Below are 113,471 nucleotides of genomic sequence, written 5' to 3' on the forward strand. Positions count from 1 at the left end.
TGGATAAGCGGCTTCGAGCCGATGACGACCCCGCCCATCGCGTCGCCATGACCGTTGATGTATTTCGTCAGCGAATGGATGACGAGATCTGCACCAAGTGCGAGCGGGCGGAAGAACGGGGGAGGGGTGAAGGTCGAGTCCACCGACAGGAGCGCGCCCGCTTGTTTTGCGATTGAGGCCAGCGTCGCGATATCGGCAACCTTGGTCGTTGGATTGGCGATTGTCTCTGTATGGATCAGCTTGGTGTTCGGGCGCACGGCGGCTCGGACGGCATCCATGTTGCCCATATCAACGAAGGTGGCTTCGATATTGTAACGCTGCGGCAAAAGCTCTGAAAACAGTCGCCACACGGCCTCATAGGTGACGTCACCGACAATCACGTGGTCGCCGCTCTTCAAGAACGTAAAGAACACGGCATGAAGCGCCGCAACGCCCGTTGCGAAGACGGCTGCATCCTCGCCGCCCTCTATGGCCGCGAGCTTGCGCTGCAGGCCGATCTGATTGTGGCCGGAATTGCGCGTATAGGAGGGGCTCTCGGTGTCCGACCAGTCCATTGTAGAAGGGTCGTAAGGAAGTTCGTACGAATTCGCCATCACGATCGGTGTGCGAATAGCGCCCGATGTCTTGTCGATTTCGTTGCCGCCGTGCACCGACAGCGTATTGAAGGAGAGCGTCGATAGGTCGTGTTTGTCTGGTCTCGACATAATTGGCCTCTTTGTTGAAGTGAGTGGTTGTGGAGTGCCTCAGCGCCTGACCGGGATGGCGTTTTCCAGCTTCTGGAACCCTTGTGTGATCAGGAAAGTCAGGCTGACGTAAAAGACAGTGACGAGGAGGAGTGGCTCGTAGACGAGGAGCGTATCCTGGCGGATTTTGTAGGCAGCACCGTAGAGATCCATCACAGTTACAGAGAATACGATCGGCGTTGCCTTGAGTTGCAGGACGACCTCGCCAGCAAATGTTGGCAGTCCAATCCGGATCGCTCTCGGCAACCAGATCCGGCGCAGGATCATCCAGGGTGACATGCCAACGGCGCGTGCAGCCTCAAGTTCGCCTTTCGGGACCGCCAGCATGGCTCCCCGAAGAATCTCCCCCTGGTAAGCAGCGAAGTTGAGCGTCAGGGCCAGCGCCGCAAAAAAAAGCCCCTCTCGCAAGACCGGCCAAAGAAAGCTGCTCCGCAATCCAGGGATATGCGGCAGATACGAGCCAAGACCGTAATAGATGAGCCAAAGCTGGATGAGCAAAGGCGTTCCGCGAAAGAATGTGCAGTACGACTTGGAGAGCCAACGGGCGATGGAACCACGGCCGACCTGGGCAATCGCCAGGAGGATGGCGAGCGCAAATCCCAGCGTGACCGAAATCGTCAGCAGCAGGCATGTCAGGAAGGCGCCATAGAGCAGCAAGTCCTGGTACTCGAATATCCAACCGAAATCCATGTCCGCCTCCTACGCTACAGGTCGTTGGCCGCGACGAAAGTAGGCTTCGAGCGCAGAGAACAGCAGGTTCGATAGAATCGTGATGACGAGATAAAGTGCCGCCGCAGCCAGGAAGAAGACCATGTACTGCTTGGTGTTGCTCGCGGCGACGCGTGCCGCAAGAGCCAGTTCCTGATAGCCAACGACGGCAATCAGGGCGCTGTCCTTGATCACGGACATCCACAGATTGGCAAAGCCGGGCAGTGCATTGGGGATGAGAGCCGGTAAGACGATGCGTCGGAAGCGTAAGCCTGGCCGCATCCCAAAGGCCTTGGCGGCTTCAAGCTGTCCAACAGGAATGGCGAGGATCGCGCCCCGCAAAACCTCGGTCATGTAGGCTCCCTGAACAAAGCCCAGCACCGCGATTGCCGCGACCAGGCCATTGACCTCGACTGGGCCAAGGTCCGCCATGGCAAGAATCCGGTTCAGCCCATCCGTTCCCGCATAGTAGAGCGAGACGATCAGGATGAGCTCCGGCACGGCACGGACGATCGTCGTATAGACATTGAGAGCATATTGCAGTGGGGCAAACCCACTCAACTTGCCGAGTGCGCCGAACAAGCCCAGCACCATTCCAAACAGATAGGCACCAAACGAGATAAACAGGGTCGCGAACGCGCCGGTGATCAATACGCCGCCCCAGCCGGGAGGGGAAATCGACAGCATGTCCAAAATGGAACTTGAGGAACTCATGGGAAGCCTTCCAGAACAGGACCGGCAGATTTGCCACCAACGGCTGGTGACAAATCCGCCTCGCCCGTGGACTCAATAGGGGTCGTAGTCGAAGTACTTCTTGCTGAACTCGGCATACGTGCCGTTCGCCCTGACAGCTTTGATCGCGCCATTCAGCTTTTCGCGAAGCTCGTCGTCGCCCTTGCGGATACCGCCGCCGACGCCAGCCCCAAGAACCGCATCATCTGCCTCGACACTGCCCTTGTATTCGCAGCATTCCTTGCCGAGGTCGGCTTTCAGGAGTTCCTTCAGCGGTCCCGTGTCGGCAAAGATGTAATCGACGCGGCCCGACGCGAGGTCCTGGAATGATTCATCGACGGTCGCATAACTTTTCTCGGTCGCAATTTCGGCGAAATGCTTCTTGAAGTAAGCCGACTGGGTCGTCGACACGGCGATGCCGACGGTCTTTCCTTTCAGCTGCTCGGCGGTCGCGCCCATGACGCCATCCTTGGCGCCAATCATGCCGGCGAGAGCCGAGTAATATTTGTCCGTGAAATCGATGCGCTTCTTGCGCTCGTCGGTGATCGACATCGAAGACCAGATTACGTCGATCTTCTTGCTCTCCAGAGCCGGAATGAGGCCGTCCCAGGCAACGTCGACGATCGTGCACTTCTCCTTAAGCTCTTTGCAGATCGCATCCATCAGATCGATCTCCCAGCCAATCGCTTTTCCCGAAGCGTCCTTTGTCGTGTAGGGCGCATAGGCCTCATTGACGACGCCGAAGCGGATTTCCGCTTGGGCGCTCGTCGCCAGCATGAATGCTGCGACAGCTAGAGCTTTTCCCAAATGCTTCATCTTAGGGTTCCCCTTTTTCTGTTGGGATGGTGGTGGTTAGTGCGAACCGGCTGCAACAAACTCCTTGCAGCGTGCGCTGGTGGGTGCACCAAAGACCTGGGCCGGAGGGCCGAGTTCCTCGACCTGGCCCTGGTGCAAAAACATGACGCGGGTGGAAACGTCGCGTGCGAACTTCATCTCGTGGGTGACCATCACCATGGTGCGACCTTCCTCGGCCAGCCCACGGATGACCTTGAGCACTTCGCCGACGAGTTCCGGATCGAGTGCCGAGGTCGGTTCATCAAACAGCATCACCGCCGGATCGACGCAGAGCGCGCGGGCAATCGACGCACGTTGCTGCTGGCCGCCGGAAAGGAAGGCGGGGTAGGTGTCCTTCTTGTCGTAAAGACCGACTTTGGCCAGTAGCGCCTCGGCCTTTTCGATCGCCGCTTTACGCTCGATACGCAGGATGTGGATCGGGGCCTCGATGACGTTCTGGAGAATGGTCATGTGCGGCCAGAGATTGAAGCTCTGGAAGACCATGCCGAGGCCACTCCTCAGCCTCTCGATCTGCCGCCAGTTGGCGGGGTGGCATTTGCCGTCACGGCCCTTGCGGAAGATCACGTCTTCGCCGTTGATCTGGAAGGTTCCTTGGTCCGGAATTTCGAGGAAGTTGATGCAGCGCAGGAACGTGCTCTTTCCTGAGCCCGAAGATCCGATGATCGAGACCACGTCGCCCTTCTCCGCTGAAAGGGAGATGCCCTTCAGCACCTTGTGTGCGCCGTAGCTCTTGTGAACGTCGCTCACTTGCAAAGCTGGCTTGACTGTTTCGATGTACATTTCACCTCCATTGACTTGCGAGGGTTGGCCCACTCCTCCGCGGGCAAAGCTTCGCCATCGCCGTATCTGACAGCGCCATCATTCGTGGTTGCGAGTGTAAAAAATGGACGCGAACGTCCGCACGCGCCGCCTAAACGGCGCACGTTCCTCACCTGCCATTGTCTCGGATTTACCGCCGGCGCGTTAGCCGGCCATAATCTTGTGTCTGTAGACCTCACAGCCTGGTGCCAGCTGCCTTAAACCGTTCACCAGCATGTTGGCCGCCTCCTCTAGCGCCTCCTCAGGCATTGTCGCCAAACTTTCCAAAATGAACCACATCCGGCCACCCAGCGTCTCCAGTCGGGTCCGGGTACCTTGCCGCCAGTTCCAGCGCCGGCACGTGACACCGATATCGTCGCGCCAGATGACTTCACCCTTGGTAGGGTTTTCGATGACCGCCTCTCCGTTCATAACCGTGTCGAACACTTCGGTTCCGTCTGCAACAGACAGCCGTGGCTTGCCGACATAGGCGTCGAAGTTTTCTCCACCGACCGGTATGGCAAAACGCAAGCTGACTGCGTTGTAGAGATCGACGATCGGGTTGATCGAAGGGATACGGCCGTCTTTCTCCACCCGCTTCTTCAGCGCCTGTGCAGAACAGGGTGTGCGATTTGGTTTTGCTCCAAACCGGCTATATGCCTCGGCCCAACTTGCCAGATGTGCTTCACTCCAGGCTGGCCCTCCAGCTCGGACAAAATCACAAGCCTCTTCCAGCACATTTCTGGCTATGGTGCCGCGCGTGTCATCCTTGATATCAACGAAGACGCTGATCGCGCGAAAGTCTGGTGCGATGTTTGCGATTTCTTTGTCGATGACCGGAAATTCCGACATGCCCTCTAGCTCCCATTGACCAATTTAGTCTATAATACCGACCATGAAAAAGAAAGTCAATATATCGACCGAAGCGGTCACCGACGTCGAGCGCGTCAGTGCAACCGTGTCCCAGAACCTCAAATTGTTCAGGAAACAGAATGGCCTGACACTCGATGAATTGTCGCGCAAATCCGGTGTCAGCAAAGGCATGCTGGTCGAAATCGAAAAGGGCAGCGCGAACCCGAGCATTGCGACGCTCTGCCGGGCAGCGACCGCATTGGGCGTTTCTGTTGCCGATTTCGTCGGGGTCGCAGTCAACGTGCCTGTGCGCATCGTTCCACCCGAGGATGCCTCGATCCTCTGGCGCGGTCCGAAGGGCGGGAGTGCCACTCTTCTGGTTGGAACCCACGGGCCGGATGAAATCGAGCTTTGGCGCTGGACGCTGTTTCCCGGTGAGGTTTTCGAATCGCCCGGCCATTCGGCCGGAACACTCGAACTGCTGAATGTGGAAACCGGCGCGCTTACCTTGAAACTGGCTGATAGCGAGCACCTCGTTAAAGCGGGCTCTTCGGTTTTGGCACGGACGGAGGACAAACATGCTTACATGAATTGTGGCAAGGAGGAGCTCCGCTTTGTAATGACTGTCGCGGAGCTGCAGCGTCCGCGCGTGAGAACGGGCTTGTAAAGACAACTGCTGCTGCTTGAGGTCGGACCGAAGCACTTTTGGGTTGGCGGAGCAAAAACGTTGCCGCATGCACCGGCCGTCTCCTGAAGTCGAACACCGTGAGCCTAACACCACATGGATGGTCACGCTCATCTCCACTGGCGCACCTCAATGCGCGCCGACTCGATGGCCGCAGCAGCTGATATTCGAATACTGTTTGGAACAGAGATCGATTGGTCTAGTCCACCGATGAGGTACAAGTTCATGCGAGATCGCGATGAGTTAGATGCGGCCGATCCGGAGTTCGACGAACTCGGATTCTCGACGCGTGCTATCCACCAACCAGTCGACCTGTCATTGAACCATCCCGCTCAATCGGTCAGAAAAATCAGCGGTGCGGACAACAACGCCCACTCAGCGACGGACATGCTCGAGAAGACGTTGGCTCGCCTCGAAGGAGCCGAGGCCGGCTTGGTGCTTTCATCAGGGTTGGCCGCCTTCAATATGCTCGCACTGGCGCTTCTCTCCGAAGGCGACGAGATGATCGTCCACAGGCAAGTTTGTACCGATACGGCCGCTCTGATGGAGAAGACGCTAACGCGGGCCGGCATCACAATGGTCCCGGTTGACCTGTCGCTTTCTGCAAACATCTGCCGTGCGGTGACGCCTCGAACGCGTCTCATTTATTTTGATACGCCGACAAATCCTCTTGGCGACATTCTCGACATTGCTGCAATCGCAGAATGCGGTCGTTCCTGCGGCCTCAAGATCGTCGTTGACAGCACATTCGCTTCGCCAGCCTTGCAGCGCCCGATTGAGCACGGCGCCGATATTGTCCTGCAATCGCTTACCAAATACATCAACGGTCATGGCGACACACTCGGCGGTGCCCTGCTGGGAGACACCGCAATCATTCACAAACTGCGGGAAACCAACCTTCGTTTTCCTGAGGCGACCGTGATCTCACCGCAGGCTTCGTTCCTCATCCTTCGTGGCGTGAAAACACTTGCTCTCAGGATGGACCGGCACAGTTCCGCCGCCCATGCGATCGCGCTGACCTTGGAAACCCATCCGGCGGTGGCGTGGGTGAGATATCCCTTTCTTCCATCTCACCCGAACCATTCCATCGCTCGCAGGCAGATGTCAGGTGGCTCGGGAATGTTGGCTTTCGGCCTTCGTGCAGGCAGGGATGGTGCCACTGCGATGATCAGCAGACTGCGGCTTATACAGTCGGGCGTCAATCTGGCAGAGGTCGGCAGCCTCATATGCCATTCGGCCCGCCTCACCAGCACCCGCCACCTGTCCCTTTCAGGAGGCGGCCTTTGCGACGCGCTTGGAGATGACGTCATCCGCTGCTCCGTCGGCCTGGAGGATGCCGAGGATCTTATCGAAGACATCCTGGAGGCTCTGGATTTCGGCTGAGCGTTTGTCTTGCCCAACCACGCGAGCCAAAGCGGGGGAATTGTTTGCAGCTGAAAACGGGGCGACTTCCTTGAAGGCAAGCTATTTTACGTCCGGCTCCTTGAGAAGGCGATAGAGGTGGGCCCGGCTGATACCGAGCAATTCAGCCGCACGGCTCCTGTTACCGCGCGTTTGCTTGAGAGCGGCACGGATCTCCGCGTCCGTTTGGGATCGTATCCTGTCTTTGAGTGGCTGCGTCGCGTCTGGCTCAGCCGGGGTTGAGGAAACCTCCTGGACAGAAATGGCGAGTGTCCCGGTAATGATCATTCGCGTCAGCGCGTTTTCGAGCTCGCGCACGTTTCCCGGCCACGCGTATCCGATCAACAGATTGCGATCGTGATCGGTCAGGTTTGGTGTGGACTTACCCAGCCGTCCTGCGATGCGCGCAAGCAAGCACTCGGCAAGGTGTGGGATATCGCCCCTATGCCGCAGGGGAGGGACGTTGATCGGCAAAACACTCAGCCGGTGATACAGGTCCTCGCGAAAGCGGCCCACCTTCACCAGGTCAAGAAGAGCTTTATTGGTCGCACAGATGATGCCCAAGTTGATACTGACCGGATTGGTACCGCCGACACGTACGATTTCGTTCATCTGCAGAACGCGCAGCAAACTGCCCTGAAGGGCAAGCGGCATGTCGCCGATCTCGTCCAGGAAAAGCACGCCGCCTGTGGCAAGTTCAAACTTGCCCGGTTTGCCCTGGCTGCGAGCGCCCGTGAAAGCACCGCCTTCGTATCCAAAGAGCTCGGCTTCAATCAGCTCGCTGGGAATGGACGCGCAGTTGACCCACACAAAGGGTCCACTACGCCTGTCCGACAGTGCATGAAGGGCATGCGCGGCCAGTTCCTTGCCCGCGCCGGTCTCGCCACAAATCATCACAGGCAAATCATACGCAGCGGCCACCTTGATGGCGTCACGATAGGAATCCATCAACTCGCCCATGCCGATGATGTCATTCAGCCTGAACTTCGATTGCCACGCTCTGGGACGTTGCGGAATGGCGAGTTCTGCTTTCGATATGCGGCTGTAGGTCTTCTTCAAGGCATCATAGTCAGAGAAGAGGGCAAGCCCGACCGCGCCGATGATCTTGCCGTCCCGGTGCACGGGAACTTGCTTCGTTACCAGTTTATGGCCACGAACCTCGAGCGGATAACCGACATGGGTGCCGATCCCGCGTGCAACGAAATGAAGCTTGGTCTGTGGCCCAACCACATCGGTTATGTGGCGCCCGAGGAAGTCATCGGCCTCACCCCCGAGCAGCTTGCAGTAGGGCTCATTGATCAGGACGATTGTCCCGGCTGTATCGACGGCGACGAGGCAGTCTGAGACATGATCGAGCACGAGACGGAGAAACCCGGCTTCTTCCGATGAACCTGCGAACCACTCCGGAAGCGTCATCTCAGCCTGACCTGGTTGGAACCCCGATGAAATTACGTCACGATCACTCTACCGACCAATCGTCTCTAAAGCGAGACAATATGTGTCTCTATTAGGTGACGGTATATGCGAGAGACTGACGGGCAAGTGTTTGTCGAGCGGCGAGGAACCTTCGAAATTTGCTCATGTTTCCAGCTCGTTGAGCAATGGCGACCCTCCAAAACCGCCAACTGGCCCGCCCCTTGCGATGCTTACGGTGTAAAAACCTAAAGGGGAGCAGAAATAATGCATATCGAAACCATGACAATCGGCGATACGGTTGTGCACGTGTCGGGCGCCGGTTTGCCGCTTGTGTTCGTGCACGGGTTCACGACCACAGCCCAATTCTGGCGGGAGCAAATTGAGGCGTTCTCGTCCCGTTACAGGGTCATCCGCATCGATCTTCCAGGACACGGTGTATCGCCACGACCGGAGGGACGCAGTTACACAATCGCGGCCTTCGCAAATGATATCCTGGCGGTCTATCGTGCACTCGAAATCGACGAAGCCATTCTCGTCGGCCTCTCAATGGGAGGAACGGTGGCGCAGACCTTTACCCTGTCCCACCCCGAGCGTGTCCTCGCGCTTGTGCTTGTCGGGGCAACGCCCCACGGACTTGGCGCGGATGTCAATGTCGACAATGTTCTCAAGGCCATCGATGACCTCGGCGTTGTCCAGGCGAGCCAGAATGTCATCGAGCGCTCATTCGGCCGTACAGCCGGCAGAGACCTTGTCGAATTTGCCAGACAAGAGGTTGCCCAAACGCCGGCTTTTGTTGCACGGGAGGCGATCGCCTCACTCAATGCGTCGGACAGCCGGGCCAATCTTCACGATATCGGCGTCCCCACGCTGGTCGTGGTCGGCACTGAGGACATCATCACGCCACCCGGAGAATCCGTTGTTCTCGCAGAGGGTATTCCGGAAAGCCGGCTTGAGGTTATAGCGGACGCGGGTCATTTCCCGATGCTCGAGCAGCCGCAGGTCTTCAACCATGTCCTCGAGAGCTTTCTCAAGGACTGCGATAGTCGTTTTTCTCGGTCGAGCGGCACAGGCCTCTCGCGTCAAACCGTTTGAGTGGGAGGCTCACATGTCTGTTCAAGAGATGACTTCACAGATCAAGCCAAAAGCGCACGATCTGGACCGCAACACGAAACGGACCGTTTTTGCGGCCGCGCTCGGAACCGTTTTCGAATGGTACGACTTCTTTATCTACGGCTCCCTTGCCGCCTTCTTCAGTACGCTGTTCTTCCCGAAGGGCAACGAGACGGCCGCCTTGCTCGCAGCGCTGGCGACCTTCGGCGCGGGCTTCGTCCTTCGGCCTTTTGGTGCAATCGTCTTTGGAAGGCTCGGTGACCTTGTTGGCCGGAAGAAAACCTTCCTTGTAACCATGCTGGTCATGGGTCTTGCCACGGCGGCCATCGGTCTGCTGCCGACATACGATTCCATCGGCTGGGCGGCGCCGGCTTTGCTGGTCGGGCTGCGCCTGCTGCAGGGGTTGGCGGTTGGCGGCGAGTTTGGGGGCGCGGTGACCTACGTTGCGGAGCATTCCGACCGCGATCGGCGGGGGCTCACGACAAGCTGGATTCAGATCACCGCAACGCTTGGTTTATTCTTGTCGCTGATCGTGATCGTTCTTTGCCGGTCCTCGTTGTCGGCGGAGGATTTTGCGAGTTGGGGATGGCGGATACCCTTCATTGGTTCAATCCTGCTTTTGATCCTGTCGCTCTATATCCGCCTGAAGCTGCACGAGTCGCCGGTCTTCCAGGAAATGAAGGCGCAGGGGAAAGGCTCGAGGAACCCGATCGCCGAGACCTTGGGTGACCGCAAGAACCTGCGCCTTGTGCTGGTGGCAATCTTCGGCGTCGTCGCGGGGCAGGCGGTCATCTGGTACACGGGCCATTTCTACAGCCTGTATTTCATGACGACCATACTAAAGCTGACCCAGGATCAGGCAAACTTCTATATGCTCGTTGCCCTTACGCTCGGCACCCCGTTCTTTCTGTTCTTCGGTTGGCTTTCCGACAGGATCGGACGCAAGTGGATCGTCGTGACGGGATGCGCCTTGTCGGCCCTGCTGATCATGCCGCTTTTCCAAGCACTGGCGACCTATGGCAATCCTGTGCTGACAGAGTTCCGCGCCAAAACGTCCGTGGTACTGGTGGGCAATGACTGCAACCACGATCAGTCCTTTATCGGACAATTGTTCCGGCCGCAGGCAACGACGGAATGCCAGAAGGTGAAGGCGCTGCTGACTGGGCGTGCCGTTCCTTACACCGTGAAGGTCGACGCAGAACCTCTCCGAATCCAGATCAACGGTGGCGAGGCTAAAACCCTGAATGAGGGCGAACTCGTTGCCGCCCTGACGGGAGTGGGGATGCCGGCGGCAAATGCCCCGGTCCAGCCGAATGGTCCCATGGTCGTTCTCGTGCTCTTTGCCTTGGTCTTCCTGGCGACAATGGTCTACGGACCGCTCGGGGCGCTTCTGGTCGAACTCTTTCCCGTTCGGATACGGTACAGCGGTGTTTCGGTTGCCCTGCAACTCGGCAATGGATGGATCGGTGGATTTGCGCCTTTCGTGGCAACGGCAGTTGTGCTCACGACAGGAAATATCTTCGGCGGTCTCTGGTACACGGTAGCCTTTGCCGGTTTGACGGCAGTGATTGGCGCACTTCTCCTTCCGGAAACGCGGGGGCGCGATCTGAACACATAATCTTTACAACTAGGGGCGCCCCGCGCAGGGGACTTCGGTGAATATGGCTCCCGCCCCACTGCCTTGAAAACCGCATCGAAAGTCCGGGCACTTGTCCGGACTTTTATGTCACTGGACGGGCATGACAGCCCGAAGAAATCGTAGCTTGCAGATTATCATCATCAGGACAAGCTGAACCGCTGAGATCGACACCGTGCATCGCAAGTGCGCCCGAGATCTCCGGGCCGATGATCGGGCGACACGTTTAGGCTTGGCCACACGCGCCACACCAGGACCCCGGCCTGTTGCGCCAACGGTCAGCTAAAGCGGGTAAATGGAATTTTGCAAATCTGGGAACCATTCCAGGATAAAACGGGAGCTCATTGAAATTGACTACAATAAAATCATACTCTGCCCACGTTTTAAGCATGCGGTTTATTTAAGCAGCAGCCGCGGTAAAGTACGAAATTTTGGCGGTTTCTGCTGTTATTTTGGCCGGAAATGCATGCCTTGGCCCTATTGCGCAATTGGCCGGTTTTACCTGTAATGCGGCTTAAGCAAGCCTAGCGGCTCGCCAGTAATAGTACCTCTAAATCGAGAATTGGCTGAGATCGAACTCGCGTTAAGCGGGACGGCGAAGCTATGCAAACGGAGCAAGCGGCAATGTCGAAGTTGAAAACGACAATCCTGACGGGGTTTTTGGGCGCGGGAAAGACAACCCTGCTGAACCGGATCTTGAATTTGGGAAGCACTGAGCGTGTCGCCGTCATCGTCAACGAGTATGGGGAGGTCGGGATAGATGGACAGCTCGTCGTTCAGACCAAGGATGAAATTGTAGAACTTAACAATGGGTGCATTTGCTGCACGGTCCGTGACGATCTTATCGCCGCCATCCGCAGCCTGCTCGCATCTGGACGACCAATCGACCGTTTGATAATCGAGACGTCGGGGCTCGCCGACCCCGCCCCGGTCATACAGTCGTTCATTCTCGACGAGGTTCTATCGGCAAGGCTTGAGCTCGATGCGATCGTGACAGTCGTCGACGCGCGTTACATATCGCGCCAGCTCTCGCAGGAGGAGGCGGTCGAGCAGATCAGTTTCGCCGACGTCCTCTTGCTCAACAAGATCGATCTTGAAGATGAATATCGTTTGATCGAAATCGAACGGGACCTGACGAGGCGCAACTCGCTGGCCCGGATCATCCGCACAAGTTCCTGCGACGTGGAACTGGCGGACGTCCTGGGGATCGGTGCCTTCGACCTCAAGAACATTCTGGCGATCGATCCGAACATCCTGGACGAACATGCCCACGAGCACGACCAGACCATCGGCTGCGTCGCCATCCGCGACTACGGGGCTCTCGACCCGGTAGCTCTCAACGGTTGGCTCACCCGACTTGTCCAGGAGATCGGTACCGATCTTTTCCGCATGAAGGGCGTATTGAACTTCGCAGGCGAGGCGCGGCGATACGTCTTCCATGGCGTCCATATGACCCTGGAAGGACGCCCAGGCAAGATGTGGCAGCCCTTCGAGGCTCGCGTTAGCGACATGGTCTTTATCGGTCGCAATCTCGACGAAGGTGGCTTGCGCGAGGGCTTCAGAAGCTGCCTTGCCAAGCCTCATGCACTCGCTTCCTGACCCCTTCATTCCGGAAATGCCACTTGTCCATCAAGGAGACAGAACATGCCCCCTCTCGTTGCCGCAATGATCAGCCTTGGCGTCCTGGGCGCGATCGATACCTACATTACTGCAACCGTATTTCCCGTTCCCGTCTGGGTGACGTTCATCGCCTGGGCTTCCTTCTTCGCTTGTGGCGGTGGCCAGCGCGGACTAATCAAAAGCATTGTTTCGAACTGGACGGGCATCATCATCGCCACGATCACGCTCCTGATCATCCAGTTTGCACCAGCCCATCCAATCTTCGCTGCCGTCCTGGTTGGTCTCGGCACGTCGGCAATGGTCCTGGCTTCCTCCATTCCGATCCTGAGCTTCACACCAGCGATCGTCTTTGGTTTCGCCTCTTTCGTGGGCACGACGGCCGCCACCAACACCACCGTTGTGACCTCCGGCATCAATCATCCAACACTCGTCGCGATGGCCGCCATGCTGCTTGGGGGTGTCTTCGGCTTGCTCTCCGAAATGGGCACCAATCTCCTGGCGGCCAAGAAGCCGGTCACCGCCTAATTCCGTAACGCAGAAAGGACAACGTCATGAAACTGCAACACTATCTGGGCGGACTTGAGGGTCTAGGCCCTGTGAGTACCGAGACGCGCGTTTTCGTCGAAACCTGGGAAACCCGCATCTTCGGCATCCATACGGCGATGATGGCGCTTTCCTCGCAACTGCCACTTCCCCCGACACCGTCCAAATTCACGACTGTTTGGACATGGGCGGACCTTCGAAAGGGTGCCGAATCCCTGAACCCGTTCGATTATTTCAAATTCCGCTATTACGAAAAATGGCTCGGCGGCATCTCCGGCTACTTCATCGACAACGAATATATCACCGCGGACGAACTCGACGCGTTGACGGAAGAATATTATAGCGATCCGTCGAAGTCGGTTCCGGCCGCCGGCGACGCGGCCATCGACAACCGGGTGGTGCAATATCTCGTCGAAGGCGACAGCCCGAAGCGCGACACCAATGTGTCTTTTGATTTCGCGGTCGGCGACTTGGTTTCAATCAAGAACGTTCCCTCCATCGAGCACACCAGACTTCCGGGCTTTCTTCGCAACAAGAGCGGTACCGTCGAGACGGTCTATGACGGAGCCTACGTCTATCTCTGCGATACGGGGACAGACGGAATCGGCGCTGCAATGCCCGTCTACTGCATTCGGTTCGAACCGGAAGACCTCTGGCCGGGCAACACTGAGAAAAACTTCAGTCTCTACGCCGATCTGTATTCGCACTACGTCGAAGCGGCTGCGGCAGCATCTGCCAAACAGGCGGCTTGACCCGCCATCCAATAGGAGCACACATCACATGATCGACCGCTTTCAATATCGCGAGGATCGCGAAGCCTACAGCGCCGCGCGGGTCAAGGCTCTCGAAGCCCTGCTGATCAAAAAGGGCATTATAACGGACAAGACCGTCGACACGGTCCTCGACTTCTTCGAAACGAAGATGGGACCCTTCAACGGTGCAAAGATCGTCGCCCGAGCCTGGGTTGACCCGTCCTTCAAAGATCGGCTCGTGACAGACACGCCGGCGGCGATCGCCGAACTCAATCTGCCCGAGGGCATGGCAGGCGCCGAGGGCGAGCATATGCGTGCCGTCGCGAACTCGCCGGATGTGCACAACCTTATCATATGCACACTTTGCTCCTGCTATCCCTGGCCGGTCCTGGGGCTGCCTCCCTACTGGTACAAGGATCCCACCTTTCGCAGCCGCGCCGCCCGCGAACCACGCGCTGTTCTGGGCGAGTTCGGACTCCCGGTCCCCGAGGCCATCGAAATCAAGGTGTGGGATTCCAGTGCGCAGATCCGCTGGTTCGTCGTTCCTGAACGTCCCGTTGGCACAGAAGGAATGACGGAAGCGGAGCTTGAGGCGCTCGTTACTCCCGAGGCTATGATGGGCGTCGCCGTCGCCAAGGCTGCGTGAGGCCGTCGACGATGCTCACCCAGTTCGAACACTTCGCAATCACTGAGATGATGGGGAAGACCGATAATCCTCCTCGCGCCAACGGGTCTCTCTGCTTCGGTTCGCAGTGGGAGCGGTCCTCGTTCGGAATGGTCCTGGCGCTCGCCAAGAACGGCATCTTTGAATGGGATGATTTTCGCGACGAACTCATCTCGACGATCAAGGCCTGGGAGGATGCCCATCCTGTCGATCGCTCGACATGGAACTACTACGACCAGTTCCTGGCGGCGCTTGAGAAGGCAGTCGTCAAGGCTGGCATCATCGACCCCGAAGAGATCCGGGCCGTGCTCGCGGCCTGATCAAAAACATCAACAGATACGTCGCAAAGGGCACGCCGCCCGTCTCGAAAGGTACGAAAAATGTCAGTATCCGCAACATCAACCATCTCGACGCCCATCATAGCGAACTCCGCAGCCAGAATTCTTCAGGCGGCTATGGCCTTGTGCTTTGGCGCGATCATCGTCGGCTTTGTAGGGTTTTCCCATATCGAGATCGTTCACAACGCAGCGCATGACACCCGTCATGCCAATGCGTTTCCTTGCCACTGAGGGCCTCTAAAATGTCTTTGTTTCGCTCCATCGTTTTTACCGCTGCCCTTACCGGCGTCATCGTTGGTGTGTCGGTAAGCGCGGTTCAGTTTGCCGGCACAAGCCAGTTGATCTCCAAGGCGGAGGTCTACGAAAAAGCGGGCGAAGTGGAGCCCCAGGCGATCACCACGTCCCCCATGGTGGATGCCCACGTCCATGACGCTGGTCACGATCACGAAGAAGGCGCCTGGGAACCCGCAGGCGGGTTTGAACGAATGGCGTTCACGGTGGCCGCCAACATGCTGACCGCGATTGGATATGCGCTGGCGCTTTGTGGCCTTATCGCGATGCGCGGAAAACCGGTGACGTGGCGCGAAGGCCTGCTTTGGGGATTGGCAGGGTTCGCATGTGTAATGCTCGCTCCCATGTTGGGTCTGCCGCCCGAACTGCCAGGGACACCCTCTGCTCCGCTTGGTGACCGGCAACTCTGGTGGATCGGAACCGCCCTGGCGACTGCCGCGGGCATCGGACTGATCGCGTTCAAGCGTAAGCCATGGGCGGCCCTGATTGCCATCGCGCTGATCGCCGCGCCTCATTTGATCGGCGCCCCTGCAGCCCCAGAGGGGACGCACGCGCTTGCTCCAGAAGCTCTCGAGCGTCAATTTGTTGCCGCGGCAGTCATGACCAGCCTCGTGTTCTGGGCGCTCCTGGGCTCGTTGAGCGGGACACTCTTCAACCGCTTCGAACGCGCGACGTGAGCAACGATATGATCTGGAGGGACGACCTCGATGCACTGCAGTTTGCCGCCGGAAATGGTGGCAATTGCATCGTGCATCGCCGAGCATTCCGTGTAATGTTGCTCAAACCCCCAAAGCGGCACGACTGCATCGAGTTCTACGAACAGAACAGCGTCGCGTTTGAGGCGGCAGCCAAGGCGAAGGTCGACAACGGAGATGTCCATGAGGGATGCAATTTCCACCTCAACAGCAGGCAGATACGACGTAGCCTGACACGAGGGGACTGGCAGCGATCTTGCATCACCAATTTGGTGAATGACAAACAAGGAGGCTAAAGCCCATGCGAATCGTCATCCTCGCGCCACCCGGCGTACAGTCACTTGACATCGTTGGTCCTGCGGAGGTCTTCTGGGAGGCGGCACGACGATTAGGAGACATGGGCGCTTACGATATCCAGATCATGTCGACTGGCGCGCCTTCCGTAGCAGGAACGGGCCAGTTGCGGTTCATGGCCGATCGGACAATCTTCGATGACGATGAGGATATCGACACCCTGCTCGTAGCAGGGGACCCGGCCTTCTTCGAAATCGACCCCAACGTCATCGCCTGGCTCCAGCGTCGCGTACCGACGGCCCGGCGATTCGGGTCTATTTGTACTGGAGTGTTCCTGCTCGCCGCCGCCGGTCTTCTCGACGGAAAAAGGGTCACCACGCATTGGGAATGCGCTGCGAAGTTCAGCGACGAGTACCCCGATATCAATCTGGATGCCGACGCTATTTACATACGAGACGGATCGCTGATAACGGCAGCCGGGGTCACGGCAGGTATCGATCTCGCATTGTCGATCGTCGAGGAAGACCACGGCAAGGACACGGCAATGATCGTCGCGCGTTACATGGTCATGTTCATGAAAAGACCTGGCGGGCAGTCGCAGTTCAGTGCGTATCTTGTCGGGCAGATGTCGGAAACGACCCTCATCCAGAAGGCGCAGGAGTACATCTTGTCGAATTTGAACCGCGACCTCGACGTGGAAAGTCTTGCCCACGAGGTCGGCATGAGCACCCGGAACTTTGCTCGCCTCTTCCGTAAGGAGCTCGGCGTCACGCCGGCGGAATTCGTCGCAGCCGCCCGCACGGACGCCGCGAGGCGACTGCTGCAGGATACCACGCAGCCGCTCTTGAGGATCGCTACCACTTGCGGCTTCGCGGACGTGAATGCTATGCGCCGGGTCTTCGCCAAAACCATCGGCGTAAGTCCGAATGACTACAGGAGCCGTTTCCAGACATCGTCGAAGCCATTGCAAACCATGCCTATTGGCGATGCTAAAGGGCACCCGCGGAGGGCTCTCGCGATGGAGATAGCGTTAGCTACCTCCCATCCGGGCGCGGTCAGCGGGCGAGGAGCGCGAGCGGTTTGAGTTCGAGTCTGTGGCATTAAATTTCTTCACACACCAACCGACCCAGTACAGCGCAGTATAGCGCCCCGTACCCATCGTCGGAAAGGTGTGGTTCGTACAAGCGCAACTGTCGGAATAGATGACGCTGGCAAGGTCTCAGGTTACGTCACCTGCATCCTAAAGATATTAGCCGCGGGCGTACACGATTATCATCACTTCCACCCGCGACATTGGGACTATACGAGTTCAGAAAGGGCTGCAGCGTCGAAGCGCTTCAAGCTCGCCTCATCGGCTTCCTTTATCTTTGCCAACCGGTTGGGGTTGCTAATCAGAGCGCGACCAACGGCAATCATATCGAACTCGTCGGCTCCATTCGTTCGATCAAACGTTCCAGGCCCTTTATTTCCGCCCCTTGGCCTGCAAAAGCGCTCATGAAGTCGCCATCAAGGCCGACCGAGCCTACGCTGATTGTCGCAGCACCGGTCAGTTTCTTGGCCCATCCGGCAAAGTTCAGACCTTTCTCGCCATCGATCTCAGGAAATTCGGGTTCCCAGAACCGTCGTTGCGAGCAATGCAGGACAACCCCAGCTGATGCCGACCTGCCGCTCAACGCACAGACGCTCGACCATTTCATCGAGCGTCACGTCCTTGCGATCGTCGATCATCTCGACGAAGTGGGGTTCGAAACTTCACTTGCGATGCGCCAGATCACTCTCAATGTGAATTCTGCGCTCGATGGCGTCGGCCTCACGGCGGGCGTCGCTGGCTGTCTCGCTGAAGCTGGCATACCCTGCAACATGGTGGCAGCATATCACCACGACCACATCTTTGTTCCGGCGGGCCTAGCTGATCGAGCATCGCATTTGCTGGAAACGCTGCAACGCGAGTCCGCGCGGGGCGATGCGCAAATGTTGACGAACAGCAATCCCCGCACATAGCCGGCGAAGCTTTACTAACTTCGCGGGCAAGCGGCAGCACGAGCAGACCTGGGCGTTCCTCGCCGAGGCTCCGTCGCGATCGACCGAGAAGCTGCGAAGATCGTCGATACGGGCGATCATTGTTTTGGGTAAAGCCGTTCGCAATCGCCTGACGTGGGCAACACATCGAGTTTTTAAAGGGAGCATGACAATGGACAATGTCGTCCGAGTTAGGGCACTACGATCTTTGGAATACGGTTAATGTAGAGATGTGCGATCAAATTTGCGGATGCCAACGGATCGAGCTCACGCGGATCAGCGATATCTGTTCAAGTTTTCTGCAAAACGGGAGTTGCGGCATGCCGACACCAACTCGCTTAATCGCCCTTCCGCACTTCAATCTTCCCATCCACCATGATCTTCAGCGCTCGGATCATGCCGGCGAGGTTGAGCAGAACACCCTCGACTTCGTCGTTATTCGCAGCAGCCTCTGCCATCAACGCCGCGATCTCAAGGTCCCCCATCGCAACATAATTTCCGCGGCTGGGGCGGGTGCCGGTTTCCAGGCGCATCTCCCGCACCATTCTTACCGCGCGTTCGACTAAGCGGCGGTATTCGTCAGTGCTCAGTTTGTCGACCTCGTTGGCCGCCCGGGTGAGTTCAGAGATAAAGTCGGCAGTGTAGGACATTTGCAGATGGTTTGCCGATGGGTAGGACCTGTCAATGTTCGCCAGAAGGCCGGGGTTTTTGCCGGGTTCCTCGCGGCGAGCATCGGTCTTACCGAGGTTACCGAATAGCTTTAAATATTGCGCGGTATTAAGTGAACATTGTGGCCGAGTGCCGCGATAGTGCGACACTGGCACCGACAATCCGCGGGCGGTCTCACTGAAAGTAAGCGCTCTGCGGTGCGCCTCTTGATAAACGGACAAACGATCAAGATGCTGCCGGGGTGGCCCGGACTCCCGCATCGATTTCGTCCGCCCAGCCGGAGCCCAATAGTTTGAAGCTCACCGTTCCCCCTTCAGCATTTCATGGAACAGTCGCCAAAATTAATCCTTCGCTGAGCGTGCGGGTGCAGCAAACGCACTTCATCCGGCTGGAATTTCGACGTCGAGCTTGTTCTCGATCGCGGTGTAGATGTCGATGTATGCGCCCGGTGCCGGATACAATGTCAATCGCATCGACGGCCGCGTTGAGCTTTTGCTACGCTTGATCACCGACGAGGAGCCGGACCTCTGCAGGATCTGAAACGTTGAGTCTCTTTAAAAAGAAAAGCGGCGTACTTCTGACTGGATTCAACTCAGCGCGGCGAAGCGGAGAATTCCGACGTTCATCGGCAGACTTGTTATCGCCCTCAGTGTATGCACCCTGTCGCTCACATACGTAAAGCTAAAACACTCGGATCACCAGGACTCGCGGAAGGGCCGCAATTCCGTCAAGAACGACCAAGCCGAACGCGGCTGGTGAGTGACGTGCCAGACCTCTTCGGCGATGTCGGATGGCTGGATGAAAAAGTCATCCGGCATATCCGCGAACCGCGTGCGCGTCCAAGGCAGGTCGATGACCGCATCGATCATCATGAAAGACGCGTGTACGCCCCGAGGACCCATCTCGCGGGCAATGCACTCGGTGAGAACGCGCTGCGCCGCCTTGCTTGGCGCAAAGCCGGCAAAGGCGGCCTTGCCGCGGTAAGCCGCAGTATTGCCTGTCACCAGCAAGGCGCCGCCCCCTGCCGCCTCCATCCGTGGCGCAACCCACCTGGCCAGTTGTAGCAGCGCCATGACATTGATCTGGAAATTGTGCTGAAGGACTTCCGGCTCGATGTCGAGGAAGTTGCCGAAGGCCCCGCCCACCGCGTTGTGGATCACCACCTTGGGTGCGCCGGCGCGTTGCTCGATGGTTTCAAGGGCGTTTGCGAGCGCCGCAGGATCGGCCACATCGCAGGGGACCGCGAAAGCGTTTGGAAGCTCGCTCTCAAGATCGCTCAAGCGCTCGGCGGTGCGCGCGAGCATGGCGACTTGGTAGCCACCATCGTGGAACCGTCGCACCAATGCCGAGCCGGTGCCCGGCCCGACGCCGGTGATGATGACAAGCGGGCTCATGCGGCGCGCGCCAGGTGATCCTGCACGAAGTGCAGCCGATCATTGCCGAAGAACATTTCGTCCCCCACAAATAGGGTTGGCGCGCCAAACACACCGCGCGACGCCGCCCTTGTGGTTGCCTCCTCCAGCAAGCCCTGCGCATCCGGCTCGTCCATTCGCCTTCCAAGTTCCTCGGCGTCGAGACCGGCGGCACCCAGCACGGCGGCGACCTCTGCCGCCGTCGCAAGCGGTGCCGGAGCCGACCATATCGCGTTGAAGATCGCTTCTACCGCCGCGGACATAGCTCCCATTTGCCCAGCCACGTGCGTGGCGCGCAAGAGCCGGCTAGCATCGATCTCCAGCAGCTGGGGGTGCCAGTTAAGCGACACTCCATAATGAGCTGCCCATCGCTGAAGATCGGTCATCACATAGCGGCCCTTGGGTGCGCAGGTGATGCTCGTCGGCACGTTCCCCACCTGCTTCATCAAGTCTCCGATCTCCAAGGGATGGAAGGCGATCTCCACATCCATCTTCTGGACCTGGGACAGCGCCAGGAAGCTGTACGGACTGCGATAGTCGAAATAAAAGTCGAGCGTTCTCATTCGGGGTTCCTTAAAGCAATCCGTCGTTGTACAAAATGTTATCGTGCACGCCGGCTTCGCGCTCGGCTGCGAGTTTGGCGAGCTAGAACGAAACTCCGGTCCGAAGGCCGGTGATTAGGTAAGTAGAAACAGATACACACCTAGGCCAACGCATTGTCTCCCCGGCGCCTATGAACGGTCGCGGAGTTGTTCGTCCAGCGGGTTTTGAAGCCGAAAACTGCCAGCGTCACAACCACTCACACATTCATTCTGCATGATGACCATCATCCTGTCTACCCCTAATGCTTCGCAGATCGTCACAGGCCGAGCCGATTGGTGGCCGGGGACGTACCGATGAGGCAAACTCTCGGGCTCGCAGTCGTTTTGATCGAAACTGTGATAGTTGGTCTTTATAAACCTACGACAGAGTGCTCACGGTCGCGAGAGCGCGCCAGGTTGCGAAGAGGCTGAACTATGCGCAGAGGGACCGGGGCGCTAACGGCTCCCGGCCGGTGCCACGACTTAGGCTTCGCCCCGGTTACCTGAGCGCGCCAGCTCATTGGCGTCGTCGAACGCCGCCAGGTGATCGCGGACCGTGTGGAGCAGGGCGTCCGAACGGTCCGGATCGGTCATCACCCGCGACAGCGCCAGAGCGCCAACCATGGCGCTGACGGCCAACATCGCCCTGGAATCGTCGTCGTCGCCAAGTTGTTGCCGAGTCGCAGCGATGTAATCCTCAATATAGGCTGCCATGACCGTCTTGGACTGGACATCGGCACGCCCGACATCGGAAACCAGCGCCGAAATCGCGCACCCAGAGCTGCGCGCGTCCCGATGGTTCCGATTCAAATAGTTTTTAATAAAGCTGGCGAAGGCACGCGCGCCCGATGATCCCTTTGGCGACCGACGCGCGCCATCAACCAGGGCGCGCTTCAGAGCCTGGGCGAGCAAGTCCGCACGAGATGCGAAATGGACGTAGAAGCCGCCATGCGTCAAATTAACGCTTTTCATAAGCTTGCCTACGCTCACCGACTCGAGCCCGCCGTCTCGGATCTGGTCAGCTGCCTCCATCAGAATCCGCTCTCGATTATGTCCTTTTTCGGCCTGTGAATGCCCCAAGACGAACGCCCCCTTGCCATTTGACGATCTGCATTGGTCACTAACATATCAATATAGGATCCTTCGAAGCAACCAAACGTCACCGGACCGTAACCGAGAGGTTCAGCCCGAATAGAGAGCATCACTACGGCAATCACCAGAAGGACAAATGAGGAGGCGCTGACCGAACCCGTGTTGAACCCGTCGGGACCTGGAAGGCAATAAAGGTTGAGAGCATAGCGTCTCCTAAGCCACCCAACGTCGCCGGCGTGATGTAAAAGCCCAGGCCGATGACGAAGACCAGCAGCGCTCCGCTTCGAACACCCGGCATGCTCAAAGGGAAGTAAACCCGCCAAAAGGCTGTCGATGGCTTCGCACCCATGCTTTTGGCAGCCGCAATCAAGGATGTGTTGATACCGAGCATGACGCTCACGAGCGGCAGTATCATCATCGGCAGCATGATATGGACCATGCCGACATAAACAGCCGCGCGATTGTAAATCAAAGGGAGAGGGCTGGATATAAGGCCCCAATTCATGAGGGCGCTGTTGATCAAGCCATTGTCCCCGAGAATAATGACCCAGGAATAGGTGCGCTTCAAACCGCTTGTGAGATAGGGAATAACGACGAGAACGATCAAGACCGCGCGCGCGTTTAGACGCTGTCGAGATCAGATATGCCGTAGGATTCCCGCGTCGGTCATCGCATCAGTGTTGAGGAAGCCGTTGAGCAGTTCGCCGGAGTTCCTGCCAACGAGATGTACCGCATAGTCGAGGGTCGGTTGGGTGTGCCCTTGCCTGCGGATTTGTCCAGCCGCATCGATACACGTGTTCGAGAGCTTTATCTCTCTGATCTCGCTGCAACAGCTGGCGTTCGGGACACGATCCGCACGCTCAAGCTGCGTCGTCGTCGAAGACAGCGTGGCGGGAGTGACAGCGGCTATCGCCGCAGGCATAACGCCCCTGGGTTTCGCAGGAGGAAGTCATTGTGGCACTTCGCATGCCTCACGCCTCCAGGAAGCAGGAGCCAAACGCATCTTCAGCAGGTTTGGAGGATCTGGGTGACATACTCGAAAAATTCATCTCATACCACTGGCATTTCGGAGACTGCGAAGGAGGGAAACGGGCTGGCAATCGCAACCGTTTAACCTAGGGAGCGACAAGCTTCATTGATCGGCAACTCGTTACCCCAAGAGTTCCATAAATAGGCGTTACGCCGTGAATTCTGTTTATCAGGCACTTAGATTAACTGAGTTGAGGCGCCGCCGGTTCGACAACCAAATGATGACAGTTGTTCGGCTTTTATAGAGCTAGCGCTTTGCCTTTGATGACCAGGGAGGCCCTATGCGCCGATTATCGAAACGATTGCTTTAGTCGTTCGTCTTCAATCGAATGCCGGGACCATCAGACCCCGAATAGTCACCATCGAGGAATACGACCCCTGCTTCCTCCAGAACCGTTCGAATGGTTGCGATTGTCCTCGGCTTCAGGTCCTCGCCGCGCTCAAATCTCACGATCGTATTTGTTGAGACCGCGGCTGCATCAGCGAGTTGTTTCACGCCCATTTCCAGCGCGGTCCGTGCCATTTTACACTGTATGGGGCAACAAAATCGCTTCCTCATCGACGACCTGCACTCGGAAAGGATCATCGCCTTCAATCGCAAGAACCTCTCCTACACCGAGCGGTACTTCAACGAGAAGTCGAAGAATACGAGCTGACCCGCAACATCGCCTACAGCTGCGACGACACCTATTCACTGGTGTCGCTGGTCTCGGCCGGCCTTGGCATCGGCTTTGCGCCGCAGTGGACCGAGGGCCTGCCGAACCGGGCCTTCGAGCTGAAGGCGGTCAGGGGCATCGACTTCCGGTTCGGGCTTGGCGTTGCCTTGAATAAAGAGGACCCAACCGCTTCGCGCGATGACATCGTCGATATCGCCCGCTCATTGGCTCGGCCGGGCAGGTGAGGGGAGGGGCATCACTGGTGGCGCCCCAAGCGGAACGGCTTGCCGGGGCCAGTCGGCCCCGGGTTCCGGTCGTTCCGAGCGACGCTTTTGCTAACCCTCCTGCGGCTGCCCTTTTTAGCCGGTCAAGCTGTGCGCGAACTGGCGCCGACGCGGGAGCGCCTTCGCCTGGTATGCTCATTGTTTGGAGGGCGCTCTTGCCGAGGCAGTCACGGCATCGCCGGAAGAGCGCTGGCGGCCAAGCCGTCCATCAGAATTCCAGCGATTGATCTCACAGATTCTAGCGGCCGGGCTTGCCAAAAATCAGCCCCCCTCGGCCGGAACGAAATGACCACGGGGGCGGCTTGGCCTCAGTTGGTTTCAGACGCCGGTAGTCTGCCAGCGCATTTCAGTCGCTATTGTGCTGCAATCCCGAATGCGTTCAAGACCTCTGTCGTTACCGTGCCAGTTACCTTGAGGTTGTTGTCCTTCTGCATCTGGCTCAGCGCCGCGCGTGTGTCCTCGTCGACGACGCCAGTCAGGGCGCCAGCGTAATAACCGTAGGCAGTCAATCCCGACTGCACCTGGATAACGATCCGCCTGAACTTGTTCGAGTTGCCGGGAAGTGTTTTCGCGGGTGCCATCGGCTGCGGAGCGGCCGGCGCAGGAGCGGGCGTCGGTGCAATCAGAGCCGCCGGTGGGGAATAGGTTGGCGCGGTGTAGCGAGGTGGCGGCGGTGGCGAGGGTTCACTGTAGGAGGGGCTGCTATAGGTCGTGCTCGGCGACAGGTAGCCGCCGCCTCCGCTCGACCGATGGCTGGAGTGGGAACTGTGCGAGCTGTGGCTCGAATGGGAGCGGTGGCCGGCCAGCGAATAGAGATGCCTGATCTTCAGTCGCTCGAGAATCGAATGCGGGTCTGGTTTCTTGACGATCGGATCAAGCGGCATGGCGTCAGTCTTTACCGGCAGGAACCCTGCCGCCAACAGCGACGGGATGAGAAATACGCGTCGTTTCATATCGGCCCCAGCCCCCTGAAACCTTTCTTGTGGTCATACCATTCGAAAAAGCCTCCGCATCGCTGCCGTGCGGAGCAGTTTGTGCAGAAGGGCTCCTGCCTATTCTTCCAGTCGGAGATCGACGCTGCCGCGAGGTGGCGGTAGCGCACCGGGACCGAGCAGAGCGGGAAATTATAGAGCTGGATGGGCACGTCTCTTGCGGTCGCAATATTGATGGCGCGCGCGAGATTGTCGAAATCCGTCGAGGTGTCCTTGAAGCTCAAATCCCAGTTCATGCGGCCGAAGCCGATGTTTTCGAGCTGCATGATGGCCCAGCGTTCGACGAAGGGCAGGGAGGTGCCGACGAAGCCGGCCAGTGCAGGTAGGTTGGCGTCGTTCTGCCGCATCACGACCGTTCGAAGCTCGATGGCAGCACCTGCCTCGAACAGGATAGCGAAGGATTGGAGGAGCCGGTCGAAGGCACCCTGCTTCTTGACGATGGTATCGTGGAGCTCTTCCTCAGCCGCATAAAGCGGGATACCCCAGAGGATGCGCTCGGGGCCGATCTCTTGAAGCGTGGCGATGTCCACTTCGTCGAAATGCTGGCCGTTCGACAGGATGTGGAATTTCAGGTCGGGCCGGGTTTTTGCCAGCGACAGCAGCATGTCGAAGAGCTTCTTCTTGTGAAGGAGAGGCTCGCCGCCGGAGAGGCCGATATAGGCATTCTTCGGCGCGAGCGAGGCGGAGGTCTCGAGTTCGGCAAACAGATCGACATGGTTCTTCTTCGGAGGCTGCGAGCACATGATGCACTGCTGGTCGCACTGCTCGGTGATCAGAAACGTGTTGTGCTGCGAATCCGCCCTGATCAGCCGCCGGGCGCTTGCCTGTCCCGGCAGGATCATGATGACGTCGTTGTCGAGCGCGACACCGTCCGTCGCATGGAGAGTAAACGAGAAGCCCTGGAAGTCGTATTCCCGCCGAGCTCCATCGGTCCCGATCAGGACAGCGTCATTCGGCCCAAGATCGTCTGCCTCGTTCCGCAGTCTGACGATGAGAGGATCCACGATCGGAAGCGGCTCGACCTTGATGCGCAGGTCGATCATGAGTGGACCTTCGTCAATAGCGGATCGATCTCCTCCAGGCCCGACCATAGCGCGATCGATCTCCGCACCTTCGGGTCGTCGGAAAAAAGCAGCTCGAAGACGAGATCGAAGATCGCCGTATGCCGCTGGCAGAAGTCGGTCAGGTGGCGGGGCAGATCGATCCGCCCATGTCTGGAGAGGTCGTCAATGAGGTCGACGCCGCAGAAGGCCTGATAGGGACAGTGCACGCAGTCTGCGTCGAAGAGATTAAGTGCCTCCATATTGAGAGCATCGACGATTGTCCGATCCAGTCCCTTGCGGACGTCGCCCATGCGCAGATCGATCTGGCCGAGCCGGCTGATCATGCGCGCCTCGTCGGTCGGGTAGAACGAACCGTCGTGATCAATCACCAAATAACTTCTGCCGACGATGTTGGGGTTCCTGAGGTCGACATGATTGTCATGACCGCCGCGAACGACGCGCCGCAGACAGTGCGAGAAGTAGAACTCCTCCATCGTCTGTTCCGATGTCGCGTTATGGTCGACAAGCGTCATGATGAAGCGCCGGACATAGTCGCTCCAGCGACCGGCGACATCTTTTGTCCGGAAGCGTTTTCGGGCAAAGCCCTGATGATTGACCGGACGTAGATAGATCGACCGGAAGCCAAAGGACGAGTAGAGGTCTATGACATCGCAGGGGTCGGGCAGGGCATCGACGTCGAAGGTGGGTAGTGCTGATACCCGCTCCGGCCAGGCGTCCGTCGCACGCGCCAGATTCCGGAGAAACCGTTGCGTCGTCGCAGCGCTTTCGGTCCGGTGACGTTGATGCAGATCGATCGTGGGATCGAGCGAGGTGCTGATGGAGGTATCTTGTGCCGACAGGAAATCCCATGCCTCCTCGCTCACCTCCTGAAGATTGGTACAGACGACGAATTGCGCCTTCTCGAAACGCTGCCGCGCGAAGGCGCGGACCTCCTTTAGAATGTCCAGTCGAAGGAGGGGCTCGCCGCCCTGGAATTCGATCTTGATCGTCCTCGTCGAGAGCCCGTCGAGGAAGCTGAGGACGGCATTGAGCGTTGCCGCATCCCAATCATGTCCGGTCGCGTTTTCGTTGACACGGCTGACCTGGCAGTAGGCGCAGGAGAGATTGCAGCGCAGTGTGGGCACGAGAATGACATAGTCGAGCTCGGAAGGGGCGTGCAGACGCTTGGCCCATCGATAGGCGAATGCATTGTACGCAAGGTCGCCGCTCTTTTCGAACGCATGCCCGTTCGTCTTGAGAAAGGCCTTATCCTCGGGCGCCAGCCTGTCCTCAACGTAGCGATCGAGGAACGTCTCGTTGGAACGAAAGAATCCCCCGGCGTCATCGCAAAAGATGAAGCCTTCCGTGCCGATCGGCCGGAACTTCAGCGGCATCACGGTCATCGCAGCAGTCTTTCGATGACTGCCCGACGAAGCATATCGGTCTCACGATGGATCTTCTGGCGATAAAGCGTATGCCGAAATGCCGCGATCAGATCGAGGTCGGAACTGCTCACCTCGACGCCGCCCTCCGTGGTGGTGACGGCCACCTCGGGATGCAGATAAGAGAAGCGCGCTATGGCTTCATCAAGGTAGGGCCGGAATATCGGCGCGATGTCCAGGTTCACTTGTGTCATCCAGAGGAGCAACCAGAAGGTGATAGCATAGTTTGGCTGCGATGATTCCTGAATCTGATCGCCGAAGTTGATACCGACTTTTTTTGGACTTTGTGCCAACAGGATAGAAAAGTTGTAGTGACCGGTGTTGCGGCAGGGTCGGGAGCATTGGCGCGTCAACCCAGCGGTGTATAGTCACCCGTGTCAGGGGATGAGTGAAATGGAAATCCAGGCGAAATTCTCGGCGTCGGTGGTTGCGTGCATGTTGTGCGCGATCTCGACAGGACAGGTCCACGCAGAAATCAGGCCGGTTCGTGACGTCCAGAAGGCGCTTGCCGATCAGGGTTTTGATGCAGGCTCACCAGACGGGATCTGGGGATCGAAATCCGTCGCCGCACTCAAGGGATTTCAGCGGGCCCATGGGCTCACGCCTTCCGGCATCGTGACCCAGGATTCGCTGAAGGCGCTATTTCCGCGTTCGAGTGCCGATGCGCAGCTCGCCGCGCTGCCGGTGGATGTGGTTGCGGCACCCATCGTGCCTTCGGTCGATTCAAAGCCTGAGGTCCTTTCTTCCGAGCCGGTGAGCCTTTCGCCGCAAGTGTCGCCGCCGGCTCCCGCCATCCCCGTCGCAAACCGAAGCGGGAGCAAGAGCGGAGACAGTTCCGGTTACCTCGTCGTCGTATTCCTCATGATATTGGCTCTCCTTTTCTTCCGGAGAAAATCAGGGAAAGTTTAACTAGACTAGTTCGATCCGAGGCTGGAGGCAAATCGGGCCGGTCAGTTATTGGCCCGCTGCGCTACGCGTTGAAAATCGAAGGCGGATGGTAGCGGGAGATCTATGGTGTTGGAGACCTTCGCCTCCGTTCCCCGACGCAATTTATGTTCCGGAGGGAAGAATACTTTCGCCTAGTCACGCATTTGGCAACGCCGGTTTCCCGCGTTTGCGGCCGCGTTCGTCTCTCGTAGTACATCTTCCCGCTATTTCAGGGAAGCGAACAATGGACGGTGTAGCGGATGTCGTTCTTGTCGCTGACGATGCGCCCGGCTGGCTCGAATTTGTCGGCGACGGCGTGCCCGGCGAGATGCCCATAAACGACGTCGCTCAGCCGTACCGGGCCGAGCTTCTCGCCTGACATGCAAAAACGCGCCTGTTCAAGGCGGCTTGCCGTGTTGACGCTCTCGCCGATCGAGGTAAAGGCAATTCGCCCACCGCCACCGAAGTCTCCAAGGATGGCGGGGCCGGAATGCAGCCCGATCCTGATATCAAGCTCAAGCGCGCGTTCACGCGCCATATCGGCCAATACGGAACAAACGGTTAATGCGGCATGGGCCGCCGCGGGAAAATGGCGCTTGCGACGCGCGGCATCCGGAACGCGCCAGAATGCCATCAATCCATCCCCGATGAACTTGTCGATCTGGCCGCCGGCCTCGCCGATGAGGCGGGCCTGCAAATCCATGATCTCTCGCACAACCCCCGCGGCCTCAATCGGTGAGACACTGGCGGCATAACACGAAAATCCGACGATGTCGCTGAACCAGGTGAGTACGTCGCACGCTTCTGGATCGATAGCATCGGAACTCTGGTCGGAAAAATTCGCCATTGCTGCCGCATGGCCTTCCTCACAGACGAACATGTTTAGAAGCCGTTCCTGTTCTTCGCGCTTGAGACGCAGCGCGGAGCGCTGGCGTTGCGATTCATCGAGCTTCTCTGTTAGGACCCGCGCAACGACTTCGTGCCACAATCCGGCCTGACGTTCCGAAAGGCTGTCGACGAAGCTCAAATCGATTCGGAAAAGCCGTGCATCGCCGGAGGCAAACATATCCGCCCCGCGCATCCTTTGCGCCGGGCTCAATCTGTAGAATGCTGCTTCGCCAACAAGGTCGCCGGCGGTCCGTGTCGTGATGAGACCGTCATCATGAACGCGCACGGCGCCTTCCAGGATGACCCAGATATCATCGGCGACATCGCCTTTGCGGCAAAGCGCTCTGCCATCGCTGATTGTCACCGTGCGCCCGGGCTGCTTGAGCATTTCCGACAAGAGGGCAGGGGGATCGCTGCAATATTTCCGCAGGAAGGCCGTCAGTTTCTGAGCTGCTGCAGCCTTCATGCGCCGGCCTGCTTCCTGAACACATCAAGCTCATAGCCGTAAAGCGAAACGGATTCGGGCGACTCCTTACCCTTGTAGGACTTGCGCTCAAACGTCTCGAGCATGGTCGCATGACGGGTAGAGCGGTAGCGCACGAACTGATTGTTGGAAATGAAGATGCTGTTGACGGTTGCCTCCGAGCACAGCCTCGCACCAAAAACGACGCTTTCGCCGATTGCGCGTATCTGGTTTCGCTCCGATATCCAGACGGCGTCCCCAGTATGGATGCCGATCGCCGCGCCGAGATTTGCTATACCGAACGTCAGCTGATCTTGGAAGCATTCACAGATCTTCGCGACTTCCAGGACGATATCGATGGCGGCATCGAGTGCCCTGACGTCGGCCGGTTGTTCACACTCTTGCGATCCGAAACTGACGAAGTGACCGACAACTCCATCGCCGGTCTCCTTGTCGAAGAAGCCACCGTGACGGAATATGGCACTCTTGGCAGCGCGGACGACGTCTTCGAGGAAAGGCGAATATTTTCCGAGGTCGTATTTTTGCAGTTGCTCCATGGCCATCGTCGATTTGCGAAGATCGAAGACCAATGAGGTCGTCTCGATGGCACGATAGGAAACCTCCTTCAACTTCAAATCACCTTGCAGGCATCGCTGCCAGGGCCACAGGAAGGCGTCCTTCACGCCCGAATCCCAGGGCAGGAAACATCTTGGATGCAGATGCAGCCGGACATGCCCCACGATCGTCTGCATGCCGTTGCGGCACAGGTAGTGCATGGGAGCGCTGTTCCAAAGCGGCGATCGGAAGTGAAGGAAGTCGTGATGGAACGCCAAGCATTCGAGCCGCGGACTCGAGCTTGGTAGCGCCACGCTCTTCGCCTTAGTCGGCTCGCTATCGCCGTAGACGCAGGCGAAACGCGTTTCACCGAATTCGCCCCAGCATATTTCCAGACCGGCAAATTGCAAAGGCCCGGAAGGTAGGTGCGGTGAAAGTCGGTCCTCGGTTGCCGCAAGCGCGCGTGAAAGCGATGGTCGTTCCGCCTGTAGCGACGCTAGTGCGACCCCGAGCGCCAGAAATGATAGGGTTTGCTGTTGACCGGCTTCCAATCTCGACCATCGCAGCCGCACCAGATCCGGCTCCCAAAAATAGACCAGACTGGCGTCGTCTGGACCCAGATAATAGCCGAAGACGGCGTGAATTGTCTCACCCCGGAAGCTGCAGGATCGTAGGGGATCCCTGAGCGTTTGCGCCCGGCTTGGAGACAGATCTCTCAGATGGTCCGCCCATTCCGCGAGACTGCAGTTATCTGCGCCACTTCCGAGGTTGCTGAGCGAGTTAGCCATCGGCCATGCTCCGGTGAACCGCAAGGCTGAGGAACTCCTCGAGTTCACCCCTATTTTCCTTGCTGATCTTGCGGAAACGACTGCCGACGCTGTCATCCAGTCCGTTGCCCTGATGCGCCGTAAATAGCACGACGCGATCATCGCTGGTGATGTAAGGGCTGATAGCCTCAAGGCTATCGGTCACCGAAATTCCGAGGCTCGTCTTACCCTCGACAGGGCGCAGAACGTCAAGGATGAAGATCCCGTCCGATGACAGGAAGGCCAGCGCTTCCGGCGGCACTGACTTGTCGCGCACGAACATGTAGCGAATTGTGTCCCCGGACAATGTCTGCCGCTCGACGGGCGTTTGGCTCAACTCGTAGACCACCCAGGACTGTGGAACGGATTTCGATTCCGCCAGTATCTTGTTGGTGACCGAGATGATCTCCCCGGACTTGTCTTCCCAGAGGTCCTCCAGGACAGTCTTGACGAACAGGACGATATCGAGAAATTCGCGATATTCATCCTCGATATGAACGATGGTGAGAATTCTGGTCATGCTGGCTGGCTGCTGTTCGGTTGATCACGCGTCGTACCCGTCAGATACGGCATTTCGAAAAAGAACGTGTTGGCACTGTCCTCCAGCGCCACGTCATATGCATCGGAACGGAAGTCCAATGTGGCTCGATCGGAATGGGCCTTGAGAATCTTGTAGGCGACGGGCAAGCCGAGTCCGGTTCCGTGGCGCTGGTTCAGATGATCGCGCTGGCGACCGCGCACGCCGACCTGGAAAAGACCCCCCTTGGTGATGCGGTTGCCGGCGCTGGTGATCTCGAATCGGTAGGAGTCGGACTTATAGGTCAGCGTCCAGTGCAGATATGCGTTGTGAGGTGAATATTTGATGGCATTGTCAATCAGGTTGACGAAGGCGATGCGCAGTAGCGGCTCGTCCGCATTCATGATCGGCGGCGGATGACCATTGATCTTGCTGATGATCCGTATGCCCTTGGACTGACGTTGATCATCGAGCGTGTACAAACACTCCTTGATCAGCTCTATCACTCGGTACGGTTTCCGATTGAGGCTGGTCGGTTTGATTTCGCCGAGCAGGAACCGACCGTTTTCGAGGATCAGACGGGATTGACTCAAGGACCAAGTCGCCCGGTCGAGCGTCGTTGGCGCAATCGGATCGGCAAGCAGGTCATTCCAGCGGCTTCTGTTCTTGCGACCGCGTTCCCAGAGCTTGCGCAAGACCGACATGCCGGTTTCAGCCGCAGAGAAATGGTGGACCACAGCGTGGCGCAATTGCATCAGATAGGTCGCGCGTTCATTGTTATTGTCAAGTTTCTTCGCCCTGACATGCAGTTCGCTAAAGAGGTGGCGCAGGGACTGCACCACGGACGCGGTAATCGTCTTGTCCTCGTAGGAGAGGACGAAGATCTTGGAGATCCCGCTGCCTCCGGGAAAATGTACCTCGATGTTGAAGCCCTTGTCGTCAGGGATCGGATCGATGCCGACGAAAATATGCTCGGTCTGATCGGGCCTGAGTTTCTGCAGGAATGACCTCAAATAGCCCGACTTCAGCCGTTCCGTGTAGCCCGGCGACGGTTCATCATCGTTTTTTGGCAGCGTGTCGATCTGAATGACATCGTCCTCGTACTCGGCAACGAGAAGGAAGACCTTGGAGAAGGATGCGGATAAGGTCTTCAGCACCGTGAGGATGTTTTCGGGCTGTAGTGCGTCCTCATCCGACATCAACTCGAGGTAGTTGGAAACGTTGGACGCGTTTTCCTCGAATATTCTGGCCGAGGCATAGTGATCGATGTATCCGAACACCGATCGTGCGATCTCTATATCGGTGCGCGTAAAGCGATGCTGCAGATATTTTGCTTTACGCTTTTCGATGAAAAGAAGCGTGACTTGGTTCTTCTTCATCTTTGTCAATTGATTGGGAAAGGCCGACAAGGGCACGAATTTCTGTTGATGTAGCGACCAGGCGTCCTGCGCAAGTGGAACGGACAGGATCTCGACCCGTCGTTGGGGTCCGTCGTTCTGCGCGATATGCCCACTCGTGTTGATTACATGAAGCGCCGACTCATTGGCATATTGTACATCGACCTCGTGCGAACGGCCGTCGCCGGAATATTCGAACCACTGCGACTTGGCGCTGCGGTTCTTGTAGACGACGCTCTTTGCGTGGATCAGGTCACGTACCAGCGAGCCGACCGCAGTTAGCGTCGTGTCGACATTCCCAACCATCTGATCGAGCAGCTGCTGAGTTCGGTTGACAGCCTCTACGACTCGTCTGTCGCGATCGAGGGCCACCGATAGGGCGAGCACATTGAGTTCCCTCTCGATCCATTTCTTCACCTGATGTAGAGTCTTTATGGCGACGACACCCGTCAGAGGCCGGTGTTTGCCGTCGGGACCTGCGACAAACGGGAAAAGCTCGATGCCGAAAGGATAGATCCGGAATTCGCTGGCCGGCAGCCCGGCCTGGTCGAGCGCGTCGGTGACGCCACGCGCATATTCCGGGTTCAGCCCACCGTCAACGAGCATCTGTTCCGGCACGCAAGCAAACTTCTGACCAGCCAGTCTCTGCTGAACAGTTTTCGGCACGCCCGTTGCATAGGATACTCGGCAATGAGCAGTTTCCTCATCATCGTCGACCAGCCACATGACGACTTGGGACGCGCGTATTCCGCTCGCGATGCGTAAGAGCGCCCGCTCACGTAAATCCTGTGATTCCGACATAAAGCGAAGGCCCCAGTTATTATTTTGATTGCGACTTTCAATTATTGGATGAGGAAGTCAAGCGGGCTTCTATACTTCAGGTGTTAATCCAGCTCCTTTATTGGTGATGGTAGCCTCGCGCTGGAGAGCAACCATTCGCCGAGAGGGACGCACCATCGCCGCTCACTTCCTCTAGCAACTGGGTCGCGCTGGTGGCGCGGTTGGCAGTGGAGATTAGTTCCTTGAAATGAGTAACAATCCTACCTTCGCGGCTAGCGTCCTCAGCCTTCCAACCAAACTTCCACTCGTTGTGAGCGCAAGCCAATTCCCAAGAACACTGGCATTGCCATTAGGCCTCCTATAGGCCGCAAGATATGGACTTTAGTAAACCTTTAGTCCGAGCAACCGCGCCCTTGAACCAGCTTCCTGTAAATCGATCAGCTCTTCAATTGTCATGCGCAATCCCCCACCATGTCTCCGACGGTAGCCCACCATCGCGATGTCCCGCTCCTTAGCCCGCATGTCATTGACCACTTTGCCGCCGATCGTGATCTCGGCTCAACTGATCTCTTCCAATCCTGCATCATCCACAGCAGCGTTGATTTTCCGCAACCAGACGGACCAACGAGAACCACGAACTCCCCATCGTTCATCTGGAGCGAGATATTTGACAGTATCGGCACGATGCCATAGCTTTTTCCGACATTCCTCAGTTCAATCTCAGATATAGTTCCTCCCATTAGAATGCCCCTACTGAATTCCACCTTCGCTGACATGGAAATGGCCCTGCCGCTGGATGCCCGTCAGGAAGGTGGTTTTGTGGGCGCCGGCAGAGAGAATCTCCGCGTATACCAGTTCCCCACTCTCCGGCGCATCGCCGCCCAGCACGCGGCCTGTCATCGTCTTCGGCGCGTCGATGCCCAGCAGTGACAGGATTGTGGGCGCAATGTCCGTGATTGAACTCGGAGCATCTGAAACCCGGCCCTGCGCCAGTCCCGCGCCGTAGCCCGCGAGAACGGCCGTGAACTCGCCGCGATGCAGCCCCCCATGCGTGCCGCCGCCTATCCGCAGATCGTTGTCGCCGGGGTCGTAAAAGACCGAATCCACATGCCCGGCCTGATCGGTCTGATCGTCGGCAGGCGTTTTCCCGAGGTGCACGAACAGGTCAGGCGCGCGCTCGCCGCCCGCACCCAGCAGTTCCAGCGCAAGACTGCCATCCACCGTGCCGCTGATGCTGCCCGGTTCACTGGCAGGGCTGAATGCGCCGCCGAACCATACCTGTTCGATCATGAAGTCCCGTATGTCCCGCAGTAAGACCGGGTCATCATGTTTGAGCCACAGGCCCACGGCGCGACCCGGTCGAACAAGCACCTGCGTTGCATGATCGTTGAACGATGCCGCTGCCTTGAATCCGGCCTGACAAAGAGCGTCGGCAACGTTGACTGTGCTGCCAATCGTCACATGGCCATGATCGGAAACGATAAACAACGTGATGCTGTCGCGCTCCGGCTGGGCGTCCCGCCATGCCCGCAGCTCTCCAATTACATCATCGCAGGCCCGCATATTTTCTCGTAGCTGGCTCGATTGCAGGCCGTGCAGATGGCTGACGCTATCGACTTCGGTGCACCAAAGAATGGTGGCGGCGGGCTTGTCGTAGGGCCATACTTCGCGCTCGAATACCCGGAATGCCGTCATTGGGCCATCGGCGGAGATGCCTCCGGCCGGGATTTTCAGGGAACGATGGGCGCGCGCGGCAAACGAATGCGGGTAGCCGATTTGGGGATGGCGGACATTGAACCCGGTTTGTCCGCGCTGCTGGCCCTTCCAGTTCAGAGCGGGCAGCGCGCCGGGGCCACTCGAGGTGACGACCGCAAACGGCCGTCCCGCTTGGTGTAGAACTTCCGAGATCGAGGGCGCTTTCACGAGGTTGCCCGCCAGGCGTTCATCCGCCGCCCACCAATCATGTGTGGTTTCAGTGAACACTTGGTCGGGGCTGGTCCCCCGGATATAGAATTGGTTTCCGGCAATCCCGTTCACCTGCGCGGTTGCGCCGGTGGCCAAGGCCGTGAGCGCCCCCCGCGTCTCGCTGGGGAACACTGTGGTATGACGGCGGTTCCATGTTCCATCGCTGGCCAGCGCCGCAAGATGGGGCATGGTGCCTTCAGTGACCAGATCGGGCCGCAGGCCGTCAATTCCCAGCACCACGACATGGCGCGCGTCACTGGCCATTGGTGTATTCTTCCATGTTGTTCGTTTCGTCCTTTTGCGGATAAACCACGCGCACACCTGCATCCTTGAGCCCATCCGCAAAGGGGGCTGGCGGTGGCTCGTCGGTGACGATGGTTCCAATGTCCGACAGGGACACCGAGACATAAGCTCCTGACGCGCCGAATTTACTATGGTCAGCAACGAAGATGCGGCGGCGGCTGCGCTCGAACAGCAGCCGCTTGAAGCGTTGCAGGTACTTGCTCGACTCTACCAAGCCATGCACCGGGTCAACGCCGTAGGCTGTAATGATGGCCGTGTCGAAAATGCACTCGGAAATGGCCTCTAGTACTTGTTCGCCCACTAGCGCGCCATTGGCATAGTCGTACTCCCCCCCGGTGAGCGTGACCCGGTGCTTGAGGCCGCTTTGCAGCACTTCCGCGATGGCCGGCATGTTCGTCATGACCGATACCGCAGGGCCATCGTTCAACGCCTTTGCGACGGCCAGTGCTGTGCTGCCGTGGGTGATGAATATCCAGCCGTCCCGGGTCGCGTTTTGTGCTGCAAGCTTTCCAATCACGGCTTTTTCTGCACTCAGGCTGGCCAGCCGCGACGGCAGTGGCGCGGCGCGGGAAACTGGGATTGCCCCCCCATGCACCCGCGTCAGCAGGCCGTCCCTTTCGAGAAGGACCAGATCACGGCGGATGGTTTCCATCGTCACCGAGAAGCGCTCGGCCATTGCGGCAATTCCGATGCCTTCGCCTGTGCGAAGCATGTCAGCTATGGCTTGCAGGCGGCTTGCTGCCGGTAGTTTCGTCACAAATTCCTCACTCTACACGATGCAGTCGGCCACGCTTAAAACCAATATGTTGTCTTTTCTGGGAATAATTGCCTTTCAAATATCTGTCAACGGGCTCTTTCATGACAGTTTTCGCGCGCATTCACTAAAAATAGCTGCCAATCCTTCATCTCGTCTTATGTTGTTCCAACCAAAAGCGCGCTTTCATGGCACGTATTTCTGTAATTGCCAATTAATGCCAGATATTGTCACATTCTTGTAAAGAGTAGCCGTTACTCGGCAGGGCTTCATTTAATTGCTAGTTCCCGCGAGAAAGGAAACCGGATGATCAGGAAACGGATGACTGCCTATCTGACTGTAGGTGTCGCTTGCCTTGCCATGCCATTTGGCGCGCATGCTGACGACATGGATGATCTTGTCGCGGCTGCAAAGGCCGAGGGGCAATTGACGGTTATTGCCCTTGGGCATGACTGGTGCGGCTATGGTGCGCTGATTCAAGACTTTAAAGATAAATACGGCCTCACCGTAAACGAACTCAGCCCGACAGGCGGCTCTGGTGAAGAATTGGCAACGATCAAGGCTAATGTAGGCAACAACGGCTCGCAGGCGCCGGATGTCATCGATGTGGGCCTTGTTTTTGGCCCCATTGCGCAGAAAGAGGGCTTGCTGCAACCGTACAAGGTGCAAACGTGGGACGAAATCCCGGCCACCGCCAAAGACCAAGAAGGGCACTGGTACGGCGACTATTACGGCGTGCTTTCTTTCGTCGTGAATAAGGACGTTATCTCAAAGTCTCCAGCCGATTGGGCTGATCTTCTCGACCCCGCCTATCGTAAGAGCGTTTCACTGCCTGCTGACCCCCGAACCGCCAACAATTCCATCCTGAGCGTCTATGCCGCAGGCCTTGCAGCCGGCGCGCAGCCGGGCGCGGCAGCAGCCCGCGCTGGGCTGGAGTTCTACCGCCAATTGAAGGACTCCGGCAATCTCGTTGCCGGTTTCGGCTCTGCAGCATCCATCGCCAAGGGCGAAACGCCTATTACCACGCGCTGGGATTCCAACGGCATCACCTATGCCGAAAATTTCAAGGGAAATCCGCCACTGGATACCATTGTCCCGGAAAGCGTTACCGTGGCTGGCGTCTATGCCCAAGCCATCAGCAAGTACGCGCCGCATCCGCATGCCGCCAAGCTCTGGATGGAGTACCTTTATTCTGATGAGGGGCAACTCGGCTACCTCAAGGGCCTTTGCCACCCCATCCGCTTCGACGCCATGCGCAAATCCGGCAAAATTACCGATGACATGCTGACCAAGCTCCCGGCGACAGGTAACAATCTAGTATTTCCCGAACTGTCCCATCTAGTGGAAGCGGGCGAAGTGATTGCCAAGGAATGGACTTCAACCGTAGGCGCAGGCAGCAAATAAGTTGAAACCACAGTCCACACACGGCAAGCCCGGCGCGAGTGGCATTCGCGCCGGGCTGGCAGGTACCTCATCCCTCAAGTCCATTGACTGGCCAGCACTGCTGGCCACGGCCCCGTTTTTCATGTTTGCCATCGTCATGATGGTGATGCCCACCGCGGCGCTACTGGCCACGGCCTTTGTTGATAAGCAGGGAGGTTTTACGTTAACGAACTTCGCGGAGATCGTCACGCCGGAGGTTGCCGACGCCTTCATGGCTTCGGCCAAAATCTCCGCCGCCACCGCCGTTCTTGGAACGGTGCTCGGGCTCATACTGGCCCTCACCGTTGGCCGGGGCATGACCAGCCAGAAGTTTAAGGCCGCCGTTATGAGCTTTTGCGGCGTGGCCTCGCATTTCTCAGGCATTCCCCTTGCCTTCGCCTTCATCGCCACTCTGGGGCGGCTTGGGCTCGTGACTGTGTTTTTACGGAAGGCCTTCGGTATCGACATTTACGCGGCAGGTTTTGAGCTTGCCAGCTTTTCCGGCTTGACGCTAACCTACCTGTTCTTTCAGGTCCCGATTGCATTCATGATCATCATGCCCGCCGTTGACCGGCTTTCCACACAGACACGGGAAGCGGCCGAGATGTTGGGTGCTACGACTACCCAGTATTGGCGCTTTGTTGGTCTGCCCATCCTCTGGCCAACAATCCTCGGGGCGCTGGCATTGTTGTTCGCCAATGCATTCGGGGGCATCGCAACGGCCTACGCGCTGACAGGAACGGCGGTGAACGTCATCCCGATCTTGCTCTACGCGCAAATTCGCGGCGACGTGCTGCACAACGAGCAGCTTGGCGCCGTCCTAGCGTTGCTCATGGTATTTGTCATGACGGTGACCGTTTCTCTTTACCTGATGCTTCGCGTGCGCTCCGAACGGTGGATGAAATGAAACTCGTCCTGCGCTATTCCCCTTGGACCATATTCGCCATCGCCGCATTGTTCTTTCTGATGCCGCTTTTCAGCACGGCGGAATTTTCATTAAGCATCCGGCGCGGCGTCTATTCGCTTGAGGCTTACGAGTCGGTTTTCTTAGACCCGGAATTTGCGGCCAGCTTCGGCTATTCGCTGATGATAGCAGTATTGACGATTATCTTTGGCACGATCATCGTTGTTCCGATGGCCTATTATGTCCGGTTGCGCCTCCAATGGCTGCGGCCTGCGGTGGAAATCTTCGTGATGCTCCCCATGATCGTGCCGCCCATCGTCCTTGTCTTTGGCTATCTGCGGCTGTTTTCGTCATCGTCGGTGCTGCCGCTGGCCAATAGCAGCACTGGTGCGAGCATCCTGCTTATCTGCGGCTGTACCACATTATCTCTGCCGTACCTGTACCGCACGATTGATACCGGCTTGCAGACGATAGATGTTCAGACGCTGACGGAAGCCGCTGGCATTCTCGGCGCGCGGCCATTCGCGACAATCAGGCTGGTGATCTTCCCGAACATCTTGCCTTCCGTCATGGCAGGCGCATTCCTGACCTTTGCGGTCGTGATGGGGGAATTCGTGATTGCTAGCCTTTTGACGCGCCCAGCTTTCGGAACCTACATTCAAAAAATCGGCGTGAGCAAAGCCTATGAGCCTGCGGCCCTGACCACCCTCTCCTTTGCCATCACTTGGGGCGCGCTGGCCATGATGAACGTCATGACGCGGTATTCGCGGCGGGTAGGATAGGGTTTCCTCTCATCCTTCTGGTGTGAACGGCATCGAGTTGCAGCCGACGCCGCCGCACATGATGCGAAGATAGGGCTTGCCCCATACCTGCGAACCGCAGTTGGTGCAGCGACAATTTCAAACGGTGGCTACGGTTGCCGATTTCGGGCTGAAGGATGGTGGCGTTTCAATCGGCGCGGAATGTTAACCTCACCGTATGGAGTGAACTCCTGGGCTGGACCACAGGGCACGGAAAACTTGATAGGCTCTGCGGACCTTAAAGGAGAAGGCTCATGAAAGCCAAAAGTTCTTACCGGTGCACTCGACCGTCCAAGCTTCTTCGGCTTTGGCTGGATATACATCCACTCGAGCGTCACCGATTTCCTTCAGGGTGCGAAAGCACCGGCTATACCCAGTGACAATCCCGGCACAGCACCCAACGGGGATTGAGCACCTCGTGCGTCCCGAATACCATGTAGTCCTTGACCGGTCGGAACGCGTGGCAACCCGGGCAGATCCGACGAAAGAGAATAGGTCTCTGCTTCGCTCTGGAGCGCCGCCATGAACTTCATGCTCTCTTCGATCGCCAAGGCCACCTCTTCGTCGAGCAGGCGCTTCCAACTCCTATCAATTCGGACCTCCCGGCGGAAAATCGTCGCCGACTCGTTCTTACCCTCAATCGTGATCGTCCATTCCACCGCCACCCTCCTTGAGCAGAGGCGATGGAATGGACGATAACAATTCGTGCTCAACCTCGGAGAAGTTACCGGTCAGGTGGCTGGGTGTGCCTAGTTACGAGCATTCTGACAATGTCGTACATCCGGGTCTATCTGGTCTTAGTTTAAAGGACTTTGCCATTTTGGCATGATGTTTGCAGAGCTGAATAGCGAATTCTTCATCGCCGCAGATGGCCGCTCGAGCCTAAGTGGGGTGGAGTAGGTCAGTGTATGGAGGTGGACAATGGCGGACAACAATGATGGATCGGCGACAGCACCTGGCGAGTATGGGCGGGTGGGTCGCCGCCGAGCTAAGCTGAATAGCTCTTCCCGAGCGGGTCATAATATGTCCGAAGCAATCATCCTCGCCGCTGGAATGGGAAGGCGTCTCGGTCATCTAACCGCCAATCGTCCGAAGGCGCTTATCGAAGTCGCTGGCGAGCCATTGGTGTCACGCCTCCTCAGTCAAATGCAGCGGGCCGGTGTCTCGAACGTAACGATCGTGGTCGGCTTTCTCGGCGATAAGTTGATTGCGCATGTTCGCAGCACATCGGGTGCGATGAACATCGATATCGTCGAGAACCCTCGATACCGATCTGAGAACAACATTACGTCCTTGGGCTTGGCGCTTGTCCCTGGAAAAGCGGTTATCCTATCGGATTGCGATGTTCTCCTTTCCGACTTTCCCGCCGACTGGTTGCAGCCGGACGGCGCTGACATAACTGTTCCTACCCGCCCTCTTCGACCTAAAGAAACGGGGACTGTCTTGCGGCGGAGGATGGATGGGGAGTGGTACATGGTTGTCACGCGCAACTGCGACGAAACCCTTCCAAGTGATCGCAAGACGATCAGCATATACCTCCTTCGCTCGAAGGAGTTTGTACTCGATTTCCATCGAAATATGAGGGACGCGATTTCGGGAGGCGAAACGGCACTCTACTATGAGGATATCCTCGCTCGCTCACTCGGTTCGAAATACCGGCTAGGGATTATCGAGACAGAGAGCTTCGACGTCACCGCATTCGAGATCGACACCCTCGAAGACCTCGAAGCCGCAGAATCCTGGGTCGCGGCTGCCGGCAACAACTGCCTGCTATCATCATGAGAGGTTGACCATGCACGCTAGCGGCTTTGCAATTGGCCACCACGGCGAAATCCTCCAAGGCATTTTCTGGGGCGAAGATAGCCGGCTGCACCGGGGCTTAGTGACGCTTCCCTTCGCACCTAAGTACTCGATTGTCGTCGCTGAGCCGATTGATGGCATCGAAGTCCTCGTCCGCCCTAAGCACAAAACAAAATCGGGAGCGGCGGCGCGGCTCCTTTTAGGTGAGATCGGGTATTCTGGCAGGGGAATCAAGCTCACTGTGAATTCGAATATTCCAGAAGGATTCGGCTTAGGCTCATCAACAACGGACGTTGTTGCGACCATCCGCGCAACGGGTCGTCTGTTAGGACTGCGGCTAAAGGCTAGCACGATCTTTCGCCTAGCTGTTCGAGCCGAGGCGGCCAGTGACGGCACCATGTTTATCGGAAATCCCAGGCTCGTCTGCCCGCGAGAGGGCACTGTGCTCGAGCACTTCGAAAGGAGAATACCCGAGTTCTCGCTGATCAGTGTGAACGTTGCTCCTAACCACCCCGTTGACACATTAGCCCACCCGCCGGCCAGGTATACAGGGGACGAGATCAGGGAGTTCGGAGACCTGCGGAAGTTGTTACGGCGAGCGCTAGAAAACGGGAGCCTTGGTGACTTGGGGAAAATCGCCACGCGAAGCGCTGTCATTAATCAGCGGTACTTGCCACAGCCGCACTTCGATTCGCTCTTGGAACTGTCCCAATCCACGAACGCCTTCGGCCTTCAAGTTGCGCACAGCGGGAGGATGGTTGGCATGTTCTTGGATCCGCGGTTGGAGAAAGAAGATAAATCTGTCGAGCACATCCAACGCGAGTTGCTGCGGTTGAACCTGTTCTCCGAATTTTTCAGGTCTGGCCAAACATCCGTTAAACATTGGTGAGGAAAGCATAAAGACAATGGATGGAATGGATCGGGTAACCGGTGGCCAATGGTTGCAATTCAAGCAGGTTGCTCGGCGTCATGCATGAGCGGCAGAGGAGCATCGTTGGTTCCAATTGGGACCCGCCAATGCACGAGCACCGATCATCGCCAACAAGGCTACGAGGAGCAATCATGACCAACGCATTGTCGATGGAACAAGAACGCCGCCAACCCATAATGGGAATTCTCTTGGATCCGCCGAACGCAATAACGTTCGCCGGAGCTCTTTCAGCGATGTTCGCATGCGCGATGGCAGTGATGGGCCATTACAACCTCGCCCTGATATGCGTTCTCTGGAGCCACCTGGCAGATTCGTTGGATGGTCTGGTTGCCCGCAGGATGCGCCATCGCCGATCGGGGATGAGCGATGTTGGAAAGGCGATGGACGCGTTGGGAGATTTCCTATCCGCTGGTGTCTTTCCCTTGATTTTCCTCGCTTCATTGGGTGAGGCGGCGCCATTCCCGATGTTCGCGGGACTACTGATCTGTGCCGCGGGCATTTTGCGGCTGAGCTACTTCGAAGCGTTCGGACTGTCGGGAGGCTCCTTCGTCGGGGTGCCGTTGCCGCACAACATCCTCGTATTCGCCCTGTCGTACTACCTCGGCTCTCAAATCGCAGCGGATCACCTGATCCTGCTGATGGGCGCCGTTGCGGTCATCATGAGCGGGTTACACCTCTCATCGATCCGATTTCCAAAGATGAATGTGACTTGGATTGTCATTTCCGCAGTCTTCATTACTGCGATGAGCGCTCTTCTCGCTCTTCAGTAAACAAATGTCTCAAGATCAGTATCTATTCTCGCATTCTTTACTGCCGAATTCGTTCGATGCTTTACGTCGTCGTACTCCGGACAATGCCACCCTTTTGTGACACCGTTTCACATGAACTGCCTCACGAAAATACAGCCGACTAAGCACCAAGAGCACAGTTCAAGTTTGGCACGTCATTTTAGCCATCGAACAGGAGAGGATTATCGTGGACGCAATGTTTGGCTCGATCGGCATTCCACTTGTCGACCCGGTACTATTTTCCAGGATGCTGAAACACCGGGGAAGTTACGTCGACACGATCAAATGGGCCGAAATTTCATTAACCACGATCAGTAGGTCGCCTGGTAGAATCTTCAAGGATCCAGAGTTGATGGTGGCCTATACTGGCTCCCCTTTTGTCGAAGGAAAACCGATCTCGATGGCCGCGGATCTTGCGGAGCTTTACGCGCTAGGCAAGCTGGACGCCCCAGATGCAGTAAATGGTCACTATTGCATCGCACTGATCAACATACCGAAGCAACAGATTCGTTTCCTGCGTGACAACATCGGGGTCAATACCCTCTATGTCACGCGGATCGCAAGGGGCCTGGCCTTCTGCACCGAATACAAATGCCTTCGGGCTTTGCCTGGCTTTGATCGATCAACCGACCTGGAAGCGATCAAGGGATTCGAACGAAGCGGCTGGGTGCCGAGCGGGGCAACATTCTTTTCTCAGGTAAAGCCGGTTTTACCCGGAAAATGGTCGACACTCAGATATGCAGACAATTCCTTTCCATCGGAGGCGGCATCATCGATCACGCCTGTGCTAGCGGATGCTTTCGTACCGGTGGAGGCGGTCGCAGACGCTTTGCTGAGCGCCGTGGAAAGGCTCAGCGCCGATCAACCGCCAGCGGTGGGCATAATGCTGAGTAGCGGAGTAGACTCAGCTCTAATCGCAGAGTTGGTCGCCCGCTCCATGAAGCAAATCACGGTCAAGTCGTTCACTGTTGGGCACAACGGAGGAGACCCCGAGATCGAAGGCGCCCGGTTGACCGCGTTGGCATTGGGCCTGGAGCATCACGAACTATTTCTGGAACCATCAGAATTTACACGACTGCTTCCAGAAGCAATGTGGGCGATGGAGAACCCTGGGGGATATGACGAGTATCCATGCTTGTTCGGGCTCAGCGAGATGGCAGGATTGCATGTCGATGTTCTATTTTCTGGCAATCTCTCGGATACATTATTTGGAGGCATGAACTCCCACACACAGTTGTGGAAGAGCCTTAACGGGCTGCCAACCGATGGGGAGCCGGCCCCAAATGGAAGCCTTACAATCCTCAAAGGGTCAGCAAGCGGCACGCACGCGACGCTGAGGACGCGGTCGCCTGCTCACGATTCCTTGCATGCCGAACTTGCCGCCACAATGGATAGGCGGGACGAGCGGATGGGCGCCCAGGAAATGCTAGCCGCTCGTTTTGGCATCGATCTGCGCATGCCGTATGCCGACACCCATGTCGTCCGAACTGCAATGCGCATTCCTGACTCCCAGAAGGTAAGCGACAAAGGAAATAAACTTATCCTGCGCCAGGCGTCGGCGATCTTTTTGCCCCAGGAGATCGTAAAGCGTCCGAAACGAATACAGCAACTGATGTATGACAGCGCAATGCGGATTTGGTTGTTGTCGACATTTGATCTCTTATTCAACTCCGCCAGAGCGCAAAAGCGGGACGTCTACGATTATGGAAATCTGGCTCTGGTAAGGGAAGAGCTCGTGCGGGAGGTCACCCGTAGTACAGTTCAAAACGCCTGGAAGGCCATTTCGATTGAAACTTGGCTTCGGATGTTCGCGGACGAAGAGCATTTCGCCCGCACTATGAGCGACGAAAGCGTAAAACCGGAAGCGGTCTTTTCGCCCGCCAGCCGCTAATTAGTCGGCCCTGAACAAAGGCTAAATCATTGATCTTCTGGCGGTTGGAAGATCTGGAGAAGTATCCGATTTCGGCATGAGAACGGTAAGCGCGGTACTGATGAAGGCACGCGGCACCGTAACGTTAAGTGGGCATCGATCAAAATGTGCGATCTGGCGGCATGACCATATAACGTTTTTATTCCGTTCAGGGCCATTGCCTGCGCCAGTCAACAATCAACAAGCACCTTGCGGCCACAAACTTAGCGGCTTCATCGGACAGCAGCCTTATAGAATTCTTGTTTGTTGATTTCCTTGCGGAATTGGACCGGTTAGATGTCGCAACGATGGGTTGCTCGAGACGCATCCATATCCGGGCCTCGTTGCAAGAGGGGCAAGCCGACTGGTTCGAAGGAATAACAGGTGCGTTCCTTCGATTTGGCGGCGTTCCAAGTGAGATGGATAATGCGAAGCCGCTAGTCGAGCACCACGATGCGGTCGGTCGGAAGGTGCGGTCAACTGCATGCCTTTGCTCGTTGTAGGGGCTTCAGCACGAGGTTGCGCCCCATATCGCGCCCGTGTGAAGGGCAATGACGAACGCGGAGTCGGCTGTGTCAAGAAGCACGCTGACGACTCTCTCGCAGCACTAAGCTTGTTCTGACAAGATCTGGATCGCTTCAGTTTGCGAGTCCACGTCTTAGTCTAATTGGGACGAAGCGGGGCCGCACGATCCGCGGCCATCAGGGCCATATGGGCAACGGCGAAGGTGCGGCATGCTGGGTCGAGTGCTTCCTCTGCGGAGACGCGCCCGCATGGGGGATTGTTCGTCCCGGCCGAAGACGAACCCACGCAGGACCCGTGGCGGGCGGCCGAAAAAATCTCGTTGCGCCCCGGTGGCGCGTTTCTGGATGCCGTCTGCAAATCGATGCGCGATATCCGTCGATCGATGCGCCCTTCCACGGTCAAACCCGACCTTCTGACACGAGCAGAGCGCATTCAGTATGAAGGTTATCTCCGGCGCGAAGAGGTCAACAAAGCCATCACGGCCATGAAAGACGAAGGCTTTTCACTGAAGGAGATCGTCCGCCGAACCGGTATCAGCCGCGGAACAGTGCGTAAGATTGCCCGTGGCATTCAGAACGATGTGTTCCGTGTTCGGGAAATCTCCCTTGATGCTTATTTGCCGATCCTGGACGCGCTTTGGATTGAGGGCTGTCACAATGGTGCAGAACTGTGGCGACGTCTGCAAGCGAGAGGCTTCAGAGGGTCGCTGAGGGTGGTTACCGAATGGACGACCCGTCGCCGGCGGGCGGATCGCCTCTGCCTGACCGACCTTCAACGCGTCCCTTCGGCCCGCAAAATTACCCGCATGATGACAACTAACCGGAACAACTTGACGAGGACCGACGCCGTGATAGTCGCAAATATCGAGAAGAGCGTCCCGGCACTAGCTACGGCGAGAACGTTGCTTGACCGGTTCCAGACGATGATCCGCAAGAGAAGTATATCTGACTTGAGCCCTTGGGTCAGCGATGCCAAATCAAGCCTGATTGCCTCCTTTGGGAACGGCGTTTCCAAAGACATCGATGCCATTCGCAATGCTATCGAACAGCCATGGTCAAGCGGTCAGGTTGAAGGCCAGATCAACAAACTGAAAATGGTGAAGCGGCAGATGAACGGCCGGGCGAAAATCGATCTCCTTCAAGCCCGCCTTGTCGGACCATCATGATCAAACGTCATCGAAAGTGCGTCTGACCCAATTTTGGATGCTGATTGACAGCGTTGAGAGGCTCGCACAGACAATCGAGCGACGCCAAGAAGTTGAGCTCCTGCTTGAAGACGCAGAACGCCAAATAGGTACGGCTGAAGAAGTTTCGGAGGGGCGTCATCGCCGCGACGAAATCGATCATGAGCTTGAAGAAAAGACCGTCGTCCTAGGTGACGAGATCGCGCTCTTCAAGAATACAAGGCGAGCGTTGCGCACGGAAGAGCGCGGGGTCCGCGAACAACTTCGATCCTCGGTTGATATGGGCCCGGGCATAGCAGAGATCCGGGCGGCATCGAGATCGCACTTTGCAGTCAGAAGGAAGTCGATTGGGTTTCCGTGCTTGTCGATGGCACGGTACAGGTAACGCCACTTGCCGCGGATCTTGACGTAGGTCCCGTCGATCCTGACCGAACCACAATGCAGGCGCCGAAACTGGCGCAGCCGCTTCTCGATCCGCGTCGGCCGAGCCGGTGAGCCGCGAGACGAGGCGCAATTCACCATTTTTACTATCGTATCAGTCGAAAACTTTATCAAAACTCGACAAAAGGTCGAAACGAGACCCTTTGTAGGTGTATACTGTTTCGCAATTAGATCGTGCGTTGTATCGTGGAATGGGCAGATGGTCCGGCGACTCGGCGTCATTCGATAAGTGCAAGAGGAGCATTGCCTTGATTAAGCCCGCCAGCCCTATTCGTTCCTCGCAACCCCTGATTATTCTCGCCGGCAACTTTGAGGATGCGGCGCCCGTCGCCGCCAGACTTCGAGAATTAGGCTGGTCATGCGTTTGCTCGCCAGATTACCCGACCTTCGAGCAACAGGCGCGATTGCTCAAGCCGGACCTCCTATTGCTAGATAGCGGTGTCTCCGACGCATTCGTGGGCGATGGAAAGCGTCGCAAGGGAATTGAATACATTCCAGCGATTCATCTCGTCTCGGCAGCCGCCGACAGGGCACCGGCATTCGCCGCCGGCGCGGTGGACTGTGTCGTCAAACCTATCCTCTTGGAAGAACTAGTCGCACGTATACAGGTCCGTATCGAGTTGCTGCGGACCCAGAAACAGCTTGACCAGTGCAACATGCAATTCACCACCATACTGGAAAGTATAGGACAGGGTGCCTGCTTGTTCGACGCTGACCAGCGGTTGGTACTGTCCAATCGCCGTTATGCGAAGGTGTATGGCCTTGCTCCGGAGATGATCCAGCCTGGAATGACTTTAAGCGATATAACCGAGCTGCGCTATTCCGTCGGCGCTTGTCCTGCCGTGGCGTCCGACGAGTATCTGGCCTGGTGCGACTCGATCAATTCCAGTCCATCGTCCCAGGACTGGTCGATGGAGCTGAAGTCGGGCAAAGTCATTCGCGTTCACCACGAAAGAACATCCGATGGCGGATGGGTTTCTACCCACGAGGATATTACCGAGCACCGAACCGCCGAACGCCAAATAGCGCATCTGGCGCTGCATGATCCGCTAACCGATCTGCCCAACCGTGCTGCACTGAAGCAGAAACTCGACGCGATGCTCGAACAGCACCGGACGCAAGGATCGCCGTTTGCGGTACTGTGTCTCGACCTGGATCGTTTCAAGGAGGTCAACGACGTCTTCGGCCACAATGTCGGTGACCTGGTTTTATGCCTGGCAGCCAAACGTCTGAACGCGGTCGCGCAGGGTGCCTTCGTCGCACGCTTGGGCGGTGACGAGTTCATGGTCTTAGTTGAAGCTGATGCCAACTCCATAGCGCAGCTCGCCGACCTGATTATTTCCGCTCTGAGCGAGGACGCCGACATCGAGGGGACCCGGATCCGAATGGGGACGAGCCTTGGCGTAGCAGTCTATCCAGCCGATGGGGACAGTGCCGCCGACCTCATGGGCAACGCTGACGCCGCTCTCTATCGCGCGAAAGCTGACGGACCAGGCGTCGCCCGGTTTTTCGAACCGCAAATGGATAAGTGGCTGCGAGAACGGAGAGCATTGCAGCGTGACCTGCAGGCTGCAATATCGCAGCAACAATTGTCGGTCTTCTATCAACCACAGGCTAATATTGGCGGGGACGTCACTGGTTTTGAAGCGTTGCTGCGGTGGAATCATCCGAGCCAAGGCAATATCCCGCCGTCCGTCTTTATTCCGATTGCAGAAGAGAGCAGTCTGATGATCGAGATTGGCGCGTGGGTGTTGCGGGAGGCTTGTCGTGAGGCGGCCTCGTGGCCGCGAAAGCTTTCGGTCGCCGTCAACCTCTCTCCGGTGCAATTTAAGCATGGTGATCTGACCGGGCTTGTAAAGTCAGTGCTGATTGAAACCGGACTTGAGCCCGAACGGTTGGAGCTCGAGATCACCGAAGGTGTGCTGATTAATGATCATGAACGGGCCATTTCCACGTTGGGGCACCTCAAGGCGCTGGGCGTACGTATCGCCATGGATGATTTCGGAACCGGTTATTCGTCGCTGTCCTATCTGCAGTCCTTTCCGTTCGATAAGATCAAGATTGACCAGTCTTTTGTACGCAACATCGGGCTTTCCCAGTCTTCGGCGATCATACGAGCCGTCATCGGACTTGGGCGAGGACTGGATCTGCCGATTATCGCCGAAGGCGTGGAAACAACGGATCAACTGGCGTTCTTGACCCGTGAGTTGTGCGATCAAGTGCAGGGCTACCTGGTGGGCCGCCCCCGCCCGATCTCCGACTACGCCAAGCATGTAGGACGAGCGGACGAGCAGCCAGTATCCATTCCTCCCGATATGCTCGGTCTTCCGGTCGCAAGCGGCACCTACAGCCCAAGCGGGAGCACCAGTTTTGGTTGATGTTGAAGGATTCGACCAGATCCCGACGGAAATGCAGAAACACCTAACTCAGAAAAGAAGTATCCGGGTTCTCATCACAGGCGAATGGCGATTTCACCCTCGAAGCGGCTGAACTAGCCGATCGTTTCAGACTGTCCGCGTTTCACCGATACGTGTCTCTCGGGGAGCATGTTCGAAATTATCAGCTAAGATCGAACGGACGATGAATATCATGCTGCATGGAGAAGATGGCCAGGAAGCCGGAAGAGTCCGAAGGGCATCGTAAACTTAACGGATGAAAGGCCAGCGAATGACGCCATCCGCAGATATCTCGATGATCACCGACAAGCTGCAGTCCTACGGCGCAGCAAAGCGAGAGATCATGCCGGGTGTAGAGCATCGCTCCGACAAAGGGTTGAATAATCGGGCGAAGAATTCTCACCAACCAGCCCGGCGGCGAGAGCGGATCATGAAGCGCTTCAAGTCACAGCGACATCTACAACGCTTCGTCTCCATCCATGATCCGATCCCAACCTATTTCAAATCCCGCGCCACGACATCTCCTCCGGCCACCATCGCGAACTGCCCACGGCGGCGATGAGCCTGTGGGCGAAAATTGCCCGAGCATGAGAGATATCTGCGGATGGCGTCTTTCGCTGGCCTTTCATCCGTTAAGTTTACGATGCCGATGCAGTCATATTCGCCGGAGTTTGCGATCGCCGAGAGTGCCGCGGGACAGGATATTCCCGCGCCTGGAAGCAGCAGGTTCCATGGCATCGTCCATCTCCATGGAAGGCTCTCTGATCCTCAGCTGGGCCTTTCTCAAACCGAGTTGGTGCTGACAAGCGCCCAATGGGGCGATGTCACGTTGTCGGCAACTTAACGGGTGGCGGATAATACGGTTGAGATGACCTCATCGACCATCAGCTACAAGAACCACCGATTTCCACCGCAGATTATCGCCCGTGCGGTCTGGCTGTATTTCCGGTTCCCGTTGAGCCTGCGGCTGGTCGAGGAAATGTTGCTGGAGCGCGGTATCGTCGTCTCTTACGAAACGATACGGCGATGGGGCCGCAAATTCGGGGCAGCCTACGTCAAGCAGCTGCCTAGAAAGAAGCCGTCGCGGAAAGATATCTGGCATCTGGACGAGGTCGTGATTTCCATAGGCGGCCGAAAACATTGGCTGTGGCGCGCTGTCGACCAGGACGGCTACGTTCTCGACGAGATCGTCCAGACCCGCCGCGATACCAAGGCTGCCAAGCGATTGCTGGTCAGGCTGCTGAAGAAGCAAGGTCTGTCGCCGAAGCGCATCGTCACCGAAAAACTGCGCTCATACGGCGCGGCAAAACGGGATGTAATGCCCGGCGTCGAACATCGATCGCACAAGGGCCTTAACAATCGCGCGGAGAATTCTCACGTACCGCTTCGAAAACGAGAGCGGATGATGCAGGGCTTTCGATCCGTCGGAGGTTTGCAACGTTTCATCTCGGTCTTTTCAGCAGTCCGAAATCTTTTCGTCGCGCCGCACCAGAGACACTCAGCCCCAGCCATCCATATTCATCGCATCCGCGCCATGGCGCAGTGGAAAGCCGTGACCGCTGCAATTGCATGAGTTTACCGACAAGCGACTTTACGGCCGTTGATCAAACAACGTGACATCGCCGGCGGAACCCCTCAATCCAAGTGTCGGTTAACGCTCCATCACCAACTGGAACGTGTCAATGAGGATCGCCAGAAAAACGCCAGACCCAGTGATGATCACGCCATTCAGAAATAGCCGGCTTGCCTTGTCGTAGACGACTTTTTTCAGTGATGACGTTTGCAAAAGTAAGGCGAGGGAGCGCAGCTGAAAGACGATGCCTATAGTTATGACGACCAACGTCGGCAGGTCGGCAAGTCTCCACGGTATTGGATTGCTGGCCCACTGCGTAAGGAAGCCTAGGGAAAATGAAAGCACCACCCCCACGACGGTAATCGTGCCGTTGCGGAAAAGCGTTTCTATCAGGTGTTCGTCGTCATCGTTGAGATTCATTTTCGGCTCTCCATCCCAGTGACTATCCACGCTTTCGTATGACAATCAACCGTATTTGGATATCTTATCGATGAAGACAGAGCCTAGGATGCCGTCTTCTTTCGAGAACTCGGTGAATTACCGGTCTATGCCTAAACGTGGTGCGTACTTTAGTGGGGTACTCGGCTTGGCACCTCATCTTCAGACGATTTGAGACTGTGGAGGAGGGTGCTGCGCTTCGCGTGTCACGATCAGCGATAAGCTCAAATCCTACGACGCAGCCAAAAGGGAAATCATGCCCGGTGTCGAGCATCGTTCGCATGAGGGTCTGAATAAACCGGGCGGAGGGTATTATCACGTTAACTGGGCTGCCGCGGCCTGTGTCGCCTGAATATCCACGAGCCGCTGACCTTTCCAGCCAGAGAAACTAACGTGACAACACCCTCTCGAAAATTCATTTTGAGATGGGCGGGTGGCGAGCGCCCGGTGCGGCTTGAAGAAGCGGAACGGCGACCGGGAAGGCACCAGATCAGGGAGCGGAAACCGCGGCGTGAAGGGCGATCGATATCGGACGACTTAGCGTAAAGCTCTCGGCGGGCATGAATCAAGCGGCGGGCACCAAAGCCGATCCTCAGGCACATCGGCGGACATTCAATCTTCAATTGATGAGATCGGCGTCGACCTTCGCAAGATGAAGGAGAATAGACTGTTCATTCCACGGTAGTTTGCAAAGCATCTACTCCTGCCGTTGCGTCTGCTGAGGGGGCGACGTTGATGACGTGCCTTCTTCTGCGATCATCAACGGTGCAGGCTCCGGAAGGGCGCCCGTCTGGTTCTCGAAGATGCGCTTCAGTGCACGATCGGAATAATACCGGACTTTTCTCAGCTTCAATGGTGGGTGACCCTTTATGAGAACGATCTGGCTGTTGTTATCCAGCAGCCGCACCTGTTCGGGCCGTAATAGGGGTGCACCTTGGTCTGAGTTTTGAATATTGCGATCGAACATCCCGCCTTGGCCATAGGAAGTGGAGCGCGCTACAAATGTATATTCACCGATCGCTTTCGAAATATAGAGCGGCGTCTCGTCATCGGCAGTTGCCATGAAAACTAGCATGCCCGTATTGCTCAAGAAGTTTTGCTTGCCTGCCTCGTCGTAGGTTCCCGACAGCGCTGAGAGGCTTTGGATGATGAACATAAAGCGGCCCTTGTAGCCAGCGATTGTCGTGATTGCCGTCTCAATCGCTTCGAGTTTGCCGTTACATTTGTAACTCCGCAGAGGCTTCCTCAACACTGATGGTAGGTGAAACGTCAGCTGACGTGCGGGCGGCATCAGGAGGACGAGTTTTTGGTCGGCTTGAGGATCAGCCGGCCGGATCATGCGGCGCGGGCGGTCCGCGTGTTAGCCGACAGGTTTGGCTAGTCTACTTCATCAGTTCGAGCGGCTTAACGCGCAGGGAACCGTACCCTATCGGCGATGCTCCTGCGCCTAGCCAGCCAGCGCGTGCGATGGGGAACACTATTCCTCGCGGTAGTGACGGTATGCCTTTGCGTTTGTGTAATCGCTCTAGTTTCAAGGTTGCGTCTGCAGACGAATCGGTTGGCAAGGCACTTGGAGTTTGAATCGGCGATAAGGGACATCGAGACCTGCTTCAGAGGCGTTGAAACAAGTAAGGTGCCGCTAAGCTTCCCGACCGAAGCAGCGCTTCGAGTTGTTCAGCGCTTTTTCAATGCCAATCAGTGCACACTGGCACTGGTTGATGGTTCTACCGGGGGAGAGGCCGACTGTTTCGCCGCAAGTACTCCTGGGCCAATCTGGAACGAGACACGGTTGCTCGATATATTCTGTCGCCTCAAGACGGAGGAACGGATGCCAGTAGTTTGCACCGTTACAGCACAAAATATTCACCGCTTTGCTTATGGATTTTCTAGCCTGTGTCACATGCTCGCATTCAAAGCTTCCGATGAGATAAGCGCGGTTTGTTGTCTTCATTATGAGCCAAATGGTCTCCAACTATCCGCCAGCGAGGAGCAGTTTTTTGAACGCGCGATGAGTCGAGTCTGTGAATGCCTTGATCTTCGACGTACAAAGACCGAGCGCAATCTTCTGGAAAGGCGGCTGGAACATGCCGAACGCTTGAAAGCGGTCGGCACACTTGCTGGTGGCATCGCGCATGAATTCAACAATATACTCGGAGCAATTATCGGCTATGCCGAGACGGCATACAGTCTTCTGCATTGCCCCTCGCGGACTCGGGGTTACGTCGGTCAAATTATCTCCGCCGGGGACAAAGCGAAGCTGATCATTGGCCAGATCCTTGCATTGAGCGGGAGCCGAGAACGTATAAGCAAGCCCTTCGAGGTCGCCGAGGTAGTATTGGATTTAGCTCCATTGTTACGCATTGCGCGTCGCGCGGACGTAGAACTGACTTTCAAAATTGATGAAAGGCGGAAGGTGATCGAAGGATGCCCCTTGGAAATACAGCAGATCCTGATGAACCTCTGCAAGAATGCCTCGGAGGCATTTTTGAATAAAGGCCGTATCGAGGTCAGCGTCTCTCGCACTGTTGTCTTAGAATCGAAGGCACTTACTCATCGCACTTTGCCACCTGGAGACTATGTCCTCCTTTCTGTCTGCGACAACGGCGAAGGCATTGCTGAAGCGGCTCTACCGCATATTTTTGAACCTTTTTTCACGACACGCTCTCGTATCGGCGGTACGGGACTTGGTCTTGCTACAGTACACGGCCAAGTGTCCGCGCTTGCAGGATATGTTGACGTTACATCAACCGTTGGCCGAGGTACGCGGTTCGACATCTACCTACCGTCTTCCCCGAAGGAGCCCGTCATGATTGACAGCCTTTTTGGAGGTTATGATACACCATTTGGCAATGGAGAAATCGTCGCAGTCGTGGAGCCTGATCCAACGACGTTGGGAATATATGAAGACAAGATTGCCGCATTGGGTTATGAGCCGGTGGGCTTTAAGTCATTCGACCTTCTTTGCGACTGGATGTTGAGGGGGAAAGCAGCCGATCTTGTCGTGGCGGACCATTCGTGCCTTCTCACGCGACAACCTGATGACGAAGTGCACGAGCCCCTCAAGACGGTGCCCGTTATCATCGTGGGAGGACTTGAATGTCACATGCCAGTTTCGGACGATGACCGGGCAGCGGTCCTTGCGCTGGCTAAACCAGTCTCGTCGAGAACCATGGCGTATGCAATTCGAACCATGATCAGCACGTGAAACCTCAGTCTGGTTGGATTGTCCACACTTTGCGGATGAATTTAGATGGATTGAGACCACAAGGGGTGTTGAAAGCGGCGTCCGCAATTCTAGGGATCGACGAGGGCGAAACCATGATTTTTCATTGTGCGAGATATAGTGGAAGCGCTTAACATCGATTCCTCAATCGCCCGGTTCCCTCAATCTGCGATGAGATCGCGGCTCGGGGACTGTGTAGACGAGCATGGCGCACAGACCTCAGAACCGGTCTTGAGATCCAATTTCATCAAGATGGGCGGCGTCTGCGATAAATTGCCCAAAGGCAACTCTCGCAAATCCACCTGCCACCAGATCCAACCTTCGGCATAGGGAGCGCGCCGCGGCGTATGGCATCGAAGGAATAGCCTCGTCCGGCTCTATTGGCGATCTTGACCAAGCCGTTCGCGGCCTCCCTATATGCGTTCGTGAAGGGCATCCGGAAGTAAGTGTGTCAATCAGCATCCAAAATTCAAAATTCACCCCTTATCGGCATCCAATTTTTGCACGCCGAAACACATCCTAGTTTTCCTCTGCCGATGTGATCTTATCGCTGAGGTCCTTATCCGTCGAGCGCACGCGTATGCGCTAAATACGTGAGCTCACTTGCTTAGCCCCCTGGATTCGGAACTCGCCTTACCTGCAGTCGTCGAGCGCGAAGCCTGCGAGACATAGAACGGGGCACGGCCCCAAACCTCGGACATGATGTCCATTATCTCTGCATTGGCAGAATTCAGCGATTTCATCGCTTGCTCGTACGACGATCGGCCTACCGATCCGCTTGAGAGCTCATACAATGATCGGCCTTTGTCCCCCGCTTGCCGGATCGCGTCCGACTCCCAGACGGTTGCTGTCAACAGATCATCCCCCAGGGGTTCCCGCAACATTGCGATGGACTTCTGCTGTGAGACATCACGCGGATCGTGCCTTGTCACCAGATATTTGAAGAAATCATGATTTACGGTCCTCCCAGCCCTTTCGATCAGTGCGACGAAATGCGTGAAAGAGTAGAGGGACGAGGTCATTGACACTATGTCAGGCATCTCAGGGCGGACCGTCACCAGAACGCCGGTTGCTGCTTCATATGCACCCGCGGTCAGAAAGCCTCCATCTCCGCAGGATAGAACGACCACGTCATAATCCGCGTCGACTTCCTTGAGCGCAGACACCATCCTGCTGCTAGCGTCCGGGTACTTGAAGTTCTCGCTACGGAAGAGTCGGCCACAGTCCTCTTCAAAAATAGAGAGTTCGGCAGAACCCGGAACGAGGTGAAGACCATCAAAAAGGGTGGGTTGGATTACGGAGCGGATACTTTTTTGATCGTCATCGTAGCGTATCGCCGCATACATGCTCGCATTGTGGACTGGATAACCAAAGGAGTAATAACCGAACATCCCAGACAACGAGCCGTGCGAATCGAGATCTATAGCGAGTACGCGGAAACCTTGAAGTGCAAGGCCCTGCGCCAGATAAAACGATGTGGTGGTGCTTGCGGGGCCGGCGACTACCGAGATGATCTGCAGCTTATCACCCTGGCGCCTCCGCGGGCAAAACTTCAAAGCCTCTTTCGGACGGGACGAAGCGAGATAATCACGGAGTTCGTTGATCTGTCCAAGTGTGTAGGAGCGTCGTCCTGCGGTCCCTAACTCCGGTGTTGGCCCCAGCCCATCAATTGACAACTGGCGCAGATAGCTGCCCGACACACCGAGAATCTCAGCGACCTCGCCCAACGAGAACGAGCGCAAGGTCCTGGGGTCTGGAAATGGTGCTCTGGTAGCCATGCCCTGCGCCTCTATGAGAGCCCAGATACTATCGCCATGGCGCTGAACGCGCTCCACTATACGCTCTTGATCGACCGGTTTCTCAGAATGTGGCATAAATAGCCTCGTGACGGGTTCTGTAATGAATGACGGTTCTATTACGACCTGGGGTAGACAGCAGTCAATATGCTTCGCCTCATTATCGAAGCGGCGCTTCGTCAGTCTCATCTGATGTATTTGTATTGCTCCTCTTCGTGAGAGCGTAGCGAAGCATTTCCTCGGCGACCCGCTCCGGGCTCGGCGTGGGTCAGTCTTCGACCGGACGAATGTTCCTCCATCGCGGCGGCCTTCGCAGGTGAAGCAATCGATCCAGCGCGCCATGACCTTCGCCGATACCATGTATGTCCGCGAAGCCTGGGCCTTGGAACAACGGCCGTAAACGTCTGCCATGGTCGCTTTGACCAAAACGACAACTGTCGGGGCAATTGACACTAAGCGACCGGAATATGGGGCGAGGGCCTTTGTCATTGAGGAGCTGATGGCCGCCGTCAAGGTCTAGCAGGCTGTTGAAAAATAAGCTGGCCTGGAGGCTTTCGCCGTGATTCACTCGCTTCGTCGATTTTTGGAGTGATGCATGCGCGGCGGCGATGTGAGGACGGGCGAACTCTTCAGTTATGTCGATCTGGAGGATCGCGTTCGTAAAGATCATCCGCTACGGGCAATTCGGCAGATCGTGAACGATGCGCTCGTTTCACTGGAAGGGGAGTTCGCTGCGCTTTATTCGCCAATTGGGCGGCCATCGATCGCGCCTGAGAAGCTTCTGCGCGCCATGCTTTTGCAAGCCTTCTATTCGATCCGCTCTGAGCGGCTTTTGATGGAGCGGCTGGAATACGACCTTCTGTTCCGCTGGTTCGTTGGCATTCGCATTGACGATCCAGCTTGGGACAATTCGGTGTTTTCGAAGAACCGCGACCGGTTGCTGGAAGGCGACATCGCCGCGAAGTTCCTCGGTGCGATCCTTTCGCAGCCCAAAGTAAAGCGGTTGCTGTCAACGGACCACTTCTCTGTCGATGGCACGCTGATCGAAGCTTGGGCGTCGATCAAAAGCTTCAAGCCGAAGGACGGCCCAAGGGGCGATCATGGCGAACCACCGTCGGATGCGGGCGGTCGGAATAAGGAAGCAGACTTCCATGGCGAGAGACGCTCCAACGAGACGCATGCTTCAACGACCGATCCGGATGCGAAGCTTTATAGGAAGGGAAAAGGCAAGGAGGCCAAGCTGTGCCTCATGGGGCATGGGCTGATGGAGAATCGCCATGGCTTGCTGGTCGATGCCTATCTGACAGAGGCCAGCGGATATGCTGAACGGGTAGCGGCGTTGCACATGATCGGGCCCTTCACTGAGCGGACACAAGCGATCACGCTGGGTGCCGACAAGGCCTATGACACAAAGGACTTCGTCAAAGGTTTGCGGTCGATGAAGGTCACGCCCCAATGTGGCGCAGAACATCAATGGTCGCCGCTCGGCCACTGATGGACGCACGACGCGCCATTCCGGCTATCGGGTCAGCTTGCGCATCCGCAAGCGCATCGAGGAGGCGTTCGGCTGGATCAAAACCGTCGCCGGGCAGGATAAGACGAAGTTCCGTGGCCGCGACCGCGTCGTATGGGCCTTCACCTTCGCGGCCGCCGCCTATGATCTGGTGCGGTTAGCGAAACTGATAGCAGTGCTGTCATGAGCGCGGCGTCGAATTGCCGCCTGATTGGCTGCTGGTGGATCGTCGAGGCCGATCTGTGGGATCGGGATTATCTGAACCTGATCGAGCCCGCCACAATCACCATCAGGGCCAACGGTCATGGCGAGATCGCCTTCGGTGCGATGCAAGCGGGCCTCGATCTCGCCTACAGCACGTCCATGGTCTCCTTCACATGGGCCGGATGCGACGAAATGGGCGAAGTCTCAGGTGACGGTCATGCCGAATTGCTCGACAGCGGCTCGATCGAGATCACTTTCGCTTATCACAATGGCGACGAGGCCATCCTAAAGGCCAAACGGGAGACTTCTTCAACAGCCTGCTAGAGAAGTTAACCTGACATCGCCCCTTTTCGCTGATCGTGCCTTGGTCGTTGGCACTCTTACTGGTGCGACCGCCGGCAAGGTCCCCTCCCTGCCCGCCCCTCACGGCATAGCCGCTGGGACGGGTTAATTGGTTTCTCTGCGTTCCGCGTCCAGCCAGTTTTCGAGCTTCAGTCCGGGATACGCCAGGAAGTCCCGCGTGTTGTTGGTCACCAATACCGTGTCCAGAGCGATCGCATGCGATGCGATCAGTTTGTCGAGATGATCTTTCTTCCGGTCTCTCGTCGCCATTCGAACCGGACCGTAGGCACGCGCTGCTGCGATCCCAAACGGCTCTACCGTGATCAGCTCGGCCAGGGCGGTGAGATTATCAAGTTCTCGTGCCGGATCATCGGATGCGGAAACACCATACTCGAGTTCCGCGAAGGTGATGGCGGACATCACCACGTCCCCCACATAGCAACTGGCAAAGCGGCGAGCGACCTGCTCCGGCTGGTTTTTCATCAGGTAGATACACATGTTCGTATCGAGCATGTAGCGCGCCATCAGATCTTATCCCGCTCGTCTTGCTCATGGGACTCTCTTCCGTCACGCATGAAATCCGGAGAGAAGCGGGCGAATACATCCAGAACGCCGGCCAGGGAGCGATGCACAGGACGGATGCGAAGCTCGTCGCCGATGCGCTCGATCTCCAACTCAACATCGGTTCGCTCAAACGCCAGTTCCGCCGGTATGCGAACCGCCTGGGAATTTCCATTTTTGAAAGCTTTAGTGGTGTGCATGTCATCAACCTTGTGTGTACGTGGATGTACCATATCCTAGGCTTTCCAAATTGTACATCCTCAGTGTGTACGTAAATGTTTAGCGGTCGGGGCGACGGGGCGCATCTCGTAACAGGTTGAAGTCGCTCGTGCCGAATCGTGTGCTGGTCCACCCGCCACCGGGTATTGGCCCATTCGGGTCACGGTTCGTTCCTGCCCCGTCCGAGTCTCGACAGACGAGATATTGAGAGCGCGATGCCGCGCTCACATCTGCAAGGAGCATCCGCAGAAGGCGTATGCGCATCTCATCGTAACATGCCGCTCTTACGATAGGCCGGTGCTCGCGCCAATGTCGCCGGCAGGCGCGACTTCGACGGCGTAGTGCGAAAGGCGGTGAAATGTTCGCCGCCGATCTGTGTCGTATGGAAATTGCGATTGGCATGACGGGCACCTGTGTCGTCGACCGTGACAAAGTGAGTTGTATTGCAGATGTTCAGCAGGATGGCTGATCCCCGCTTTGCGGCGGTCCTCCGCAACCGACACACCATCATGGGGATCGTTCCTCCCGGCCGAAGACGAGCCCACTCCGGACCGCGGAGCGGATCGCTGAGGAAATTGTCTCGCTGCGCCTTCACTAAGAGAAAATTCAATGAGGCACGGCCTTCCGATGGAGCCGGTAAGTTTGCTGGCGCGGCAGTTTATTGACTGTTGACGAGCTAATAACGATTCTATATCGTCATGACGGAATAAGACAGCAATTGAGCTATAAAACCGTCTGGAGGCAATTGTGGCACATTTTGTGAATCTACGCATGGATCAAAGGGTCCGACCTCCTTGTCTCGGCGATTGAGAACGAGGGGTCGAGTACATCGGCGTCTCCGGCGAGGAAAACCCTCGACGTCGTCGCCCTGCTCCATCTGCATCAAGTCGGCGTCTTCCTGTCACGACGGGACATCGGCACTCTCCCAAAAGAAGGATACTGTCACAATGGCCCGTACCCGCAGAAGCCATTTCAGAAGACGAGATCACCGGCGTGTATTGTCCGACAGATGGAACGCGCGCCGCGTTTTGAACTCGAAGCAACTCGACCTGATACTTCACGCGCTCATCCCTGGCGCACGAAGCGTCGGATAACTACTGGTGGAGAATGAAAATGACCTCTAGCTTAAATAGCGGCTCTCCAGCCCCGTCGATCAACGTGCAGCACTGGCTGCGCGGCGATCCGCTTTCCAACTTCCAGTTCGGCAAGACATACATCCTTGAGTTTATTTCGACTACCTGCAGTAGTTGCGGGCCGTCGCTGTCCCAATTGGCTCAGTTGCAGGAGGAATACAGCGACATCGGAATTGAGGTCATCGGAATTGCAGCAAATGAGTGGGCTGCAACGGCTGACGAGGCCCTAGCTCAGGTGGACGCATGGGTGACCAAATGGCTCCCGAATGCGAACATACGGATCGCGTTCGACTACTCAGGCGAAATGGATAAGGATTGGAAGAAAGCTAGCCTAACTTTCCAAGTTCCACAGGCGTTCGTTGTCGACCGAGCCGGCAGCATCGCCTTTATCGGTGATCCGGACATGCTCGAGGTTGTCTTGCCAAAAGTGATGGACGGCAGCTGGCTCGCCAGCGCGCAAGCAAAAAATGCCGAAGAGGAGCGCATTGCTGAAGCCGAGATCAAAGCTCCGGAGCGCGCGTTGCATCGTCGAATCCGGGCGGCGGCAGAGATTGAGGATTGGAAGTCGGCGCTCTCGGCCATTGAAGAGGGCATCAACCTTTTCCCGGACAACTTCATGTTCCACCAGCGGCATGTCGAGACATTGATGGGAAAAATGCGCGACATGGAGGCGGGCTGGATAGCACTAGACCAATTTGCTCGCACTGCAATTGAACGAAACTCTGAACTTTGGCTTCTCATGGCGATGCAACAACTCTTCTATCCCTATGATTACTCAGGCCTATTGGCGGAACGCTTTTCGATGGGCAAGGAGCTCTCCGAACGAATCCTGAGACTGTGTCCGCAGCACGATGCTCCTTTACGCTCTTATTCTTACCAGACGATTGCCTTTTTCTACCATGAAAGCGGCGACAATGACCGTGCTGTGGATTTGATCGAACAGGCGTTGAAGTTTGTGGACGGAGGGTCTCTCCCGGACGTCCAGAAGCAGGAACGGATGGCGCAATTGCTGCATAAACTGGCGGAGTATAAGGGTGGGCAGGGGTGATGTCAGGTTAACTCGCCATGAAGCGATCGGCTGGTAGTTGATGCCAATGACCCAGCCGACTGTCAGCTACAAGCGCCATCGTTTCCCACCTTTCGAATCAAGGAAAGCGCGGCGCCGATTCTCAGTGGTGTATTCGGACTTAAAATAAAAATCTGAGTTGTTCTAACAAACTACAGCAAGTCGCATCGCGAAACCGATGCGATGGCGGACAACTCACAAACGAGCACAAGGAAATCCTTACATGAGATCCTCACCGAAAGAGACCGCCACCGCGGCCATCCCGATTCATCGAGTGCGTCCCCCGTCTTTCTGGAAGGGGATGATCCTTGCTGCGACCGTGATCGTCCTCGTACCGAGTAGTCAGGTTTCGGCTGAGGACAAGGGGGCATGCCTTGCTTATAAGAATGGGAAGATTGCCGGCAGCGCTTGCCGGTCACCTTCCGCCCTTTCATCGCATAGAGAGTGAAGTGCCATCATGTCCGGACAATCCTTGCCGACGCTGCCGATGTGGCGCGTCAATCACATCGAGCCATCGCCCGAGATGTTGGCGTTACGCGCCAACGGTCCGATCCACCGCGTGCGCTTCCCGTCCGGGCACGAAGGCTGGTGGGTGACAGGCTACGACGAGGCTAAGGCGGTACTGTCCGACGCGGCGTTCCGGCCCTCGGGAATGCCGCCGGCGGCATTCGCCCCGGCTACGGTGATTCTCGGTTCGCCGGGGTGGCTGGGCTCGCACGAGGGCAGCGAGCATGCCCGGTTACGCATGATCGTGGCGCCGGCCTTCAGCAACAGCAGGGTGAAGCTGCTCGCGCAGCAGATCGAGGCGATCGCCGCGCAGTTGTTCGAGACGCTGGCGGCCCAGCCCCAGGCTGCCGACCTGCGACACTACCTCTCCTTTCCGCTTCCGGCTATGGTCATCAGCGCGCTGATGGGCGTGCCCTACGAGGGCCACGCCTCTTTCGCCGAGCTGTCCGACGAAGTGATGACGCACCAGCATGAAAGCGGCCCGCGTGGCGCGGCGCTCCTGGCCTGGGAAGAATTGCGCACCTACATTCGCGGCAAGATGCGAGGCAAGCGCCAGGATCCGGGCGACAACCTGCTGACGGATCTGCTCGCGGCGGTCGACCAGGGCAAGGCGACCGAGGAAGAGGCGATCGGCCTGGCCGCGGGCATACTAGTGGCGGGGCACGAGAGCACCGTCGCACAGATCGAATTCGGCCTGCTGGCCATGTTCCGCCATCCGCAACAGCGCGAACGCCTGGTCGGCGATCCATCCCTCGTGGACAAGGCAGTGGAGGAAATCCTGCGCATGTACCCGCCGGGCGCGGGCTGGGACGGCATCATGCGCTATCCGAGGACCGACGTGACCATCGCGGGCGTGCATATTCCCGCGGAGAGCAAGGTGCTGGTCGGCCTGCCGGCGACGTCGTTCGATCCACGCCATTTCGACGACCCGGAAATCTTCGACATCGGACGCGCCGAAAAACCGCACCTGGCGTTCTCCTACGGGCCGCACTACTGCATCGGCGAGGCGCTTGCCAGGCTGGAACTCAAGGTGGTGTTCGGTTCGATCTTCCAGCGCTTCCCCACGCTGCGCCTGGCCGTGGCGCCCGAAGAACTGAAGTTGCGCAAGGAGATCATCACTGGCGGGTTTAAGGAGTTGCCGGTGCTCTGGTGATGCGCGGACACCACCGGGAATCGCGATCTTTCCGCAATTTGCCGGCGCACCCGGCGCGCCAGTCAGATCAGCCAGCCAAGAGGTAACCCAGATGGACGTGCAAGAAACCACGGCAAGCGATCTGATCGCTCGGAGCACCAGATGTGACGTCATGAAAGATTTCGCCCTTCCATTCACAGTCAAAGTCTACCTGGGCTCTATGGGGCTCTCAAACAGCGGATCCGACCAGCTCATTGGTTGGGTGAGCGACTTGCTCCACGGCAATGATGTTAAACGTACCGAAGCGGCCCAATCAATCGTAAGTTTCATCGACGAACTTGCAGCGAGCCGTCGGAAGCAATCGGCTGCCGATTTCACGACATACATCGTGCAGGCGCAGGTCCAGGGTCGTTGCGTAACAGATGAGGAAGTCCGGGGCATCGGCGTACTCTTCTTGATTACCGGACTCGACACGGTCGCTGCCGCGTTAGGCTTTGACCTGGCCTATCTCGCACGCAATCCGGAGGATCAGGAATCGCTGCGGAGAGAGCCGACCCGGATCGCAATCGCAGTTGAAGAATTTTTGCGCGCCTATTCAACCGTTCAGATTATCCGCGTGGCTACGAAAGACGTGGACTTTGAAGGAGTGTCGATGCGTAAGGGAGACTTCGTTTCCTGCGCAACGATGATGCTAACTGCGACCCCGCAGAATTCATGTGCCCCGACACAATCGACTTGGCGCGACAGGACCACCGCTACATAGCGTTTGGCTATGGTCCTCATCTTTGCCGCGGGGCAAATCTTGCCCGGCGTGAGATTGCCGTAGGCATCCACGAATGGCTGACTCGGATCCCTACCTTTCGAATCAAAGAGGTATGTCGCCGATGACCCATGGGGGTCATGTACTCGGGCTCAAAAATTTAATTTTGACTGGTCCTAACAAACTCAGCGATGGTGGGAAAAACAATGGACGAAGCCAATATCAGTGAGCTACTCGACCGCGAGGCCATCAGAGACTGCCTCTACCGGTATTGCCGCGGGATTGACCGGGGGGATGAGGCGGCGCTGCGCAGCGCGTACTGGCCGGATGCGCATGACAACCATGGGGGCTATTCTGGACCATCCGAGGGCTTTATCCGACTTGCGCTTGGCATCTTCGAGACCGAGCCGCGCAATGTTCATCAGATAGCGAATATACTGATTGAATTCTCCAGCCCGTCAGAGGCCACGGTCGAGAGCTATTTCACGGCGCTTCAACGTGGACCGGACGCAGGCGGTGAGATACGGCAGGTGCTCCTGTGCGGCCGCTACGGCGATCTGTTCCACAAGCGGGAAGGGGAGTGGCGCATCATGGCCCGAACAGTGATTTACGATTGGATTGAGCAGCAGATCCCACCCGGACTGCCTGAAAGCGAAAGGTTCGCATCACGGCGGCCAATTGGAGCGCTGCATCCAAATGATCCGATTTATGCGCTTCTCAAAGGCACCAGCCCGAGATGTGGACCAACATCGGAGGCGAACGACCATGATTGATCTGCAACATCCACCATTTCCTCCCCCTGGGAGTCTGCTTAGTGACGATGCGCATAAATGGTTGTCTCTTGATCTTCATATCTGCGCCGCCCACGTGCTCATCCAGCAAGAGCCCGGTGTTGGCGGAGCAATTACGAGAGTACAAAGAGATCTCTTCTCAAATCAAGCCATCTCTTCGTCTGCAGCGTTTTCCTGAGAGAACGGCCCCAGCGTTGCTTCACTTGTGCAGACGTGTTCCTAAAGAAAGGGTCGGAATGCGGCTCTGCCTCAAGCAAAAGCCGACGTTGCATTCCCGGGCTCCTGCAGTGAGGCCCGACACTCGGCGTGCAGAGGAGTTCTCATGAAACAGCAGCTAGGGCGCGTCGTCGTGATCACGGGTGCTGCAGGCGGGATTGGCCGCGCGTTGGTCGATCTTTTTGCCACAGGCGGGGACACTGTCGTCGCAGTAGATCTTCCTGACAGTGGCGTGCTCGAGATGGCACGCCATCTCGATGGCGGACAATTCACAAACGAGCACAAGGAAATCCTTACATGAGATCCTCACCGAAAGAGACCGCCACCGCGGCCATCCCGATTCATCGAGTGCATCCCCCGTCTTTCTGGAAGGGGATGATCCTTGTTGCGACCGTGATCGTCCTCGTACCGAGTAGTCAGGTTTCGGCTGAGGACAAGGGGGTTGGTTGGGAAAGGAAGAAGATGAGAACCGGAAGAAGTGGCCGACGCTGCCTGCTTCCTGGCTTCGGCTGACGCTTCCTACATCACCGGCTTGATCCTCAATGTGGATGGCGGGTTGACTTCAAACTTCGGGCCGAGTTGCGTCAGCAAATCTGATCTAACTGGCAATCGCCTATGTGATGACGATCGCACGAAGCTGAGGATTCCAGGGACTTAAGTCCAGCACACTCGGGCGCAAAGTGCATGCTGCGGCATTTTTCGATGGAACGTTTCCTTGAATCCGCAGACACGCTCTGCGGTTCAAGGCGAATGGCAGAGGCAGCTTCTCGCGAGATGGCCGCTTACTCGATCGTCGAAAGCTGGATTGGCTAAGGCTTTACGACCTGCGTCCTACATCGGGTCTTTCCGATAGCGAACAAGGAGACTGCATGGAGTTCGCGACATTCATTCTGGCCACACAGCGCGGCTATCACCAAACGTCGGACAGCGTCATCCACGACGCCATTGAACAAACCGTCCTTTCTGAGCAGGCAGGCTTCGATACCGCTTGGTTCGCCGAACATCACTTTAACAACTACAGCCTGGTCCCGTCGCCGCTGATGATGGTCGCTCATTGCGCCGGCGTAACAAAAAGAATTCGTCTTGGAACCGCTGTCTGCGTCCTGCCGCTTTATCAGCCGCAGCGCTTGCTCGCCGAAATCGGTTTTGCCGATGTAGTTTCGAACGGCCGCCTCGAGCTCGGTGTTGGCTCAGGGTATCAGCAGTTCGAATTCGAGCGCTTCGGCGTCAACATTGATAACGCGCCAGCCGTGTTTTCGGAATATCTTGATATTGTGCTCAAAGGTCTCAATCAGAAAATCTTCTCGCACAGCGGCCACTTTATGCAGATCCCTCCGACTGCGATCTCGGTCCGAACTATTCAAAAGCCCTCGCCGCCGATCTGGATCGCAACCGGATCTCCGAGCAGTATGCGGCGGGCTTATCGTGAGAGACATAATCTCCTCGTAACCGCGTTACACAACGGATTGGAGACTTTGGGTGTTTTGCGAGGAATGATCCAGGAGGCAGCAGCTGCCGAGTTCAAGAGCCCTGGCGACGCGAAGATATCATTGCTGCGCTGCTGTTACGCGAGCGCCGACGGAGCGGAGATCAACCGCTATCTCGACAACGCACGTTTCCAGCGCCAGCTATCCGAAGCGCTTCATCAGCGTCGTCAGCAGAGCCATGATGGCTATATGCTGCAGGCAACGCCGACGCAGCAGGATTTGTCTCTCGAGACGATGCGGGAGAACCTGCCGATCGGTAGCATAAATCAAGTCATTGACCGCCTCCTGCAAGAAATCGAAATTCTGAAGCCGGACCAGATTGCGATTCAGACCCAACTGGGAGACCTCGATCAGACTACGATGCTGCGTCAGATAGAGCTCTGGGGAGATAAGATCATTCCAGCAGTCAATAAGTCCCTCAGTCGGTAGCGTCGCCTTAACTTGCGTCGGGCACAGGATTGGCCACGATGGGCCTGGGTTATGCCTCAGTCGACAGGGTGATTTCCCGCCACGTGCTCATGGCGGCGTTTTGCAGTTTTCGATATTCGGCAGTGGTCGTCTTCTTGCGTTGAAGATGGAACAGGTTTGCGATCGGGCCATGGATGGAGATGAAGCGCTGGCATTGCCCTGCCGACTTGAACCGGATCATACCTCGTTCGCGCTGTATTGCGGACAGACGATTCACAAACTGTGAGCTTCTATGTCTGCGCCTAGCTCTGGAACTAGAAACTTCCATATGATCGAGGCTGTTCCGGAACGGCTTGAGGGCGCCCCACGGCAATTTCGGCGCCGCTGGTCCGATGATTTTAAAGCGCGGGCTGTGGCTGAGGCAATGGAGCCCGGCGCAAGCGTCTCGGCCATTGCGCATCGCATCGGCATACATCCCTCGCAGCTATTTGGCTGGCGTCGTGATGCTCGTGACGGACAACGATCCTCCTCGCAAGATCGGGCTGGTCAGACAGAGACTGGGACGATTGGCACACGTGCGATGATCGAGCTTATCATCGGCGACGTCGTTATCCGGGCCGACGCAGATATCGGCGAAGCACACCTGCAGCGGGTGATCCGAGCGGTGCGATCGGCATGATCCCGTCCGGCGTGGAGGTCTTTCTTGCGAGCCATCCCATCGACTTCCGAAAGGGGCCGGACAGCTTGCTTTCGCTGGTACGGGATGCTGGCAGTGATCCGTTCAACGGTGCAACTTTATGTCTTTCGGGCCAAGAGAGCAGACCGAGTCAAGATCGTGTGGTGGGATGGCTCCGGCGTTTGCCTCTATGCGAAGCGGCTGGAAAAGGCCCAGTTCTGCTGGCCCCGGATCGGCCATCATCGCGTCCAGCTCAATCATGCCCAGCTTCTGGCTTTAGTCGACGGAATGGACTGGAAGCGGGTTCGATCCACGCCGGTGAAGCCTCCCGAGATTGTTGGGTAAAACCGCTGCGGCGAAGTGAATCAGGTCCCTGAAACCATGGGCGGAGCGCGGCAAAATATGCTCTGATCATACCCATGACGCGGCCCGAGATTGAGCTCCCGGATGATGTAGAGGCTCTCAAAGCCATGGTCCTTGCCATGGCCGCAAAAGCAGCCCGCGTCGAGGCTTTGGAGAAACAGGTTGACGATCTAGAGGCCCGCAACGCGGACGCCGATGAGCATCGAGCGGCTGACGCAGATCCTGAAGGCTTTCGATCGCGCCCGATTTGGCCGACGCTCGGAAAAGCTCGGCTCATCCACCGTCGATGACGAGCAGCATGCCTTTGTCTTCGAAGAGATCGAGACCGGCATTGCGACCATCGCGACGCTCCTGCAAACGGCAAAGATGAATGCCGTCGATCCGCAAGCTTGGTTGACCCAGATGCTTGAGCGCCTTGCGAATGGATGGCCCAGCAGTGAAATCGGCGCGCTCATCCCATGGAATTACGCCGCCTGAACGGCCCCGGCTTGTCGCTTACGGAAAAATAGACCAAGAAATCAGATATTTAGATTCGATGCGGTGGGTCTTCGGTCCAGATTCCTTTCAAAGCGAAAAGCTGGTCCGATGCAGCGCCCGTGTCCACACTGCCGTCGCGTGCTCAACGGCCGCTTCGCGCCCGCAAGTCGGATGTTGCGCGGACTATTGTGACGTCCAACAAGCGGACATCCGAACGCACGGCAAGAGTTGCACTATTAGCGCAAACCGGTTGCTCATCGTGTTAGCCCTCGGCCTGCACGGTAATCTCAGCGGACTTCGCCATTCTGGGTCCATAGCGAGTGAGCGAGACTGCGCGCATCATCATCTGCGCAGAATTCGCATTCCGGCACCCGCGGGCGCAGCCGCCGGAGCCGGCCGATTGGCGCGCCCCAAGGGTCGACCGTCCAGTAGTTTGTTGTCGCTGCCTGGTGATTGGAGCGCAAGAGCTCGACAACCAGCAGCACTCCTGCCAGGGCCGACACAAAGGCGAACGGTGCCAACACCTGCCGGCCCTCGGGCGTGAGGAGCGCCTGAGCACTGCAAAGCTCCTTGAACAGAGTGTCGTAGGCCCTGCCTACGATCGTACTCGCCTCGACTGAAAAATGCGCCTTCGCGATCCGTGCTGCCGCATCAGGCGAGATGAATCCTTCTCGAACCGTCTCGATGTCGATGCCTAGCGCCTCGGCGATGGAACGTTCACGGGCATGCTCGTCGGGAATGTGACGATAGATACAGGCGAGACACGCATCATCGGTCGGCTGGCTATGGCTGTGGACGATGACGGCGCGTGCATCGGTCGTGGACGCATCGATAACGCGCCGCGGAATCTCCTTCTGCAAGGACCGTCGCGCTCGGCGGCTGTCCACCGTCACGATCGCGGTGTCGGCGGGTCCGGTTTTTGCAACCAGCTCACCAAATGTGCACGCGTGCGGCTCGAGCCTCAGCCCAGGGAAATCCGGTTGGGCAGCTTGCGCCAGGGCCGGCGCCTTCGGCAGACCAACATGATCGCCGGTGAAATAGAGGCACCGATTGGGATTGCCCTCTCCGACGACCTTCGGATCGACCATCCGCAAGGTGCCGCGAACCTCCAGATGGCGGAGCGCGCGTAAGAAGCCGTTCCCGACGGCGCCTCCACCGACCAGCACCGCACCGGAAATATCAAGGGCTGTCGCAAGTCCACGTTCCGGGATGCCAAGCTCGGCAAAGTCCACGGACAGCGGAAGGCCGAAACGCGGCAGGCTCGACGATCCGATAACACGATGCAGCGCGGCTGCCGCAATATGGCATGCTGCGAGCGCCGTCAGCAGCGGATGGACATGCTCGTTCGAATGGCGCAGCGACGCTGCATCGATGGTGACGCCACGCTGATTCAGTGAGGCAAAAAGATACGGTCCGGATGTCGCGGGTTGCACACTCCCGATCACCAGCTCAAGATCCGGCTTGCCTTCATCTGAGCGCGCCACGTGGATGGTGCGCTCGAGCAGTTCGCTGACTTCGCCACCTACCGCGGTAAACCCCGGAGCAACCGTTACGAGAACCGTCTTGTCGAGACGTTGGGCCGCATCCGCCTCTTCGATCCCGAGGAGCGAGGCCAGCATGCGCGCATTTTCCTGACCGACAGTCGTCATCGGCAAATCTCCAATAGGGTTCCACCGGTCGCTTCTTCCCACCGGTTTTGAGTTGACAGCACGTAGGTCGCGGCGAGCCCGAGGAAATTGTCGACTGTCGCCTCTTGTGCGAACCGCGGCAATACGAGCGACAGCGCGCCCGCGTGTCGTACGATCGCCCACTCATCATCGGCCCCAGAGTGGAAAGCCCGGCCGGGATGGGAGTGAACCTGGGCGAGTACGCGCAGGCGTTTCTCGCGCAGATGCGCCAACAGCATCTGCATGCTCTGGCGATCGAAGTAGAACAGGTCGGCTCGCGTCCGTTGCCGCGGCTCGTAGAGTTCATCAATGCGATCAGCGCCGCTACCGAGCCAGAGCACCGCCCGTTCGTGGCCGATACGTCCGCCCGCCTGCAATCGCTCGATGGTCGACGCCACCACAGATCGTCCGACCTTGATCCGGCTCATCCAACCGCCCTCTTCCAGCCGCGCCATAACTGCTCGAGGATACCGAGCAGATCCATTCCCGATTTTCCGCGATAGCCATCCCAGCGCTCGCCGAAATGGCTGGAATGCGTGTGGAACTCGCGCGAGCCGCGCATGCAGACAAACGGCCGGCCGGTTGAGGGATGGGCACCGCCGTTGAAGATGCTGCCCACATTGGGCGGAGCCGAGCTCAGATGCGCCCCGCTCGCCGACAGCAACTCAATCGAGGGCGGCAGGTCATTCCACTGGTCGCAGATCATGCGGATGCGTAGCGGCTCCGCCGTCGCATGTCCGAATATGACATCGAGGATCGGGTACTCCGCACTGACGACGGTCCAGGCGCGGTGGGCGACAGTCCGCGCACTCAGGCGGCAGACGTCGCCGTCGAACTTGGTGCGCGAAAGCTGCTCAAGCACCGCCGCCTCCTTCGCGCGGGCCCCACTCAAGCTCCACCCTTCCCGTCAGCCCGTTTTGGGTGAAGGTGCGATCGGGGTTAACGTCACGCCCCCCGACGGTCACCACCCAGTCGGTGGTGTCGGTGAGGCCCAGCTTAGCGGCGGCGCGCGCCAACACCTGCTTCACCACAGTAACGGGGGGCACGCGCAGCGCGCCTTCCTCGGGGAAGGTGCCGCTGGTCGTGAATACCGTCACCTCGATAAACTCGTGCGGGGCCTTGGGACGGGTGCGCAGATGCTCGACCGCCTTGTCGGCCAGCGACAACGTCCCGCCGCTCGACAGGACAATGTCGGGCTCACCTGCACGTTCCAGCACCAGCTCGCGATCCGGGGGCATGGCGATCAGGTTGACCAGACGGTTGACGTTGATCGTGTCACTACCCCAGACCTGGTCGATTTCGTCGACCGTGAAGGAGAAGACCCGGTCGCTCTGCAATGCATAGAAGCGCGGATCGACGTGGTCTCGCAGGTCGATCTCGGCGTCGAGCTCCACAAGTTGCGCTTGCCCCGCCGCGGCTAGAATCAGGCGGTAGTCGGACGGGGGCTTCAACCCACCACGCGTCAGAACCTCGCGACCCGTCACGATCTTGTCGCGGGACGTCACCGGCGCGTCGTTCAAGAAATAGGCCTCGGCACGGGCCAGTTCGTCAGTAGCGCTCATCGGTCGAATCTCCTTGCTCAAGACTCTTGACGCCGTCCGCCATTGGACTAAACTTCGATTCGAGTCCCGCTATAGACAGTCTATGTATGGACTGATTACGCCGTCAAGTCTAAAATGAGATCGGAGGACATTAATCATGGGAGAAAACGCTCCCGGCGCCCTAGCGAGCGCTGGGCAAACACGGATTCCTGTTGAATTGCAGGCCTTCTTTCGGATGGCAGAGCGATGGAACCTTTCCACTGACCAACAGATCACCCTTCTCGGGTCCCCGCCGCGCTCAACATTCTTCAAGTGGAAAAAGGAGGGAGGAGCCGTCCCCCCCGACACTGTCGAGCGCCTCTCTCATCTGTTGTCGATCTGGAAGGCCCTGCAAATTCTCTTCACTTCTGACCAGGCCAGCGAGGCCTGGATCCACGCACCGAATGACTTCTTCAACGGCGACAGCGCGCTGGACGTCATGCTGGGGGGAAAAGTGATCGATATCTATGCTGTTCGGCGGTACCTCGATGCCCAGCGCGGTGGATGACTACCCGGTCGTGCGCTTTGCCGCGAACGGATACCGGCTGATCCCCTCGCGGTTCCCGCCGGTCTCGGTCTATCGCGACCTCATCGCGCCCGATCATGTCGAAACACTGGTCGAAGTCGAAAACAAGACCAATCCCCGTCTGCGCCTGCAGGACCGCCTGATGGCGCGGCGCGAGGGATCCAAGCTCGATTCCGCAATGCTCCAGAACTGGAATTTGGCTCCATTCACCTATGAGAACCCCGAGGGCACGACGTTCTTCGCCCCCGAGCGATCGTGCCTCGAGCTCGCCGACACGCCCCAGACGGCGTTGGTGGTCTCGATCGCGCGCCGGGCGCGCTTTCTGTCGCGCACAAGGGAAGCTGCGACCGGACTCGACATGAGGATGTTGAAGACACCAGTTGATGGGAGGTTCATCGACCTGCGCCAGGTGTCGGCCGAGCTTCCGCAAGAGCAACGCTGGTCATTGGGCGATTCGGTCCCCGCCGATGTCGACGGCATCCTGTTTCGGCCGGCCGAGCGTCCCACGGCAACGGCCATTGCCGTCCTCAAAGGACAGGTGCTCGGGAGGTCGATCCAGACAACGCACTACCGGTTTGAGTGGAACGGCGTTCGCATCGACAGGCTCTATGCCTTCGACGAGCAAGGGACTGTCCTGCGCCCGGAGAGTCTCGCGGGAAAGGAAGAGGTTCTTGCAGCGTAGAGTCGAAATCGTCCTGTCCTGGGCAAAGGACTTTTGGCGCGCGCTGTGGCCTCGGCGCTCGAAAGCCCATCGCGTGCCAACGCAACGGTACGCCCCGCGACCGCGGGTCGGCTTTGCGCATTGGAAAGGAACCGGTTCGGCGCCGGCAGGCCATTGGGCCGCCTGTCACCCCTCGACCGAGCACATCTTCAAGGCCGAGGTGACGTGTCCGCGTGGACACCAACTTACGCTCAAGGGGCACTCCATCAGCGCCGAGGGGCAGGTCCAACCGAGCGTCGTTTGCAGGCATCTCGGCTGCGACTTCCACGAATTCGTCGTGCTCGACAACTGGGCGCAGCGTCGCGCGGCGGTGCCCGCGATCCGCACGAGCTGAGATCGGAGCAACTGAGACCTTTGGCCATCAAGCGTCACACGATCATCGTCGAAGGCACCCTTTCCTTTCGCATGCAGCGCGTCGCCGCAGCGCGTGCGGGGGACCACGGTCGGGACGTCTCGACGCTCCCCCTGCTCGCTGCCCGCCTTGCGGGTGGCTTCGTCCGGCCCGCAGACCAGGCCACCCTAGTCCCAATCGTTGCTCGAGCGCTCAGCGAGTTCACTTTCGAAGAATTGGAACAGGTCAAGACCCGCCCGGGCATGGCGCGGGCCGTGCTCGCGAGTCTGGCGCGGATATGGGCCGCGGACATTCGGTTCGACGATCTGCGTTATGGGAGCGCCCGTCTACGCGATCTGGGGCGCATCGAGGCCTACCTACACAGCCATCTCCCAATTGGTGCGCTTCTGCCCCGAGACCTTCGCGACCGAGCGATCGCGCGTATGGCACATGCCCGTGCCACCGTTGGCAACCTGCATTTCCATAGGCTGATTTCGATCGACCCGCTTTGGCGGCCGCTCATCAAGACCCTAGCCTCAGTTGTGGAAATCACCTGGGACCCGCCCGGCGCACGCGATCGGAGTTGGTTCCCCGGCACGATACTGCCCTCGAAGATAGAGCCTCCGCAGGATCTGATCTGCGACGTTTGTGCCGATCCTCGCGCAGAGGTCGTCGAGGCACTTCGCTGGGCTCGCGAGCTGTTGAGCGATGGCAAAATACAGGCCTCTGACATTGCGATCACCAGCGCTGACCTCGGCCCATGGGACGACCACATGCTGGTCCTCGCCGCGGGCGCTAATCTGCCAATCCATTTCGCGAGCGGCGTTTCCGCCCTGAGCACTCGCGCCGGCCAGGCGTGCGCGGCGTTGGCAGACGTGATGATCAACGGCCTTTCGCAGGATCGCGTTCGACGTCTGTCCCAACTCTCCCCCTATTTGTCGGAGGCCGTTCCTGCTGACTGGATGAAAGGCATCCCGACCGAGGCGGGTCTGTTTGAACCGGAGCATTGGGCCAGCAGCCTCGAGCAGCTTTCGCGTTCCGATGGTCCCTCCATCGCAGCGACCCTCATCCCAGTACTGCGTGACCTCGATGTCGGACCTCAGGCGGCGGTCAAACTCGGAGAAATCCTGCTGCGGGGCAAGAGCCTCGGCCTCTGGCAAGAAGCGCTTCGCCTGGGGCCGGCTGCGGCGATGGAGATGACCCTGACGTCACTGCGTATCGCTGACAAAAGCGACCCTGCCAACAAGGTCGTCTGGGCAAGAGCGGCTGACCTCGTTGGTGAGCCGCGCAAGCACATGCGCCTGCTGGGACTTTCGAGCAGAAGCTGGCCGCGCGCCGATGGTGTGGACCCGCTGGTGCCCGATCACGTCCTTAGGGAGCGTGACTTGGTGGATCTTCCCCGGCTCGAACGCGATCGGCTGGCCTTCGAGGTTCTCGTAAGTCACCCAGGCTCGCGCGTTGCGCTGTCACGCAGCAGGCGCTCGGCGGACGGCGCGTTCCTTGCCAGGAGCGCGTTGCTGCAACGGAAGGTCACGGAGCGTCCGCTAACGCGGACCAGACCCCCAGAGCATGCGTTCAGCGAAGGGGATCGTCTGCTTGCGCGCATTGATGATGCGCTGAGGCTGCCGCGAATCCAGGGTGTTGTGTCTTGCTGGACCGACTGGACAATCAGGCGGGAGCCTACGCCGCATGACGGCGGGTTCCGGAAAGACCATCCGGCCGTTACTCGTGCGCTGAGCATGCCGCAGTCGGCAACGTCCCTGCGGCGCCTGCTGCGTGATCCGCTCGGCTTTGTCTGGCTGCGGGCATTGGGAATGACCGCGCCCGAGCTTGCTGTTGAGCCGCTGCAACTCGATCCCGTTACGTTCGGCGACCTCGTGCATGAGTTACTGCGGCTTGCGATCGAGCGCATCGAACCCACGCCCGGCCTTGTCGGCGCAACGCCAGAAGAAATCGACAATGCCCTTGGCGGGGCAGCACGCGACATCGCCGAGCGTTGGCCGCTGACCCAGGCGGTGCCACCAAAATTATTGTGGTTGGACACCATCGAGGAGGCACGGCGGCGCGCCCGTCGCGGCCTCACGATCGACGAACGCTTCGGCCAAGGGACCCGCAGCTTCAGCGAGGTCCCGTTCGGCAATCCGCAATCGCCGGCAGAGCGTGTCGATCCATGGGATGAGCGCCAGGAGGTCGTGATCGGCCAGTCGGGCATCCGCCTGAAGGGCCGTATCGACCGTGTCGATGTGAAGTCCGATCGCTGCGGTGTGCGAATGTCCGACTACAAGACCGGCAAGACGCCGCGTAACGTCCGTGAGGTGATCCTGGACGGCGGGGCGGAAGTTCAGCGCGCGCTCTACGCCACCACGATCAGGCAGCTCAACCCGGAAGCCCGCACCATCATCACCCGGCTCGTTTACCTCGACACGATGGCGCCTGCAGCAGGCCTTGATGGCGACACCCTCGAGCGGGCGGAGGAGACGCTGCTGCACTTCATCGACATTGGGGTGGAAGAGCTCGGAAGCGGCGTCGCCTATCCGGGGCCAGATGCGTTTGCAGGCTATAATGACCTCAGGATCGCACTGCCGGCAGCGCTCGACCGCTATCGGGGGCGGAAGGAGGAAGGCTTCAAAGCCGCTCAACAAAGGCTCGCGCCACTTTGGGATGAGCCATGATGATGCTGAGTGATGCCGTCGAACGTAATCGCGTTCTCACCGAACTCGACAAGACGTTACTGGTCGAAGCGGCGGCGGGCACGGGCAAGACATCACTGATTGCCGGTCGCGTCGTTATGCTGATGCTGAACGGTGTACCACCTCGCGGCATCGCGGCGATTACATTCACCGAGTTGGCCGCCAGCGAGTTGTCGCTGCGCATTCGCGAATATGCAACGCAACTGCTGGCGGGCGATATCCCGAAGGTCCTGCGCGGCGCTGTCAGCCTTGAGCTGCTCAATGACAAAAGGGATGTCCTCAGGTCGGCGATTGATGACTTCGACGAAATGACCGCGTGCACGATTCACGCGTTCTGCCAGCAGATCATCATGGTCTATGCCGTCGAAACGGGGCTTGATCCCGGATCACAGATGATGGAGGCGCCCACGGCAGATGCGATGTTCGAGAGCGTAATCTCCGGCTGGCTGTTCGACCGCCTCTCTCACCTTATGCAGGAAAGTGAGGATCCAGTCGCTGTCCTGTCCAAGTTTGAGCCCCTGAAGGTCGTAAAGGACAGCTATGACCTTGCCAAGCTCAAGCTTGCGCACCCCGGCGCCGGCACAGTCCCGGTCGAGCTCTCGCTGCGCAAGGACATTGACTTTGTCGAAAGCGTTCGCGTCTTTCGCCGCTGGTACGCAAACTACCCCAAGGAGCGCAGCACCGGAGCATTGATCGAGGAGTTCGAGATGCTCGCCGAATTCTACGAGAACTGTTTCGAGACAGAGCCCAGCTTCACCCGACTGTGGGAACTCGCGAACCCGCCGCGCACGCCCTCGATGAAGTGGAACGAATTTACATTTACCGAGCCGCGCAATCTTGGTCGTTGGAAGTCGGCTTACGGGATAGACGACGGGCCGGGGCTCTCTCAGCAGGCCGACGCGCATTTCCGCGCCTGTGTGGACCGGTTTTCTGATATGCTGGGCCAAATTGGCGATGCGATGGTCGGCCAGATGTCGCGTGCCCTTGATCCGGTCACGGACCTTTACAGGCAACGCAAGGAAAACGCCGCTGTCCTCGATTTCGATGATCTGCTGCAGCGCGCCCATGCCCTCGTCACCACCAACGATGTCGTCCGCACCGGGATAGGTGAGCGCTTCGCACACATCCTCATCGATGAATTTCAGGACACCGATCCGATACAAGCCAGTATCCTGTTTTCGATCTCGGCCCGCAGCATGCCCGTCCGATGGCAGGACGCGGACCTTCGTGACGGGGCGCTGTTTGTCGTCGGCGATCCCAAGCAATCCATATACGCGTTCCGCGGCGCCGATATCGATAGCTACAATCAGGCGAAGGAGGCCATTGCCCGTCTCGGCGATCACCGCATCATACATATCGGTGCCAATTTCCGCTGTCAGCCAGGCGTCATCGACTATGTGAATAGCGTTTTCCAATCGGTCCTCGATGCAGATGGACAGCCAAGCTACAGCGCACTCACTGCTACGCGCGAGGGGGCTTTGCACGGACTCGCCTGCGCGTCCCTTGTGGCCGTAGGCGATGGCCAGAAGGCCAAAATGGCACAGCAGCGGGATGACGAGGCGGCCGTCATTGCAGAGATCTGCTCGAAGCTCATCGGAGCCATCGAAATCGAGGACGAGCACACCGGCGACCCCCGCCTCCTCGAGGCGGGCGATATCGCTCTCCTGGCTCCAACCGGCACCGAGCTCTGGCGCTACGAACGCGCACTGGAAGCGCGCGGGCTTGCCGTGGCGTCGCAGGCCGGCAAGACGCTCTTCCTGCAGCAGGAGACGCAGGACGTCCTTGCACTGTTGCGCGCGCTCGCGGATTCGCGCGACCGGCTTGCATTCGGAGCCTTCATGCGTGGACCGATGGTCGGCCTCACGGACGAAGAGCTGCTCGACATTGCCGAAGAGGTCCATCAGGCCGGCCCCGAGGCCTCCCCTACCGGCCTGTTCGACATCACGACGCCGCCGGCCATGGTTTCCCATGGCGTCGCCCGCTCCGTCCTTGAAACCCTGCAGAAACTTCGCGCGCGCGTGAACGTCACAACGCCGCGCGTACTCTTGGCCGAGGCAATCGAGCAGCTCCAGTTGCGTGTCGCGCTGTCAGTGCGGAGCGGCAACAATCGCGCTGCGCGCTCGCTTGCCAATCTTGATCGGATTGTCGAGCTCGCGCGGCCCTTTGATGTTCGGGGCCTCAGGGCCTTCGTCCGCCATCTCCAACTCGACTGGGATCGACGCGCCTCGCGCCAGGAAGGAAGGATTGACGCGTCGAGAGACGCGGTCGAGATCGTGACCATCCACAGCGCGAAAGGTCTCGAATGGCCCGTGGTGATCCCAATCAACATGGGGACACAAGCAAGGCCGTCGGAGCGATTTGTGCATCGGCATTCCGACAACACCCTTCATTGGGTCATAGGGGGCGTTTCCTCCTCGGCGCTCAGGCGTGCCCGCGAAGAGCAGGGGCGACGACAGGCGCTCGAAAACCAGCGCATGTGGTATGTGGCGTGCACGCGCGCCCGAGACCTGTTGATCGTGCCCTACCTTTCCTCTGCGGGACCCGCGGCTTGGTCGAAATTGGTCAATCTCAGGTTTGATCTCCTCGAAGAACTGAAGCTCTATGCGCTCGAGCCTCAACCGGCCACCGGCTCCAAGGCCGTGGTTGTCTCCCAGGACGCCGACACATTCGCCCGGCAGGCCGCGATCGTGCAAGCGGCGACGCCGGCGCTCCGCTGGGTGAACCCTAGTGTGCATGACGCTGATCGAGCGGAGATCCTCACACCCGCCATTGCTATCGAGCCGGGCAGCACATTCGAATATGTCGAGCCGATCGGCGCCGGCAGAATTCGGGGATTGATCCTGCATAAGCTCATGGAAGAGCTTTTGACCGGAGAGCTCTCGCCGCAGGATGATATTACCGCCCGGGCGGAGCGCCTTCGCGACGAGCTTCTCGCCCTCGATCCCACAAACGGGCCTCCGGTTCCGGGCGAACTCGCGGCGACAGCGCTGCAGACGCTTCGGCTCCCCTATGTGCAGCATCTCCTCCCTTTCCTTGTACCGGAGCTCTCTGTCTGGAGTGAGTTGGACCCCGGCAATCTTCTCGCTGGCCGTGTCGATGCGATCGCTATTGAGGACGGTAAGGTCTTGGAGGTTCTGGACTGGAAAAGTGATCGCGACACCGACCTGCACCGGGAGGCGTATGTTCAGCAGTTGCAGCGCTACCTTCGGGCAACGTCGGCACCGCGCGGCGCGATCGTATACATGACCACGGGAGAAATCGTGCCGGTCCTGCCCGAGATTGACGCCTGACAGCCAAGCGGAGCCCGCATGTCCGTTTGGATTCGGCAGCCGGACCGCCATTCCCTTATAACTGGCCTCGAAAGTAGATCGTCTCCTGTTGCGCCCAACCCCGCCACCGCAAGCCGGGCAACCGCTTGTTTTACCGGGTAATTCACCTTCAGTGAGACTCGGAATAACTGGGTAGTCAGTTCCAATCCCTTCAAGGCGAAGACGCCGGTCAAGCCGCTGATTCGATGCCCTCTGCGGTTCACGCTCAACGACGGCTTCGCGGCGTCCATTTCGGCCAATCGGCTTGTCGCCAACTCCCGAGACCGGACATTGCCGTGTTACTTGGCCCCGTCCAAGGGGGTCGATTCTCAGACTGTCTGGTTTGTGACCAGCCATGCCAAAGCCGACTTCTATCGTGATGCCCAATTTAGTAAGCTAAGATCTAAAGCGCCTATCATCTGCTTGTATAGTTTTAGGCGAAGTCTAATTAGCAGGCGGCCCCACCTGTCGACTACGTGCCCGCGGCGCGCATCCATCTGTCGATAATGTCTCTTTCGTAAGCGAGCAGCGGGATTTCGATCACCGACCCGCAGAGCTCAATCTTCTCAGGGCGCCAAGACCACTTTGCTTCGGCGAAAATCTCATCACAGATCTCGTTGACCATAGTCGTCAGATTGGCAGCGATACCAGTCTTCCGTTCTCTCAGGCGTGCAATCGCCAAGCGCATTAGGGGTAGGGTGATGGGCGTGATCTCTTTCTGTGTCCAGACATTCAGCAAACCAAAACACGCCCTCCCTAAAATTGCATAATGCAGGGTCGGATTGTCAAATCGCAAGCCTGTAACCTCCTGAAGAACGCGAAGCTTTTCTTCGTGGGGCCGGGCAATGAAGCTCGACAACTGCTTCATCCCCTCGCCGATCCGCCCTCCCAAGCGTTCGGTTGCGCGCACACCCTGCGGAGGCATAGGGGCTTTAGCTTCGCAGATGATGATGTGTTGCGTAACCGGGTCGATGACGAGCATGTCGAACTCGCCACCCTTGAATTTTCTGTTTTTGAAGACGCGTAGCTCTGGGGAGCCTTGAAGCGTCACCTCGAAAGCGGAGATCAGCGTAGGCTCAAGGTCATGTGAAACGAGTTCATCAAAGCGGGAAGGCTGATTTCGCATGAAGCCTTGGATCGCATTCCGTTCGTGACAAAACACCATCATCGTGTCGACGGAGGCAAACCGGGCGGAACCCATCTTGTAAAACGGCGGTGTATAACCTTCTCCGCCAATCCGTTGCCTGGCCGGGCGTTCGGCGTGGTACGTGAAGGCATCGAGGAAACGCCCGATGACCTCAGCGCCCTGTCCAGAGATCTGTTCGAGCATCTGAGACCATACTTGCTCTTCCCACACGATGGTGGCCCAGCTCATGCTCCGATCGAAGAGCTGACCGCCGTCTTTTTCGAGGGCCAGACCGTAATACATGGTCGCAACCTCGCCCGCGACCGACGCCAACCCGAATAAGCTTGCCTGCAACTTTTTGTAGGTGGCACGATTAGAGCCCAAGACCTCTCCAAGGCCTACATCCGTAATGAGCGCCTGTTCCACGAGATCTTTTGCGAACCGTTGCGCGCGCTCTGTCGCTATTGGCACCAACTGTTCGGGATCGATGTCAGCACCCGATTCAACGAATGCAAAAAGCCGATCATCGAAATCGAATGCTTTTCCGAGCAAAAAATTGATCGCCAGCTCGCTGACGATAATGTCTTTGGCTTCAGCTTCTTCGATCGCTTCGTTTGGGTAGGTAAGGGAGAAACCCGATGCGGATCGCGTAACAATATATTGACCCCGGTGAACCGCCGGTACAAACTCGCAAAAATGGCTATATTTCAAAAGTATTTTGAACTGATCTCTCTTTGGGTCTGCTTCATTGAAGGTTGCCATCATTTCCGGAACGGAGGCCGGCTGTAGGTCCCAGTCTCGACCAGCCAGCCAAGGCAGCAAGTAGCTCACTCGATATGATATCGTCTCGCCAGCGACCCGCTTGGTTTGATCGCCTCCGGACATATGAATCATCGAGAAGATAAACTGATGCAACTGATGCAACAATGTCGGAGCCGAAAGCTTCGCAATCGGCAAGGCCTCAACAATTGCATCGACCTCTTTCTCAAATGCTACGAAATCTTCCAACAGCTCGTCTCCTGCATTGCCGAGATCGGCGTAAGCCTATCAATCGGGAAATTCTGCTCGGGGGTGGGCAACCCTCGCTGCAACGAGAAAATCTGGGACATCATTGAGAAGGATATAATCAATGCCACCCAGTAGGTGTGCCAGTCTTGCTCCATAATCATGCGCATTGTCGCGGCCGCCGCCCGTGACGATAGAGCGGATGAGGAACTTCCGAGCTTCCTCGTCCCCAGGCTGGACGAGATACCTGATGTCCCTCAAGACGCATTCGACCATATATATTGCAAAGGTATCGCCGACACGGTGGGATTGGAGGACATGGTAGAGGCACGTGCCAAGGCTGCGCGCCGCATTCGCCGGAATGCCTGCCGATCCTTGGTGAAGGCTTCCCGGAAAACTACGATGACCCGATCCCTCTGGCGCCTTTCGAGTAAACTGAATCCAGTGTCCCAAGGTGTTGATACATTCATAGATCAGATGAGCATTCCAAGTCGGGAATTCATCACCCTGATCGATCTCAGGACCGGTGGCATCGTAGATTTCGACCAGCTCGTCCACGAAGTGGTCCAGGTAGGCCAGCCACATGTGATCCTTGATGTCCTGACTGAATGCCGAACGGATCATCAAGTCGAAATAGGCGATGGCAAAAGCAACCGGATCTCGCCACCTTCGTTGGTCGAAACCATCGCTCTTTCCGTTGAGCTTTGCTCGAACGACGGCGTCATCACCCCTAATATAATCGATCACGAAATCGCCGATGGGCTTCCAGGCCGCAAGGGTTTCGGCCACGCTTGCGTCTAAGAAATACGCTCGCAAGATGAAATTGTGGCCGACCACGAGATTGTCGCCGAGACCTTCATATTTGGCGTTCCGCTCAACTTCTTCATACAGGCGGCTTCCTGGCGACGAAGCCAAGCTAGCCAAAAGTCGATTGGAGAAGTCGAAACGCTGATGGGCATCGAGCGTCAGAAGCACCCCCGTCACACTGGGGCGCTGAAGAGCAGCGTAGTCCATGAATTGCCGGCTCAGGTAGAGGGAATTCAAGATGCGCTCGGCGTGCTCTTGCGCATGTGCTCCCCCCGGAACGCCCCGCGCCAATAATCGAAATGGCGTTAGCCACCTTCGCTTCTTGTCCGCACGTATGGGATCACTTAACCATTTCTCCAGATCGGGGATACGCTTGCCGGCGAGCCAGTCCTTCAACTTTTGATTCCAGAGCTTGCGATTTTGGGCACGCTCCAAGAAGCGCACGTGCGGAAGGACGAAGTCAACCGCCTCGCCGTAGCGTTGCTGGTGGAACAGCTGCTCGACGAGATCGGCCATTGCTCGGATTGATCGCTGGCTCGGTGGGAGGCATATCGACACCAAGCAGGCGAGTAGCATCCAGACCAAAACAACGAGAAACGCAGCCATCGCTGGTGTAAAGGCGGCGCCGGGCTGGATTACGAGCCCGTCGCAGACAATCCGAAAAGCCGGCAGGCAAGGTAGGGAGACAAACTGGAAAAACTCGAAGTAGAGGGCGAGCACCAATGCCGCGGCCGCCAAGATGGCTTGCGGAACAAGCTGCAAACGGATCCGCAACCTGGCAACCGGCGGAATAATCGCGAAGACGGCAGCAGCTAGTCCAAGGAAGGTCAGGAATCCGTCGAGGGTCATTTGAGGGTGCTACCGAAAGAATCATGTTTTCGAAAATATTGAAATACCAGCAAGTATTACTTGTGTATCTCGTTCTTAGCGCCAAAAACAGCCAGTCCGCTCACGGCCCCAAATCAGCTATTCCCTGCAGACAAAGCCGATATCCGTTACAATTTCAGAGAGATAGCTCTTATATCAAAAGGTCCGACGGTTCGAACCCTATCAAGAGCACATATCGGCGATACCCGCGGATCCCGCTCCACAATGCGACTTCAGGATCTTGAGTTGGACGAGGTCGTCGAGCCGCGCACCACAAGTTCTGGAGTGGGGAGGGGTTGCGGTACCCACAACGCTCAGATTGATAGGTGTCGTTCCAAAAAGCCGAGGCCGCACATTTGGAGCCTTTCCAGCTGCCAGTTTCCGGACGACCTTTAAGATAACGCGGTCGGTAAGCTCACTCGCTACCCAACTTTCACGCACTTACGCCTCAACCGCTGGACACGGAGGCTTGAATGTCGTCGAATACTAACGGGCTAGTGCCCCCGGGCTGGAATTAATCGTTGCCTACATTCCGGTTTCACTTGCTCCAATCGGAAACGCATTGCTCGATTGCAGCGCTAGTAGGGTGAACGTCGACACTTTCCTTCGACCCGGCAAAGGCCTTTTTGATGGCGTCGACCCGATCTTGTGATGTTCGTTTGCTTCCTCCGCGACAGGCGTGCGCCACATATTGGTCTAACATACAGTCGACGAGTTTGCCCTCGTCCGCAGCCCCGCGGCATTCCGCCTTCCAAGTGGCTGGTTTGCATGCGCGGTTAGACAACAGGTTGTTCGCTAGGACGGCCATTGCCGTGTTCCCATACTCCGTTTTCAGGCCTAAGTCGGAAAACCGGGCCAACCGGGCCTCGTACTCAAGTCGAGCATAGTCCATTTGAGCTCTTCGAAAATCCGGTGTTGTAATCGCACCACTAAAGGCCTCACGAAACTTAGTTCCACACATTAGCGTTGCGTTCTTGTTTGCCGTGCAAACCCAATCTGGATCAAGGCAGCCGTCTTTCATCTGCGGCTCCAGAAAGCCGAAATGTTCATCGAAACCCGATTTGGAACGCTCTTGATATGCTCGCAACACTCCCGGTAGGTTCGATGACGTCCAGTCCAAGATCCCGAACGTCATCCCATCCAAGCCGAAGTACCCACCAAAGCTTTTACTTCTGCACTGGAAGGTGACTGCTTCCAGAAACTTGCCAAATCCGCCCGCGCCTTGACATTGGGCAATCTCATTGCAGATGGGGTCGAGATGTTGACTCGAAGTCACCGGTCCGCATGGTGTGGTCCAAACTCGCCGACCGTTGCTGTTCGGGTTGTGTAAAAGCTTGCCCTCGGGCGCCGTACTTCGACATTGTGGGGCACTCTTGCAGAGTTGTGCATAGGCATCGGTCGCAGCCGCGGTGAAGGCCGTCCCGAGGATAAGTATCAATCTAAACAACACGGTTCGCATTGCATTGGCCTCCTGATCGGTACCCCGCTTGTCGGTTATCTTAGCGCAAAGTCGCCACCGCCGTCGCAGTCCCGATGGCTGCTGCAGTGAAGCCTAGAAAACCGACCACTTCACTCGAATTTGCGACCTGGTAAGATTTCAGCATTCCATCGGTAAATTCGAGGGTCGTCGATTTGGATGCGAACGCCCCTGGTTTGAACTTGATGAAAGCCAATTTGGCCATATCCGGCGACGCGACTGTAAAACTTGGAATCTTTGGCGTAATCTGACCCGAACTGACCGACACCTTGATCGAAACGCTATAAAGTCTTGCAGGGCGCAGACAAATTGCTTCTCGGCAAAGGGCTCTCACTGAGCTCAAGCTCGCAGATGGCAAAGTGTCCCTGGTCAATCCGCTGTCGACTGCGGTGACGGTCGCCTTAACATCAATCTTGCAATCCGCGACTTTCGATATCTCGGTTATCTTCACCTTTTGTAAGCCGCCCAAAGGGATTTCCGCGCGAACTTTCGTCCCGGTACAGACCTCTGCTCTGTCCGATTTTGGTGTAAGGGCCGCCCTCAGCTCTCCGACCTGAGCAAGAACCGCTGACAAAGCGTTCAGAGCTTCGGTTCGCTGTGGCGTGAAAGTCGAGGAGACTTTCGATAACAGCATCGAGGAGGGATCGACCTCAACTGTCGCATTTTCGCTACTAAGGCCAATATGGCGGTGTGCCAAAACCAACGGACCCGCATTTTGGTCTGCAACCAGGTGCGCTTTAAAGTCGGAGGCGTATTCGACTGACTTTTTGCTCTCATCCCAACTGACATCTAGGATGATAACACCTCTTGGCAGGTAATATGGCAGTGGAACGTCGACTGCTCCTTCACTAGAGGCAGCGATGTTGCCGGGCACCGTTTCGATCAGATTACCTCCGCAGCTCACACAGAAGATGCATGCGATTACCGCCATCGCTCTCGAAATCGTTCCCATCGAATCCAATTCGCCTCTATCATATGAAAGCCTGGACCGAACAATCCACGCCACACTGTCCCTTCCGTGGTAGTGGTTCACTTGCGCCGCGGCGAAGCTGCTAACGGTTAGCTGATCGCCTACGTGTAATTCGGAATCGGGTAAAAATGGACTTTCAACCCCTTGCGATCCCGATATCGCTCGACCCACGTCTTGAGGGTAAAGTTTTGCTTCCAAATCGCTGCTGAGCTCGAGTTTGAATAGATCAAGCGTTTATCATCGCCAGTCACTGGCCCCATGATGCCGACGTGCCCGATGTTGCGTCCTTCGGTCGGCGAGATGATGATCCCGCCGGCGGGGACGTCAGCTTCTTTTAAGTTCGAGCCAAAACAGCGTTTGAGTTCCGGATCGAACACAGCAGTGCCGTCGGTCCTCGTGATCCAGCGTCCGAGCGCCTGCTTTGCGATATGGCGAACCGCCCAAACGCAGGCAAGATTTCCACCATCGGGTCCGTCAGCCGACGAAAATCCCCTCTCGAAAGCGTTCACCGCCTCGTTGAAAACAGCATCAATATCTCCCTGATCACTTATTCTGCATACGAGGTTCGGGCTGTCTGCCAAGGTATCTAGGCTCGGGCCAATGGACACGGCGTTATCAGATTTCTCGAGCTGTAGGCCTTTATCCGTGATCCGAAACAAAAGTTGGCCGGCATCGCTTTCGCTCTTCTCGGTAACAACAAGATATCGTTGCCCGCCCGACGTTACCTCCTGCGTCGAAACTTGATAGTCATCAGTCGGATCCAAGAAGTCTTTAAGGTCCGGATAATCATCTATCGCTGCCATCGTATGCCTCCTCTTGAAGTCGTGTTTTTGGACGCGTCTAAGTGTCTGCCGAACTGGTGAGAGCGCTGTAGAATTTCTTCGCCATTTTACCAAAGCCGAGGACGCCGGGGTGCAGCTCATTAGCCCAGTCCTCAGGCTTTAGAGTCCCTTGTGTTTCGATGAGGGTGAACCGGTTCTCTGGGTCGTTAGCCAATTTTGCCAGCATATTTCTGAATTCGGTCAGAGCCGTTTTGACAATCTTGGTACCTTGAGCGACAGACCAATTGTTGAAATCTAGCGACGGCTTTAGCCACGGACCAGCGCAAGACGGGTGCTCCCCATTGGGAACGGGAAAGTCATACGCATGACCGTAGACCTGAACTCCTGGAGCGTGCCGATCGCGGAGCGCAAACATCGCAAGATAGCAAGCCTCGACTAACCCAAGTGCTTTCTCAAATCTATAAGCGTTCAAACCAGGGCTGTGTCCGTCATTGAAATCGAGGAATACGCAGAATTGATCACCCGCGATATCGTTGCCGCCTGCTGAAAACAATATTCCGTCTGGCTTCCCGCCTATCCAGTTATCTTTGTTCCGCAGAGCCGTGATCATGCGCTCTTGCTTTGGAAGCGACATCTCATCTATGGCTGCGTCCCCATGGTGCGCGAGGTTCAGTACTGTAGGCGGATTTGATCCGAACCGACGCAATTGCGCAATGATGTCCGTATCTTGAAATGGAAAGCCGTTACCGGTCAGCGGGTAGTCGAACCACGAGTCTCCCTGCGCGAGGTAGACACGTTTGCGAATGGTGTCCGCCTCTACGACGGCTGCTGCATCTTGTGCAGCTTTCATCCTCGCGACGTTTGCCATATGGATTTGCGTACGCAGCTGGATATCGCGGTTGATGCGACTTTCCAAATCCTGTCTCGCGTTGAGGTCTTCGATGTCACTCACTTGCCGGCGCCCCGTATATCGCAAGCCTGCCAATTCTTGTTGAACGACAGACGTTGTTTTATTTCTTTTCAGATTTTAAGTACACGTCTTAATCGGCTGCCCCACCGGACAGGCGTCAAACTATAAATCGAATCTTTATCATGTTGTACGCCGCATTCCCTCCGACATACACTCATAGCTTTACATTACGGAGCCGTTTTTGCAAGTGAAAACGTTTAGATTGTATTTGACTTCATTCGGTGCGATAAATATCTCGCGGATTTTGTGGGGCTCGATCGTTATGAAACCGTGCGCTTCCAAGTTGGCGAACTTCATCATTACAGTGGCGCTCCCAACCTTCCTATGGTTAAGTTTACCTGTAACAGCATCCGCGTCAGCAATGTGTAACGCATTCCAGGGGTTGGCCACCTACAAGCCTGAGCTAACGATCGTTTACAACACCGTTCTTAGACAACCTTCGAATTCAGCTTCAGCGTTGGTCGACTTCGAAGGAGGTGGCGAAATCCACCTTACCCTGACCCGCTACACCAAGCAGTTCCGCGCGGACGTTACTCTTCGCGTCCTTCTGTACGATGACGAAGCTAACCCGATTTTCGTCTGTGAAAAGAAGTTTGGCGCTCTGGGAGCTGACTTCCCCTCAGCGGGGGTGGTTCTCGATGTCCAGGGTGATCATAAGATGCGGTTCGAGGTTTATGATGCTGGAAATGGTGGTGCAACCGGTGATCCACCTTACCTCGTAGAAATGCGGATCGAAGGAAAATCCAAGCAATCGAAACCCGTTGCCGCACCCGTCGTAATACCCTCCTCTTCGCCTGGCGGATGCGAGGTGGTAAATGGACCCAAACGTGACCAGGCGACGCTCGAACAAGTAAGAAGCGAGAGACTGACCACGCTCCGTGAAGGACATGTGTTCGTGGGCTACACTTTCGGCGGACGGAACCTGTACCTCCGGCTACACTCGCCTCTTCCACCTGGCGCGTTTCTCACTGCCCGCTTCTTTTCGAAACCTTATGGCGAGCAGGCTTTCCAAGAGATATGCCGCATCGATCTCTCGACATTGTCGGCGCCGCACGACATAGCTCTCGCCACGTTGACTGAGGAACGGATCTTTAATCCTCTTTGGCGGGTTGAGGTGGTCGTAGAACCGGGCGGAGCCTCTTATGCGAAGGACGTGAGTTTCGATATCTATCGAGAGTTAGATCCAGAGCGCCAGAGCGCGGTCGAGGGAGGTGAGGCACCTGCGGCCTATCTCTGCGTCAAGCCGTTAGGGCGCGGTATTGTGATTAAATCAGCTAGCGACGGGTTTGCATCCGTTCCGGTTCTCTCAATAGAAATCGATCATAATGCTTCGACGCTAGCGCCTGGCGCAGCCGAACGCGTCAGGCAAATGCTTTTGACCGCCATGGCTGTTTGGCGTCGCGCCTGTACAACATGTGTTCTAGAGCATCTCCTATTTGTGGTGATTGATGGCCAGCTTTACTCCATAGGCGATGCGGCGGCTGCTTTGGTGCAGACAGCACCAGTAATGACGGGGCCGCCACGCTTGGGTGATCCGGTGCTGCCAACCTTAAACTCGTACCAGGCTGGGACCCGAACTCCGATAGAGGTCTACGAACCTCTTCCGCCAAATGACCCCATCATCCAAAGGCTTTGTGCGATGGACGCTTCCCAGCTATCGCCGATCTCGCTCAAAGTTCGAGAATACTTAGAGTGTCCGCGCCACTCCCCGCCAGCTGCTCTTAAGCTAATACTTACCCCCTTGAACAAGGACACAACTTGCGGATCGAATCCTGAGATAGTTGCATGCGAGCCGGATCGCCTCCACGTCGAGCTCAGCGGGAAGAACTACACGTTCCGAGGAACTAGTGGCGAGCCTCTCTTTGGTACCGGCAAGAGAAGCGCCGATATGCAGACGGTTCTTTTACACGAAATAGGTCACTGGATCGGGCTTGGCCACACCGCCGTCGGTGAAGGTGTAATGTCTGGCTCGCTCCAATATGCCCGCTGCGTCGACAATGAGGCAATCGGTAGTTTAGCTAGAATTGCGAGCGGGCAAGCTAAACCGGCCGACCAAAAGTTCGCTCTGAAGTACTTTGCGAACCCATAGCAAACGCTTTCTCATCTAGGAGGGATAATCGATGAAACGGATATCATACGTTCTCACTCTTTTGGTCACCCTTGGCTATAGCCCTTTGGCTCTAGCGCAAGACAAGCCCTTCATTACATCACTCGACACAGCGGATCTGACACCCGCCCAGAGCAAGGCGCTGAACGATATCCGCCAACTGCCGACAACACAGGAAAGCACGATCGTTCGGGCAGACGCTGCTGCCCTGATGCAAAACGCGCAGGTCGAGATCCCTTTACCTGGCAGGGGCGCCGTAACCGTAGCGACATCGGATCGCTCAGTGCTCAGCGATAGAGGGTTTGTTCTCGCAGGACGGACTGAATCCAACGACTCGGTCGCCGTTGGGGACGGTTCTGTGGGACTTTCAACTTTCTCAGTAAACGGCGATTCGGTCACCGGGTCGATTCAAACGGAAACTGGCCTTTTTCGCATCCGGCCCCTCGGAGGCGGCGCACATGTCCTATTCAAGGTCGGAACCTTTCCCAGTGAGCACCCCTCGAACGAACCTTTGAATGGTGGCGGCGATCGCCAAGATCTTCCACCACTGAAGCTTAAGAGCATGCAAGACCGCGGATTGACCGAAGTCACTGTTTTGGTGGCGTTTACGCCGGCTGTGGCTAACTTGGTGCCCGATATTCAAGGTCTGGTCGATCTTGCTTTTGTGGAAACCAATACCTCTTATGCTAATTCGGGCGTGTATATCAAAGTGGTTCCCGCGACCCCTAAACCGGTTTCGACTAATTACCAGGAGTCGGGCTCGTTTGACGCAGATCTAGCTGCCCTCAAGAACAAGAACGACGGCAAAATGGACGAGTTACAGACGCTCAGAAACCAGATCAGGGCAGACGTGGTTGTGCTCCTGATCAACAACGGTTCTTCATGTGGGCTCGCGTCAGATATTCTTGGTAACAAGGAAAGTGCTTTCGCAGTTGTCTACTATGACTGCGCGACGGGTAACTATTCATTTGGACATGAGATTGGCCACATTCAAGGCGCTCGGCACAACCCGGAAGTTGACCCCACCCCAAGCCCTTTTGCTTACGGACACGGCTTCATGGACGCCACTCGCAATCGCCGCAGCGTGATGTCCTATGACTGCCCAAATCATTGCACGCGCTTGCCTCAATGGGCACGACCCGACGAATGGGGCAATTCTGACGTGAGCAACGATGCTCGTGTCCTGAACGAAACCAGAGATATGATCGCGGGCTTCAGATGAGGACATGGTCGATTTCTCACCAACCGGTCGCGACCGGCCGGACCGATGATCACACACTCTATGACGGCATCCGCTCTCCGGCTCTCACCGCGTTTTTCAGTCGATTGCCAGAAGAGCCAACGGGCAGACATAACGCGATGAGTAGGCGCACGAGGGAAAATAGGAAAAGTTGAAATCGAGTGTGAGTACACCATCTGACCGAACAACCCCAAGAACCGCACCCTTTACCGTGTCGAGGAGGTATCGGCCGCCGCCGTATGCCTCGACACCAGAAGTAGCGCCTGCAGGAACACGCCCCCACTGTACCCCTCAATCCAATAGAGGGTCAATTCGCCGCCTAATTGGTCCACGAGCCCATTAGTGCGAGCGAAAGCATGCATTGACAGGTCTCCGTCCGCTCCTGTGGCGGTTGTCATCCGTCCTGCGGCTACCGATGAGAGTTCTACAGTCAGGCGCATCGAAGGGTCATATGCGAACGTTGTCGGCCCATAATATCCTGGCCGATCCGCCTCTTCGATGGGTGATTGCGAATGAGAGCGAAACAGCGGGGCGCGTGTGTCACTCCAACGCTGTCACGCGGTTGCAACTTCCCCGCTGGACCGTATCTCGTAGCAAAGGTTGGCGATCCTCTCACGCCATTCCCACAGCTGTTCAGTTTAGCTCAAATCACATCCGTCCTTGTCTTTCGGCTAACGGTGAACTTCCCGGCTAGTTGCACGGTGTCTCGTCACCAACGCCTGGCCACGGCCGGCGCGGTATCGTAATTGCATCCAGTCTGCGCGTGACGCCGGACGGATTGCTGCTGACCGGTATATCGTGAGCGTCCGGTGAGCGGATTTTGGTTGGGCGCGAGATTGGCTCAAGTTACGACACAGAAGATTCATTTGTGACGTAACAGGGTATGAATGGCCAAGGTTGAGATCCTGACGGGTGCCGAGCGACAACGGCGATGGTCGACGGAACTGAAGCTTTCGATATTGCAAGAAGCGTTCAGCGCGGATGGCACCGTTTCGGATGTCGCGCGCCGGCATGACGTTCTTCCGCAGCAGATTTACGCCTGGCGAAAGAAGCTCTTGCCACCCGAATCTCCCCAGGCCGCATCGTTCATCCCGGTATCGCTTATCGGAGCGTCGGAGAGCGTGAGTGACGGTTCCAAGAGGAGCAGTGCTCGGTCGAGATGGAAAGACGTTGAAATCGTCCTAAGGAACGGCCGCTTACTGAGAATCGCAGCGGACATGGATCTCGAAGTGCTATCGTCACTGGTCGCTTGTGTGGAGGCGGCATGATCGGGCCTTCGGGGAATGTGCAGGTTTATCTGGCCTGCGGGGTGACTGATATGCGGCGCGGCATTGATGGTCTGTCAGCGTTGGTCGAGGCAGTCATAAAGGAAGCGCCGGGTTCTGGCGCGATCTTCGGATTCCGCGGAAAACGCGCTGATCGGATCAAACTTTTATGGTGGGATGGCCAGGGGTTTTGCCTGTTTTACAAAATTTTGGAACGCGGATACTTTCCCTGGCCGACGGCGAAAGATGGGGTTGCGCATCTGACGCAAGCTCAGTTGTCGATGCTTGTTGAGGGGATCGACTGGCGCCGACCTGCGTGGACTTCTGCTCCCGGACGAACGGGTTAAAAGCTATATTTTGCAAAGACATCCGGGGCATAATGCTGGCACTTCCGGCGCAAATCGGCTATGTACGCGGGTATGGAAACAACGCCGCTGGACAGTCAGGCCGAGCTATCTGCTTTGCGCGCGCTCGTCGCTGAACAGACGGCGAAACTTGAGGAGCAAGAAGCAGAAGTCACCAAGCGCGACTCCATTATCGGTCTTCTGCGCGCGCAGTTGGATTTGCTCCGACATCGGCAGCACGGTCCTTCTTCGGAAAAGATCGACCGGAAGATCGAGCAATTTGAACTGATGCTGGAGGAGATCGAGGCTTCCCGCGCCGAGGCTGAGGTGCGTTCTGGAAAAAACCCCTTACCGGAGTTGGACGACGCACCGGGTAAGCCCAAACGCAGACCGCTGCCGGATGGCCTTCCAACAGAAGAGCTGGTTTATGCGGCGCCCTGCAGTTGTCCGAGCTGTGGTGGCACGTCCTTCCTGAAGGCGGCTGACAAGGTCGTCCAAGTGATGGAGCATATACCGGCATCCGTAAAGATTGTCCGGCACGTCGAAAAGCGCATGATCTGCAGGGACTGCGACACAACGGTGTCTGGCGAAATGCCGACCTTGCCGATCGAGCGAGGCAAGCCCGGACCGGGGTTGCTCGCCCATATCATGGTCGCCAAATTCGACGATCACATTCCGCTCTATCGTCTATCCGAGATGTACGACCGGCTGGGGATAGACATCTCCCGGTCGGTGATGGCGGACTGGGTTGGCCGGGTGTCCGTTCTGCTTGCGCCGCTCATCTTGCTAATCAGAGCCCATGTCGCCGCGGTCGACCGAATACATACGGACGATACCCCAGTCGATGTCCTCGACCCTGGGCGAGGGAAGACAAAAACCGGGCGGGTCTGGGTCTATGTCTTCGATGGCAGCGGCTATCAAGATCCCACGCCCAGAGCCATAGCCTACTACTATAGCCCCGACCGCAAGGGCGCGCATCCAGCCGACCACCTCGCTGCCTTCAGCGGCGTGATGCACGCGGACGGCTATGGTGGCTATAAGAAGCTTTACGGCAACCAGATCATCGAGGCCGCCTGCATGGCGCATGTACGCCGCAAGTTCCACGATGTGATTAAGCTGAAGCCATCTCCGATCGCTGACGAAGCGCTGTCGCGCATCGGTGCGCTCTACGATATCGAGGATCGTATCCGCGGCATGTCGGCTGAGGAGCGGCGTACACTGCGCCAGCAACACGCCAGGCCCCTTCTGGCGGACCTCAAGAGCTGGATAGAAGAGACGCTTTCGACCCTGCCACAGAAGCAGAAGCTGGCGGAAGCGATGCGATATGCCCTCTCGCGATGGGCAGCGTTGAGCGTTTACATCGACGATGGCCGTGTTGAAATCGATAACAACATAGCTGAACGAGCCATGCGTCCGCTTGGAATGGGAAGAAAAAATTGGCTCTTCGCCGGGTCAGACAAGGGCGGTGAGCGCATCGCCAACATCCTGACCATCGTCGAGACTGCCAAACTCCATGGCCACAATCCGGAGGTCTATCTCACAGACGTCCTGACCCGGATCCAGAGCCATCCCAAGGATCGGCTCCACGAATTGCTGCCGTGGCAGTGGGTGCCGGCGAAAGACCGATACGAGGCTGCGTGATGGCACGCTCGAGGTTCATCTACACGCTCAAAGAAGTCGCCGTCATGATCGGCGAGAACCTTGAACTACTCGAGGAAGTCACCGCCAACTCGGACAATATCGCCGAAGGCGAATTGGTATATGTCCGCGATGGCAGTGAAGATGGCACAAAAGGCCTGACCGAAAATGGAATTGACGACCTTCGAGATCTCCTGGCCGACATACGGACGTGGGATGGTGGAATCCGCCAGTTCCTCGTCGATGAACAATGCGATCCCGAGATAATCGAGCGCGTCATAGCAGATGAGCTAAGGCGCAAGTCCTAAACCGCGCCTCGTAGACGCAAGAAATGCATTCGCCGGACGCTCACGGTATATCGTGGGATCGACGGACATAGACGCGAGCACCGTCGTCCGCAACGCAGTTGGATCGCAACCCTTTCGTTGATTTCCAAATTCACCTGTTCGGTGACAACCGGGAGCAAGATCTTTCCGTAATGTGAGAGGGGGCTGAACAGCGGATAGCTGGTTCGAATCCCTTCAAGGCGCTGATTCAAGAGGCACAGTGTACCGGTTGTCCACCGCAGATATCAGAGGTTTGCCAGCATTCGCCTTCCGCCGTCTGGCAGTCGCGCTCTCGCTATTGAGTTTGCATCTCGTCGGTAAAAGATAAATTTAGGGTCTCCTGCAGTTTGCCCAGTGTTCCGTCCTTTCGAAAGCGAATTCCGGACACCATGAAACTGACACCGCTGCCGCCCGAATATAGCGTTACGCCCGTAACCGACAGCCGCAGAAGTTTCCCGCGGCTTTCGGACGTAACGATGTCTCCAGGCACTATCCCAAGGATGGACCGGGCGAGCGCTGATCGCTCCGCTTCGAGTTCGATGTCCCATCGCTCAAGCTCTGTTTCGACATGGCGGAACGCGTCTCGCGCAGCCTGGAATGGACGCTCCTCCCCAAACCACAGGCGATCCACGACCGAAAGGATTTCTCCCGGGACCTCCTTCTGCATTGCGTAAGCGGCGTTGCTCATCATCTCGTGGATTCGTTCCGCTTCTTGCAGGGCGCGAAGCCGATCCGCATAGGGCGTGATTGCCACCCCCGAAATCACCGGTGAGAGCACTTTGTTGGAAGCGGGCATGAAGTCGACTGGCATCACCTCACGCAGGCCGATCCGGTTGGTCGCATGCCGCTCGGGCGGGTCTTCCTCGCGCCACGACTTGCGGTTCCATTCCACCCAGATCTCGCGCGCCGAAATACAGAGCCAACTGTCCAGGAACAAGTGCGATTCCGGGGAATAGAGATGGTGCGTTGACCAGCCGTGATCTGCCGCCGTCAGCGGCATGACCACGTGCTGGAGTTCTTGATCCCTGACCATCTCCGAAAGGGCGGCGATCCGCTCCTGCAATGGCACTGTCAGTCGGACAAAGATCACCGGCCCGTCGGCCCTGAAGGATGTGCGCTTGCTCTCGGTCTCGAACACCAAGAGTTGCTGCCGCGCCATCGGCAGCAGGCGCTCAACGAGTTTGGCAACGCTGTTGCGGACAGGCGGTCCCCAGCGCGTGGCAATGCGACCTTCCTCCACCCAGGCCTGCGCCCGACCTTGAATGAGCAGCAGGACCTGGGCTGCTAAATCGCGATCGAGATTGACGAGCGGCCTGGCACTTGGCGGTGGAGCAATACCGGCGCCTCGACTATTCATCTCCGACAACGCCATTTCAAGAAACTGGCGTTGCAGTTTCGAAAGCGATTCCGCTGTTTTTGCACGTAACTCATCGCGCCGCTTGGTGTCGAGTTCCTCGCGGAAAGCAACCAAGGCCGGCCGGCGTGGTCGCTGCCCGGCCTGCATACGAGCCCAATAACCGCGAGGCGGCTTTGGGACCTGTAACTTGCTGCAGAGCTTGCCGATCGCCACGTCCGACAGGTCGAGTTCCTTGGCGATCTCGCTGGTCGGTTTCTCCCATACGAGGGCGAAGAGTTCTTCCCTGGATAGTTTCCGTCGTGGCATCTTCAAGCATCTTTTTCAGGCGAGCGCCTTCACCAAGGCGACACCTTTGGTCTAGTGCGGATCATCTTGGACAGGCTGCCGCTGTCCATCGGCGTCCGAGCCTAGCCGTTGGGCCCTGGCCTTGGCTTCCCCTTCATCCGGACCGTGACGATCTTCGGGCTGTCGCCGCTTCGCTCTACGTCGACGATGCCGGAAGCCTCGACAAGGTCTGTGAGGCGGGCAAAGCCGTAGTTGCGCGCATCAAAGTCCGGCGATTGTTTCGCCAAATGGGCACCGACACGCGCCAGGTTGGCACGGCCGTCTTCATCGGCCGACGCCGTCACGGCATTTTCGAGCATCTTCAATGCGGCCGCGTCAAGCTTCGATTTTGCAGGCGCCTTTGCCGGGGATGCCTTGGTCTCCTTGGCCTTCGCGGCGGCAGCCGGGCGCGCGTCTTGCCGTATATCGGGCTCGACTGAGTTGGCGTTGAGGACATCGAAATAGACGAACTTGTCGCATGCGGTGATGAACGGACGCGGTGTCTTCCGCTCGCCGAAACCGTAAACGGTCACGCCCTGTTCGCGGATGCGCGACGCCAGCCTGGCGAAATCGCTATCGCTGGAAACGATGCAGAATGCGGAAAAACGGCCGGTATAGAGTAGGTCCATCGCGTCGATTATCATTGCGCCGTCCGTGGCATTCTTTCCCGTCGTGTAGGCAAATTGCTGGACGGGCTGAATTGAATGCTCCAGCAGGCACTCTTTCCAGCCGTTGAGATTTGGCTTGGTCCAATCGCCATAGATGCGCCTCACACTGGCGGTGCCATAGGTGGCGATCTCCGCAAGGAGCCCGCTGACGATCTTCGGCGAAGCGTTATCGCCATCGATGAGGAGAGCCAAGGTGTCGGATGTGCCGGTCATCTGTCAGCCTCTTCCTATGGCCATGCTCCACACGATGGTTGGCAGGCTGGATAGTTACAACGTCCTGGAGTTACAGGACCGATACATTCTCTGCTTTGGACTTTCCGGTTTTGCGATCCTGTCCAACTTCGAAGCTCACCTTATCGCCTTCACGGAGTGAACCGCCACGTTGCAGTGCAGACACATGGACGAAGACGTCCTGTCCGCCATTCTCGGGTGTAATGAAGCCGAAGCCCTTGTCGTCATTGAAGAATTTGACGGTACCGGTTGCCATGGAAATTCCAATCCTATCTAAGCGTGCCGCGATTTCGCAGCGAAGCTACAACGGGAGCTGGACCGCATCAACCAACAAAAGCCGGTCCATCGCTGGCGCCGTATGGCCAAGCTTCGTTAATGTCCGCAGAGCAGTCCGGCGGGGCAGCCTATCCTGACCTTTCGCTTTTGCGCGTTGCTGAAAGCTCCAATGCCTTCCATCGTTTTGTTCGAGACTAGGCTTGGCCTCGGCGGAAGAGTGGTAAACCCTGTAGCTAGCAGTGGGCGCGCGTCTCTTTGCCTGCGCATCTAATCTTCCCGATGCTTTGATCGGTATCTCTCATCAGGTGCCTTCCAATTTTCAATGAAGTCCAGGGGATCGATGCTACCCATCATGGCCCTCGCAAGCTCCAGCCGCTCTTCGAGGCGTTGGCGACGCTCGTTGTCGAGTTTATTCAAACGCTCCTCAGCGTCAGCGAAGAAGCGTTCTACTGCCATCGCCTTTGCCCATTTCTCGATGGTTTCGGCAAGCTGCTGCCGGCTGTCTGAGAGAGCCTGCGCGACCTTTCGAGCGTCCTCTCGTCGCTCGTAGCGCTCCCATTCCTCCGCCCGCTCTTTCTTTCTCCTGGCTTCGGCTGCATCTTCGGCGATCATCAGCTTCAAAATGTGATCATGCGAAGCTTGCAGCGTCTCGACGATCGTCGAAATGACCTTTTCGAGGGGCTCCTCCTGCGTGTCCTGCCATCTGGCCGACCACTCGACACCCTTCTTTGGAGAGTAGGCGATTATCCTCAGGCGGCCGGAGGGCATGTCCTGCTCCGTCGTCCAGGAATGCGTCATCTGCCACGGTTTCATTGACCGGACGAGCTTGCTGTCCTCCCGATAATAATCGCCGTTGATGTATCGCATCGTCACCCTTTCAGTCATTTCCGTGATGGCCAGGCCTATAGGCACGCTGTCGATGTAGAAGATGGTCGGTCGGTCAGGCCCCCAGATCCCGCTTGAATAATAACGTCCATACTTCCGGTCCTTGAGCTCAACCTCCTGCTCGGACACGTGAATGCGACCAGTGTCATCGCTTTGCGGGGCGATGTGAACGCGGTAACCCCGCTCATCGAGCGCAAGGTAAAGGGCGTTCGCAATACGGAGTGTTCTTGGCAGCGCGCTTTCCGACGAAATCAAGTCGGGGAGGAGCCGCTTGTAAGGACGCAGGAACTCACCGTCTTTTACCTCCCTCGACTTACGCAAATGCCCCTCGACGCCAAAAAGAAGTGGATGATATTCCATCCGACGGGCTTTTTTTGGGGCCCTGTCCTTCGAGGGTTGATCCTTGGGTGTTCTCGGTCGCCGGGGCTTCGAGATCGCCGGCGTGATCTCGATCACTTCATCAGGCGCTTCCGGCAATGCGGGTAGCTCAACTGGGAGACCTAAGGATTTTCGCGTCCAGTATCCGGAACCAGGATAGGGGACCTGATACTTCTTGCACACCGCAGCTAAGGCGGTCCCGGTCGTACCCAATTCCGCGGCAAGCTTGCTTAAAGGCCTGGCACTTACGCGCTTGTAAAGCTCGAGCCGAGACAATTGCATGCGTCAGCGTTCCTGTTTTGAAGATTCTTTGATCAGTCCCTTGCTCCTGACGAAGAGATGGAACTTCGCTACCCCAACTGCATTCGGCCCCAGTTCCAGCACTCCTCTCTGCAGGCATGATGGAAATCTAGGTCCTCGCTGAAGGACCTACCAATACGCCGCGCGCCTTCGGAAAAGCCTTTCAACGCATTCTCCTCCAGCTCGCCCTCTTGTAAGCTGCCTTGATTCACGCAGATGGCCGTCAGCAATGGAAGTTTGCGGGCGTGGCAGATTTCCAAAAGCCGGTCGAGGTGTCCATTCTTTCCGTTCAGCTGATGTCGCGCCTTGCTCCACTCGACACCGCTCGCTTTTGCCAAATCTCCGTAGCTTATGCAGGTCCCGGAGACGGCCGCCCGCTTCAGGGCTGCAAGTGACTTCTCAAGATCAAGGCCTGCCCGCCTTCCAGCGCGGTGGCCCCGTTCTTCGAGCAATTCGAGATACAATGGGGCTTCGGTCTGGCAGCGTTTCTCAAAGTTCCTGATCCACTGATCGATCTCGATATCCGTCTTGTGGGAAAAATCAGCCATCGTCGTCTCGCTTATCGATGGCGGCTTCGCGTGACGTGTTCCGTCGCTGCCACCGGTCTCGCCGTGGTTCCTGCCATTCTCTCTCAGCATAGCAGCGCGCAACGTGGGCGCAATTGGATCGTCTCCGACTGCGATCTCTTGCCGGCTTGTGCAACCATCGAGGCTCACTATCTCTAGTTTACCCCACTGGAGCATCGCCATGGATCGAAGCGCGGCCGATATGCTGTCGGAATTCTATATTGAAATTCTTCCGCCGGACCGCGATGAAACGTGTGCGTCGGATGCAACGGCATGTCCGTGCTGTCGAAGGTTACGTCCGGCCTCGAGCATGGATGATGATGGCTGCGGGATCTGCGACGAATGCCTAGCACCATGACGGCCAGCGGCAAAACACCTCCATCAATTCAGGCGACGTTCGAAGACGCGCTAGCGAAATTGCCGGACGGCTATGTCGACGGACATTTCGATAATCGATCATGGGGTGTGACCGTCAAGCGGTCGGAGGATGGCAAACGGACGTGGCTCTATGGCGAGGAGCTTAGCGGAACCGATATCGTCAGCTTCAACCTTTATCGATTGGCTGGCCCTGAGTCGATACTGAAGCCGTGCGAAATGTCCTCTGCCAGGTGATCGAATTTGTTCTCGGTTTCGAGCCCGGCACAGCGAAAGCCGCGTCTCAAATGGTCGAAAAATGAGCGCAGGGTCTATGTTGCATTGCAGCAAGCGCAGGGCTGCTCTGCGATCTGAGCGCTGGCGGTCGGGACAGCCTCTGATACCTTCAGCTCAACGAAGCAATGCACCTCCTCCCAGAGGGCGCCTGACGGAACAGCGGCACTCCTCCTCCCAGCCGTTGTTCAATTCTTTGAAAAAGCCTGCCGCACCTCCTCCCGCGGCAGGCTTTTTCGTTTTCGATACAAGCCCGGAATTCAGGCGTCAAAGCAGACTGCCCTGTTCCACCAGCTCTCCGGATGTCGAAACGATCGTGGATCCGTACGGTTCGCGGGACGAGATGATGAGCGCATCATTCGGTAATGGGCGGGCCAGCTCCTTGGCCTCTTCCCATGGCGCCCGCATCCAGGTGTCGGTCTCTTCCTTCGTCAGCAACAGGACCGGCATGGCCTTCTCATGGATCGGCTTCACCAGGTCGTTGGGATCTGTGGTCAAGAATCCGTAGAGATCATCGGTGGTGAGACCATCCCTGACCTTTCGGACACTCAGCCATTGCGGCACATGGAGACCGGCAAAGAACATCAGCGGCTTACTTTCGTCGCGGGCGAACCAGGCATTGGGCACGTTTCCGCCATCCTCCTGGCTGGCCGGATCCGGCTCGGCGAAACTGGTGATCGGGACAAGGCATCTGTTTTCGACACCAAACCATCGTTTCCAGTGCGGAAAATTAAACTTGCGCACATTGGTCGTGCCGCGGTCGGCCTCCATGCGGATCAGTTCTTCGAGATCGAACGGCTTGCCTTTCGCCGCAAGCTTCTCGGCCTTGGCTTTGGCTGCCTTCTCAAGCGCGAAGCGCGGCGAAGGCAGTCCCCAGCGCGCATGGACCAGTTGCTTCTTTCCGTCGGCGGTGTTGCGGACGATCGGCCCCATCTGGTCGGGGTTCATCTGATAGGCCGGCATCAGGTTGATCAGGCTTTCAGCGTCCTGGGCCCACTTCGCGACCCAGCCCCTGTCTTCCATGCGATACAGGTTGCACATGCTAGATATCTACTCCGCCGAGCTCGAATGGACGACAATCTAGCGTATGGCGCTGATTTCGCTAGTCGAGCCGGAAGACGTCGGCATTGTCCTGCCGATCTCGCAAGCCTTTGTAGGATGGATGACGTAGTTTCCCGTCCGACGTCCAGGCGCGAAACTCGATCTCGGCAATGAGGATCGGCTGGACCCAGACAATATCGGCACGTCCGGAATACAGCACGGGTGGCTGCTTTCGCTTCCACCGCAGCGTGTCCAGCACCTTCGGCAATCGGATCGCCTCTGCTTCATTGAAGCCGGTGCCGACGCTTCCGACGTGGACGAGATCGGTATCCCTCGTCTGTCATCAATTTGATCAAGGTGCTGATTTTCCATCCGGCAGATGAACATCCACAAGCGGCGCCATATGTGATCGCCAGGACTGGAACTGTTCTTTCGGTGGCAAGGTTATGCGTCGAAAATTGCAAGGGCACCAGCGCCGCCGCTCCAGGTGCGCCGGCCATTCCTGTCCCGCAGCGGGGTCACCTCCAGACTCCGCAACCATCCAATTCCTCCAGCGCATAAGCCGATCCGGGCTGCTGAAACTGACGCAAACAATCGTTTTCGCGGCTGAACCGCGCAGCCATCTTACAAAAGCCGAATTGGCTAAAGCTTTACGTGCATAAGCGACTTATCATATTCCCTGGCGAGCAGAAATGGACGGACCGATAATTTTCAGGACGCGGCGATAACGACAATTGCGTCCTGTTCATATATCTAAATGAGTAGTGGTTAATTCCGAAGGAAGTTCGGAAATTCCAAAATACGCAGCTGCCGGTGCAATGTAGTTTCGGGGCGCCGGCAACAAAAAACGATATTTATTCAAAACAAAGCATGCAAAAATAGGAGGATAGGCCGTGAACTATCGGAGAATTGTTCTTGCGCGCTTTGCGCAAGCGTTGGCTTGCAACAGGAATCATTCTGCGTGCACCCGCTCAGGCGCCGGGAAGAATTCCACCGCCTATTGTGCAGATTCATGCGAGACGCTCCTGATGCCGGACATCGGCAAATAATGGCGCGCGAGGGGTTGCGCGCAGCCGAGGCAATCTGTGTCGATGCGTAATGGCTTGAGGCTTGCATGCAACCCCTACCATATCCACCCATTGTCGAAATTTTTGACGCTGCCTTTCATATGGCAGAGCGGAGGCTAAGATGACCACGGCATGTGATGAGAAACATATCGAATTGAAGCCGATTTCGAGCTGCAGACGAGAAGTCGAAGTCGCGATGGTGGAAATGCTCGTCAGTTTGCAGAAACGTGGATGGTCGGCTGCGGAATTGGCACTGGCGCTCGCAGATGCCTCCGAAGATCTCGTCATGCTGATTGCGACCAAAAGGCTTCGACCGAATTAGGTCGTGGTGACGATTTAACGATTTGGGATTCCTCCGGAGGCGCAAATCAGATTCAAGGCTGACTTTTGGAGATCGGCCGTGGATTGTGATGCGCTTCGGGATGACCAGTGGGAACGGATCAAGGATTGTGTGCCGGGCGGCACGAAGGGCAAACGCGGCCCGCGCACGAACAACCGGCTGTTCCTGGACGCGCTGTTGTGGATGGCCCGTTCCGGCGGTCGCTGGCGTGACCTGCCCGAACGGCTCGGCGGGCACTGTAAACTTAACGCTGCGAAGACAAGATCTGGGATTGAGGCTTTGGTTCATTCGGCGTGGCGCGCGATTTGGCGCCATGCTCGCATGGCAGTTGCTCGCAATTCTCGATGGTGGGTGGATGGAATATCGTGGCGGGGAACGTTAAAGAGGTTGGCGATCGGGTCGTGTACGGAAACGAAACGCTGAAGATGTCGCGCTGACTTGAAGCGCTTCATGATCCTCTCCCGCCGTCGGACGGGTTGATGAGAGGGTACTGTCACATTGATTGAGCGGTAAGGAAATTGAGGTAGCAGCGCACTCATGACCGTGAGTGCACCGACCTAGAAGAACCACCGCTATCCGATCGAAATCGTAGCCCGTGCTGTCTGGCTCTACTTTCGCTTTAATCTGAGCCTGCGCGATGTCGAGGAAATGCTGCTCGATCGCGGGATCGTCGTTTCCTACGAGACCATCCGCCGATGGTGCCGAAAGCATGGCCTTGATTATGCGCGCCGCATACGCCCCAAGGCGCCGACGAAAGGCGATGTCTGGCACCTCGATGAAGTCGTTGTGCGCGTCAACGGTCAGAAATGCTGGTTGGGGAGAGCGGTTGATCAGGATGGATATGTGCTCGACGAGATCGTCCAGACACGCCATAACACCAAGGCGGCCAAGCGCCTGCTGACGCGACTTCTGAAGAAGCAGGGCATGCCGCCAAAGCCTATGATCACCGACAAATTGCGCTCCTACGGGGCGGCCAAACGCCAGGTCATGCCGAACGTGGAACACCGCTCGCATAAAGGCTTGAACAACCGGGCGGAGAATTCTCACCTGCCGTTGAGAAAACGGGAGCGAACGCGACAGGGTTTCCGGTCGGTTGGCTCATTGCAACATTTCGTGTCGATCTTCTCCGCCGTCCGAAACCTCTTCGTCCCATCCCAGACCAACCGCTCGCAGCACAAATTCGAACCCATCGACGCCAGGCAATGGCCGCGTGGGAAGCCGTGAGTGCACGGCCTGCCTAAAAAGCGCAGGCTCGGCCTCACGTGGCCACATTCAAACAACGTGACAACGCCCGGCGAAGAGCTTTTCACGCGATAGGGCCATGCCTGGCCTTTTTGAGGGAACGAGCGTCTGACGGCTCAGGAAATAGCTTGCGGTCAGGGGATTGAAATTCGGCATGCGCAGCGTCGCTCTTCGCTTTGGCGAGGAGTCCCTTCCGGCGCGCAAAGCGAAGGTCCGCGCAACGGCTGGATTTAGCTATCGAGAGAAATCATGTTGGAAAATCCGCATGTAGCGCGGATATTTGAACATGAATCACCCATGAAAACAAAGTGTGTTGCAATATCTGCACATAGAGCGGATAATTGGACATGATTCACGATAAACGGGCCGCGCTTTCTGCCTATACATCAAACTTGCTCTCCCAGGGGCGGGTGGTTTTTGATGGCCGAGAGGCGATCGAAGCGCTGGGCATCAATCGTGGCGCGTTCCTGGACTCAGCCGAGCGTTTGCAGCGTCGAAAACTACTCCTCAACCCGCGCCACGACTTCTATATCGTGGTCCCTCCACAATTCATGTCATTGGGCGCTCCGCCACCAACCTGGTACATTGACGCGCTGATGCGCCATGAGGGGAATTCCTATTATGTCGGTCTGCTTAAGGCTGCCGAACTGCACGGTGCCACGCATCAGGCCGTGATGGAGTTTCAAGTCGTGGCGGCCAAACGGCTCCCCAAGATCAGGGCCGGTCGCAACCGCGTCGTCTTCTACTACCGAAAGGATATGGAGACCGTCGCCGCGGGCGTTGTCGACAAGAAAACCGAGACAGGTTCGATGAGAGTGTCGTCACCAGCTCTCACCGCGCTCGACATTCTGCGGTATTCTCGTGGCGCCGGCGGTCTTGATAACATCTTCACTGTCCTCAGGGATATCGCGCCGCAGATTGATTTCGAAAGCCTGACCAACCTGTCGCGCGTCACCGAACGGCCGGTCGTGCAGCGCCTCGGCTACCTTCTCGACAGGCTGGGTCACGGCCCACGCCTGGCGTCGATGCGTACCGCCTTGGAAGACCGCGGCAACCTGCCCTGGACGGAGCTGGACCGCAAAGAAGCCGGCGATCCCGACTTTTCTACTGAAGTGCTCGAGCGCGACCCGCGTTGGCGGGTCATCGTCCGCCGCTATCCGGAGGCCGATGAATGATACCAGCTCAGAATATTGTCGCGTGGGGCAATGTCGCGCCTTGGGCCGATCAACGTCAGATCGAACAGGATCTGATTATCAGCCGGGCGGTGGTCGCGATATTCACCGACCCCTTCTTGCGCGAAGCCTTGAGGTTTCGCGGCGGCACAGCCCTCAACAAACTGCACTTCCCGGCTCCGCTGCGCTACTCGGAAGACATTGATCTCGTGCGCACAGAGGCCGGGCCGATCGGCCCGGTACTGGACGCCTTGCGTGTCGTCCTCGAGCCGTGGCTTGGACACGGTCAGTACGAGTCAAGTCCGGTCGCACCCAAGTTGAAATTCCGGATTGAGGCCGAGGACGGCGGCGGCGTCCCCATCCGCCTCAAGGTCGAAACCAACATCAGCGAGATCGAAGCGTATGATCCGCCGATCGACTTGCCGTTCGGCGTGACCAATCCATGGTTCACCGGGAATGCGTCCGTCCCGACATTCTCCCGTGAGGAAATGTTGGCCACCAAGCTGCGCGCGCTGCTGCAGCGGGAGAAGGGTCGCGATCTCTATGACCTGGCGCATGGCCTAGAGACGTTTGAGGGCCTGAATGTGGAGAAAGTGGCTGACTTTTTTGGCCGCTACGTCGCACTTTCGGGCCAGGTCATCACGCGGGCACAGGCTGAGCAACGGATGTTCGCGAAGCTTGCCCGGCCGCGCTTTCTGACCGACATGCAGCCATTGCTTCCGACACAGCAGGCCGAAGCGCTGACCGACCAAACGACCCTCCAGTCATTTACCAGCGTTTTCGCGGCATTCATCGAACGCTTGCCCGGTGACACGTGGTTACGCACCACTGAAATGCGCGAGCGCTTCGGCGTGGTGTAGAGATATGAATTGGAACGATGACGTCGAGGGTGGCCTGGGATGAGCGACGGAACGAGAGAAGAGGAGCCGCCGACGCACTATCTTCGCCAGGACAATGATGGGTCCGGGACGCAGGTGTGGCGTATCGATGTCACCGCATTTATTCTTCCACCAACCGCAACACTGGCGGCGCTCCATATGCGCGGAACGCCTTAAGGTCGGCTTGAACCATCGGGCCACGCGGCGTGTGCATGGTGAGGGTGCTGATATCGACATCAATACCGGATTTGTGTGCGTCGCGGATGGCATCATTCATTTGTTGAAGGGCTGCGCCTAGTCTTTCCTCAGCATGCTTCTGTCTTGTGAGGTGAGATGTCATGGTTGTCCTGATCGTTTGCTGTTCGCTTTCCGCTTATGCGGGTAGCTTTGTGCGCCTCGTTATATAGATAGCGTTTCAGGCGCTACCATCTTACGGGCTCCACTTTGTTGCGGGTAAAACCAGGACTTTTAGCGAGGCAGGGCGTTAGCCAGGGCGGAATACCTCGGCGTTGTCCCGACGCTCTGGCAACAGTTATATGCCGGCAGATTCCTTTTTTCAAATGCAACTTAGACAATATCGGCCATGATTTCAGGAGGATGGAAAGGCCCGCTCTATTGTGCAGTTGAGTATGGACGAACGTCGCGTTGTTGGGCGGATGCATGAGAAGAAGATCAGTCAGGCGGAGATCGCGCGCGCCCCCTTGGCCGAGACCCTTCGACGATCTGCCGCGAGCTACGACGGAATCTCCGTTATCCTTGATTGGTACTGCGACAGACACGTTCGGAGTTGGAAAGAGACGCATGAGGTTTCCTAAGACGCCATGCTGGCCAGCGGTTACAAAAGCCGAAGGCGAATTACTGTTCTATGCGTTTGGTCCGCGCTGGGGTTATCTCATCCCTGGGAAACGTGCGCGGATCCACGGAGTTTTTCGTTATAACAGTCGACGAGGACAGCCTAATCCGACACTATTCGTTTTCACTGTCGGATCGACTGGAGATCGAGCTGCGGAGGCGTGATCATAATCGGCTCGGCTTGCCATTCAGCTGTGTTTAATGCGATACCCGGGCCGGTTAACCTGACGGTGCCAATCAGCCGTCCCTGTAGTAATAGCTATAGCCGTTGAGCGCCGGGGCGCCGCCGAGATGGGCGTAGAGCACCTTCGAGCCCTCGGGGAAGAAGCCCTTGCGCGCGAGATCGATCATCCCCTGCATCGACTTTCCCTCATAGACTGGGTCGGTAATCATCGCCTCGGTGCACGCCGTGAGCCGGATCGCCTCGTTGGTCTCCTCCGAGGGCACTCCATAGGCGGGATAGGCGTAGTCAGGGTTGATGACGATCTCGTCTTCACGCACCGGCCGACCAAGGTTCACGAGTTCCGAGGTCGCATCAACGATCTTCCGCACCTGATCCCGCGTCTGCTGGAGGGTGCCCGAGGCATCGATGCCAATGACCCAGTTGCGAAAAAGGGTAGAGGCTTGCCGAGGGGACTGTCAAGCGACAATCTACGATGGCTTGGGGTCAGGTTACACTCAGGCTATCGTGCGTGGTCGCCACGATCAAACGAATCGACAAGTCAATCGCCCGACTGGCTCACTTCCGTAAGCCAGGCGCCTTTGTCGCATGCAGTGGCTGTCGATTTTTATCCCGCGCAGTTCAGCAAGTGTACCGAGATACCGAAGCGCTATTGAGAAAGCAGGCGCGGAACTGGAAAATCTAGTACTTTGTCCGTGTAGCTTTCTACCAAGGCGCTAAACGGCGTGCCATCTCGAAGTTTCAGTACGGCACGATGTTCGAGCAGGAACGGCGGCAGGCTAAGGGAACTTGTTTCATGCGTTATTAGGCCGTCCATGTCCCAGCCTTCGGATAGAGGGGACCAGAGCAACTTGGCAGACAGGTTTGTGCGAGTGAAATTGAGAGCCTGAACGGCTCTGCCAAACGCGATATCGCTGGTATTCAACGCCTGATTCATCTCTGCAGTTAATTTTGCAGGTACATACCAATTGTCGGCTTCGGACAAGACGCGGTCGCCGCAGACCAGGCGCACGCGGCGATAAGCGATCAGCTCACCCGGTCCGACGGTCAGAAGTTCACGGATGTGCTCATCGGCCGGCTTGTCTTGCCCGCCCACACGCTGAGCTACAATCTTAGAACCTTCCGGTGCGAGCTTGTGCGCGGCGCACCAGCGATCAAGGGTCAACGTAGCACTGGCGTTACTCAGGAGATTGGCATTCAAGGTCTGAAGGACCGCAAGCGCTTCCACTCGAGATGTCGGCGAGTTCAGCCACTGAGACCCTATAGACGGTTCTTGCGCAATTGCGATCTGGGTGCCCAGCACGATGGCAGTCGCTGCAAGTGCGGCGATGCGAATGCGTTTCGAAGAACAAAATGACACGGAGAACGAATCCTTTCTGCAGTAAATTTGATGGGCGAACCCTGCGCGTCAAATTTCCTTGATTTTGGCAGGCGAGCGCGCGTTGTCAGCGTATTTGATACCGGCAGCAAGATTTGAACTGCGCCTTGCGTGTCCCGATAGACTTTCTTACCATCTTCCGATCTTCCTGCCGTGCTGGTTCGTACCTGTTGACGCCTGTGTGCCCGAGCCGTCCGTTGCTTGCGTCGCATCAAGGTCGTCCATGATATCCTCCATCCGCTCGCTGACCTGTTGTTGGAGTTTGCAAGCGTTGGCGACTGAGCCGGCGCTTCCATCATGGAATATGGAAACCCGATAGACGTGGATTTCAAATGAGGAACGTGGCGGCCGGTCCGAATCCTCCTAATCATATATCGTAACTCGCGCTTAACGATTTAGCGCCTTTGTCGTCCCCTCCCTCGTTGCGGAATGTTCAAATAGCTGGAGCGGATAAAATAGCTCGCAACCGAAAGCAAAATCGAGGAGCAATTGTTGGAAAAAGGTCTTCTTCGTCGACGCAGAGCCCTCCTTCCGGTCGAGTGACAATTGTAGACTAGGCAGCGACACGCCGTCGATGGTTGCCAACCGCAGATGCGAGTAGCCAAGACGCTCGTCTGATTTCTTTTGGTGATCCATGTCGTCGTGCTCCTTGTGCAAGCCTCCCCACGATGACGTCGCCGGCAAGATTTCAGCATTCATGGGAAGGAATTTTCCTGTTGCACTATCGTAACTCATCATAACAGGACACTTGATGAAAACGACAAGCAACGCAACAGATGTGTCGGATATATTTTAAAGTATATTGTTTCCAATTTGGCATATCTTACTTTCTCTTGTGAAAAACCGGTGAGTTATAGAATATATTATTGTATATATATCTATTTATATCGCACTTCATGTCTTTGGTGGCCGCATGAAATGGCAGGCTCTCTAACGGCTACGGCAAACGCTCGCTGGTCGAAACGGCAATCGGGCGATAAAAGTCATCATCGGGCGGCGTCTGCGGGCCAGGTCGCGGCCTGGTGAGCAGACCGAAGTCGCCATCGGCTGAGCCGTTCTCAATCGCATGCTTGACTGCGCACGCCCGAAATCCGTCCGCCGCAAGGCACCACGGCATGATCAGCCGTTTCAAAGATCCCCCATCAGTTCAATTCCAGATCCGTGCACCAACGCCCGGCACGGCTTGAATCCGGTCGTCGCCGATCGCATTCGTAGAGTTTGCTGTCTCAATGCATCACTTCTTCTCGGAGCTTAACGCGGCGGCAGAGAGGAACGCGCGGAAGTCGACCGTCGATTCAAGGAGTCGGACGCTGACGCTGACAGGGTCCCCATGGCAGGGGTACGGCCGTCAGCATTCGGTTGAGAATTCGGGCCTATCTATGGCCAGCGATTGGACATGGTCATGAAATAAAATTGCATCGACAAGTGCAGATGACATGTCGTCGCCAACGACCTCTCCGGAGAGGTCTGCGCCGGAGCCAGGAGGTCTGCGAGGGCGAGTGTAGAGTTGCCGCCTCGACCGGCCCAGTTCAGCGACTGCCCGGTCCATTGCGGCGGCGCCGCTCTTTTTAATCCCTCCTGCCATCGGGTTCGATAACCCTGAAAAAATCCGGGTACTGATGGGGTTCTCTCATTCACGACGACGATTCTTTCAAAAATGAGAGAGTTCACAAACAACGATGAATGGACCTCAAAGTGAAATAGATAGAAGCTTGTCAAACTTCGTCACGTTGCCTCGCGATCACGCGAAAGCTGACGGAGAGATTGGACAATATGGCATGTGTCGGCTTTGCATCATTGTGGTGTCTTCGGTGAAAGACACTCGACATTGGCGCTGTTGAAGCCTGCGGACTTAAATCATCAAATTAGGCACCAAAAATTTGGGGTTCGCGCGAGTCAGCGTAGCGGCGAAGGAGGAGCTAGTCGTCAGCATCGAGATTGTCTTGATATCTTATGGTGATGTTCGGCCTTTTCCGGCAGCCCTGATAATTGTTTTCGGCCAGTGTGCTGGAAACCCGGCGTGAGGAGGGTGCAGCCGGGCACCGCTTTGTGGAGGAAGTAAAATGAAAAAGTTTATCCTGGGCACTGCGATGGCGCTCGTCATGTCGACGGCCGCTCACGCGGAAACTGTCGGCGTCTCGATGGCGAAATTCGACGACAATTTCCTGACGGTTCTGCGCAACGGCATGACCGATTATGCAAAGACACTCAGCGGTGTGACGCTGCAGGTCGAAGACGCACAGAACGACGTTTCCAAGCAGCAGAGCCAGATCCAGAATTTCATCGCATCCAAGGTCGATGCGATCATCGTCAACCCAGTCGATACCGATGCGACCACGGCGATGTCGAAGCTCGCGGCCGATGCCGGCATACCGCTGGTTTACGTCAACCGTCAGCCGGTCAACGTCGACACGCTGCCGGACAAGCAGGCCTTCGTCGCTTCCAACGAGCTGGAATCCGGCACGCTGGAAACCAAGGAAATCTGCCGTATTCTCGGCGGCAAAGGCAAGGCCGTCGTCATCATGGGCGAGCTCTCCAACCAGGCTGCGCGCATGCGGACCCAGGACGTCCATGACGTCATCAAGACCGATGAGTGCAAAGGCATCGAGATCGTCGAAAAGCAGACGGCCAACTGGGACCGTACCCAGGGCGCCGACCTGATGACCAACTGGCTCTCCAGCGGCATCGAATTCGACGCCGTGATCTCCAACAACGACGAAATGGCGATCGGCGCCATCCAGGCGCTGAAGGCAGCCGGCAAGGATATGACCAAGGTTGTCGTCGGCGGCGTCGACGCCACGCAGGACGCGCTTGCCGCCATGCAGGCGGGTGATCTCGACGTCACGGTGTTCCAGGATGCCGCCGGCCAGGGCAAGGGCTCGCTCGATGCAGCGCTCAAGCTCGCCAAGGGCGAAAAGATCGAAAAGAAGGTCTACATTCCCTTCCAGCTCGTGACGCCTGCCAACGTAAGGGACTTCGTCACCAAGAACTGAGACGAATGCCAGACAGGATGCGGGCTTTGCCCGCATCCTCTTTTCGGGCGCTCGAAGTTCCTCAAATCCTTAAAGATGAACGACCCTTGAGCTCAGGGTGCGCTTGATCCCGATGCGCCGTTCTCAGGCGATCTCTTCAAGACGACGGCCGATCAACAGCGCCCGGCAGGTTTCTCACAGGCTCTGGCCGAACCTGCGGGCCATGAGCTTATCACGCCGAGGCAACTCTCGAATTGTTTGTCCATCGTTCTCCGCTCGGGAATGATCAGTGCATCACTCCCTACGAGCTTCCCGACCGGGGCGAACGCTCCTGCCAGATCGGAAGCTACTTGTCGGCCGTCGTGAGTGTGCGCCGCAGTTGGGAGCTTGGGTTACCTCTCGTCGGCTGCTACGCAAGGGTTGTCCGCCCTTCATCGCGTCAGACCTGTACTCCGCTGAACAAACTGATAGAAAGTGCGCCCGCGGAATTCGAAGAAACTGTCCGTTGCCGGACGCGGTCGGCAGCGGTGGAACTAGAAAACGGATGCACGTTTTCCGGCCGCCAAAAGGAGCCTTAATCGACATGAACATGGTCTCGAAGATTGCGAAATCCCCAGTTGCCCCGTCCGTTGGTGCTCTGCTTGCAGAAGCTCGCCTGGCTCGCGGCTATTCGCTGGACGACGTCGCAGAAACCACTGGTCTGACTGTGGCAGAGGTGACAGGTCTGGAGAACGACGTGGATTTCGACGCGTCGAGGATTCGAAGGACCGCATCCGCTCTAGGGATTTTAGAAAAGATATGAGATGTGCCGCGCAGACATCGTTGAACAGCTTTTTCCACGGCTCTACCTCCTCAAGGAAGGTGGGTGCGGCAACTCACAGCTCGCGCTTCAATGGGGATGCTGCTCAACTCGGGCACAATTTTCAAGGGTAGGGCAGGGAACCTCGGCTGTGATGTTCGACAACCAGCTGACTCTTCAAGGGGAATGGCGCGGCTGGCGCAGTTCTTCCGCTCGCAAATTCGGCATCATCGCGTGCAGCTCGATTCCAAGGTTCAGCAGTCTCTTGGGAAACTTCGTGGGAATCCGCTGTATGATCTCCTTGGGTGTTTTGCATCGGTTTGACACCCATCGAAAACTCAACGCGCGGTTCACGCGGGTGGCTTGCCCAATAGACGCTAGACGATCAACCGCAAGGACAAATAAAACATGCAACTGAGCCCCCCGCCCACCGTCGAGTCCGCGCTCAACGCTATTGGCAATACACCGGTCGTACGCCTGCGTCGCGTCGTACCGGACGGGAGCGCTCAAGTCTTTGTGAAGCTCGAGTATTTCAACCCGACAGGCTCATACAAAGACCGCATGGCAAAATCCATCATAGAAGAGGCTGAGCGCCGCGGAGATTTGAAGCCAGGAATGACTGTAGTCGAGGCGAGTGGGGGAAGCACGGGGTCCTCGCTCGCCTTCGTTTGCGCGGTGAAAGGCTATCATCTCATTGTGGCTTCTTCAAACGCCTTTGCCATGGAGAAGTTGCGTACCATGCGCAGCTTTGGCGCAACCGTTGATCTGATCCACAGCCCATCCGGCGAGATTTCGGCCGATCTAATTCCGTCTATGATCCGTCACGCCCGGGAGGTCTCCAACCGGTCGGACTGCTATTATTCGGACCAGTTTAACAACCGCGACGCCTTGATTGGCTACGAGGAGATCGGCCATGAGTTGGTCACACAATTTCCAGACGGTATCGACGCCTTCTGTGGCGCAGTTGGTGTGGCCGGGATGACAATGGGCGTGGCAAGGATTCTGAAGTCGCGCTCAGCGTCGGTTCGCATCGTGGTTCTGGAGCCGGCCTCTTCACCTGTCATATCGGAGGGGTGGGGGGGAACCCACCATGTCGAGGGCATAGGGGTAGGCTTCGTTCCGCCTTTGCTCAATCACGATCTGTACGACGAAGCGCGCAGCATTCCGGAAGAAGAAGCACGCGCTATGTGTCACCGATTGGCACGGGAGGAAGGATTGCTGGTCGGTACGTCCTCGGGCCTCAACGTCACTGCGGCGATTCGTTTGGCCAAGGAGTTGGGTCCGGGTAGGACGGTTGTCACGGTCGCGAGCGACACCGGTCTAAAGTACATGAACGGGAAGCTTTTTGCCGATGCCTGACAACGGTCGAGCGACGGCCGGACGACGCTGGACCTTCGGTTGAATTGGAGCCTGCGTAACCAACGGTTGGCCCTGGCCCCTAGGCAAACGCGCCCCTCGTTGTATCGGTACGCAGTTTT

At 57.3% G+C, this 113,471-nt stretch carries 99 protein-coding genes and 23 pseudogenes (1 of these 122 cut by a window edge); 66 read left to right on the top strand and 56 right to left on the bottom strand.

Translation table 11 applies throughout. From position 1 onward, the window contains the following. The 6 genes from CUJ84_RS32765 to CUJ84_RS32790 form a co-directional block, all read right to left on the bottom strand. Positions 1 to 704 carry the 5' portion of a trans-sulfuration enzyme family protein gene (locus CUJ84_RS32765; RefSeq protein WP_018484476.1) on the bottom strand. The gene continues 508 nt to the left of window position 1, outside the view, so the window shows 704 of its 1,212 coding nt (coding positions 1–704); it begins with the start codon at positions 702 to 704; the stop codon falls past the left edge of the window. 39 nt (positions 705 to 743) lie between these two features. Then, positions 744 to 1,433 carry an ABC transporter permease gene (locus CUJ84_RS32770; RefSeq protein WP_062942557.1) on the bottom strand — a complete coding sequence of 230 codons (690 nt, stop codon included), beginning with the start codon at positions 1,431 to 1,433 and terminating at the stop codon, positions 744 to 746. A 9-nt stretch (positions 1,434 to 1,442) separates the two neighbouring features. After that, the gene (locus CUJ84_RS32775; protein WP_018484474.1) at positions 1,443 to 2,165 is read right to left on the bottom strand and encodes an ABC transporter permease; all 723 of its coding nucleotides are present in this window, start codon (positions 2,163 to 2,165) and stop codon (positions 1,443 to 1,445) included. A 72-nt stretch (positions 2,166 to 2,237) separates the two neighbouring features. Beyond that, positions 2,238 to 2,999 carry a transporter substrate-binding domain-containing protein gene (locus CUJ84_RS32780; protein ID WP_105009735.1) on the bottom strand — a complete coding sequence of 254 codons (762 nt, stop codon included), beginning with the start codon at positions 2,997 to 2,999 and terminating at the stop codon, positions 2,238 to 2,240. A gap of 36 nt (positions 3,000 to 3,035) precedes the next feature. Continuing rightward, positions 3,036 to 3,818, bottom strand: coding sequence for an ABC transporter ATP-binding protein (locus CUJ84_RS32785; protein ID WP_105009736.1), 783 nt, complete (start codon positions 3,816 to 3,818; stop codon positions 3,036 to 3,038). A gap of 183 nt (positions 3,819 to 4,001) precedes the next feature. Next, complete coding sequence (locus CUJ84_RS32790; RefSeq protein WP_105009737.1) at positions 4,002 to 4,688, bottom strand: B3/B4 domain-containing protein; 687 nt, start codon at positions 4,686 to 4,688, stop codon at positions 4,002 to 4,004. A 43-nt stretch (positions 4,689 to 4,731) separates the two neighbouring features. Here CUJ84_RS32790 and CUJ84_RS32795 point away from each other — a divergent pair, with 43 nt between their 5' ends. Further along, positions 4,732 to 5,355 (top strand): helix-turn-helix domain-containing protein, encoded by a 624-nt coding sequence (locus tag CUJ84_RS32795; RefSeq protein WP_105009738.1) that lies wholly within the window; start codon positions 4,732 to 4,734, stop codon positions 5,353 to 5,355. Positions 5,356 to 5,505: 150 nt separating this feature from the next. Next, positions 5,506 to 6,756: a trans-sulfuration enzyme family protein gene (locus CUJ84_RS32800; RefSeq protein ID WP_245457645.1), complete on the top strand. Its 1,251-nt coding sequence runs from the start codon at positions 5,506 to 5,508 to the stop codon at positions 6,754 to 6,756. A gap of 81 nt (positions 6,757 to 6,837) precedes the next feature. Here the strand turns inward: CUJ84_RS32800 and CUJ84_RS32805 are convergent, their stop codons facing one another. Further along, complete coding sequence (locus CUJ84_RS32805) at positions 6,838 to 8,190, bottom strand: sigma-54 interaction domain-containing protein (RefSeq protein ID WP_105009740.1); 1,353 nt, start codon at positions 8,188 to 8,190, stop codon at positions 6,838 to 6,840. A 264-nt stretch (positions 8,191 to 8,454) separates the two neighbouring features. Between CUJ84_RS32805 and CUJ84_RS32810 the strand changes: the two genes are divergently transcribed. The 11 genes from CUJ84_RS32810 (at position 8,455) to CUJ84_RS32860 (ending at position 17,217) form a co-directional block, all read left to right on the top strand. Beyond that, a complete protein-coding gene (locus tag CUJ84_RS32810) occupies positions 8,455 to 9,282 on the top strand; it encodes an alpha/beta fold hydrolase (RefSeq protein WP_018484467.1) in 828 nt (275 codons plus the stop codon). Positions 9,283 to 9,295: 13 nt separating this feature from the next. Beyond that, on the top strand, positions 9,296 to 10,918 hold the full coding sequence (locus CUJ84_RS32815) for an MFS transporter (protein ID WP_105009742.1): 1,623 nt from the start codon (positions 9,296 to 9,298) through the stop codon (positions 10,916 to 10,918). Between the two features lie 642 nt (positions 10,919 to 11,560). Further along, the gene (locus tag CUJ84_RS32820) at positions 11,561 to 12,535 is read left to right on the top strand and encodes a CobW family GTP-binding protein (RefSeq protein ID WP_105009743.1); all 975 of its coding nucleotides are present in this window, start codon (positions 11,561 to 11,563) and stop codon (positions 12,533 to 12,535) included. A 45-nt stretch (positions 12,536 to 12,580) separates the two neighbouring features. Continuing rightward, positions 12,581 to 13,081, top strand: coding sequence for a DUF1097 domain-containing protein (locus CUJ84_RS32825; protein WP_018484464.1), 501 nt, complete (start codon positions 12,581 to 12,583; stop codon positions 13,079 to 13,081). A gap of 26 nt (positions 13,082 to 13,107) precedes the next feature. Further along, the gene (gene nthB / locus CUJ84_RS32830; RefSeq protein ID WP_105009744.1) at positions 13,108 to 13,851 is read left to right on the top strand and encodes a nitrile hydratase subunit beta; all 744 of its coding nucleotides are present in this window, start codon (positions 13,108 to 13,110) and stop codon (positions 13,849 to 13,851) included. A 28-nt stretch (positions 13,852 to 13,879) separates the two neighbouring features. Further along, positions 13,880 to 14,497 carry a nitrile hydratase subunit alpha gene (gene nthA, locus CUJ84_RS32835; protein WP_105009745.1) on the top strand — a complete coding sequence of 206 codons (618 nt, stop codon included), beginning with the start codon at positions 13,880 to 13,882 and terminating at the stop codon, positions 14,495 to 14,497. An 11-nt stretch (positions 14,498 to 14,508) separates the two neighbouring features. Then, positions 14,509 to 14,835 carry a nitrile hydratase accessory protein gene (locus CUJ84_RS32840; protein WP_105009746.1) on the top strand — a complete coding sequence of 109 codons (327 nt, stop codon included), beginning with the start codon at positions 14,509 to 14,511 and terminating at the stop codon, positions 14,833 to 14,835. A gap of 60 nt (positions 14,836 to 14,895) precedes the next feature. Then, positions 14,896 to 15,084 (top strand): CbtB domain-containing protein, encoded by a 189-nt coding sequence (locus tag CUJ84_RS32845; RefSeq protein ID WP_018484460.1) that lies wholly within the window; start codon positions 14,896 to 14,898, stop codon positions 15,082 to 15,084. A gap of 11 nt (positions 15,085 to 15,095) precedes the next feature. After that, the gene (locus tag CUJ84_RS32850) at positions 15,096 to 15,821 is read left to right on the top strand and encodes a CbtA family protein (RefSeq protein WP_105009747.1); all 726 of its coding nucleotides are present in this window, start codon (positions 15,096 to 15,098) and stop codon (positions 15,819 to 15,821) included. Next, entirely contained in the window at positions 15,818 to 16,135 is a 318-nt protein-coding gene (locus CUJ84_RS32855; protein ID WP_245457646.1) for a hypothetical protein, read from the top strand. The genes CUJ84_RS32850 and CUJ84_RS32855 overlap by 4 nt, the downstream gene beginning before the upstream one ends. A 5-nt stretch (positions 16,136 to 16,140) precedes the next feature. Continuing rightward, positions 16,141 to 17,217, top strand: a complete 1,077-nt coding sequence (locus CUJ84_RS32860) for a GlxA family transcriptional regulator (RefSeq protein WP_105009749.1) — start codon at positions 16,141 to 16,143, stop codon at positions 17,215 to 17,217. A gap of 215 nt (positions 17,218 to 17,432) precedes the next feature. Here the strand turns inward: CUJ84_RS32860 and CUJ84_RS39015 are convergent. Next, positions 17,433 to 17,785 (bottom strand): annotated as a pseudogene (locus tag CUJ84_RS39015) (12-oxophytodienoate reductase); the annotation flags it as partial. A gap of 109 nt (positions 17,786 to 17,894) precedes the next feature. Between CUJ84_RS39015 and CUJ84_RS32870 the strand changes: the two are divergent. Then, entirely contained in the window at positions 17,895 to 18,134 is a 240-nt protein-coding gene (locus tag CUJ84_RS32870) for an ACT domain-containing protein (protein ID WP_245457647.1), read from the top strand. A 356-nt stretch (positions 18,135 to 18,490) separates the two neighbouring features. Here the strand turns inward: CUJ84_RS32870 and CUJ84_RS39020 are convergent, their stop codons facing one another. From CUJ84_RS39020 to CUJ84_RS39025, 6 genes are all read right to left on the bottom strand, one after another. Next, entirely contained in the window at positions 18,491 to 19,081 is a 591-nt protein-coding gene (locus CUJ84_RS39020; protein WP_245457648.1) for a hypothetical protein, read from the bottom strand. 435 nt (positions 19,082 to 19,516) lie between these two features. Beyond that, complete coding sequence (locus CUJ84_RS32880) at positions 19,517 to 20,215, bottom strand: SDR family NAD(P)-dependent oxidoreductase (RefSeq protein ID WP_105009751.1); 699 nt, start codon at positions 20,213 to 20,215, stop codon at positions 19,517 to 19,519. Then, positions 20,212 to 20,796 carry a 2-hydroxychromene-2-carboxylate isomerase gene (locus tag CUJ84_RS32885; RefSeq protein ID WP_105009752.1) on the bottom strand — a complete coding sequence of 195 codons (585 nt, stop codon included), beginning with the start codon at positions 20,794 to 20,796 and terminating at the stop codon, positions 20,212 to 20,214. Before CUJ84_RS32885 ends, CUJ84_RS32880 begins: the two co-directional genes overlap by 4 nt. A 501-nt stretch (positions 20,797 to 21,297) precedes the next feature. Further along, positions 21,298 to 21,894: a TetR/AcrR family transcriptional regulator gene (locus CUJ84_RS32890; RefSeq protein WP_245457649.1), complete on the bottom strand. Its 597-nt coding sequence runs from the start codon at positions 21,892 to 21,894 to the stop codon at positions 21,298 to 21,300. A gap of 133 nt (positions 21,895 to 22,027) precedes the next feature. Continuing rightward, positions 22,028 to 22,513: an ABC transporter permease gene (locus tag CUJ84_RS32895; protein WP_245457650.1), complete on the bottom strand. Its 486-nt coding sequence runs from the start codon at positions 22,511 to 22,513 to the stop codon at positions 22,028 to 22,030. Positions 22,514 to 23,242: 729 nt separating this feature from the next. Further along, entirely contained in the window at positions 23,243 to 23,458 is a 216-nt protein-coding gene (locus tag CUJ84_RS39025) for a transcriptional regulator (protein WP_105009755.1), read from the bottom strand. Between the two features lie 28 nt (positions 23,459 to 23,486). Here CUJ84_RS39025 and CUJ84_RS32910 point away from each other — a divergent pair. Next, a pseudogene (locus tag CUJ84_RS32910) lies at positions 23,487 to 23,836 on the top strand (LysR substrate-binding domain-containing protein); the annotation flags it as partial. A 392-nt stretch (positions 23,837 to 24,228) separates the two neighbouring features. Here the strand turns inward: CUJ84_RS32910 and hxsA are convergent. Genes hxsA through CUJ84_RS32930 form a run of 4 tightly spaced genes read right to left on the bottom strand, consistent with a single transcriptional unit; the run spans position 24,229 to position 27,537 of the window. Continuing rightward, the gene (hxsA, locus tag CUJ84_RS32915; protein WP_018493458.1) at positions 24,229 to 24,828 is read right to left on the bottom strand and encodes a His-Xaa-Ser repeat protein HxsA; all 600 of its coding nucleotides are present in this window, start codon (positions 24,826 to 24,828) and stop codon (positions 24,229 to 24,231) included. Continuing rightward, the gene (hxsC, locus tag CUJ84_RS32920; RefSeq protein ID WP_105009756.1) at positions 24,825 to 25,910 is read right to left on the bottom strand and encodes a His-Xaa-Ser system radical SAM maturase HxsC; all 1,086 of its coding nucleotides are present in this window, start codon (positions 25,908 to 25,910) and stop codon (positions 24,825 to 24,827) included. The genes hxsA and hxsC overlap by 4 nt, the downstream gene beginning before the upstream one ends. Then, positions 25,907 to 27,313, bottom strand: coding sequence for a His-Xaa-Ser system radical SAM maturase HxsB (gene hxsB, locus CUJ84_RS32925; RefSeq protein WP_105009757.1), 1,407 nt, complete (start codon positions 27,311 to 27,313; stop codon positions 25,907 to 25,909). The genes hxsC and hxsB overlap by 4 nt, the downstream gene beginning before the upstream one ends. Continuing rightward, positions 27,310 to 27,537, bottom strand: a complete 228-nt coding sequence (locus CUJ84_RS32930; RefSeq protein WP_017996107.1) for a hypothetical protein — start codon at positions 27,535 to 27,537, stop codon at positions 27,310 to 27,312. Before CUJ84_RS32930 ends, hxsB begins: the two co-directional genes overlap by 4 nt. 133 nt (positions 27,538 to 27,670) lie before the next feature. Between CUJ84_RS32930 and CUJ84_RS32935 the strand changes: the two genes are divergently transcribed. Next, a complete protein-coding gene (locus CUJ84_RS32935) occupies positions 27,671 to 28,261 on the top strand; it encodes a peptidoglycan-binding domain-containing protein (RefSeq protein ID WP_245457651.1) in 591 nt (196 codons plus the stop codon). A 247-nt stretch (positions 28,262 to 28,508) separates the two neighbouring features. Here CUJ84_RS32935 and CUJ84_RS32940 read toward each other — a convergent pair whose 3' ends face one another. The 8 genes and pseudogenes from CUJ84_RS32940 to CUJ84_RS32975 form a co-directional block, all read right to left on the bottom strand. After that, the gene (locus tag CUJ84_RS32940; RefSeq protein WP_105009759.1) at positions 28,509 to 29,633 is read right to left on the bottom strand and encodes an adenylate/guanylate cyclase domain-containing protein; all 1,125 of its coding nucleotides are present in this window, start codon (positions 29,631 to 29,633) and stop codon (positions 28,509 to 28,511) included. Then, entirely contained in the window at positions 29,630 to 30,406 is a 777-nt protein-coding gene (locus CUJ84_RS32945; protein WP_105009760.1) for an adenylate/guanylate cyclase domain-containing protein, read from the bottom strand. Before CUJ84_RS32945 ends, CUJ84_RS32940 begins: the two co-directional genes overlap by 4 nt. Before the next feature lie 559 nt (positions 30,407 to 30,965). Continuing rightward, positions 30,966 to 31,511 carry a hypothetical protein gene (locus tag CUJ84_RS32950; protein ID WP_105009761.1) on the bottom strand — a complete coding sequence of 182 codons (546 nt, stop codon included), beginning with the start codon at positions 31,509 to 31,511 and terminating at the stop codon, positions 30,966 to 30,968. After that, entirely contained in the window at positions 31,508 to 33,706 is a 2,199-nt protein-coding gene (locus tag CUJ84_RS32955; RefSeq protein ID WP_105009762.1) for a sensor histidine kinase, read from the bottom strand. The genes CUJ84_RS32950 and CUJ84_RS32955 overlap by 4 nt, the downstream gene beginning before the upstream one ends. Positions 33,707 to 33,902: 196 nt before the next feature. Continuing rightward, a pseudogene (locus CUJ84_RS39030) lies at positions 33,903 to 34,141 on the bottom strand (CrpP-related protein); the annotation flags it as partial. 33 nt (positions 34,142 to 34,174) lie between these two features. Beyond that, positions 34,175 to 34,413 (bottom strand): annotated as a pseudogene (locus CUJ84_RS32965) (ATP-binding cassette domain-containing protein); the annotation flags it as partial. Between the two features lie 22 nt (positions 34,414 to 34,435). Then, positions 34,436 to 35,914, bottom strand: a complete 1,479-nt coding sequence (locus CUJ84_RS32970; RefSeq protein ID WP_105009763.1) for an alkaline phosphatase family protein — start codon at positions 35,912 to 35,914, stop codon at positions 34,436 to 34,438. Continuing rightward, entirely contained in the window at positions 35,904 to 36,629 is a 726-nt protein-coding gene (locus tag CUJ84_RS32975; RefSeq protein ID WP_245457652.1) for a DeoR/GlpR family DNA-binding transcription regulator, read from the bottom strand. Before CUJ84_RS32975 ends, CUJ84_RS32970 begins: the two co-directional genes overlap by 11 nt. A 399-nt stretch (positions 36,630 to 37,028) precedes the next feature. Between CUJ84_RS32975 and CUJ84_RS32980 the strand changes: the two genes are divergently transcribed. Genes CUJ84_RS32980 through CUJ84_RS32990 form a run of 3 tightly spaced genes read left to right on the top strand, consistent with a single transcriptional unit; the run spans position 37,029 to position 39,815 of the window. After that, complete coding sequence (locus tag CUJ84_RS32980; protein ID WP_432444935.1) at positions 37,029 to 38,111, top strand: ABC transporter substrate-binding protein; 1,083 nt, start codon at positions 37,029 to 37,031, stop codon at positions 38,109 to 38,111. Between the two features lies 1 nt (position 38,112). Beyond that, on the top strand, positions 38,113 to 39,036 hold the full coding sequence (locus tag CUJ84_RS32985) for an ABC transporter permease (RefSeq protein WP_105009766.1): 924 nt from the start codon (positions 38,113 to 38,115) through the stop codon (positions 39,034 to 39,036). Then, a complete protein-coding gene (locus CUJ84_RS32990; protein WP_105009767.1) occupies positions 39,033 to 39,815 on the top strand; it encodes an ABC transporter permease in 783 nt (260 codons plus the stop codon). Before CUJ84_RS32985 ends, CUJ84_RS32990 begins: the two co-directional genes overlap by 4 nt. A gap of 365 nt (positions 39,816 to 40,180) precedes the next feature. Here CUJ84_RS32990 and CUJ84_RS32995 read toward each other — a convergent pair whose 3' ends face one another. Continuing rightward, complete coding sequence (locus CUJ84_RS32995) at positions 40,181 to 40,492, bottom strand: hypothetical protein (RefSeq protein WP_105009768.1); 312 nt, start codon at positions 40,490 to 40,492, stop codon at positions 40,181 to 40,183. Positions 40,493 to 40,754: 262 nt separating this feature from the next. Here CUJ84_RS32995 and CUJ84_RS33000 point away from each other — a divergent pair, with 262 nt between their 5' ends. The 6 genes and pseudogenes from CUJ84_RS33000 to CUJ84_RS33030 all read left to right on the top strand — a co-directional run bounded on the left by CUJ84_RS33000 (position 40,755) and on the right by CUJ84_RS33030 (position 46,951). Next, on the top strand, positions 40,755 to 41,615 hold the full coding sequence (locus CUJ84_RS33000; protein WP_245457653.1) for an NTP transferase domain-containing protein: 861 nt from the start codon (positions 40,755 to 40,757) through the stop codon (positions 41,613 to 41,615). 10 nt (positions 41,616 to 41,625) lie between these two features. Then, the gene (locus tag CUJ84_RS33005; protein WP_105009770.1) at positions 41,626 to 42,522 is read left to right on the top strand and encodes a GHMP kinase; all 897 of its coding nucleotides are present in this window, start codon (positions 41,626 to 41,628) and stop codon (positions 42,520 to 42,522) included. Positions 42,523 to 42,695: 173 nt separating this feature from the next. Then, positions 42,696 to 43,334: a CDP-alcohol phosphatidyltransferase family protein gene (locus CUJ84_RS33010; protein WP_105009771.1), complete on the top strand. Its 639-nt coding sequence runs from the start codon at positions 42,696 to 42,698 to the stop codon at positions 43,332 to 43,334. Between the two features lie 214 nt (positions 43,335 to 43,548). Then, positions 43,549 to 45,243, top strand: a complete 1,695-nt coding sequence (locus CUJ84_RS33015; protein ID WP_105009772.1) for an asparagine synthetase B family protein — start codon at positions 43,549 to 43,551, stop codon at positions 45,241 to 45,243. Positions 45,244 to 45,554: 311 nt separating this feature from the next. Further along, a pseudogene (locus CUJ84_RS38480) lies at positions 45,555 to 45,850 on the top strand (IS21 family transposase); the annotation flags it as partial. Between the two features lie 192 nt (positions 45,851 to 46,042). Beyond that, positions 46,043 to 46,951, top strand: a complete 909-nt coding sequence (locus CUJ84_RS33030) for a transposase (RefSeq protein ID WP_105009774.1) — start codon at positions 46,043 to 46,045, stop codon at positions 46,949 to 46,951. A 321-nt stretch (positions 46,952 to 47,272) separates the two neighbouring features. On the opposite strand, the pseudogene CUJ84_RS33035 reads toward CUJ84_RS33030, so the two are convergent. Continuing rightward, a pseudogene (locus tag CUJ84_RS33035) lies at positions 47,273 to 47,443 on the bottom strand (DDE-type integrase/transposase/recombinase); the annotation flags it as partial. A gap of 623 nt (positions 47,444 to 48,066) precedes the next feature. Here CUJ84_RS33035 and CUJ84_RS33040 point away from each other — a divergent pair. The 3 genes and pseudogenes from CUJ84_RS33040 (at position 48,067) to CUJ84_RS33055 (ending at position 51,379) form a co-directional block, all read left to right on the top strand. Further along, on the top strand, positions 48,067 to 49,788 hold the full coding sequence (locus tag CUJ84_RS33040; protein WP_245457660.1) for an EAL domain-containing protein: 1,722 nt from the start codon (positions 48,067 to 48,069) through the stop codon (positions 49,786 to 49,788). Between the two features lie 313 nt (positions 49,789 to 50,101). Further along, positions 50,102 to 50,397, top strand: a pseudogene (locus tag CUJ84_RS33045) (DDE-type integrase/transposase/recombinase); the annotation flags it as partial. A gap of 230 nt (positions 50,398 to 50,627) precedes the next feature. Further along, a pseudogene (locus CUJ84_RS33055) lies at positions 50,628 to 51,379 on the top strand (IS6 family transposase). 78 nt (positions 51,380 to 51,457) lie between these two features. Here the strand turns inward: CUJ84_RS33055 and CUJ84_RS33060 are convergent. Continuing rightward, positions 51,458 to 51,799, bottom strand: coding sequence for a hypothetical protein (locus tag CUJ84_RS33060; protein ID WP_105009777.1), 342 nt, complete (start codon positions 51,797 to 51,799; stop codon positions 51,458 to 51,460). A gap of 220 nt (positions 51,800 to 52,019) precedes the next feature. Between CUJ84_RS33060 and CUJ84_RS33065 the strand changes: the two are divergent. Next, positions 52,020 to 52,112, top strand: a pseudogene (locus CUJ84_RS33065) (IS6 family transposase); the annotation flags it as partial. A 402-nt stretch (positions 52,113 to 52,514) separates the two neighbouring features. Here the strand turns inward: CUJ84_RS33065 and CUJ84_RS33070 are convergent. Continuing rightward, positions 52,515 to 53,042, bottom strand: a pseudogene (locus CUJ84_RS33070) (type IV secretory system conjugative DNA transfer family protein); the annotation flags it as partial. Positions 53,043 to 53,252: 210 nt separating this feature from the next. Here CUJ84_RS33070 and CUJ84_RS33075 point away from each other — a divergent pair. Further along, the gene (locus tag CUJ84_RS33075; protein ID WP_105009778.1) at positions 53,253 to 55,022 is read left to right on the top strand and encodes a two-component system VirA-like sensor kinase; all 1,770 of its coding nucleotides are present in this window, start codon (positions 53,253 to 53,255) and stop codon (positions 55,020 to 55,022) included. 617 nt (positions 55,023 to 55,639) lie between these two features. Here CUJ84_RS33075 and repA read toward each other — a convergent pair. Further along, complete coding sequence (gene repA / locus CUJ84_RS33080) at positions 55,640 to 56,914, bottom strand: plasmid partitioning protein RepA (RefSeq protein ID WP_105010009.1); 1,275 nt, start codon at positions 56,912 to 56,914, stop codon at positions 55,640 to 55,642. A gap of 517 nt (positions 56,915 to 57,431) precedes the next feature. Between repA and CUJ84_RS33090 the strand changes: the two are divergent. Further along, a pseudogene (locus tag CUJ84_RS33090) lies at positions 57,432 to 58,536 on the top strand (IS5 family transposase). Further along, the gene (locus tag CUJ84_RS33095) at positions 58,533 to 58,877 is read left to right on the top strand and encodes a hypothetical protein (protein WP_105009780.1); all 345 of its coding nucleotides are present in this window, start codon (positions 58,533 to 58,535) and stop codon (positions 58,875 to 58,877) included. The pseudogene CUJ84_RS33090 and the gene CUJ84_RS33095 overlap by 4 nt, the downstream one beginning before the upstream one ends. A 123-nt stretch (positions 58,878 to 59,000) precedes the next feature. On the opposite strand, the gene CUJ84_RS33100 is transcribed toward CUJ84_RS33095, so the two are convergent. Together CUJ84_RS33100 and vapB are read right to left on the bottom strand one after the other, a co-directional pair. Beyond that, positions 59,001 to 59,420, bottom strand: a complete 420-nt coding sequence (locus tag CUJ84_RS33100; RefSeq protein WP_018496488.1) for a type II toxin-antitoxin system VapC family toxin — start codon at positions 59,418 to 59,420, stop codon at positions 59,001 to 59,003. Further along, complete coding sequence (gene vapB, locus CUJ84_RS33105) at positions 59,420 to 59,656, bottom strand: type II toxin-antitoxin system VapB family antitoxin (protein WP_018496487.1); 237 nt, start codon at positions 59,654 to 59,656, stop codon at positions 59,420 to 59,422. The genes CUJ84_RS33100 and vapB overlap by 1 nt, the downstream gene beginning before the upstream one ends. Positions 59,657 to 60,788: 1,132 nt before the next feature. Between vapB and CUJ84_RS33115 the strand changes: the two genes are divergently transcribed. The 11 genes and pseudogenes from CUJ84_RS33115 to CUJ84_RS33175 all read left to right on the top strand — a co-directional run. Beyond that, positions 60,789 to 61,856, top strand: coding sequence for a TlpA disulfide reductase family protein (locus tag CUJ84_RS33115; protein ID WP_105009782.1), 1,068 nt, complete (start codon positions 60,789 to 60,791; stop codon positions 61,854 to 61,856). Between the two features lie 475 nt (positions 61,857 to 62,331). Continuing rightward, positions 62,332 to 63,534 (top strand): cytochrome P450, encoded by a 1,203-nt coding sequence (locus CUJ84_RS33125; RefSeq protein ID WP_105009783.1) that lies wholly within the window; start codon positions 62,332 to 62,334, stop codon positions 63,532 to 63,534. Between the two features lie 91 nt (positions 63,535 to 63,625). Then, positions 63,626 to 64,276 (top strand): cytochrome P450, encoded by a 651-nt coding sequence (locus tag CUJ84_RS39035; RefSeq protein ID WP_432444931.1) that lies wholly within the window; start codon positions 63,626 to 63,628, stop codon positions 64,274 to 64,276. Further along, positions 64,228 to 64,401 carry a cytochrome P450 gene (locus tag CUJ84_RS39445; protein WP_432444932.1) on the top strand — a complete coding sequence of 58 codons (174 nt, stop codon included), beginning with the start codon at positions 64,228 to 64,230 and terminating at the stop codon, positions 64,399 to 64,401. Before CUJ84_RS39035 ends, CUJ84_RS39445 begins: the two co-directional genes overlap by 49 nt. Positions 64,402 to 64,479: 78 nt before the next feature. Beyond that, complete coding sequence (locus CUJ84_RS33135) at positions 64,480 to 65,046, top strand: nuclear transport factor 2 family protein (RefSeq protein ID WP_105009784.1); 567 nt, start codon at positions 64,480 to 64,482, stop codon at positions 65,044 to 65,046. A 340-nt stretch (positions 65,047 to 65,386) separates the two neighbouring features. Continuing rightward, positions 65,387 to 65,536: pseudogene (locus CUJ84_RS33140) on the top strand (SDR family NAD(P)-dependent oxidoreductase); the annotation flags it as partial. Between the two features lie 222 nt (positions 65,537 to 65,758). Next, entirely contained in the window at positions 65,759 to 65,938 is a 180-nt protein-coding gene (locus CUJ84_RS33150) for a hypothetical protein (RefSeq protein ID WP_432444933.1), read from the top strand. A gap of 211 nt (positions 65,939 to 66,149) precedes the next feature. Next, positions 66,150 to 67,196, top strand: coding sequence for an LLM class flavin-dependent oxidoreductase (locus CUJ84_RS33155; RefSeq protein WP_105009786.1), 1,047 nt, complete (start codon positions 66,150 to 66,152; stop codon positions 67,194 to 67,196). A gap of 307 nt (positions 67,197 to 67,503) precedes the next feature. Then, a complete protein-coding gene (locus CUJ84_RS33165; RefSeq protein WP_082935752.1) occupies positions 67,504 to 67,854 on the top strand; it encodes a transposase in 351 nt (116 codons plus the stop codon). Positions 67,855 to 67,947: 93 nt separating this feature from the next. After that, positions 67,948 to 68,196 (top strand): IS66 family insertion sequence element accessory protein TnpB, encoded by a 249-nt coding sequence (gene tnpB, locus CUJ84_RS33170; RefSeq protein ID WP_158687000.1) that lies wholly within the window; start codon positions 67,948 to 67,950, stop codon positions 68,194 to 68,196. Between the two features lie 74 nt (positions 68,197 to 68,270). Continuing rightward, a pseudogene (locus CUJ84_RS33175) lies at positions 68,271 to 68,631 on the top strand (transposase domain-containing protein); the annotation flags it as partial. Positions 68,632 to 68,978: 347 nt separating this feature from the next. Here CUJ84_RS33175 and CUJ84_RS33185 read toward each other — a convergent pair. The 4 genes from CUJ84_RS33185 to CUJ84_RS33200 are packed head-to-tail and all read right to left on the bottom strand — an operon-like array spanning position 68,979 to position 71,920. Continuing rightward, the gene (locus CUJ84_RS33185; RefSeq protein ID WP_105009788.1) at positions 68,979 to 70,340 is read right to left on the bottom strand and encodes a ThiF family adenylyltransferase; all 1,362 of its coding nucleotides are present in this window, start codon (positions 70,338 to 70,340) and stop codon (positions 68,979 to 68,981) included. Further along, positions 70,337 to 70,786, bottom strand: a complete 450-nt coding sequence (locus tag CUJ84_RS33190) for a Mov34/MPN/PAD-1 family protein (RefSeq protein WP_105009789.1) — start codon at positions 70,784 to 70,786, stop codon at positions 70,337 to 70,339. Before CUJ84_RS33190 ends, CUJ84_RS33185 begins: the two co-directional genes overlap by 4 nt. After that, positions 70,783 to 71,220: a putative metal-binding protein gene (locus tag CUJ84_RS33195; RefSeq protein WP_105009790.1), complete on the bottom strand. Its 438-nt coding sequence runs from the start codon at positions 71,218 to 71,220 to the stop codon at positions 70,783 to 70,785. Before CUJ84_RS33195 ends, CUJ84_RS33190 begins: the two co-directional genes overlap by 4 nt. Continuing rightward, complete coding sequence (locus CUJ84_RS33200; RefSeq protein WP_105009791.1) at positions 71,213 to 71,920, bottom strand: multiubiquitin domain-containing protein; 708 nt, start codon at positions 71,918 to 71,920, stop codon at positions 71,213 to 71,215. Before CUJ84_RS33200 ends, CUJ84_RS33195 begins: the two co-directional genes overlap by 8 nt. A gap of 136 nt (positions 71,921 to 72,056) precedes the next feature. On the opposite strand from CUJ84_RS33200, the gene CUJ84_RS33205 reads away from it, so the two are divergent. Genes CUJ84_RS33205 through CUJ84_RS33225 form a run of 5 tightly spaced genes read left to right on the top strand, consistent with a single transcriptional unit; the run spans position 72,057 to position 79,496 of the window. Continuing rightward, positions 72,057 to 72,446 carry an MbcA/ParS/Xre antitoxin family protein gene (locus CUJ84_RS33205; protein WP_105009792.1) on the top strand — a complete coding sequence of 130 codons (390 nt, stop codon included), beginning with the start codon at positions 72,057 to 72,059 and terminating at the stop codon, positions 72,444 to 72,446. Then, a complete protein-coding gene (locus CUJ84_RS33210; protein ID WP_245457654.1) occupies positions 72,406 to 73,146 on the top strand; it encodes an RES family NAD+ phosphorylase in 741 nt (246 codons plus the stop codon). Before CUJ84_RS33205 ends, CUJ84_RS33210 begins: the two co-directional genes overlap by 41 nt. Further along, positions 73,136 to 73,519, top strand: a complete 384-nt coding sequence (locus CUJ84_RS33215) for a hypothetical protein (RefSeq protein ID WP_105009793.1) — start codon at positions 73,136 to 73,138, stop codon at positions 73,517 to 73,519. The genes CUJ84_RS33210 and CUJ84_RS33215 overlap by 11 nt, the downstream gene beginning before the upstream one ends. A gap of 20 nt (positions 73,520 to 73,539) precedes the next feature. Then, on the top strand, positions 73,540 to 76,188 hold the full coding sequence (locus CUJ84_RS33220) for a PD-(D/E)XK nuclease family protein (protein WP_105009794.1): 2,649 nt from the start codon (positions 73,540 to 73,542) through the stop codon (positions 76,186 to 76,188). After that, positions 76,185 to 79,496 carry a UvrD-helicase domain-containing protein gene (locus CUJ84_RS33225; RefSeq protein ID WP_105009795.1) on the top strand — a complete coding sequence of 1,104 codons (3,312 nt, stop codon included), beginning with the start codon at positions 76,185 to 76,187 and terminating at the stop codon, positions 79,494 to 79,496. Before CUJ84_RS33220 ends, CUJ84_RS33225 begins: the two co-directional genes overlap by 4 nt. A gap of 490 nt (positions 79,497 to 79,986) precedes the next feature. On the opposite strand, the gene CUJ84_RS33230 is transcribed toward CUJ84_RS33225, so the two are convergent. The 6 genes from CUJ84_RS33230 to CUJ84_RS33255 form a co-directional block, all read right to left on the bottom strand. Then, a complete protein-coding gene (locus CUJ84_RS33230) occupies positions 79,987 to 81,648 on the bottom strand; it encodes a hypothetical protein (protein WP_105009796.1) in 1,662 nt (553 codons plus the stop codon). A 39-nt stretch (positions 81,649 to 81,687) separates the two neighbouring features. Beyond that, positions 81,688 to 83,301: a hypothetical protein gene (locus CUJ84_RS33235; RefSeq protein ID WP_105009797.1), complete on the bottom strand. Its 1,614-nt coding sequence runs from the start codon at positions 83,299 to 83,301 to the stop codon at positions 81,688 to 81,690. A 556-nt stretch (positions 83,302 to 83,857) separates the two neighbouring features. Further along, complete coding sequence (locus CUJ84_RS33240; protein ID WP_105009798.1) at positions 83,858 to 84,778, bottom strand: hypothetical protein; 921 nt, start codon at positions 84,776 to 84,778, stop codon at positions 83,858 to 83,860. A gap of 40 nt (positions 84,779 to 84,818) precedes the next feature. Beyond that, on the bottom strand, positions 84,819 to 85,748 hold the full coding sequence (locus CUJ84_RS33245; RefSeq protein WP_105009799.1) for a hypothetical protein: 930 nt from the start codon (positions 85,746 to 85,748) through the stop codon (positions 84,819 to 84,821). Between the two features lie 119 nt (positions 85,749 to 85,867). Then, the gene (locus CUJ84_RS33250; protein WP_105009800.1) at positions 85,868 to 86,569 is read right to left on the bottom strand and encodes a hypothetical protein; all 702 of its coding nucleotides are present in this window, start codon (positions 86,567 to 86,569) and stop codon (positions 85,868 to 85,870) included. A gap of 37 nt (positions 86,570 to 86,606) precedes the next feature. Next, on the bottom strand, positions 86,607 to 87,500 hold the full coding sequence (locus tag CUJ84_RS33255) for an SGNH/GDSL hydrolase family protein (protein WP_245457655.1): 894 nt from the start codon (positions 87,498 to 87,500) through the stop codon (positions 86,607 to 86,609). A gap of 205 nt (positions 87,501 to 87,705) precedes the next feature. On the opposite strand from CUJ84_RS33255, the gene CUJ84_RS33260 reads away from it, so the two are divergent. Continuing rightward, the gene (locus tag CUJ84_RS33260; protein WP_348632691.1) at positions 87,706 to 89,607 is read left to right on the top strand and encodes a matrixin family metalloprotease; all 1,902 of its coding nucleotides are present in this window, start codon (positions 87,706 to 87,708) and stop codon (positions 89,605 to 89,607) included. A gap of 31 nt (positions 89,608 to 89,638) precedes the next feature. After that, entirely contained in the window at positions 89,639 to 90,847 is a 1,209-nt protein-coding gene (locus CUJ84_RS33265) for a M12 family metallo-peptidase (RefSeq protein WP_105009802.1), read from the top strand. Positions 90,848 to 90,943: 96 nt separating this feature from the next. On the opposite strand, the pseudogene CUJ84_RS39045 reads toward CUJ84_RS33265, so the two are convergent. Beyond that, a pseudogene (locus tag CUJ84_RS39045) lies at positions 90,944 to 91,066 on the bottom strand (DUF1684 domain-containing protein); the annotation flags it as partial. 686 nt (positions 91,067 to 91,752) lie between these two features. Here CUJ84_RS39045 and tnpA point away from each other — a divergent pair. From tnpA to CUJ84_RS39330, 4 genes are all read left to right on the top strand, one after another. Beyond that, a complete protein-coding gene (tnpA, locus tag CUJ84_RS33275) occupies positions 91,753 to 92,133 on the top strand; it encodes an IS66-like element accessory protein TnpA (protein WP_105009803.1) in 381 nt (126 codons plus the stop codon). Then, entirely contained in the window at positions 92,130 to 92,477 is a 348-nt protein-coding gene (gene tnpB / locus CUJ84_RS33280) for an IS66 family insertion sequence element accessory protein TnpB (RefSeq protein ID WP_105009804.1), read from the top strand. Before tnpA ends, tnpB (CUJ84_RS33280) begins: the two co-directional genes overlap by 4 nt. Positions 92,478 to 92,549: 72 nt before the next feature. After that, positions 92,550 to 94,115 (top strand): IS66 family transposase, encoded by a 1,566-nt coding sequence (gene tnpC, locus CUJ84_RS33285; RefSeq protein WP_105010013.1) that lies wholly within the window; start codon positions 92,550 to 92,552, stop codon positions 94,113 to 94,115. Beyond that, a complete protein-coding gene (locus tag CUJ84_RS39330) occupies positions 94,115 to 94,420 on the top strand; it encodes a hypothetical protein (protein WP_105009805.1) in 306 nt (101 codons plus the stop codon). Before tnpC ends, CUJ84_RS39330 begins: the two co-directional genes overlap by 1 nt. Before the next feature lie 313 nt (positions 94,421 to 94,733). Here the strand turns inward: CUJ84_RS39330 and CUJ84_RS33295 are convergent, their stop codons facing one another. The 5 genes from CUJ84_RS33295 to CUJ84_RS33315 all read right to left on the bottom strand — a co-directional run bounded on the left by CUJ84_RS33295 (position 94,734) and on the right by CUJ84_RS33315 (position 99,405). Further along, a complete protein-coding gene (locus CUJ84_RS33295) occupies positions 94,734 to 96,101 on the bottom strand; it encodes a hypothetical protein (RefSeq protein ID WP_105010014.1) in 1,368 nt (455 codons plus the stop codon). Between the two features lie 101 nt (positions 96,102 to 96,202). Then, positions 96,203 to 97,000, bottom strand: a complete 798-nt coding sequence (locus tag CUJ84_RS33300; RefSeq protein WP_105009806.1) for an NYN domain-containing protein — start codon at positions 96,998 to 97,000, stop codon at positions 96,203 to 96,205. 70 nt (positions 97,001 to 97,070) lie between these two features. After that, on the bottom strand, positions 97,071 to 97,274 hold the full coding sequence (locus CUJ84_RS33305) for a cold-shock protein (protein ID WP_012760580.1): 204 nt from the start codon (positions 97,272 to 97,274) through the stop codon (positions 97,071 to 97,073). 287 nt (positions 97,275 to 97,561) lie between these two features. Then, entirely contained in the window at positions 97,562 to 98,839 is a 1,278-nt protein-coding gene (locus CUJ84_RS33310; protein ID WP_105009807.1) for a hypothetical protein, read from the bottom strand. A gap of 68 nt (positions 98,840 to 98,907) precedes the next feature. Then, positions 98,908 to 99,405, bottom strand: a complete 498-nt coding sequence (locus tag CUJ84_RS33315) for a hypothetical protein (protein WP_105010015.1) — start codon at positions 99,403 to 99,405, stop codon at positions 98,908 to 98,910. Positions 99,406 to 99,765: 360 nt separating this feature from the next. Here CUJ84_RS33315 and CUJ84_RS33325 point away from each other — a divergent pair. Then, positions 99,766 to 100,100: pseudogene (locus tag CUJ84_RS33325) on the top strand (hypothetical protein). 238 nt (positions 100,101 to 100,338) lie between these two features. Here CUJ84_RS33325 and CUJ84_RS33330 read toward each other — a convergent pair. After that, positions 100,339 to 101,112, bottom strand: a complete 774-nt coding sequence (locus CUJ84_RS33330) for an SOS response-associated peptidase family protein (RefSeq protein ID WP_105009808.1) — start codon at positions 101,110 to 101,112, stop codon at positions 100,339 to 100,341. Positions 101,113 to 101,173: 61 nt separating this feature from the next. Then, a pseudogene (locus CUJ84_RS33335) lies at positions 101,174 to 101,446 on the bottom strand (non-homologous end-joining DNA ligase); the annotation flags it as partial. 854 nt (positions 101,447 to 102,300) lie between these two features. On the opposite strand from CUJ84_RS33335, the gene CUJ84_RS33345 reads away from it, so the two are divergent. Together CUJ84_RS33345 and CUJ84_RS33350 are read left to right on the top strand one after the other, a co-directional pair. Next, entirely contained in the window at positions 102,301 to 102,501 is a 201-nt protein-coding gene (locus CUJ84_RS33345) for a hypothetical protein (protein ID WP_077987990.1), read from the top strand. A gap of 78 nt (positions 102,502 to 102,579) precedes the next feature. Further along, positions 102,580 to 102,750: pseudogene (locus CUJ84_RS33350) on the top strand (transposase); the annotation flags it as partial. Positions 102,751 to 102,803: 53 nt separating this feature from the next. Here CUJ84_RS33350 and CUJ84_RS33355 read toward each other — a convergent pair. Then, positions 102,804 to 103,004 (bottom strand): annotated as a pseudogene (locus tag CUJ84_RS33355) (IS6 family transposase); the annotation flags it as partial. A 94-nt stretch (positions 103,005 to 103,098) separates the two neighbouring features. On the opposite strand from CUJ84_RS33355, the pseudogene CUJ84_RS33360 reads away from it, so the two are divergent. The 3 genes and pseudogenes from CUJ84_RS33360 to CUJ84_RS33370 all read left to right on the top strand — a co-directional run bounded on the left by CUJ84_RS33360 (position 103,099) and on the right by CUJ84_RS33370 (position 105,793). Beyond that, positions 103,099 to 103,760: pseudogene (locus CUJ84_RS33360) on the top strand (IS6 family transposase). A gap of 348 nt (positions 103,761 to 104,108) precedes the next feature. Next, positions 104,109 to 104,936, top strand: coding sequence for a type IV toxin-antitoxin system AbiEi family antitoxin domain-containing protein (locus tag CUJ84_RS33365; RefSeq protein WP_028734784.1), 828 nt, complete (start codon positions 104,109 to 104,111; stop codon positions 104,934 to 104,936). Then, entirely contained in the window at positions 104,933 to 105,793 is an 861-nt protein-coding gene (locus CUJ84_RS33370) for a nucleotidyl transferase AbiEii/AbiGii toxin family protein (protein ID WP_105009809.1), read from the top strand. The genes CUJ84_RS33365 and CUJ84_RS33370 overlap by 4 nt, the downstream gene beginning before the upstream one ends. A gap of 139 nt (positions 105,794 to 105,932) precedes the next feature. Here the strand turns inward: CUJ84_RS33370 and CUJ84_RS33375 are convergent, their stop codons facing one another. Further along, positions 105,933 to 106,151 (bottom strand): hypothetical protein, encoded by a 219-nt coding sequence (locus CUJ84_RS33375; RefSeq protein ID WP_105009810.1) that lies wholly within the window; start codon positions 106,149 to 106,151, stop codon positions 105,933 to 105,935. A 289-nt stretch (positions 106,152 to 106,440) separates the two neighbouring features. Here CUJ84_RS33375 and CUJ84_RS39450 point away from each other — a divergent pair. Beyond that, positions 106,441 to 106,556, top strand: a pseudogene (locus CUJ84_RS39450) (helix-turn-helix domain-containing protein); the annotation flags it as partial. A gap of 120 nt (positions 106,557 to 106,676) precedes the next feature. Beyond that, positions 106,677 to 106,879, top strand: a pseudogene (locus CUJ84_RS39055) (DUF4158 domain-containing protein); the annotation flags it as partial. 21 nt (positions 106,880 to 106,900) lie between these two features. Here CUJ84_RS39055 and CUJ84_RS33385 read toward each other — a convergent pair. The 3 genes and pseudogenes from CUJ84_RS33385 to CUJ84_RS33395 form a co-directional block, all read right to left on the bottom strand. Beyond that, positions 106,901 to 107,263: pseudogene (locus tag CUJ84_RS33385) on the bottom strand (1-aminocyclopropane-1-carboxylate deaminase); the annotation flags it as partial. Between the two features lie 230 nt (positions 107,264 to 107,493). Further along, on the bottom strand, positions 107,494 to 108,204 hold the full coding sequence (locus CUJ84_RS33390; RefSeq protein ID WP_028734789.1) for a hypothetical protein: 711 nt from the start codon (positions 108,202 to 108,204) through the stop codon (positions 107,494 to 107,496). A 405-nt stretch (positions 108,205 to 108,609) separates the two neighbouring features. Continuing rightward, positions 108,610 to 108,921 (bottom strand): hypothetical protein, encoded by a 312-nt coding sequence (locus tag CUJ84_RS33395; RefSeq protein WP_028734790.1) that lies wholly within the window; start codon positions 108,919 to 108,921, stop codon positions 108,610 to 108,612. Positions 108,922 to 109,129: 208 nt separating this feature from the next. Here CUJ84_RS33395 and CUJ84_RS38490 point away from each other — a divergent pair. The 4 genes and pseudogenes from CUJ84_RS38490 to CUJ84_RS33410 all read left to right on the top strand — a co-directional run. Continuing rightward, a pseudogene (locus tag CUJ84_RS38490) lies at positions 109,130 to 109,333 on the top strand (IS5/IS1182 family transposase); the annotation flags it as partial. Positions 109,334 to 110,285: 952 nt separating this feature from the next. Next, positions 110,286 to 111,215: a sugar ABC transporter substrate-binding protein gene (locus CUJ84_RS33400; protein ID WP_105009811.1), complete on the top strand. Its 930-nt coding sequence runs from the start codon at positions 110,286 to 110,288 to the stop codon at positions 111,213 to 111,215. 562 nt (positions 111,216 to 111,777) lie between these two features. Further along, a complete protein-coding gene (locus CUJ84_RS33405; protein ID WP_105010017.1) occupies positions 111,778 to 111,996 on the top strand; it encodes a helix-turn-helix domain-containing protein in 219 nt (72 codons plus the stop codon). 405 nt (positions 111,997 to 112,401) lie between these two features. Beyond that, positions 112,402 to 113,352 (top strand): PLP-dependent cysteine synthase family protein, encoded by a 951-nt coding sequence (locus tag CUJ84_RS33410; protein WP_105009812.1) that lies wholly within the window; start codon positions 112,402 to 112,404, stop codon positions 113,350 to 113,352. The last annotated feature ends 119 nt before the right edge of the window (positions 113,353 to 113,471 follow it).

Source organism: Rhizobium leguminosarum (genome assembly GCF_002953715.1).
Lineage (GTDB): Bacteria > Pseudomonadota > Alphaproteobacteria > Rhizobiales > Rhizobiaceae > Rhizobium > Rhizobium leguminosarum_V.

Bases quoted from the DNA above. Each gene is read 5' to 3' on its own strand.
- CUJ84_RS32770 (WP_062942557.1), bottom strand. From the start codon at position 1,433: ATGGATTTCGGTTGGATATTCGAGTACCAGGACTTGCTGCTCTATGGC.
- CUJ84_RS32775 (WP_018484474.1), bottom strand. From the start codon at position 2,165: ATGAGTTCCTCAAGTTCCATTTTGGACATGCTGTCGATTTCCCCTCCC.
- CUJ84_RS32780 (WP_105009735.1), bottom strand. From the start codon at position 2,999: ATGAAGCATTTGGGAAAAGCTCTAGCTGTCGCAGCATTCATGCTGGCG.
- CUJ84_RS32785 (WP_105009736.1), bottom strand. From the start codon at position 3,818: ATGTACATCGAAACAGTCAAGCCAGCTTTGCAAGTGAGCGACGTTCAC.
- CUJ84_RS32790 (WP_105009737.1), bottom strand. From the start codon at position 4,688: ATGTCGGAATTTCCGGTCATCGACAAAGAAATCGCAAACATCGCACCA.
- CUJ84_RS32795 (WP_105009738.1), top strand. From the start codon at position 4,732: ATGAAAAAGAAAGTCAATATATCGACCGAAGCGGTCACCGACGTCGAG.
- CUJ84_RS32800 (WP_245457645.1), top strand. From the start codon at position 5,506: ATGCGCGCCGACTCGATGGCCGCAGCAGCTGATATTCGAATACTGTTT.
- CUJ84_RS32805 (WP_105009740.1), bottom strand. From the start codon at position 8,190: ATGACGCTTCCGGAGTGGTTCGCAGGTTCATCGGAAGAAGCCGGGTTT.
- CUJ84_RS32810 (WP_018484467.1), top strand. From the start codon at position 8,455: ATGCATATCGAAACCATGACAATCGGCGATACGGTTGTGCACGTGTCG.
- CUJ84_RS32815 (WP_105009742.1), top strand. From the start codon at position 9,296: ATGTCTGTTCAAGAGATGACTTCACAGATCAAGCCAAAAGCGCACGAT.
- CUJ84_RS32820 (WP_105009743.1), top strand. From the start codon at position 11,561: ATGTCGAAGTTGAAAACGACAATCCTGACGGGGTTTTTGGGCGCGGGA.
- CUJ84_RS32825 (WP_018484464.1), top strand. From the start codon at position 12,581: ATGCCCCCTCTCGTTGCCGCAATGATCAGCCTTGGCGTCCTGGGCGCG.
- nthB (WP_105009744.1), top strand. From the start codon at position 13,108: ATGAAACTGCAACACTATCTGGGCGGACTTGAGGGTCTAGGCCCTGTG.
- nthA (WP_105009745.1), top strand. From the start codon at position 13,880: ATGATCGACCGCTTTCAATATCGCGAGGATCGCGAAGCCTACAGCGCC.
- CUJ84_RS32840 (WP_105009746.1), top strand. From the start codon at position 14,509: ATGCTCACCCAGTTCGAACACTTCGCAATCACTGAGATGATGGGGAAG.
- CUJ84_RS32845 (WP_018484460.1), top strand. From the start codon at position 14,896: ATGTCAGTATCCGCAACATCAACCATCTCGACGCCCATCATAGCGAAC.
- CUJ84_RS32850 (WP_105009747.1), top strand. From the start codon at position 15,096: ATGTCTTTGTTTCGCTCCATCGTTTTTACCGCTGCCCTTACCGGCGTC.
- CUJ84_RS32860 (WP_105009749.1), top strand. From the start codon at position 16,141: ATGCGAATCGTCATCCTCGCGCCACCCGGCGTACAGTCACTTGACATC.
- CUJ84_RS32870 (WP_245457647.1), top strand. From the start codon at position 17,895: ATGCGCCAGATCACTCTCAATGTGAATTCTGCGCTCGATGGCGTCGGC.
- CUJ84_RS39020 (WP_245457648.1), bottom strand. From the start codon at position 19,081: ATGCGGGAGTCCGGGCCACCCCGGCAGCATCTTGATCGTTTGTCCGTT.
- CUJ84_RS32880 (WP_105009751.1), bottom strand. From the start codon at position 20,215: ATGAGCCCGCTTGTCATCATCACCGGCGTCGGGCCGGGCACCGGCTCG.
- CUJ84_RS32885 (WP_105009752.1), bottom strand. From the start codon at position 20,796: ATGAGAACGCTCGACTTTTATTTCGACTATCGCAGTCCGTACAGCTTC.
- CUJ84_RS39025 (WP_105009755.1), bottom strand. From the start codon at position 23,458: ATGGCACGGACCGCGCTGGAAATGGGCGTGAAACAACTCGCTGATGCA.
- hxsA (WP_018493458.1), bottom strand. From the start codon at position 24,828: ATGAAACGACGCGTATTTCTCATCCCGTCGCTGTTGGCGGCAGGGTTC.
- hxsC (WP_105009756.1), bottom strand. From the start codon at position 25,910: ATGATCGACCTGCGCATCAAGGTCGAGCCGCTTCCGATCGTGGATCCT.
- hxsB (WP_105009757.1), bottom strand. From the start codon at position 27,313: ATGACCGTGATGCCGCTGAAGTTCCGGCCGATCGGCACGGAAGGCTTC.
- CUJ84_RS32940 (WP_105009759.1), bottom strand. From the start codon at position 29,633: ATGAAGGCTGCAGCAGCTCAGAAACTGACGGCCTTCCTGCGGAAATAT.
- CUJ84_RS32945 (WP_105009760.1), bottom strand. From the start codon at position 30,406: ATGCACTACCTGTGCCGCAACGGCATGCAGACGATCGTGGGGCATGTC.
- CUJ84_RS32950 (WP_105009761.1), bottom strand. From the start codon at position 31,511: ATGACCAGAATTCTCACCATCGTTCATATCGAGGATGAATATCGCGAA.
- CUJ84_RS32955 (WP_105009762.1), bottom strand. From the start codon at position 33,706: ATGTCGGAATCACAGGATTTACGTGAGCGGGCGCTCTTACGCATCGCG.
- CUJ84_RS32970 (WP_105009763.1), bottom strand. From the start codon at position 35,914: ATGGCCAGTGACGCGCGCCATGTCGTGGTGCTGGGAATTGACGGCCTG.
- CUJ84_RS32975 (WP_245457652.1), bottom strand. From the start codon at position 36,629: ATGGCCGAGCGCTTCTCGGTGACGATGGAAACCATCCGCCGTGATCTG.
- CUJ84_RS32980 (WP_432444935.1), top strand. From the start codon at position 37,029: ATGACTGCCTATCTGACTGTAGGTGTCGCTTGCCTTGCCATGCCATTT.
- CUJ84_RS32990 (WP_105009767.1), top strand. From the start codon at position 39,033: ATGAAACTCGTCCTGCGCTATTCCCCTTGGACCATATTCGCCATCGCC.
- CUJ84_RS33000 (WP_245457653.1), top strand. From the start codon at position 40,755: ATGGCGGACAACAATGATGGATCGGCGACAGCACCTGGCGAGTATGGG.
- CUJ84_RS33005 (WP_105009770.1), top strand. From the start codon at position 41,626: ATGCACGCTAGCGGCTTTGCAATTGGCCACCACGGCGAAATCCTCCAA.
- CUJ84_RS33010 (WP_105009771.1), top strand. From the start codon at position 42,696: ATGACCAACGCATTGTCGATGGAACAAGAACGCCGCCAACCCATAATG.
- CUJ84_RS33015 (WP_105009772.1), top strand. From the start codon at position 43,549: ATGTTTGGCTCGATCGGCATTCCACTTGTCGACCCGGTACTATTTTCC.
- CUJ84_RS33040 (WP_245457660.1), top strand. From the start codon at position 48,067: ATGCAATTCACCACCATACTGGAAAGTATAGGACAGGGTGCCTGCTTG.
- CUJ84_RS33060 (WP_105009777.1), bottom strand. From the start codon at position 51,799: ATGAATCTCAACGATGACGACGAACACCTGATAGAAACGCTTTTCCGC.
- CUJ84_RS33075 (WP_105009778.1), top strand. From the start codon at position 53,253: ATGCTCCTGCGCCTAGCCAGCCAGCGCGTGCGATGGGGAACACTATTC.
- repA (WP_105010009.1), bottom strand. From the start codon at position 56,914: ATGCCACATTCTGAGAAACCGGTCGATCAAGAGCGTATAGTGGAGCGC.
- CUJ84_RS33095 (WP_105009780.1), top strand. From the start codon at position 58,533: ATGAGCGCGGCGTCGAATTGCCGCCTGATTGGCTGCTGGTGGATCGTC.
- CUJ84_RS33100 (WP_018496488.1), bottom strand. From the start codon at position 59,420: ATGGCGCGCTACATGCTCGATACGAACATGTGTATCTACCTGATGAAA.
- vapB (WP_018496487.1), bottom strand. From the start codon at position 59,656: ATGCACACCACTAAAGCTTTCAAAAATGGAAATTCCCAGGCGGTTCGC.
- CUJ84_RS33115 (WP_105009782.1), top strand. From the start codon at position 60,789: ATGACCTCTAGCTTAAATAGCGGCTCTCCAGCCCCGTCGATCAACGTG.
- CUJ84_RS33125 (WP_105009783.1), top strand. From the start codon at position 62,332: ATGTCCGGACAATCCTTGCCGACGCTGCCGATGTGGCGCGTCAATCAC.
- CUJ84_RS39035 (WP_432444931.1), top strand. From the start codon at position 63,626: ATGGACGTGCAAGAAACCACGGCAAGCGATCTGATCGCTCGGAGCACC.
- CUJ84_RS39445 (WP_432444932.1), top strand. From the start codon at position 64,228: ATGTGCCCCGACACAATCGACTTGGCGCGACAGGACCACCGCTACATA.
- CUJ84_RS33135 (WP_105009784.1), top strand. From the start codon at position 64,480: ATGGACGAAGCCAATATCAGTGAGCTACTCGACCGCGAGGCCATCAGA.
- CUJ84_RS33155 (WP_105009786.1), top strand. From the start codon at position 66,150: ATGGAGTTCGCGACATTCATTCTGGCCACACAGCGCGGCTATCACCAA.
- CUJ84_RS33165 (WP_082935752.1), top strand. From the start codon at position 67,504: ATGATCGAGGCTGTTCCGGAACGGCTTGAGGGCGCCCCACGGCAATTT.
- CUJ84_RS33185 (WP_105009788.1), bottom strand. From the start codon at position 70,340: ATGACGACTGTCGGTCAGGAAAATGCGCGCATGCTGGCCTCGCTCCTC.
- CUJ84_RS33190 (WP_105009789.1), bottom strand. From the start codon at position 70,786: ATGAGCCGGATCAAGGTCGGACGATCTGTGGTGGCGTCGACCATCGAG.
- CUJ84_RS33200 (WP_105009791.1), bottom strand. From the start codon at position 71,920: ATGAGCGCTACTGACGAACTGGCCCGTGCCGAGGCCTATTTCTTGAAC.
- CUJ84_RS33205 (WP_105009792.1), top strand. From the start codon at position 72,057: ATGGGAGAAAACGCTCCCGGCGCCCTAGCGAGCGCTGGGCAAACACGG.
- CUJ84_RS33210 (WP_245457654.1), top strand. From the start codon at position 72,406: ATGCTGTTCGGCGGTACCTCGATGCCCAGCGCGGTGGATGACTACCCG.
- CUJ84_RS33225 (WP_105009795.1), top strand. From the start codon at position 76,185: ATGATGATGCTGAGTGATGCCGTCGAACGTAATCGCGTTCTCACCGAA.
- CUJ84_RS33235 (WP_105009797.1), bottom strand. From the start codon at position 83,301: ATGACCCTCGACGGATTCCTGACCTTCCTTGGACTAGCTGCTGCCGTC.
- CUJ84_RS33240 (WP_105009798.1), bottom strand. From the start codon at position 84,778: ATGCGAACCGTGTTGTTTAGATTGATACTTATCCTCGGGACGGCCTTC.
- CUJ84_RS33245 (WP_105009799.1), bottom strand. From the start codon at position 85,748: ATGGGAACGATTTCGAGAGCGATGGCGGTAATCGCATGCATCTTCTGT.
- CUJ84_RS33250 (WP_105009800.1), bottom strand. From the start codon at position 86,569: ATGGCAGCGATAGATGATTATCCGGACCTTAAAGACTTCTTGGATCCG.
- CUJ84_RS33265 (WP_105009802.1), top strand. From the start codon at position 89,639: ATGAAACGGATATCATACGTTCTCACTCTTTTGGTCACCCTTGGCTAT.
- tnpA (WP_105009803.1), top strand. From the start codon at position 91,753: ATGGCCAAGGTTGAGATCCTGACGGGTGCCGAGCGACAACGGCGATGG.
- tnpB (WP_105009804.1), top strand. From the start codon at position 92,130: ATGATCGGGCCTTCGGGGAATGTGCAGGTTTATCTGGCCTGCGGGGTG.
- tnpC (WP_105010013.1), top strand. From the start codon at position 92,550: ATGGAAACAACGCCGCTGGACAGTCAGGCCGAGCTATCTGCTTTGCGC.
- CUJ84_RS39330 (WP_105009805.1), top strand. From the start codon at position 94,115: ATGGCACGCTCGAGGTTCATCTACACGCTCAAAGAAGTCGCCGTCATG.
- CUJ84_RS33295 (WP_105010014.1), bottom strand. From the start codon at position 96,101: ATGCCACGACGGAAACTATCCAGGGAAGAACTCTTCGCCCTCGTATGG.
- CUJ84_RS33300 (WP_105009806.1), bottom strand. From the start codon at position 97,000: ATGACCGGCACATCCGACACCTTGGCTCTCCTCATCGATGGCGATAAC.
- CUJ84_RS33305 (WP_012760580.1), bottom strand. From the start codon at position 97,274: ATGGCAACCGGTACCGTCAAATTCTTCAATGACGACAAGGGCTTCGGC.
- CUJ84_RS33310 (WP_105009807.1), bottom strand. From the start codon at position 98,839: ATGCAATTGTCTCGGCTCGAGCTTTACAAGCGCGTAAGTGCCAGGCCT.
- CUJ84_RS33315 (WP_105010015.1), bottom strand. From the start codon at position 99,405: ATGGCTGATTTTTCCCACAAGACGGATATCGAGATCGATCAGTGGATC.
- CUJ84_RS33330 (WP_105009808.1), bottom strand. From the start codon at position 101,112: ATGTGCAACCTGTATCGCATGGAAGACAGGGGCTGGGTCGCGAAGTGG.
- CUJ84_RS33345 (WP_077987990.1), top strand. From the start codon at position 102,301: ATGACCACGGCATGTGATGAGAAACATATCGAATTGAAGCCGATTTCG.
- CUJ84_RS33365 (WP_028734784.1), top strand. From the start codon at position 104,109: ATGATTCACGATAAACGGGCCGCGCTTTCTGCCTATACATCAAACTTG.
- CUJ84_RS33370 (WP_105009809.1), top strand. From the start codon at position 104,933: ATGATACCAGCTCAGAATATTGTCGCGTGGGGCAATGTCGCGCCTTGG.
- CUJ84_RS33375 (WP_105009810.1), bottom strand. From the start codon at position 106,151: ATGACATCTCACCTCACAAGACAGAAGCATGCTGAGGAAAGACTAGGC.
- CUJ84_RS33395 (WP_028734790.1), bottom strand. From the start codon at position 108,921: ATGAATGCTGAAATCTTGCCGGCGACGTCATCGTGGGGAGGCTTGCAC.
- CUJ84_RS33400 (WP_105009811.1), top strand. From the start codon at position 110,286: ATGAAAAAGTTTATCCTGGGCACTGCGATGGCGCTCGTCATGTCGACG.
- CUJ84_RS33405 (WP_105010017.1), top strand. From the start codon at position 111,778: ATGAACATGGTCTCGAAGATTGCGAAATCCCCAGTTGCCCCGTCCGTT.
- CUJ84_RS33410 (WP_105009812.1), top strand. From the start codon at position 112,402: ATGCAACTGAGCCCCCCGCCCACCGTCGAGTCCGCGCTCAACGCTATT.